The organism is Colwellia asteriadis, from assembly GCF_039523295.1.
Lineage (GTDB): Bacteria > Pseudomonadota > Gammaproteobacteria > Enterobacterales > Alteromonadaceae > Colwellia > Colwellia asteriadis.
This window is the reverse complement of record NZ_BAAAFA010000013.1, coordinates 1-100,272: the sequence shown is the minus strand read 5'-3', so window position 1 is coordinate 100,272 and position 100,272 is coordinate 1. Positions and strand designations below refer to the sequence as shown.

At 38.7% G+C, this 100,272-nt stretch carries 97 protein-coding genes and 1 rRNA gene; 35 read left to right on the top strand and 63 right to left on the bottom strand.

The window, feature by feature from the left end; all coding sequences use genetic code 11:
- Positions 1–196: 196 nt before the first annotated feature.
- Both ABD005_RS16970 and ABD005_RS16965 read right to left on the bottom strand, forming a co-directional pair.
- A complete protein-coding gene (locus tag ABD005_RS16970; protein WP_343818926.1) occupies positions 197–1,480 on the bottom strand; it encodes an ammonium transporter in 1,284 nt (427 codons plus the stop codon).
- An 11-nt stretch (positions 1,481–1,491) separates the two neighbouring features.
- A complete protein-coding gene (locus ABD005_RS16965) occupies positions 1,492–1,830 on the bottom strand; it encodes a P-II family nitrogen regulator (RefSeq protein WP_215981451.1) in 339 nt (112 codons plus the stop codon).
- 428 nt (positions 1,831–2,258) lie between these two features.
- On the opposite strand from ABD005_RS16965, the gene ABD005_RS16960 reads away from it, so the two are divergent.
- The 10 genes from ABD005_RS16960 to speD all read left to right on the top strand — a co-directional run bounded on the left by ABD005_RS16960 (position 2,259) and on the right by speD (position 12,866).
- Positions 2,259–3,461 carry an alginate export family protein gene (locus tag ABD005_RS16960; RefSeq protein ID WP_343818925.1) on the top strand — a complete coding sequence of 401 codons (1,203 nt, stop codon included), beginning with the start codon at positions 2,259–2,261 and terminating at the stop codon, positions 3,459–3,461.
- Between the two features lie 169 nt (positions 3,462–3,630).
- Complete coding sequence (locus tag ABD005_RS16955) at positions 3,631–4,254, top strand: anthranilate synthase component II (RefSeq protein WP_343818923.1); 624 nt, start codon at positions 3,631–3,633, stop codon at positions 4,252–4,254.
- Between the two features lie 78 nt (positions 4,255–4,332).
- Positions 4,333–5,478 carry an HDOD domain-containing protein gene (locus ABD005_RS16950; protein ID WP_215981454.1) on the top strand — a complete coding sequence of 382 codons (1,146 nt, stop codon included), beginning with the start codon at positions 4,333–4,335 and terminating at the stop codon, positions 5,476–5,478.
- A 405-nt stretch (positions 5,479–5,883) separates the two neighbouring features.
- Positions 5,884–7,098, top strand: coding sequence for an aspartate aminotransferase family protein (locus tag ABD005_RS16945; RefSeq protein WP_343818921.1), 1,215 nt, complete (start codon positions 5,884–5,886; stop codon positions 7,096–7,098).
- A gap of 92 nt (positions 7,099–7,190) precedes the next feature.
- Positions 7,191–8,207, top strand: coding sequence for an arginine N-succinyltransferase (gene astA, locus ABD005_RS16940; protein WP_343818920.1), 1,017 nt, complete (start codon positions 7,191–7,193; stop codon positions 8,205–8,207).
- Positions 8,208–8,330: 123 nt separating this feature from the next.
- Positions 8,331–9,806 carry a succinylglutamate-semialdehyde dehydrogenase gene (gene astD, locus ABD005_RS16935; RefSeq protein WP_343818918.1) on the top strand — a complete coding sequence of 492 codons (1,476 nt, stop codon included), beginning with the start codon at positions 8,331–8,333 and terminating at the stop codon, positions 9,804–9,806.
- Positions 9,806–10,960, top strand: a complete 1,155-nt coding sequence (gene astE, locus ABD005_RS16930; RefSeq protein ID WP_343818917.1) for a succinylglutamate desuccinylase — start codon at positions 9,806–9,808, stop codon at positions 10,958–10,960. The genes astD and astE overlap by 1 nt, the downstream gene beginning before the upstream one ends.
- A gap of 228 nt (positions 10,961–11,188) precedes the next feature.
- Entirely contained in the window at positions 11,189–11,545 is a 357-nt protein-coding gene (locus ABD005_RS16925; RefSeq protein WP_215981459.1) for a DUF3802 family protein, read from the top strand.
- A gap of 148 nt (positions 11,546–11,693) precedes the next feature.
- The gene (locus ABD005_RS16920; protein ID WP_215981460.1) at positions 11,694–12,098 is read left to right on the top strand and encodes an OsmC family protein; all 405 of its coding nucleotides are present in this window, start codon (positions 11,694–11,696) and stop codon (positions 12,096–12,098) included.
- Positions 12,099–12,866 (top strand): adenosylmethionine decarboxylase, encoded by a 768-nt coding sequence (speD, locus tag ABD005_RS16915; protein ID WP_343818914.1) that lies wholly within the window; start codon positions 12,099–12,101, stop codon positions 12,864–12,866.
- A 411-nt stretch (positions 12,867–13,277) separates the two neighbouring features.
- Here speD and ABD005_RS16910 read toward each other — a convergent pair whose 3' ends face one another.
- The 6 genes from ABD005_RS16910 to hutI form a co-directional block, all read right to left on the bottom strand.
- Positions 13,278–13,631, bottom strand: coding sequence for a 2OG-Fe(II) oxygenase family protein (locus ABD005_RS16910; RefSeq protein WP_343818912.1), 354 nt, complete (start codon positions 13,629–13,631; stop codon positions 13,278–13,280).
- Positions 13,632–13,738: 107 nt separating this feature from the next.
- Entirely contained in the window at positions 13,739–14,305 is a 567-nt protein-coding gene (locus tag ABD005_RS16905) for a GNAT family N-acetyltransferase (RefSeq protein ID WP_343818911.1), read from the bottom strand.
- 38 nt (positions 14,306–14,343) lie between these two features.
- The gene (locus ABD005_RS16900; RefSeq protein ID WP_343818910.1) at positions 14,344–14,685 is read right to left on the bottom strand and encodes a cupin domain-containing protein; all 342 of its coding nucleotides are present in this window, start codon (positions 14,683–14,685) and stop codon (positions 14,344–14,346) included.
- A gap of 288 nt (positions 14,686–14,973) precedes the next feature.
- Entirely contained in the window at positions 14,974–16,806 is a 1,833-nt protein-coding gene (locus tag ABD005_RS16895; protein WP_343818909.1) for a methyl-accepting chemotaxis protein, read from the bottom strand.
- 161 nt (positions 16,807–16,967) lie between these two features.
- Positions 16,968–17,867: a phosphoribulokinase gene (locus tag ABD005_RS16890; protein ID WP_215981466.1), complete on the bottom strand. Its 900-nt coding sequence runs from the start codon at positions 17,865–17,867 to the stop codon at positions 16,968–16,970.
- Between the two features lie 125 nt (positions 17,868–17,992).
- Positions 17,993–19,225, bottom strand: coding sequence for an imidazolonepropionase (gene hutI, locus ABD005_RS16885; RefSeq protein WP_343818908.1), 1,233 nt, complete (start codon positions 19,223–19,225; stop codon positions 17,993–17,995).
- Between the two features lie 224 nt (positions 19,226–19,449).
- On the opposite strand from hutI, the gene hutC reads away from it, so the two are divergent.
- Entirely contained in the window at positions 19,450–20,181 is a 732-nt protein-coding gene (hutC, locus tag ABD005_RS16880; RefSeq protein WP_343818907.1) for a histidine utilization transcriptional repressor HutC, read from the top strand.
- Between the two features lie 160 nt (positions 20,182–20,341).
- On the opposite strand, the gene ABD005_RS16875 is transcribed toward hutC, so the two are convergent.
- Positions 20,342–22,372, bottom strand: coding sequence for a urocanate hydratase (locus tag ABD005_RS16875; protein WP_425544914.1), 2,031 nt, complete (start codon positions 22,370–22,372; stop codon positions 20,342–20,344).
- Between the two features lie 13 nt (positions 22,373–22,385).
- On the bottom strand, positions 22,386–23,894 hold the full coding sequence (hutH, locus tag ABD005_RS16870) for a histidine ammonia-lyase (RefSeq protein ID WP_343818904.1): 1,509 nt from the start codon (positions 23,892–23,894) through the stop codon (positions 22,386–22,388).
- A 148-nt stretch (positions 23,895–24,042) separates the two neighbouring features.
- On the opposite strand from hutH, the gene ABD005_RS16865 reads away from it, so the two are divergent.
- The gene (locus ABD005_RS16865; protein ID WP_215981471.1) at positions 24,043–24,942 is read left to right on the top strand and encodes a LysR family transcriptional regulator; all 900 of its coding nucleotides are present in this window, start codon (positions 24,043–24,045) and stop codon (positions 24,940–24,942) included.
- Between the two features lie 32 nt (positions 24,943–24,974).
- On the opposite strand, the gene dusC is transcribed toward ABD005_RS16865, so the two are convergent.
- The 5 genes from dusC to ABD005_RS16840 are packed head-to-tail and all read right to left on the bottom strand — an operon-like array spanning position 24,975 to position 28,098.
- The gene (gene dusC / locus ABD005_RS16860) at positions 24,975–25,916 is read right to left on the bottom strand and encodes a tRNA dihydrouridine(16) synthase DusC (protein ID WP_343818901.1); all 942 of its coding nucleotides are present in this window, start codon (positions 25,914–25,916) and stop codon (positions 24,975–24,977) included.
- Positions 25,916–26,197, bottom strand: a complete 282-nt coding sequence (locus ABD005_RS16855; protein WP_343818899.1) for a hypothetical protein — start codon at positions 26,195–26,197, stop codon at positions 25,916–25,918. Before ABD005_RS16855 ends, dusC begins: the two co-directional genes overlap by 1 nt.
- A gap of 39 nt (positions 26,198–26,236) precedes the next feature.
- Entirely contained in the window at positions 26,237–27,103 is an 867-nt protein-coding gene (locus ABD005_RS16850) for an NAD-binding protein (RefSeq protein WP_343818898.1), read from the bottom strand.
- Positions 27,096–27,611 (bottom strand): nuclear transport factor 2 family protein, encoded by a 516-nt coding sequence (locus tag ABD005_RS16845; RefSeq protein ID WP_343818896.1) that lies wholly within the window; start codon positions 27,609–27,611, stop codon positions 27,096–27,098. The genes ABD005_RS16850 and ABD005_RS16845 overlap by 8 nt, the downstream gene beginning before the upstream one ends.
- A gap of 49 nt (positions 27,612–27,660) precedes the next feature.
- Positions 27,661–28,098, bottom strand: coding sequence for a GNAT family N-acetyltransferase (locus ABD005_RS16840; RefSeq protein ID WP_343818894.1), 438 nt, complete (start codon positions 28,096–28,098; stop codon positions 27,661–27,663).
- A 46-nt stretch (positions 28,099–28,144) separates the two neighbouring features.
- On the opposite strand from ABD005_RS16840, the gene ABD005_RS16835 reads away from it, so the two are divergent.
- Positions 28,145–28,900, top strand: coding sequence for a class I SAM-dependent methyltransferase (locus tag ABD005_RS16835; RefSeq protein WP_343818892.1), 756 nt, complete (start codon positions 28,145–28,147; stop codon positions 28,898–28,900).
- A gap of 89 nt (positions 28,901–28,989) precedes the next feature.
- Here ABD005_RS16835 and rpsQ read toward each other — a convergent pair whose 3' ends face one another.
- The 13 genes from rpsQ to ABD005_RS16770 form a co-directional block, all read right to left on the bottom strand.
- Positions 28,990–29,241 carry a 30S ribosomal protein S17 gene (rpsQ, locus tag ABD005_RS16830; protein ID WP_343818891.1) on the bottom strand — a complete coding sequence of 84 codons (252 nt, stop codon included), beginning with the start codon at positions 29,239–29,241 and terminating at the stop codon, positions 28,990–28,992.
- Complete coding sequence (rpmC, locus tag ABD005_RS16825; protein ID WP_159821672.1) at positions 29,241–29,432, bottom strand: 50S ribosomal protein L29; 192 nt, start codon at positions 29,430–29,432, stop codon at positions 29,241–29,243. Before rpmC ends, rpsQ begins: the two co-directional genes overlap by 1 nt.
- Positions 29,432–29,845, bottom strand: a complete 414-nt coding sequence (rplP, locus tag ABD005_RS16820) for a 50S ribosomal protein L16 (protein ID WP_215981478.1) — start codon at positions 29,843–29,845, stop codon at positions 29,432–29,434. Before rplP ends, rpmC begins: the two co-directional genes overlap by 1 nt.
- Before the next feature lie 11 nt (positions 29,846–29,856).
- Positions 29,857–30,552: a 30S ribosomal protein S3 gene (gene rpsC, locus ABD005_RS16815; protein ID WP_215981479.1), complete on the bottom strand. Its 696-nt coding sequence runs from the start codon at positions 30,550–30,552 to the stop codon at positions 29,857–29,859.
- Between the two features lie 12 nt (positions 30,553–30,564).
- A complete protein-coding gene (gene rplV, locus ABD005_RS16810; RefSeq protein ID WP_215981480.1) occupies positions 30,565–30,897 on the bottom strand; it encodes a 50S ribosomal protein L22 in 333 nt (110 codons plus the stop codon).
- An 11-nt stretch (positions 30,898–30,908) separates the two neighbouring features.
- Positions 30,909–31,184, bottom strand: a complete 276-nt coding sequence (gene rpsS, locus ABD005_RS16805) for a 30S ribosomal protein S19 (protein WP_215981481.1) — start codon at positions 31,182–31,184, stop codon at positions 30,909–30,911.
- A 97-nt stretch (positions 31,185–31,281) separates the two neighbouring features.
- Positions 31,282–32,106 carry a 50S ribosomal protein L2 gene (gene rplB, locus ABD005_RS16800; RefSeq protein WP_215981482.1) on the bottom strand — a complete coding sequence of 275 codons (825 nt, stop codon included), beginning with the start codon at positions 32,104–32,106 and terminating at the stop codon, positions 31,282–31,284.
- Between the two features lie 12 nt (positions 32,107–32,118).
- Positions 32,119–32,421 carry a 50S ribosomal protein L23 gene (gene rplW / locus ABD005_RS16795; RefSeq protein ID WP_215981483.1) on the bottom strand — a complete coding sequence of 101 codons (303 nt, stop codon included), beginning with the start codon at positions 32,419–32,421 and terminating at the stop codon, positions 32,119–32,121.
- Positions 32,418–33,023, bottom strand: coding sequence for a 50S ribosomal protein L4 (gene rplD / locus ABD005_RS16790; RefSeq protein ID WP_215981484.1), 606 nt, complete (start codon positions 33,021–33,023; stop codon positions 32,418–32,420). Before rplD ends, rplW begins: the two co-directional genes overlap by 4 nt.
- Before the next feature lie 15 nt (positions 33,024–33,038).
- A complete protein-coding gene (gene rplC, locus ABD005_RS16785) occupies positions 33,039–33,677 on the bottom strand; it encodes a 50S ribosomal protein L3 (protein WP_215981485.1) in 639 nt (212 codons plus the stop codon).
- A 14-nt stretch (positions 33,678–33,691) separates the two neighbouring features.
- Positions 33,692–34,003, bottom strand: a complete 312-nt coding sequence (gene rpsJ, locus ABD005_RS16780) for a 30S ribosomal protein S10 (protein WP_070375080.1) — start codon at positions 34,001–34,003, stop codon at positions 33,692–33,694.
- Positions 34,004–34,339: 336 nt separating this feature from the next.
- Positions 34,340–35,809 (bottom strand): carbon starvation CstA family protein, encoded by a 1,470-nt coding sequence (locus ABD005_RS16775; protein ID WP_343818884.1) that lies wholly within the window; start codon positions 35,807–35,809, stop codon positions 34,340–34,342.
- 152 nt (positions 35,810–35,961) lie between these two features.
- Positions 35,962–37,434, bottom strand: a complete 1,473-nt coding sequence (locus ABD005_RS16770; RefSeq protein ID WP_343818882.1) for an NAD-dependent succinate-semialdehyde dehydrogenase — start codon at positions 37,432–37,434, stop codon at positions 35,962–35,964.
- Between the two features lie 297 nt (positions 37,435–37,731).
- On the opposite strand from ABD005_RS16770, the gene fusA reads away from it, so the two are divergent.
- Complete coding sequence (gene fusA / locus ABD005_RS16765) at positions 37,732–39,819, top strand: elongation factor G (protein WP_343818881.1); 2,088 nt, start codon at positions 37,732–37,734, stop codon at positions 39,817–39,819.
- Between the two features lie 222 nt (positions 39,820–40,041).
- On the opposite strand, the gene ABD005_RS16760 is transcribed toward fusA, so the two are convergent.
- From ABD005_RS16760 to rimK, 4 genes are read right to left on the bottom strand one after another with little or no spacing between them, the layout of a single operon-like run.
- Positions 40,042–40,911: a mechanosensitive ion channel family protein gene (locus tag ABD005_RS16760; RefSeq protein ID WP_215981489.1), complete on the bottom strand. Its 870-nt coding sequence runs from the start codon at positions 40,909–40,911 to the stop codon at positions 40,042–40,044.
- Positions 40,912–40,933: 22 nt separating this feature from the next.
- On the bottom strand, positions 40,934–41,368 hold the full coding sequence (locus ABD005_RS16755) for an ATP-dependent zinc protease family protein (protein ID WP_343818879.1): 435 nt from the start codon (positions 41,366–41,368) through the stop codon (positions 40,934–40,936).
- 11 nt (positions 41,369–41,379) lie between these two features.
- Positions 41,380–42,402 carry a succinylglutamate desuccinylase/aspartoacylase family protein gene (locus tag ABD005_RS16750; RefSeq protein ID WP_343818877.1) on the bottom strand — a complete coding sequence of 341 codons (1,023 nt, stop codon included), beginning with the start codon at positions 42,400–42,402 and terminating at the stop codon, positions 41,380–41,382.
- Between the two features lie 16 nt (positions 42,403–42,418).
- Positions 42,419–43,324 (bottom strand): 30S ribosomal protein S6--L-glutamate ligase, encoded by a 906-nt coding sequence (gene rimK / locus ABD005_RS16745; protein ID WP_343818875.1) that lies wholly within the window; start codon positions 43,322–43,324, stop codon positions 42,419–42,421.
- A 181-nt stretch (positions 43,325–43,505) separates the two neighbouring features.
- Here rimK and ABD005_RS16740 point away from each other — a divergent pair, with 181 nt between their 5' ends.
- On the top strand, positions 43,506–44,354 hold the full coding sequence (locus tag ABD005_RS16740) for a LysR family transcriptional regulator (RefSeq protein ID WP_215981492.1): 849 nt from the start codon (positions 43,506–43,508) through the stop codon (positions 44,352–44,354).
- A 130-nt stretch (positions 44,355–44,484) separates the two neighbouring features.
- On the opposite strand, the gene ABD005_RS16735 is transcribed toward ABD005_RS16740, so the two are convergent.
- Entirely contained in the window at positions 44,485–45,363 is an 879-nt protein-coding gene (locus ABD005_RS16735) for a mechanosensitive ion channel family protein (RefSeq protein WP_252739027.1), read from the bottom strand.
- Positions 45,364–45,670: 307 nt separating this feature from the next.
- Positions 45,671–46,354: a single-stranded DNA-binding protein gene (gene ssb, locus ABD005_RS16730; protein WP_343818871.1), complete on the bottom strand. Its 684-nt coding sequence runs from the start codon at positions 46,352–46,354 to the stop codon at positions 45,671–45,673.
- A 565-nt stretch (positions 46,355–46,919) separates the two neighbouring features.
- Here ssb and ABD005_RS16725 point away from each other — a divergent pair.
- Positions 46,920–48,722: an autotransporter assembly complex protein TamA gene (locus tag ABD005_RS16725; protein WP_343818869.1), complete on the top strand. Its 1,803-nt coding sequence runs from the start codon at positions 46,920–46,922 to the stop codon at positions 48,720–48,722.
- Positions 48,719–52,612, top strand: coding sequence for a translocation/assembly module TamB domain-containing protein (locus ABD005_RS16720; protein ID WP_343818867.1), 3,894 nt, complete (start codon positions 48,719–48,721; stop codon positions 52,610–52,612). Before ABD005_RS16725 ends, ABD005_RS16720 begins: the two co-directional genes overlap by 4 nt.
- Positions 52,613–52,647: 35 nt before the next feature.
- Here the strand turns inward: ABD005_RS16720 and ABD005_RS16715 are convergent, their stop codons facing one another.
- On the bottom strand, positions 52,648–53,052 hold the full coding sequence (locus ABD005_RS16715) for an acyl-CoA thioesterase (RefSeq protein ID WP_343818866.1): 405 nt from the start codon (positions 53,050–53,052) through the stop codon (positions 52,648–52,650).
- A 279-nt stretch (positions 53,053–53,331) separates the two neighbouring features.
- Here ABD005_RS16715 and ABD005_RS16710 point away from each other — a divergent pair, with 279 nt between their 5' ends.
- The 3 genes from ABD005_RS16710 to ABD005_RS16700 all read left to right on the top strand — a co-directional run bounded on the left by ABD005_RS16710 (position 53,332) and on the right by ABD005_RS16700 (position 57,294).
- A complete protein-coding gene (locus ABD005_RS16710; protein WP_343818865.1) occupies positions 53,332–54,798 on the top strand; it encodes a methyl-accepting chemotaxis protein in 1,467 nt (488 codons plus the stop codon).
- Positions 54,799–54,803: 5 nt separating this feature from the next.
- Positions 54,804–55,334: a DUF6436 domain-containing protein gene (locus ABD005_RS16705; RefSeq protein WP_343818864.1), complete on the top strand. Its 531-nt coding sequence runs from the start codon at positions 54,804–54,806 to the stop codon at positions 55,332–55,334.
- Positions 55,335–55,695: 361 nt separating this feature from the next.
- Positions 55,696–57,294, top strand: coding sequence for a hypothetical protein (locus ABD005_RS16700; RefSeq protein ID WP_343818863.1), 1,599 nt, complete (start codon positions 55,696–55,698; stop codon positions 57,292–57,294).
- Between the two features lie 73 nt (positions 57,295–57,367).
- Here ABD005_RS16700 and pssA read toward each other — a convergent pair whose 3' ends face one another.
- Positions 57,368–58,687, bottom strand: coding sequence for a CDP-diacylglycerol--serine O-phosphatidyltransferase (gene pssA, locus ABD005_RS16695; protein WP_343818862.1), 1,320 nt, complete (start codon positions 58,685–58,687; stop codon positions 57,368–57,370).
- A gap of 108 nt (positions 58,688–58,795) precedes the next feature.
- The gene (locus ABD005_RS16690; protein WP_343818860.1) at positions 58,796–60,859 is read right to left on the bottom strand and encodes an oxidoreductase; all 2,064 of its coding nucleotides are present in this window, start codon (positions 60,857–60,859) and stop codon (positions 58,796–58,798) included.
- Between the two features lie 120 nt (positions 60,860–60,979).
- Between ABD005_RS16690 and ABD005_RS16685 the strand changes: the two genes are divergently transcribed.
- Both ABD005_RS16685 and ABD005_RS16680 read left to right on the top strand, forming a co-directional pair.
- Complete coding sequence (locus ABD005_RS16685; protein WP_343818859.1) at positions 60,980–61,480, top strand: hypothetical protein; 501 nt, start codon at positions 60,980–60,982, stop codon at positions 61,478–61,480.
- Between the two features lie 71 nt (positions 61,481–61,551).
- A complete protein-coding gene (locus ABD005_RS16680) occupies positions 61,552–61,809 on the top strand; it encodes a DUF6868 family protein (protein ID WP_252738993.1) in 258 nt (85 codons plus the stop codon).
- Between the two features lie 145 nt (positions 61,810–61,954).
- On the opposite strand, the gene ABD005_RS16675 is transcribed toward ABD005_RS16680, so the two are convergent.
- Positions 61,955–63,331, bottom strand: a complete 1,377-nt coding sequence (locus tag ABD005_RS16675) for an MFS transporter (RefSeq protein WP_343818858.1) — start codon at positions 63,329–63,331, stop codon at positions 61,955–61,957.
- A 240-nt stretch (positions 63,332–63,571) separates the two neighbouring features.
- Between ABD005_RS16675 and uvrA the strand changes: the two genes are divergently transcribed.
- Together uvrA and ABD005_RS16665 are read left to right on the top strand one after the other, a co-directional pair.
- Entirely contained in the window at positions 63,572–66,433 is a 2,862-nt protein-coding gene (uvrA, locus tag ABD005_RS16670; protein ID WP_343818857.1) for an excinuclease ABC subunit UvrA, read from the top strand.
- A 4-nt stretch (positions 66,434–66,437) separates the two neighbouring features.
- Positions 66,438–66,998 carry a GNAT family N-acetyltransferase gene (locus tag ABD005_RS16665; protein WP_343818855.1) on the top strand — a complete coding sequence of 187 codons (561 nt, stop codon included), beginning with the start codon at positions 66,438–66,440 and terminating at the stop codon, positions 66,996–66,998.
- A gap of 115 nt (positions 66,999–67,113) precedes the next feature.
- Here the strand turns inward: ABD005_RS16665 and ABD005_RS16660 are convergent, their stop codons facing one another.
- Positions 67,114–69,177: a TonB-dependent receptor gene (locus ABD005_RS16660; RefSeq protein WP_343818853.1), complete on the bottom strand. Its 2,064-nt coding sequence runs from the start codon at positions 69,175–69,177 to the stop codon at positions 67,114–67,116.
- A gap of 490 nt (positions 69,178–69,667) precedes the next feature.
- On the opposite strand from ABD005_RS16660, the gene ABD005_RS16655 reads away from it, so the two are divergent.
- The 4 genes from ABD005_RS16655 (at position 69,668) to ABD005_RS16640 (ending at position 75,884) form a co-directional block, all read left to right on the top strand.
- On the top strand, positions 69,668–69,967 hold the full coding sequence (locus tag ABD005_RS16655; protein WP_343818852.1) for a hypothetical protein: 300 nt from the start codon (positions 69,668–69,670) through the stop codon (positions 69,965–69,967).
- Positions 69,964–71,538: a PepSY-associated TM helix domain-containing protein gene (locus ABD005_RS16650; protein WP_343818851.1), complete on the top strand. Its 1,575-nt coding sequence runs from the start codon at positions 69,964–69,966 to the stop codon at positions 71,536–71,538. The genes ABD005_RS16655 and ABD005_RS16650 overlap by 4 nt, the downstream gene beginning before the upstream one ends.
- Positions 71,539–71,634: 96 nt before the next feature.
- Positions 71,635–73,536 (top strand): AMP-binding protein, encoded by a 1,902-nt coding sequence (locus ABD005_RS16645; RefSeq protein ID WP_343818850.1) that lies wholly within the window; start codon positions 71,635–71,637, stop codon positions 73,534–73,536.
- A gap of 116 nt (positions 73,537–73,652) precedes the next feature.
- Positions 73,653–75,884: a hypothetical protein gene (locus tag ABD005_RS16640; protein ID WP_252738992.1), complete on the top strand. Its 2,232-nt coding sequence runs from the start codon at positions 73,653–73,655 to the stop codon at positions 75,882–75,884.
- Positions 75,885–75,912: 28 nt separating this feature from the next.
- On the opposite strand, the gene rluF is transcribed toward ABD005_RS16640, so the two are convergent.
- A complete protein-coding gene (gene rluF, locus ABD005_RS16635) occupies positions 75,913–76,788 on the bottom strand; it encodes a 23S rRNA pseudouridine(2604) synthase RluF (protein ID WP_215981175.1) in 876 nt (291 codons plus the stop codon).
- 85 nt (positions 76,789–76,873) lie between these two features.
- Here rluF and ABD005_RS16630 point away from each other — a divergent pair, with 85 nt between their 5' ends.
- Positions 76,874–77,584 (top strand): glycerophosphodiester phosphodiesterase, encoded by a 711-nt coding sequence (locus ABD005_RS16630; protein WP_343818848.1) that lies wholly within the window; start codon positions 76,874–76,876, stop codon positions 77,582–77,584.
- 122 nt (positions 77,585–77,706) lie between these two features.
- Here ABD005_RS16630 and rplQ read toward each other — a convergent pair whose 3' ends face one another.
- The 19 genes from rplQ to ABD005_RS16535 all read right to left on the bottom strand — a co-directional run bounded on the left by rplQ (position 77,707) and on the right by ABD005_RS16535 (position 87,846).
- A complete protein-coding gene (gene rplQ / locus ABD005_RS16625) occupies positions 77,707–78,111 on the bottom strand; it encodes a 50S ribosomal protein L17 (protein WP_033081901.1) in 405 nt (134 codons plus the stop codon).
- A 43-nt stretch (positions 78,112–78,154) separates the two neighbouring features.
- On the bottom strand, positions 78,155–79,144 hold the full coding sequence (locus ABD005_RS16620; protein ID WP_215981173.1) for a DNA-directed RNA polymerase subunit alpha: 990 nt from the start codon (positions 79,142–79,144) through the stop codon (positions 78,155–78,157).
- Positions 79,145–79,169: 25 nt separating this feature from the next.
- Positions 79,170–79,790 (bottom strand): 30S ribosomal protein S4, encoded by a 621-nt coding sequence (rpsD, locus tag ABD005_RS16615; protein ID WP_215981172.1) that lies wholly within the window; start codon positions 79,788–79,790, stop codon positions 79,170–79,172.
- A 31-nt stretch (positions 79,791–79,821) separates the two neighbouring features.
- Entirely contained in the window at positions 79,822–80,211 is a 390-nt protein-coding gene (gene rpsK, locus ABD005_RS16610; protein WP_011041474.1) for a 30S ribosomal protein S11, read from the bottom strand.
- A 13-nt stretch (positions 80,212–80,224) separates the two neighbouring features.
- Positions 80,225–80,581, bottom strand: a complete 357-nt coding sequence (gene rpsM, locus ABD005_RS16605) for a 30S ribosomal protein S13 (protein ID WP_159817717.1) — start codon at positions 80,579–80,581, stop codon at positions 80,225–80,227.
- A 153-nt stretch (positions 80,582–80,734) separates the two neighbouring features.
- On the bottom strand, positions 80,735–80,848 hold the full coding sequence (gene rpmJ / locus ABD005_RS16600) for a 50S ribosomal protein L36 (protein WP_118959320.1): 114 nt from the start codon (positions 80,846–80,848) through the stop codon (positions 80,735–80,737).
- Between the two features lie 29 nt (positions 80,849–80,877).
- On the bottom strand, positions 80,878–82,215 hold the full coding sequence (gene secY / locus ABD005_RS16595; protein ID WP_215981171.1) for a preprotein translocase subunit SecY: 1,338 nt from the start codon (positions 82,213–82,215) through the stop codon (positions 80,878–80,880).
- 7 nt (positions 82,216–82,222) lie between these two features.
- Positions 82,223–82,657 carry a 50S ribosomal protein L15 gene (gene rplO / locus ABD005_RS16590; protein WP_215981170.1) on the bottom strand — a complete coding sequence of 145 codons (435 nt, stop codon included), beginning with the start codon at positions 82,655–82,657 and terminating at the stop codon, positions 82,223–82,225.
- A 2-nt stretch (positions 82,658–82,659) separates the two neighbouring features.
- Entirely contained in the window at positions 82,660–82,839 is a 180-nt protein-coding gene (rpmD, locus tag ABD005_RS16585; RefSeq protein WP_215981169.1) for a 50S ribosomal protein L30, read from the bottom strand.
- A 6-nt stretch (positions 82,840–82,845) separates the two neighbouring features.
- Positions 82,846–83,355, bottom strand: a complete 510-nt coding sequence (rpsE, locus tag ABD005_RS16580) for a 30S ribosomal protein S5 (RefSeq protein ID WP_215981168.1) — start codon at positions 83,353–83,355, stop codon at positions 82,846–82,848.
- A 9-nt stretch (positions 83,356–83,364) separates the two neighbouring features.
- Positions 83,365–83,718: a 50S ribosomal protein L18 gene (gene rplR, locus ABD005_RS16575; RefSeq protein ID WP_215981167.1), complete on the bottom strand. Its 354-nt coding sequence runs from the start codon at positions 83,716–83,718 to the stop codon at positions 83,365–83,367.
- Between the two features lie 9 nt (positions 83,719–83,727).
- On the bottom strand, positions 83,728–84,261 hold the full coding sequence (gene rplF, locus ABD005_RS16570; protein WP_215981166.1) for a 50S ribosomal protein L6: 534 nt from the start codon (positions 84,259–84,261) through the stop codon (positions 83,728–83,730).
- 10 nt (positions 84,262–84,271) lie between these two features.
- On the bottom strand, positions 84,272–84,661 hold the full coding sequence (gene rpsH / locus ABD005_RS16565) for a 30S ribosomal protein S8 (protein WP_425544913.1): 390 nt from the start codon (positions 84,659–84,661) through the stop codon (positions 84,272–84,274).
- A 19-nt stretch (positions 84,662–84,680) separates the two neighbouring features.
- Positions 84,681–84,986 carry a 30S ribosomal protein S14 gene (gene rpsN, locus ABD005_RS16560; RefSeq protein ID WP_215981164.1) on the bottom strand — a complete coding sequence of 102 codons (306 nt, stop codon included), beginning with the start codon at positions 84,984–84,986 and terminating at the stop codon, positions 84,681–84,683.
- A gap of 4 nt (positions 84,987–84,990) precedes the next feature.
- Positions 84,991–85,536, bottom strand: a complete 546-nt coding sequence (gene rplE, locus ABD005_RS16555; RefSeq protein ID WP_215981163.1) for a 50S ribosomal protein L5 — start codon at positions 85,534–85,536, stop codon at positions 84,991–84,993.
- A 12-nt stretch (positions 85,537–85,548) separates the two neighbouring features.
- Complete coding sequence (gene rplX, locus ABD005_RS16550; RefSeq protein ID WP_215981162.1) at positions 85,549–85,863, bottom strand: 50S ribosomal protein L24; 315 nt, start codon at positions 85,861–85,863, stop codon at positions 85,549–85,551.
- Between the two features lie 12 nt (positions 85,864–85,875).
- Positions 85,876–86,244: a 50S ribosomal protein L14 gene (gene rplN / locus ABD005_RS16545; RefSeq protein ID WP_130603168.1), complete on the bottom strand. Its 369-nt coding sequence runs from the start codon at positions 86,242–86,244 to the stop codon at positions 85,876–85,878.
- Between the two features lie 235 nt (positions 86,245–86,479).
- Positions 86,480–86,917, bottom strand: coding sequence for a D-aminoacyl-tRNA deacylase (gene dtd, locus ABD005_RS16540; protein WP_343818828.1), 438 nt, complete (start codon positions 86,915–86,917; stop codon positions 86,480–86,482).
- Entirely contained in the window at positions 86,914–87,846 is a 933-nt protein-coding gene (locus ABD005_RS16535; RefSeq protein WP_215981160.1) for a virulence factor BrkB family protein, read from the bottom strand. Before ABD005_RS16535 ends, dtd begins: the two co-directional genes overlap by 4 nt.
- Before the next feature lie 95 nt (positions 87,847–87,941).
- On the opposite strand from ABD005_RS16535, the gene ABD005_RS16530 reads away from it, so the two are divergent.
- Positions 87,942–88,172, top strand: a complete 231-nt coding sequence (locus tag ABD005_RS16530; RefSeq protein WP_343818825.1) for a hypothetical protein — start codon at positions 87,942–87,944, stop codon at positions 88,170–88,172.
- A 71-nt stretch (positions 88,173–88,243) separates the two neighbouring features.
- Here the strand turns inward: ABD005_RS16530 and typA are convergent, their stop codons facing one another.
- Complete coding sequence (gene typA / locus ABD005_RS16525; RefSeq protein WP_343818823.1) at positions 88,244–90,061, bottom strand: translational GTPase TypA; 1,818 nt, start codon at positions 90,059–90,061, stop codon at positions 88,244–88,246.
- 322 nt (positions 90,062–90,383) lie between these two features.
- Between typA and ABD005_RS16520 the strand changes: the two genes are divergently transcribed.
- Positions 90,384–92,555 (top strand): putative Ig domain-containing protein, encoded by a 2,172-nt coding sequence (locus ABD005_RS16520; protein ID WP_343818821.1) that lies wholly within the window; start codon positions 90,384–90,386, stop codon positions 92,553–92,555.
- Positions 92,556–92,646: 91 nt separating this feature from the next.
- Here ABD005_RS16520 and ABD005_RS16515 read toward each other — a convergent pair whose 3' ends face one another.
- Together ABD005_RS16515 and ABD005_RS16510 are read right to left on the bottom strand one after the other, a co-directional pair.
- Entirely contained in the window at positions 92,647–94,164 is a 1,518-nt protein-coding gene (locus ABD005_RS16515; RefSeq protein WP_343818819.1) for a S10 family peptidase, read from the bottom strand.
- 202 nt (positions 94,165–94,366) lie between these two features.
- Complete coding sequence (locus ABD005_RS16510) at positions 94,367–96,424, bottom strand: methyl-accepting chemotaxis protein (protein ID WP_343818817.1); 2,058 nt, start codon at positions 96,422–96,424, stop codon at positions 94,367–94,369.
- A gap of 276 nt (positions 96,425–96,700) precedes the next feature.
- Between ABD005_RS16510 and ABD005_RS16505 the strand changes: the two genes are divergently transcribed.
- The 4 genes from ABD005_RS16505 (at position 96,701) to ABD005_RS16490 (ending at position 99,805) form a co-directional block, all read left to right on the top strand.
- Positions 96,701–98,110, top strand: a complete 1,410-nt coding sequence (locus tag ABD005_RS16505) for a COG3014 family protein (RefSeq protein WP_343818815.1) — start codon at positions 96,701–96,703, stop codon at positions 98,108–98,110.
- Positions 98,111–98,133: 23 nt separating this feature from the next.
- Positions 98,134–98,595, top strand: a complete 462-nt coding sequence (locus ABD005_RS16500; RefSeq protein WP_343818813.1) for a YcfL family putative periplasmic lipoprotein — start codon at positions 98,134–98,136, stop codon at positions 98,593–98,595.
- 61 nt (positions 98,596–98,656) lie between these two features.
- Positions 98,657–99,259 carry a penicillin-binding protein activator LpoB gene (gene lpoB / locus ABD005_RS16495; protein WP_215981151.1) on the top strand — a complete coding sequence of 201 codons (603 nt, stop codon included), beginning with the start codon at positions 98,657–98,659 and terminating at the stop codon, positions 99,257–99,259.
- A 21-nt stretch (positions 99,260–99,280) separates the two neighbouring features.
- Positions 99,281–99,805 carry an outer membrane lipoprotein gene (locus ABD005_RS16490; RefSeq protein ID WP_343818810.1) on the top strand — a complete coding sequence of 175 codons (525 nt, stop codon included), beginning with the start codon at positions 99,281–99,283 and terminating at the stop codon, positions 99,803–99,805.
- 347 nt (positions 99,806–100,152) lie between these two features.
- On the opposite strand, the gene rrf is transcribed toward ABD005_RS16490, so the two are convergent.
- Positions 100,153–100,267 (bottom strand): 5S ribosomal RNA (rrf, locus tag ABD005_RS16485).
- Between the last annotated feature and the right edge of the window lie 5 nt (positions 100,268–100,272).

Here is a 100,272-nt window from a genome sequence, read left to right as displayed (position 1 = left end):
TACGCTACTCTTATTTAAGCTTCCGACTCGCCGAGAAGATAGAAAATATCCCCGATGGGTTAAACCTAAACCATCCAAGTATCCCCATAAAAAGAAAAATGCCAGTCAGCTTAACTGACTGGCATTGAGCTATCACGCTGCTTTTTGTTTATTCTAGCGCCCCTATATAAATACAGAGTAGCGCTAGTAATTAACTCTACTGTCCGCGAGTAAACTCAGGATATGCCTCCATACCACAGTCTGCTTTATCAGCACCTTCGTACTCTTCTTCTTCACCGACACGGATACCCATCACTTTTTTCAGGATAAACCACACAACAAAGCTAGTACTAAATACCCAAACAAAAATAGTCGCTGCGCCTAGTAATTGACCGGTAAATGTTGAGCCAGTATTCGTTAATGGTACAATAAGTAGACCAAATAAGCCTACAACACCATGTACAGAAATAGCACCAACAGGGTCATCTATTTTAGCTTTATCTAACGCTAGCACTGACATAACAACAATAACACCGGCAATAGCACCAAAAATAGTAGCTTGTAAAGGAGATGGCGTTGACGGCTCAGCAGTAATAGCAACTAAGCCCGCTAATGCTCCGTTTAACGTCATTGTTAAATCTGCTTTTTTGAATAAAAGTTTAGCGACTACGAGTGCTGAAATAGCACCTGCTGCGGCGGCGGCATTAGTATTTAAGAAAACCATAGCAACAGAGTTAGCACTGTTAATATCAGCCAGTTTTAATACTGAACCGCCATTAAAACCAAACCAACCCATCCATAAAATAAAGGTACCTAAAGTAGCCATAGGCAAGTTAGCACCAGGAATTGCATTTACTTTGCCATCTTTACCATACTTGCCTTTACGAGCACCCAGTAATAAAACACCAGCTAATGCAGCTGAAGCCCCAGCCATATGAACAATACCTGATCCGGCAAAGTCAGAAAAACCAAGGTCAGATAAAGTATATAAACCGAAAACAGCTTCACCATTCCAAGTCCAGCTTCCTTCCATAGGGTAAATGAAACCTGTTAATATTACTGTAAAAGCAAGAAATGCCCACAACTTCATACGTTCTGCGACAGCACCTGAAACAATAGACATAGCCGTTGCCACAAATACTACCTGAAAGAAAAAGTCTGATGCATTTGAGTACACCGCACCGCCATCGAAACCCTCTTTGGCTGACTCAGCAAGTACAGAGCTAACTAAAGCGTCACTACTAGCAGCCCCATCAAGTGCAATACTGTTAAGGAAAACACCGCCACCATACATAATGTCGTAACCAACAACCAAATACATAACACAAGCAATCGCGTATAAGGCAACATTTTTGGTTAAAATTTCAGTGGTATTTTTAGCTCTAACAAGACCGGCCTCAAGCATAGAGAAACCTGCAGCCATCCACATTACTAACGCACCACAAATCAAAAAGTAAAAAGTATCAAGTGCATATTGAAGTTGAAAAATATTTTGTTCCATTGGTACTCTCCTTAAATTGCTTCAGCGTCTTGCTCACCAGTACGAATACGGATGGCTTGCTCTAGGTTATAAACGAATATTTTACCATCACCAATTTTTCCGGTGTGGGCAGCTTTAGTGATCGCTTCAATTAAGCGCTCTACTAAATCATCATTTACCGCAATTTCAAGTTTAACTTTTGGTAAAAAGTCCACTTGATATTCTGCACCGCGATATAGCTCAGTATGGCCTTTTTGACGACCAAAACCTTTCACTTCGCTTACCGTGATACCTTCAACACCTATTTCAGAAATAGCGTCCCGAACCTCGTCTAACTTAAAGGGTTTTATAATTGCACTGATCAATTTCATTAGTATTCTCTTTGTAATGCAGGAATGATGTAAACAGTAATACAATTCACGTACCAAAAAAAATAAACATTTATTTTCAATAACATAAGGAAGTAAATCATTATATCAACAAAAGGTTCGCACCATAAAAGTGCGTGAAATCACTAAAAATGTTGAGTGCTGGTGCAGGTAAGAGAAAACAGATTAAGTGTAAAAAAATGCCTAAATTTATGAAAGATCAACATCAAAAAAAATAGCAAGAATCATAAGAATAACGTTATTTACAACTAAAAATCAGTACGGCTAAGTTTCATTGGTATTCATTGAAACTTATTAGCGAACAAATACATTAAAGTTGATTAGTATCAACTTAGCTAACGCAACGAAATGTAAGAATTCATGAATACAAAATGACAATAACTTCACACCTGTATAGTTGGAATATCATAATGAACTCTATTAAGTATGTTGCACAAAAAAAACTCGCACTATCTATTATGGCTACCGCCATATTAGCGACGCCAATAGCCTTTGCCACCGAAACAAAACACGGCAATGGTATTACTCATGCTTTAAATGACAGTAAGATCGATGTAAATTTACGCGCACGCTATGAAGGGGTAGACCAAGATGGCTTTGATAAAAATGCTGAAGCCCTTACGTTAAAAAGCCGTATAACCATTAGCACAGGGAGTTATCATAACTTCTCTTTAGGTTTAGAAGTTGATGATGTTCATGCTTTTATAGATGACTATAACAGTCAAAAAAATGGTAATACTCAATATCCGTTGGTTCTTGATCCCCAAGGCACTGATATTAACCAAGCCTATTTAAAGTATCTCAACCAAGGGGTTAGCGTTACTGTAGGAAGACAACGTATTCTTCATAATAACCAACGATTTGTAGGTGGTGTTAGTTGGAGGCAAAACGAACAGACCTATGACGGAGTACGCGCTCAATATCAAACTGATAAGTTAGTTATTGATTATAGTTATATTCATAATATTAATGATATAGCAGCCAACGATGTGCAAGGTGACTTTCACTTAGCTAATGCTAAATATGAATTCAATAAAAATCAGGTTATCTCCGCTTTTGGCTACCTTTTAGATTACGATATTGCCTTAACAAACTCGAGCAATACCATTGGTGCCCTATACCAGGGAAATTTTAATGACTTATTTGTTAATGCAAGCCTTGCCAGCCAAAGTGAACATGGTAATAACCCTAATAATTATAACGCGCTCTATGTTAACGCAGAGGTTGGCTACAAACTCAATGCCATAGTATTACTCGCAGGTTATGAATTACTAGGCAGTGACAGTGGCGTTGCATTTAATACACCACTTGCCACAAAGCACAAATTTAATGGTTGGGCTGATAAGTTTCTAGGCACTCCTAATGAAGGCTTGCAAGATGTTTACCTGACCGTGAAAGGAAAGCTTTCAGAGATAAACTGGTCAGCTACTTATCATAAGTTTTCATCTGACCAAGATAATATAGATTTTGGTAATGAACTTGATTTGATAGCCAACTATAAGATAAACAACAATTATAGTATGTTAGCAAAAATAGCCCATTACAATGATGGTGGTAGTAGTAAAATCACTGATACTAATAAGTTATGGTTACAGTTAACCGCCCAGTTTTAAGACCAAACCTAAACTCTAAATGCAAAAGAAGTAGCTTTACCAAAATACTAAGTTAATTATACTAAGTTGATTACACTCAGCTTAGTATTTTGCAGCGCTAACGATTGCCCCATTAAAGTAAAACCATTAGAATGGCCCCGAATTTTACTGGCCTTACTATGGTGACCTTTTGTTGTTAATGATAGACAACTACGACTCATTTACCTTTAATTTAGTGCATTACTTTCAAGCATTAGGGCAAGAGGTTGTCGTTTATCGTAATGATGAAATTTCATTACAAGAAATCGAAAAAATGGCTCCTCACTTTATAGTGATTTCCCCTGGTCCTTGCGATCCCGATAGCGCAGGAATTTCACTAGCTGTTGTGAAACACTTTTCAGGTAAAATTCCATTATTAGGGGTTTGTTTAGGCCATCAATGTATTGCTCAATATTTTGGCGCGATTGTCGAAAAAGCGCGTAAAGTAATGCATGGGAAAACTTCCTTAATTACCCACAATAATCAAGGGCTATTCTCAGGCTTGCCAAAACCTTTAGAAGTCACTCGTTATCACTCACTCATTGTTAATAAAGCTTCCCTCCCCGAATGCCTTGAAATTTCGGCTTGGACTGTTAAAGATGAAAAGTTAGTCGTAACTGATACTCTCAATCAAGTAGAGGAAATTATGGCGCTACAGCACAAAAACTTACCTATATGCAGCGTACAATTTCATCCTGAATCAGTATTAACAGAGCAAGGACAGAACTTACTCGCAAACTTTATTAAGAAATACCAAGATTATCCGATAGCTTAACTATCATTAAATTGGAGTTCATCGACAAACTCCAATACACTTACACAAAGCAATACTTAACAAAGCCTTTTGAACATTATGCAAATTTTTGATAATCATCCCACTATTAGCACTATTTATCAACGTGCAGTAGCCTTGTCTATTAGTAAAGAATTTGCAGAGCAATTGAGCGGAAAAATAGTCGTAGTAGACCACCAAGGCAGCGAGCAAGAGAACCGTCGCCGAGAACTCTTATCGGTTGAGGTAGCCACTCAGCAAGAGAAAATTATTGCTGCTCATGGCGAAGAGCACTTTAAAAAACAAGTAATGAACACCTTTGCAGCGCAAGTAAAAAGTAAGCTTAATAATGACTTTAATAGTAAAGAGTATTTGTACCAAGAAGTACTCGGTATTGAAGATACCGCACCGCGGATACTTGACACCCTATCAACCCGTGCGGCTTCGGTTAACCAAATTAAGCCACTAGCAACACTTCTGCCTTGGCTTTGTACTGATTTAATTAACTTGGTTAACAAACCACAGTACCGTAAAAGAGCTGACGTACAAGTAAATGACGCTAAACTCGCCTTAAGTTACATTGGCTTAGATAATTTAAAGCAAGTGATGCCAACCTTTATTTTAAAGCATTGGCTACCCGCAAGTACTGCACCTTTTTCATTAATGAAACGAAAGTTATGGAACGATAGCTTATCTATCGCCTTGGCTGCCGGTGTTTTAGCAAAAGAGCAAGAGCTTGATTGGTTCACCGCTTTTACAACGGGCATGTTATCTAACATTGGACAGCTTGCTGTTACACAGTGCTTTTTCACTACCGTTAATACTAAACACAAAAAAGAAGTACGTGAGGCTTTTCAAGCAAAAGACAAGCGTTTACACAATATATTGCTCAATCTAGATATTTCAGAACCACTATTACTTGAACAGCTTTTATTACGCAGTAGTAAGCTATCTGCCGACTTAGTCGAGCAAATGAACTTTGAACGCTTGGCTATAACTGAGCCAATGTTTGATTTAGCTTATGCTGATCACATCACTAAAATGTGCCCTATAGCGCAGGTTGTCGCAAAAGCGAAAGCCTATGTTGCCTTTCGTGCACTCGCTAAAGATAACTTGATTAATAGTGATGAAAGCAAAGCACTACTGAGTAATACTAAATTAACGTCAGCAGAAATCTCATTATTGAAAAAAAGTGACATTGATCATATTAAGTTAATTTTTAGCTAAGTTAGCAGCAATTTATCGCCTTTTAGACCCAAAAAAGGCCATAAAGAATAATTTTTTTCTGCGTAATTATGATATTTGCTCATTTGTGCATTTTTTATTAACAAGTAGCGAGCGCTATACCAGCCATTGCTAATTTGCTCAAAAAACCTCCTCAATAAATATTCATCTTTGTTGAATAAAATCAACCGAAGCTTTATTTTACCTAGCCTGCAGCCACGCAGAGCAAGACAAATAGCAGCTAACCTGTCATACTATCACTCTATTTTTTGGATAACAGCCGACGTATTTTTCAGCAAAAAAGTCCTGCTAACATTATTTAATTGGACAATATCTCTACTTAAAAAAGTAAGCTACTATGGCTATAGTTATTTAAAACATTACCACTTATATAAATGAGGATTTGAAATGTCAGAACATTTTTCTGTTGATCGCGAACTTTTTAATGAAGTTATGGTTCCTAACTATGCCCCTTCAGCGGTTATTCCAGTACGTGGTAAAGGTTCACGCGTGTGGGATCAACAAGATAATGAATACATTGATTTTGCTGGCGGTATTGCCGTAAGTGCATTAGGTCACTGTCATCCTGCATTAGTCGGCGCATTAAAAGAGCAAGGCGAAAAGATTTGGCACTTGTCTAACGTACTAACCAATGAGCCTGCATTACGCTTAGCCAAAAAATTAGTCGATAACACTTTTGCTGAAAAAGTATATTTTTGTAATTCAGGCGCAGAAGCGAATGAAGCAGCGTTAAAGTTAGCACGTCGTTGGGCATTAGAAGTTCACGGTGAAGAAAAATCACAAATCATTGCCTTTAAACAAGGTTTTCACGGCCGTACTTTCTTTACTGTAACAGTAGGCGGTCAGACAGCATACTCTGACGGCTTTGGCCCGAAACCTGGCAATATAGATCACGCTGAATACAATAACCTTGATAGCTTAAAAGCACTTATTTCAGATAAAACTTGTGCGGTTATGATTGAACCATTACAAGGTGAAGGTGGTATTGTTGCACCAACAGATGAGTTTATTAAGGGTGTACGCGAGCTTTGTAATCAACACAATGCTTTATTAATTTTTGATGAAGTACAAACAGGTCTTGGTCGTTTAGGTAGCTTATATGCTTATATGGACCTTGGTGTAACACCTGACATTTTAAGTTCAGCCAAAGGTTTAGGTGGTGGCTTCCCAATTGGCGCAATGTTAACAACAACTGATATTGCTCAACATTTAAAAATAGGTACGCACGGCAGTACTTATGGTGGTAACCCATTAGCTTGTGCTGTAGGCGAAGCGGTACTTGATACCGTAAACACACCTGAAGTATTGGCCGGCGTTAAAGCTAAATCAACATTATACGTTGACGGCTTAAATGCAATTAATGCCAAATATAACGTTTTCTCAGAAATACGCGGTAAAGGTCTATTAATTGGTGCGGTTTTAAATGAAAACTATCAAGGTAAAGCTAAAGATTTTTTAAATGCCGCCATGGCTGAAGGTGTAATGACCTTAGTTGCTGGTGCAAGCATTGTTCGTTTTGCTCCTTCATTAGTGATTTCTGATGATGATATCACTGAAGGCTTAGTACGTTTTGAGCGTGCTGTAGCTAAAATGGTTAAGTAGAGCCTACTAAACAATCATACGCCGCAAGTTATCTGTCGATACTACTTCCTGTAATTATCGACAGATATAATATCAATTCATCGAGAGCATTTATGATCATTGTACGTCCTATTACACAAAGCGATCTGAACGATTTACATCGTATAGCCGTAGAATCTGGCCATGGATTTACTTCACTTCCTGTGAATGAGCAGTTGTTAAACCAGCGTATTACCCATGCCGAAAAATCATTTAATAAAGCCGTTACCCAGCCTGGTGATGAAGGTTATTTATTTGTGATGGAAGATACCGAAACCGGTAAAGTCGTAGGTACCAGTGGCATTGAAGCCGCGGTAGGTTTAGATGATGCCTTTTATCATTATCATTTAGGCAAAGTAGTTCATAGCTCACGCGAGTTAAATATTTACAACACTGTTGAAACATTATCATTATGTAATGATTACACAGGCGCGAGTGAAATTTGTACTTTATTTTTAAGTGATACACACCGTAAAAATAATAATGGCCGCTTTTTATCTCGCTTCCGCTTTTTATTTATTGCTGAACATGCCGAAAGGTTTTCTGAAACAATTATCGCCGAAATGCGTGGCATTTCAGACGAACATGGTCGCTCTCCTTTTTGGGACTGGTTAGAGAAGTACTTCTTTTCTATGGACTTTCCGACGGCTGACTACTTAACAGGTATTGGTAAAAAAGTATTTATTGCGGAGTTAATGCCTAAATACCCTATTTATGTCAATTTATTGAGTAAAGAAGCGCAAGCAGTTATTAACCAAGTACACCCTAAAACATTACCTGCGATTCGCTTATTAGAAGCCGAAGGTTTCTCACGCCGAGGTTATGTCGATATTTTTGATGGTGGACCAACGGTTGAGGCAAATGTAAATAGCATACGTGCCATTAACCAAAGCCAACGCTGTCAGGTAATTATTGGCGATGTACAATCTACTGATAATTATATTATTTGTAATACGCAAGTTGCTAATTTTAGAGCAACACAAGCGCCACTTTCTTATAGAGAAACTGCGCAACAAGTCGTAATCAGCCAAGCAGTGGCTGATGCATTATTAGTAAAAGAAGGCGATTGGGTTCGCTTACTCGCTAATTAAGAACACCAAAATAACTAACACACAACAGTAGTTTTCATCTTAGTAAATAAAAACTACTGCCATTACATTGTATTTGGTATTCACCTAATGTAATGCACTTAATATCAATGAGAAGGAATAATTATGTCTCAGCACAACGTTCAATTTATTAACGGCCAATGGCAAGCGGGCTTAGGCCATGAAGTAAGTTCATTAAACCCAGCACGTAATGAAGTTATTTGGCAAGGTAAAACAGCCTCTGTCGAGCAAGTCAATGAAGCGGTATTAAGTGCCCGTAATGCGTTTGAAACTTGGTCAAATATCAAGCTTGATGAACGTATTGCTATTGTTGAAAAATTTGCAGTATTACTAGGCGAAAACAAAGACGCCTTAGCAACCACCATAGCCCTTGAAACAGGAAAGCCTAAATGGGAAACCTTAGGTGAAGTTGGCGCTATGGTAGGAAAAATTGCAATTTCATTAAAAGCTTACAATGAACGTACCGGGACTGTTGAAAACCCAATGCCTGGCGCTAAAGCATTTATTCGTCATAAACCTCATGGTGTTGTTGCTATTTTTGGTCCTTATAACTTCCCAGGTCACTTACCTAATGGTCATATAGTGCCAGCACTTATTGCTGGTAATACCATCGTATTTAAACCAAGCGAATTAACGCCACGTGTTGCTGAAGAAGTACTAAAAATATGGGAGCAAGCAGGCTTACCTGCAGGCGTTATCAATTTAGTACAAGGTGAAGTCGAAACAGGTAAAGCCTTAGCAAGTAATAAATTTATCGATGGTTTATTCTTTACAGGTAGCTCTACTACGGGTCATTTATTACATGAACAGTTTGGTGGTCAACCGGGTAAAATTTTAGCCTTAGAAATGGGCGGCAATAACCCATTAGTTGTTAAAGACGTTGCTGATATTAACGCTGTGGTTCATGATATTGTACAGTCAGCTTTTGTAACAACAGGCCAACGCTGTACTTGTGCTCGCCGTTTGTTTATTGAAAACAATGAACAAGGTGACGCAATTCTTGCTAAATTAATATCAGTCACTAAAGACCTAACAATTGGTCACTATAATGATGAAAATCAGCCGTTTATGGGTTCAATGATTTCAGAGAAAGCGGCTTTAGGTTTAGTTGATGCTCAACAAAAACTAATTGAGCTAGGCGCTACATCATTAGTTGAATTAAAGCACTTAGAAGCCGGTACTGGTTTTATCTCAGCAGGTATTATTGATGTTACCGCAATTGCCGCAGATGTTCCTGATGAAGAATACTTTGGCCCTTTACTAAAAGTTTATCGTTATAGTGACTTTGATAAAGCCATTGATGAAGCTAACAATACTGGCTTTGGCTTATCTGCGGGTTTACTCAGTGATAGTGAAGCAGACTACCAGCACTTCTTCCGCCGAATTCGTGCGGGTATTGTGAACTGGAACAAACCTATTACTGGCGCAAGCAGTGCCGCACCTTTTGGTGGTATTGGCGCGAGTGGTAACCACCGAGCAAGTGCATTTTATGCAGCTGACTATTGTGCATACCCAATTGCCTCAGTAGAAGCAGATAAAGTCTCTTTACCTGAAAGCTTAACACCTGGTTTACATATTTAATGGTTGCGCACACTATCAGCCAACAATTCACTGCTAACAGCAGTGAATTGTTCAAAAATACCTTTCGCTTATTTATAAAAAATGGTGATTTTCTTGGCTTAACGCGTCAATTCGAGCATAGCTTTGATCACAAGTTCAGTGATGATCTTTCATCATTAACATATAGAGTAACGGCGGCAACAGCGACCTTAATCGATACTGGTGTATTGCTTATTGAGCCTGATAGTTTATTGACTGCTGGTCATGATAAAGCCACATTCAATAAAAACATTATTATTTCATCAGGTATTCATGGTAATGAAACCGCGCCAATTGAAATAGTACAACAAATAGTTAATGATATTATTCAAGGTAAAACACAGGTTAAGCACCGTACCTTATTTATCATCGGTAATCCGGTATCAATGAATATCGCTAAACGCTTCCAAAGTGAAAACCTCAACCGACTATTTTGTGGCAAACACCAAAGCATTACCCCTTGCTATGAAAAATATAGAGCCGAAAAGCTAGAGCAATACGTTACTGACTTCTTTACCGCTAAAAGCAGCATTACTGACGTAGAAGACAGTAGCACAGACAAGCAAGCAAAAAATTATCATTATGATTTGCACACTGCCATTCGTAGCTCTAAATACGAAAAATTTGCAATTTATCCGTACCAAGGTGATAAACCTTGGGATAAAGAGCAGCTAACATTTATGGCCGCTTGTGGTGTTAACACCATCTTATTTGGTCATGCACCTAGTGGTACCTTCTCATATTTTAGTAGTGCCAATTTTTCAGCACATGCCTTTACTGTTGAGTTAGGTAAAGTAAAAGCATTTGGTGAGAATGATATGCAAAATTTTACTGCTATGTACAGTAACCTAACACGCCTTGTTAGCGCACAGTCTATTTCATTAGACTTATTTGATAATAGTAATTTTGCTTTATTTAATGTCCTTAACGACATCACCAAACACAGCGACGACTTTAAGTTATTGATCGATAATGATGTGAAAAACTTTACCTCTTACCCTATAGGAACACAGCTTTCTTCAGATAACGGTAACGACTATATCACCCGTGTTGACGGTGAAAGTATTGTATTTCCGAACGCTAATGTGGGGATTGGTCAGCGAGCTGCACTAATGGTTGCCCCTTGCAAGCTTTAAGTGACTGTTGTTAAATATGTTAAGCTATACTCAAAAAAAGTGAAAATATGAACTGAACTTACATTGAAGTAGCTTGAGTATAACTAGCTGCTATACTGAAATGAGTCACCACTTACTCTTGTGAAAGATGGCTCACTTCAAAGCTTATTCATTCGAGTAACTTTCATGTAAATTGATATAGCCACTGTTTTTAATGAGATAAATAAACGATAGGATAGAGATTGTATTATGGTTACAGATACCGACGGTTATGTGCAAATTATTAGCTACCTCACTGAGCATCTAAATTTATTTGAAAACTCGACTAGCTCAGCATTAAGCACTGATACTGTAATGGCAGCCATTGAGGTTGAATTGGGCGAGCAAATTATTGCGGTATGTAGTCAAAACGATAGCTTAACTTACAACCAACGTAATGCAATAATTCGTGAAGTAGACGCAATTCTTTACGACTTAGAAGAAATTTTATCAGGCGTAGTCAACAACAAAGTAAACAGCGCTCAAAAAGAGTTTATTGCAGAGTTTGCTGGTTTAATAAAAAACTTATTTGATGGCGTTATTCACAGTCAAAAACTAGCGCAATAGTCGCCCTACTTCCCAAAAATTACAACCTGGCCAAACAGCCTAGCCCTTCTAAAAATTTTTGCGCAGATAACTATTACACCATTAAACTGGTGTAATAAGCGCATCTTAGTTAAAATCCTTGCTTCTATATATTTCTGTTGAGAGCATTATGAAAGCACAAGTAAAATGGTTAGGTGAAGAACTTTTTTTAGGTACCTCTGAAAGTGGTCACACACTTGTCCTTGATGCCAATGGTGGCACATTAGCTCCAAGCCCTATGGAAAGTGTATTAATTTCTTTAGGTGGCTGTTCATCGGTAGATGTGGTCAGTATTTTACATAAAGCCAAACAAAATATTCAAGGCTGTACAGTTGAATTAAATGGTAATCGCGTTGATAGCACACCTAAATTATTCGATACAATTCATTTGCACTTTGTTATTCGTGGCACCGATGTTAACCCTAAACATGTAGAGCGCGCGGTTAACTTATCAGCTGATAAGTATTGCTCTGTAGCTTTAATGCTAAATGCAAAAGTAAGCATCACTCATGATTTTGAAATTATTGCGTGTTAAATGTCGACCACGAATAAAATATCACTTTATGGTTTTAATAACTTAACAAAAAGTTTAAGTTTTTCTTTCTATAAAGTGCATTACCTAGATAACGATAAAGTCAGTAAGCAATATGACCAGTTTATTAATGAGAATTACAACGCGCATAAGCTAAGCGAATTATTAACTCATATTTGTCATGCTATTGGCGGTAATGTTTTAAACATTGCCTCGCAAGACTATCAACCTCATGGTGCCAGTGTTACGTTGATGATGTCGGAAGAAGCGCAACCAGAATCTTTGGTTGCTCATTTAGATAAAAGCCACTTGTGCATCCATACCTACCCAGACGATAACCCCCAAAATAAACTCGCTATATTTAGAGCTGACATTGAACTTTCAACCTGCGGTGTTATTTCGCCGTTAAAAGTTATTAACACTCTAATAAACCATTTTAACGCTGAGGTTATTGACATTGATTACCGGATTCGAGGCATGACTCGCGATAGTCATGGCAACAAATTATTTATTGATGACAGCGTAGTAACAATTAGTGATAGCTTTAACGCTATGGTTAAAAGCAATTACCAGTTTCAAGATAATAACTTAAGTCAATACAACTTGTTTCATACTAAACTAGCCCGTCAGCAAAGTTCGTTAGTTGATATTATTTTTGCGGCTGAGGACATTAATTTGTCACCGACACAGCTGAGCTTATTACAACAACAAGTAAACCATGAAATAAACTCACTTTTCATCCAAAAAACTAATGAGGCGACAGATAAATAGTAGATTCATTCATAAGCTCTATAAGAACACTGTAAGCGCTTTGTGGCTCTGCTTGCGTTACTAACACCTATTGCTATGATAGCTTCTAACTGCTTAGCCACACTCCATAAGCTCCTAGCTTTCCATCAATCGATAATCCCCCGCACTAACGAGTGAAATAAATCAACTAAACCAATTTCAACATCAGGAAGTTAATGGGGGCTGCTTTAGTTAGTGTTAACGCAACCTGAGCAGGATCCCAAGTGGCATTTGTCATTATTTTATAGTTGATGAATATTTATTGCGACTTATCACAATAGCAATTGCTGTAATATACAAAGAACATGAAGCTTTTCAGGTAGTAACCTAGGTCTAAGAGTTGTTCAACTTGAGTGCTCTCAGACTAAACGTTTCTTACAATATAAAACGATCCTAAGCGCCTACTATCCACCCTATACTCAATATATAGCGATTTCCTTGTATGACTTTTGAGACTTGATGCTCGCTAACGTCGGGACGAAATAACTTAATTCTATTATTTGTAAATATTGGCGCTGAACAGTGAAAGTCACCACCTAGCGTTGCACTCTTAAGTACTATATTTAACCGGTAATGTTTACCTGACTCAACTTTATCTGTATGTGGTGCAATTTCACTTCCCTCTGGAAATTTAAGCAAATAAGTATCAAACTTGATTGGCCACATTGCCCCACAGATCAGCATTTTATCGTAGCCTGACTGTTGTCGGCCTCGCTCCCAGCGAAATAGTTTACGTAATATAGACATGAAACTTCTCAAACGGTTTACTTAACATTATTATCGCGATGCTCTATAAAATGTTAGCTCAAATAAGAAACAGTAACAGAAGGTTATTTTCTCTGTTAAATAATTAATTACATCGCCACATGATTAGGGTTAATTTTTGATGTTAAAACATGATCTTGCCACGAACCAGCTATTTTTAAGTATGACTTAGCTACCCCTTCTTTTTCAAAGCCAAGCCTTGCTAACAATCTATCACTGCGAATGTTTGACGTAATATAGTTTGCCATAACGCGGTGCAATTCTCGTTGAGAAAATACATATTCTAGAGATGCTTGCAGCATCTCAAACATTAAGCCTTTTCCTTGGTCTGCCATATTAACGGAGTAACCTAAGTGGCAGGCTTGAAAGACACCTTGAACAATATTTGAGTAATTACAACAACAAATAATTTTAGTGCGTTTTTTGTCAAGAGCAACAAAAGCGATTGAGGAGCCTGATTTGAAATTATCAAGATTCAGTGCCACGCGCTTTCTCACGGCTTCACCGGTAAAATACTCGTCTGCTCTTAATGGTTCCCACTTAGCTAAATGAACTCGGTTAGCTCTCTCATATGTTGCTAAGAGTTGATAATCTTTCGGCTCTAAAATAGTAATAATTAAATTTTTTGTTATTAATTCTGGAATAAACTCTGTCACTAAAACCTCTCGACACATAACACCCACGACACTGTCTATTATATTACCACTCTATCACCATGGATTGGCGGGGTTGAAGTAACCGTAAAGAGCAAATCACTTTCATGTTGGTTACTTAATTTGTGTATTGCCTTTGCAGGAATATATATACCCTCATTAGGGTTTAACTCAAATATTTCCCCGTCAAGCTCCATGCTTGCTACCCCCGATAAAATGAAAAAGAACTGCTCTGCTGTACTATGAAAATGACGTTGCTCAGAGCAACCCGAAGGAACACGTTCTTGGATCACACTTAAATTTTTAGATTGAACTAAATGCCAACCTTCACATTGATCTCCCCAAAAATAATGCTCAGCCGACTTTTTGCTTATAACAGTCAAAATTCCTCCTTAAAATACAAGCACTCATTAGAAGTAATATCACTACACTTCCCACGAAAAGGTACATCGAAATACTTATTAATAATCAATAAATGAGAGAAGAGCGACTAAAGCTATTATCTAAAATAAGCTAGTTACTAAATTCTCATCGCCACAATAAAGTCGCACCTATGTGCATAGTAACAATGATAATTAATGAGAGAAAAACAAAGAAGAACTTTAACATAACAAACAGCTATTGGTTATGTTAAAGCCAACATAGCCCTTACAGCGTTAACCACAGCAAGACTAACTTAGTTTATATGACAGTAACTTATAGGTTTTTTCATTAGCCAATGAGCAATGAGTTACGCTTGAGTGTGCTTGATCAAGTAGCGAAACATTTCTATCTTTTACTTCGGTGATACTCTCTGCAATTTCATGAATAGCTAAAGTTTGCTCTTCTGTTGCAGCAGAAATACTTTCTGTCATTTGATTAATAATATCAACATATCGCATCACTTCTGATAAGGTCGCTGATGACGTTTCTATGTGTACTAAATCTTCCAAACTACGCTCTTTACATTGATCAACTTGCGCGACAGCATGAGAAGTTAACTGTTGTAACTCATTGATTATTTCAGTAATTTGATTGGTCGATAATTGTGTTCGATCTGCTAAAGATCTAACCTCATCAGCAACCACTGAAAAACCTCGACCTTGCTCTCCGGCTCTTGCCGCTTCAATGGCAGCATTTAGCGCTAATAAATTAGTTTGTTCGGCGATACTACGTATTTCAGTAATAAAACCACTAATTGAATGGCACTTTTCTTCTAAAACATTGATGTCTTGTGAAGACGTAACGAGTTCATTCGCATTACCACTTAAGGAGTCATTAAGTTTTTCTAACTGACTCTTATTTAAGGCAACTTCTTTCGCAATGCACCGAGCAGTGTCTGTTGTTTGCTGAACATTTTGAGCCACCTCTTTAGCACTTGCTTCAAGTTGAATAGTGGCAGCAGAAACTTGTTCGCACTGCATGTTCTGGTTGGTTAAGCTCTCCTCAGTACTATGAGCATTATCTTCAACTTTTTTACTGACATCTTGTAAGTCTTCAATGGCGCTATTCATTTTATGAGTAAACTGAATAAAACGATTAACTGCATCAACCACTTCACCAAACTCATCATCAGTTTCTTTAGTAATTTGCATTGAGAAGTCTCTTTTTTTAACCACTTCTTCAATACTTTTTACCGCATTTTTTATTGGTAAAATAATAATATTAATCAACTTAGCGATAAAAACTGCTAGCGCTACTGAAATAATAATAAATAACGCAAGCGAAATAATAACAACCCAAGTTGACTTACTGTCAATGTGCTCTGTCGCGTTAACCACCGACTCTGCCAACAACTCTTCAGCATTGTGGGTTGCTGAACGCATTTCACCCATAACACCTTCATTCGGTGTTAAACCTATTATGGTGTTTAACTTCGCAAAACTACTCATTGCATTTTGATAACTATTTATAAATGCAACTGCATCTTTATTTCGCGACTCTCTGACACTAAGTTCACCAAGAGCGCTTATTATAGATTCTATATACTTGCTTTCATTTCTCAGCATATAATCTTTTTCGTGGCGACGTATTGTCAGTAATAAAACTTGGCTAGTTAAGTCGTTTTCTAAGGTGAGAAATTCTTCTAGTTGATGGGTTGCATCGCGTAATAGCGCATACTGGCCGGAGTTTTTATCTAACCCTTGCTCTATCATCAGTTGCGTTAACATTAAAAATTTTTCGTTATAGCTTGCGAACACTTCTCTGAGTTTATGAATTTCAATATTGACACTAACGCTTCGGTTTAGCTCATCTATATTATCAAGTGTAAGAGTAAGTGATTGATAGTTTTTATTAAACTTTTCTATGTACTTTTCATTTTTTCGTAAAATAAAGTCTTTCTCGCTGCGACGTAACTGTAATGAAAAAATACTGAGCTGTTGTATATGACTTTTAAGCTGTTCCATTTGCTTTAGCTGATGGTTAAAAAAGCTTGTTGTCGCCAATAAAAGTAACAAAGCCAAAATAACAGCAGCGAGTAAAATGAGTAACTTACGTTGAATAGATAGAGTGTGTGAAGGCAATTGATATCCCCTTATCGCCAGTATTAATCCTTAATATATAAAAGGTAGCACAAAATAACTCGACTACAATAAAGTGGCAGATAATTTATCAATAAGTGGTTTTATAAACGCCAGCAACCATAAATTCTAGGTATTAAAATAGCGCTCAGTGGCAGTTTTTTTTACAGGTCGCTCATCCAATCAAGCTGTTTATTAGCCTGACTTTTTCGCTCCATTAAATCACGAATAAACGGGGTTAAAATAAGCTCCATTGCTAAGCCCATTTTACCGCCAGGCACAACCAGTGTACTCACTCGTGACATAAAAGAGCCATCGATCATGCGTAAGTAATATTGAAAATCGACGTTTTTCATTTCTCTAAAACGGATCACCACAAAACTTTCGTCTAATGTTGGAATGGCTTTAGCGCTAAATGGGTTTGAAGTATCAACCGTTGGGACACGCTGAAAGTTAATATGAGTACGAGAAAATTGCGGCGTTATAAACGAAATATAATCTTCCATACTACGTACAATACTTGCGGTTACCGCTTCTCGACTATGGCCACGCTTATTGGTATCTCGAATAATTTTTTGAATCCACTCTAAATTAACAATAGGCACCATGCCGATAAGTAAATCAACATGTTGAGCAACATTGTTTTCTTCTGTCACTACACCGCCATGTAGCCCCTCATAAAAGAGTAAATCAGTGCCCTCACCTAACTCCTCCCATGGGGTAAAAGTGCCCGGCATTTGGTTATATGGCACCGCATCATCAAATGTATGTAAATAGCGTCGAGTTCGCCCTTTTCCTGTTTCACCATAATCACGAAATAGACGCTCTAATGCATCAAAATCATTGGCTAAATTGCCAAAGTAGCTAATATTGCGTTGTTTCTCTTTCGCTTTACGTTTTTCAAAATTCATTTCTTGGCGCGAAAAGCGGTGAAAGCTATCACCCTCAACATTCACAGGGCGGACGCCTAAGGTTCGAAATATATGTTCAAATGATGCAGTTGTTGTTGAGGTACCAGCGCCAGAGGAGCCAGTAACTGCAATAATAGGATTTCGAGAAGACATAGCAATAGCCAGAGTTAGAGAAAATATCTGGCTATTTTATACGGTGAATTGTTACTAAGGTCAAGCGATTGCCATTTACCCGCAGCAACTCAAGCACTTGAGCTAATAATAAACCTTAGTTGAGATTAAATAACTTGCTCGCCATTTTTCATTAACGAAACCAGAGGATTAACGCCAAATTGATAGCACAGTTCAGCTGGTTGGCTAATACTCCATAGAGCAATATCAGCATCAAACCCAACCGCAAGCTGTCCTTTATTTGCCGATAGCCCTAATGCTTTAGCGCCATGACAAGTAACCCCAGCTAACGCTTCACTTGGCGTTAATCTAAATAAGGTGCAGCCCATATTTAGCATTAATTGAATGTTATGTAGCGGTGAAGTGCCCGGATTGGCATCAGTAGCCAATGCCATTGGCACATCATATTTACGTAATAAGTCCATCGGCGGTAACTGAGTTTCTCGAAGAAAATAAAACGCCCCTGGTAACAGTACGGCGGTCATGCCTGATTTTTTCATCGCTTTAACGCCAGCTTCATCTAAAAATTCAATATGATCTGAAGACAGCGCGTTATAAGTGGCAGCAAGCTCGGTTGCCCCTAAATTAGATAACTGCTCGGCATGTACTTTAACGGATAAACCATGCTTTTTAGCTGCTGAAAATACTTGTTCGGTTTGTGCTAGATTAAAACCTACCCCTTCACAAAAAACATCGACACTGTCAGCCAATTTATGCTCAACAACTACAGGCATCATCTCATTACATACTAAGTCAATATAATCTTGCGGCTTATCTTTGTATTCGGTTGGCAGCGCATGTGCCCCTAAAAAGGTTTTTTTAACAGTTACTGGTAAAGCCTGTGCTAATTGCTCGGCAACCTTAAGCATTTTCACTTCATTTTTAGTATCTAAACCGTAACCTGATTTTATTTCTACTGTTGTTACCCCTTGCTCATGCAACGCTTGTAAACGTGGGAGTGCTGCATTAAATAATGTTTCCTCACTCGCAGCGCGGGTTGCTGTTACGGTAGAAACAATACCGCCACCAGCAGCGGCTATTTCTTGATAACTTTTTCCTTGCAGGCGCATTTCAAACTCATTAGCTCGACTACCGCCATAAACAAGGTGTGTATGACAATCAATTAACCCTGGGGTCAACCACTTTCCTTCTCCGTCAACCACTTTAATCGTACTATGATCATAATCAGGCAATTCAGACATTAAGCCAAGCCAAGCAATTTTACCTTGCGAAACAGCCAAGGCGGCTTGGTTCATTTCACCGTAACTATTGCCACCATCAGACATGGTTGCTAAATTAACGTTAATGTAAAGTGTTTGCCAAGAGTGTGAATTAATCATAGAAAGTGCCTATTTGTTGCGCTGATAAAGTTTATAATTGTTGTGTTTAACTCGCGCCATAACACATGATGTAAGCTAATGCGCTTCCCCTAGTATGGCTTTTCATTTAACACAACGCGATATTACCGCTAACCCCCTCCATTTACAACTTGTATATACAAGCATTGCCTTTTCTTAGCATTTGTGCGATCTTATCAGCACATTCACTTAATTACAGATAAAAAATGGCAGATACCAGTACCACCAAAAAAGTAGTTAAGCCTGCTAAATATAGCGTAATAAAACAATATATTTGCGAAAACATTGAGTCAGGCGAATGGCCACAAAATGCCAAAGTGCCCTCTGAAAATGAATTAACACAACAGTTTGACGTTAGTAGAATGACCGCAAGGCGCGCGTTGCAAGAGTTAACCGAGCAAGGTATTTTAGTACGCTCTCAAGGTGCAGGAACCTTTGTCGCAACATTTAAATCTCAATCATCTCTTTTAGAAATACGTAATATTAGTGATGAAATCAGTGAGCGTGGTCACAGCCATCATGCTAAACAACTCTTACTAAAGTCGGTTGCCGTCACTGAAGAACTCGCTATTTTACTCAACTTAAAAAATAATGAGCATGTCTATTATTCTGAAATTTTACATTGTGAAAATAAACACCCAATTCAGCTAGAGCAACGCTATGTTAATGCGAGTTTAGTACCTGAGTATTTATTACAAGACTTTACTGAAATCACTCCACATGAATACTTATCATCAGTCGCACCATTAACTGAAGCAACACATGAAATTGAAGCGGTTTTAGCAAGCAGTGTGGTATGCGAGCAATTAGAAATTGATAAACAGACTCCTTGCTTACAAGTAAAACGAAGAACTTGGTCAAAACAAGGTGTTGTCAGTGTTGCTATATTAACCGCTCCAGGTGACAAATACCGCTTAGGTAGCCATTTAAAGTTTTAAAGACAATCCGCTCTTACCTGCCAATATCGTTAACAGCACTTTCGTTGCTAATGACACGCTTATTGAAAAATAAAGTAACGAAAAAGCGCTACGCCAAAGTGATTGACGTAGCGCTTTTTTAATTGTTTACAGCTTAATAATTAACCTGTTATTAGGTTAGTTAAAACGATAGCTGAGATAAAATATCGTCTTCCACTAAGTTAGCTAATGTTACTTTCAGTTTAGGTGTGCGAGCCATTTCACGTTTAATCGCGAAATTAGCTTCTTCATTACGTGCCCAACTACGACGAGCAATACCATTGTTTACATCGAATAATAACATAGACTTTAATCGTCGCTCTGCAGCTTCGCTACCGTCAAGCAACATACCAAAGCCACCATTAACAACCTCACCCCAACCAACACCGCCGCCATTATGAATTGAAACCCAAGTTGCACCACGGAAACTATCACCAATAACATTGTGAATAGCCATATCTGCGGTGAAACGACTACCATCATAAATGTTTGATGTTTCACGAAACGGCGAATCAGTACCAGAAACATCATGGTGATCACGACCTAAAACTACTGGGCCAATTTCGCCCGCTTCAATCGCATCATTAAACGCTTTAGCAATTTCCATACGACCTTGAGCATCGGCGTAAAGAATACGCGCTTGTGAGCCAACCACTAACTTATTTTGTTTAGCGTCTTCAATCCAAGTGATGTTGTCTTGCATTTGCTGTTGAATTTCTTCAGGAGAATCCGCCATAATTTTTTTCAATACTTGCGCGGCAATAGCATCAGTTTTGTCTAAGTCTTCAGACTTACCTGACGCACAAACCCAGCGAAATGGGCCAAAACCATAGTCAAAACACATTGGACCTAAAATATCTTGTACGTATGACGGGTATTTAAAATCAATACCATTTTCTGCCATAACATCGCCACCTGCACGAGATGCTTCAAGTAAGAAAGCATTACCGTAGTCAAAGAAATAAGTGCCACGCGCAGTATGCTTGTTTACAGCATCGGCATGACGCTTTAAAGTTGCCTGTACTTTTTCTTTAAACACTTCAGGCTCTTCACGAATTAAACGATTTGATTCTTCATAGCTAATATCTACAGGATAATAACCACCTGACCAAGGGTTATGAAGTGAGGTTTGATCTGAGCCTAAATGCACATAAATTTCTTGTTCATAAAAACGTTCCCAAACCTCAACGATATTACCAATATAAGCAATAGAAACGACTTCTGCATTAGCCTGTGCCGTTTTAACACGGCTAATAAGGGCATCCATATTATCAATTAATTCGTCAACCCAGCCTTGCTGATGACGCTTGGTTGCCGCATTGGCATTAACCTCGGCACAAACCGTTACACAATTAGCAATATTACCGGCTTTAGGTTGTGCACCACTCATACCGCCTAACCCCGCAGTCAGGAATATTTTGCCTTGTGGACTTTCCCCTTTACTCAACACTTTACGAAATGCGTTCATTACCGTGATAGTGGTACCGTGTACAATGCCTTGTGGGCCTATGTACATAAATGAACCCGCGGTCATTTGACCGTATTGCGTAACACCTAAAGCATTAAATTTTTCCCAGTCATCTGGCTGAGAATAGTTAGGGATCATCATACCGTTAGTAACAACAACACGTGGCGCATCTTGTGATGATGGAAATAAGCCCATAGGGTGCCCTGAGTAAATATGTAAAGTTTGGTCACTTTCCATTTCACTTAAATACTTCATTGCTAATAAGTATTGCGCCCAGTTTTGGAACACCGCACCGTTACCACCGTAGGTAATTAGCTCTTCAGGGTGCTGTGCTACAGCAGGGTCAAGGTTGTTATCTACCATTAACATAATGGCCGCAGCTTGTTGGCATTTGGCTGGGTAGTCATGCACTGAACGCGCTTTTAAGTCATAACTTGGCTTAAAGCGGTACATATAAATACGGCCAAAGTCTTTTAACTCTTGGGCAAATTCAGTTGCGAGCTCTTGGTGCCATTCTTTTGGAAAATAACGTAAAGCGTTTCTTACCGCTAGCTGCTTTTCATCAACGCTAAGAATATCTTTACGTTTAGGGGCACGATTGGCATCGGCTGGGTATGGCTTTGCTTGTGGTAATACGCTAGGAATACCTTGCTGTATGCTCTCTTTTAAAAGCGCTTGTTCTTGAGAATTCATTGGTGTCTCCATGATAAAGGCAGCCTTAGTTAACTTTAAGTGCTTGTGATTTAACTAATGTAATCATCGCGTCAATGTCAGGTTTTAACAGTCTGTCTTCTTCGAGCTTCGCGACTTTTTCTCTAATTATTTTATGATTAAGTTCAATAATCTCTGAGCATTTATTTGGGCGTCTGAACTCTATGGCTTGTGCTGCATACATTAATTCAATCGCAAATATTTTTTCAATATTTCCTAAAATCTGGTTTAATTTTCTGCCAGAAATACTGCCCATAGAGACATGATCTTCTTGTCCCATAGATGTGGGTACACTGTCAGCTGAAGGCGGGAAACAAAGTGATTTATTTTCTGTTACTAATGCCGCGGTTGTGTACTGCGGGATCATCATCCCTGAGTTTAAACCACCAGAGCTAGTTAGTAGCCTTGGCAAGCCATGTAAGCCTTCAAGCAATAAATAACAACGGCGATCTGAAATATTACCTAATTCTGCTGCAGCAATAGAGGCGTAATCAAGTACCATCGCTAACGGTTGGCCATGAAAACTACCACCCGAAATAGCTTCTTCACTGCTGATAACAATAGGGTTATCGGTAACTGAATTCATTTCTATTTCAGCAAGTTCTTCTAAATGTCGATAAGCATTTCGTGAGGCACCGTGAACTTGTGGGATACATCGTAGTGAATATGGATCTTGTACGCGATCACAATGAGTATGATCAGCCATATTTTCTGAGTCTTTAAAAAAACTTCTCATGCGCCCAGCAACCTCGAGGTTACCTGGGAATGGACGCGTTGCATGAAGCTCTGCTCTAAACGGAGACTCGCTGCCTTGCATGCCTTCAATACTCATTGCACCTGTAATATCAGCTAAATCCAATAAGTAACGCATTTTAGTTAATGCCGTAATAGCATGAGATAAAATAAATTGGGTACCGTTAATTAATGCTAAGCCTTCTTTTGCATGTAATTCCATTGGCTCTAAACCATGCTCTTTAAGTAACTTAGCGGCTGGTACGGTTTTATCACCTTGCCCCTTTTCATTACTCCAAAATTCACCTTCACCTAATAATGGTAAGAACAAATGAGAAAGTGGCGCTAAATCACCCGACGCACCAACTGAGCCTTGTTCTGGCACCACGGGAATTAAATCAAGTTCGATAAACGCTAACATTCTTTCAACAGTTTCCAAGCGAATACCTGAAAAACCTTGGCTTAACGCATGAACTTTAGTGATTAACATTAACTTAGAGATAGCTTTAGCGATTGGCTCGCCAACACCTACCGCGTGAGTAATAAGTAAGTTTTTTTGTAATAAATTGGTTTCTTCTGGTGTGATTTGCGTATCACACAACGGACCAAAACCTGTGTTTATGCCATAAACGGCTTTATCGGAAGCTGCCATTTTGTCAACACGTTGACGGCTAGTATTAATTTTATCTAATGCTTCTTGGCAAAGCTTAGCCTGAATACTGCCGTTAGCAATACCATTTACAATATCAAGGTTTAAACGGTCAATACCATAGTTAAACGTCATTTTAAGGCTCCTAAAATTTATCTCTTGTTGCACGTAGTGCTATTTATAACAGCATTGTAACTTGCTCTAGATGTTTCATAAATGCATAATAATCGTTATTCATTCCGGATTTACCGAACTAAAATCAACTTAAAACGAGTTAACTATTATGCAAGTTCATGACGTAGATTTACGACTCCTTAGAATATTTGTCGCCATTGTTGAGTGTGGCGGTTTATCCGCAGCAGAGTCACGTTTAAATATAGGACGGTCTACCATAAGTGCGCACTTATCTGACTTAGAAGTTCGTTTAGGTATAAAGTTATGCAGCCGTGGGCGAAGTGGTTTCGAGCTTACAGATATGGGCCGAGTCACTTATCAAGCATCGTTAGAGCTATTACAACAATGTGCTGCGTTTGCCAGTACTGTGGCGAGTTCAAAAAACGAGCTTTCAGGGCGTGTCACTATTGCAACTATTGATACGTTAATCAATGATCCCCGTTGTGGCGTGGCACGTGTTATTTCAGCATTGAAAACCAAAAGCGATAACATTCAGTTTGATATTAATGTATGTGAAGCACGAGAAGTAGAAACCTCGGTGATTAATGGTCGGTCATTAGTCGGTCTAGGCGTTAGTCGGCATCATTTACGCGGTTTAGATTATTACCCTTTACACAATGAAACTAACTACTTGTATTGCGGAAAAGGGCATCCATTATTCAACGGTAAACCTTCAGAAATAAAGTCGTTATTACAAGAGGCAGAAGTGATCACCAGTCACTATATGCGTGATAAAGAAGCCCGAAACGATGGCTTAAATTATCAAAACAGCGCGACGGCTTATCATGAAGAAGGCATAGCGCACCTAATATTATCAGGAGAGTTTATTGGTTACTTACCTGAATACTATGCCAACAATTGGGTCGATAAGGGGCTATTTAAGCCTATTCTACCCGACAAATATTCTTATCAAATTCCAGTAATGTTAATTTCTTCTAAAAATAACAATACTTCACCGTTAGCAAAGGCACTGATAGAAGAAATTAAGCGCTGCCATGTCACTGTTTAAACCAGCACGTAAGCTTTATTTTTTATAGCAAACTACTCTGAAATTAGTGCGGTAGAGATATCAGCAGCTGTTTTTAGCGTTCTAATTTCACTAAACAAGTCACCTGCTTGTGAGTAATGATTTTTTAAGTATTTAAGCCATTGCTTAATGCGATTAGGGTAATATTTACTTTTATCACCATGGGTTTCAAACTCAGTATAAGCAAGCAAGAGTCTTTGTACCTCTAACCATGGCATTACCTCACTTTCTTGTTTGATTACTTTACCCAAGTTAGGGATAGTAAGTGCGCCGCGGCCGACCATAATATCTTTACAGCCTGAAACCTCTCGACACTTTTCAGCATCTTCCAAGCTCCAAATATCGCCATTGGCAATAACAGGAATCGAAATCTCATTTTTGATTTTAGCAATCCAGTGCCAATGTGCTGGTGGCTTATAACCTTCAAGTTTAGTACGTGCGTGTACCGTAAGCTGATTGGCTCCTGCGGCTTCAACTGCTTGTGCATTTTCAATAGCGAGGCTTTTATCTTCATAACCTAAGCGAATTTTAGCGCTAACAATAGTATCGGCAGGTACCGCTTCTTTAACTGCTTTCACTATTTGATAAAGGTTGTCAGGATCTTTTAGTAAAATAGCGCCACCACGACTTTTATTAACCGTTTTAGCTGGGCAGCCAAAGTTAATATCCACACCACTTGAACCGAGTTCAATCACTTTAGCGGCATTTTCAGCCATGTATTGAGGATATTGACCTAACAACTGCACCCGTACAGGTGTACCAGCAGGTGTGGTGCAGCCATATGCGTCGGCTTCTTTGAGTTCAGGACAGTACCGATAAAACGCTCGTTCAGAAATAACTTGATCAACAACACGAACAAACTCGGTAACACATAAGTCGTAATTGCCAACTCGTGTTAGTAAATCGCGCATCAAGTGATCTAACACACCTTCCATTGGCGCTAATACTACGCGCATTATGGTGAACTACTTTTAGGCTGGCTTTTTAAGTTATCCGTATTTTTTTTTACGCAGAGTGAAACAGTTATTTTTTTGATAATTAAATAAAATAGCAAGGTAATACTCGCGACAATAAGGTTAATGAAAACCGTAAATAGTTGACTATTTTCAGACCATAAAAAAATAGGCCCGTAACCTGAAACATTAATAGTATTCAATAAAGAAACATGCAGCCAAATAACAATAAACAGTAGTTTATTTTGATGACGCTCGATTAGTTGTTGGGATAATTCCTTCAAAAATTACTCTATAGCATGGCCTGATAAATTTCAGCGCTATTATAACCAAGAGAGTAAGTCAGGGTAAACAAATTGGTAAGATAATAAACGTTGTGCTTTATCACCATTAACAACACGGGTATCTGTTTTAGTTTCTTGCTTAGAGAATACTGGTTCAGGTAGTGAGAGAGCTTGTGCCGCTCGCTGATAATATTCTCGCTTATTCGCTTTAGTGTTACTAACGCCATTAAAAATACCGCTAGCAGCATTTGTATTAAGTAACGCTAAAATAAGACCAACGGCATCTTGCTGATGGATTAAGTTAACCGCCGCATCGCCATCAGCTAATGTTTTGTTTTTTCCGGCTAAAAACTTACCTGGATGACGACTCTCTCCCACTAAGCCAGCTAATCTCAATACATAAGCACAACGCTGCGCATCAGCTTGATCAAAAGCTAATGCAGCTTGCTCAGCTTCATGCAGTAGTTGCACCTTATCGGCAGAAAGTACCAAAGGTACTTCCTCAGTTACATCTCCCGATAAGCCGTTATAAATTGCGCTACTACTTAACAATATAATTTGCTTTACTGCGTTGCTTTGCTCTGCGGCTTGAATTAACTGCTTTATTTTCTCAGGGTAATCAATACGCCCTTGTCGTAACTGCGGAGTTATAGCAATAACAAGCTGCTGACAATCAAATATACGGTGCTTATTCAGCGCTCCTTGCTCAGTAGGTATTAATAACAAATGCGTGTTTATACCTTGAGCACTTAGTTCATTCACACTTTCTTCTCGGCTACGTGTTGCACTGACCTGACAGCCTTGGTTAATTAATTCTTTCGCTAACGCGCTACCCAACCAACCACAACCAATAATGCCAACACGTTTACTTTTACGTGTCGCCTTATCGCCATTAATTCTACTCATTTTCTTTACCTTTAAAGACTTTAATTTGTTCAATTAACTGCTTTGCAATTGGGTTAGGTAGTGGTACTGATAAACTATACTGAGCTATTTTCCAACCGTTTGGTGTTTTTATTAATACACCGCTACCGCGACACAAACCATAGCTATCATTAGTTAACAGCTCGTCAAAATAGGCTACATCTGCTTTAGCTAACAAAGTAATATTTCTTTCAACCGATTGATATAACCAACCATCCCCACGCGTAAAATGAGGCGTTACAAATTCACTGAACTGTGCTTTATTCCAACGTTCGCTTGCATCGGTCCCCAAAAAAACAGCGTTGGGTGTCAGTAAGGCTAAATAACGCGTAGCATCGGCTTGCCCAGCCGCTTGATGAAAAGAATCAAGTACTTCATTCATACGTTGCTGAGTGGTTTTTTCTGATGTGCTAGTTAAGTTATTGTTCGCGATAACATTAAAGCTCACCGCTATTAATAAAACACAAACTCGTATTATTTTATTGATCATCGCTGCATTGTTCTCACTTTAAGTTTTAGTGGTTGCACTTCGGCCATGCTCACTTAAGCACCTTAGTCATAGCATAATGATTAATATCATCAAATAATTGATAAACGAATCCTTGCTGCTGATAGCCAAGCTTAGCGTAAAAGCTTACCGCTAACTCACGTGCATTTAGTTTAATATATTTAAGCCCTATCGCTTTGGCCTGTTGCTCTAAATGGGAGATAATTTCTTGACCCAGCCCTTGCCCTTGAGCTTGAGGAGCAACTGCCATATAGCGTATTTGACCGACTTGTTCGTTAATAGCTTCAAGGCGACCCACTGCTAAAACTTCACCATGATGATTAATAATCATTCGATGAATACTGCGATCTTCTAACTCATCTTGCTCACTACCTAAAGGCTGATGCCACGGCTGCCGCAATACTTGGTAGCGTAATTGGTAATACTTCTTAAATTCGATGGCACTTTCAGGTGACCTGCACGCATTCATTAGCTACCCTTAACAATATTAATAAATTATTTTAAGACAGAGGTTTATGAAGTTAACCCGCCACTTATCTCAGGGAAGGTTAGTCTATTTAAGTCAAAACGATGATGCAATCTCTGTTTATGAAAATGCACATTATCGCTGGCTAAACTTTGGTGGAACTGTGCAAAGTATTATGCACAAACGTAAGCCTTGGTTACTGACATTGCCACACCAAATAGCCATTCTTTTACCATTATTGATATTTCGGCCAACTAATATCACTGAACTTGGCTTAGGCGGAGGTAATATTGCGCGCTTTATTACTCACCTTTCCACTGAGATTTCATTTCAAAGCGTTGAAGAAAGCCAAGTCGTGATTGACAGCTTCCTACAATATTTCAATCCAGAGTCATGCCAAAATACCATTATTCACAGTGACGGCCTACAATGGCTCACACAGCACAACAATAATCATTGGATAATATCTGACATCTACCGCCAAGATGAATTTAGCTTTACTGAAGTGATTAAACAGCTCGAGCAACTAGTCGAGTACTTACAAACAACAAGTTGCTTAACTATTAACCTGCCAGATATTAGCGATGATGAAATGAATTTGTCTTTAACCGTTTTGGGGCAACTACAAAGCAGTCATCAGATCATCTATTTCCATATTCCTAACTACCGCAATATTATTATCCACCTTTATCCTGAACACTGGCGCACAGAGCCGCTGTTAAAACGAAATAGCTATTTAAATAAAGTAACGTTTAATCGTTGGAAAGGTTTCTGGAAACATGGAAAAAACCATTATCTCAAGTAGCTTATGACCCTATAGCGGACATAAAAAAAGACCTTAGCAAATAAATGCTAAGGTCTTTTGGTTAACTATATAAAGCTAATTTATAAAAATTAAGCTTTAGTGATTACGTCAACTAATTTCCAGTTTTTAGACTTAGAAATTGGTGCAACTTCACGAATAGTTACTAAGTCACCTTCATTACATACGTTAGTTTCATCATGCGCTTTCAACTTAGTTGAACGCGTCATAAATTTACCGTAGATTGGGTGCTTAACACGACGCTCAATCAAAACAACGATAGACTTATCCATTTTGTTACTGATAACAACGCCTTGTAGTGTGCGGATTTTGGCTTCGCTCATTACTTACCTGCCTTTTCAGTGATGATAGTCTTAACACGTGCGATATTGCGACGTACTGTTCTTAGCAAATGAGTTTGTGCTAATTGACCAGTGCTTGCTTGCATGCGGTAGTTAAACTGCTCGCGAAGAAGCTCTAGTAATTCTGCATTTAGCTCTTCAATGCTTTTTGCTTTAAGTTCACTAGCTTTCATTACATTGCCGTCCTAGTTACGAAGGTAGTTTTGAATGGAAGTTTAGCAGCAGCTAAAGCAAATGCTTCACGCGCTAACTCTTCAGAAACACCTTCCATTTCATAAAGAACACGACCTGGAAGAATTTGGCAAACCCAATATTCTACAGAACCCTTACCTTTACCCATACGAACCTCAAGAGGTTTTTTAGTAATTGGCTTATCAGGGAAAACGCGTATCCAGATTTTACCTTGACGTTTAACATGACGAGTCATGGCACGACGAGCGGCTTCAATTTGACGCGCAGTCATACGACCACGTTCTACAGATTTCAAACCGAAAGTACCGAAGCTAACTGAACTACCAACATGTGCAAGACCACGGTTGCGCAGTTTAAATTGCTTACGGAATTTAGTACGTTTTGGTTGTAACATTACTGATTCCTCTACTTAGGCTTGCGGTTAGTTTTTCTTTTTGGCTTAGCCGCTGGTTCTTCTGCCTTAAGAGGCATTTTACCAATTACTTCACCTTTGAAAATCCAAACTTTAACACCAATAACACCGTAAGTTGTGTCACCACGCGCAGTTGCGTAGTCAATATCAGCACGTAAAGTATGTAAAGGTACACGACCTTCACGATACCATTCAGCACGTGCGATATCAGCGCCGCCTAAACGACCACTAACTTGTACTTTGATGCCTTTAGCGCCAAGACGCATTGCGTTTTGTACTGCACGCTTCATAGCGCGACGGAACATAACACGACGTTCAAGTTGGCTAGCAATACTGTCAGCAACAAGCTGCGCATCCATTTCTGGCTTACGTACTTCAGCGATGTTGATTTGAGCAGGAACACCAGCAATTTTAGATACTGCTAAACGTAATTTCTCTACATCTTCGCCTTTCTTACCGATAACAACACCTGGACGAGCCGTGTGAATTGTTACGCGGATAGATTTAGCTGGACGTTCGATAACTACTTTTGATAGTGATGCACGCTTAAGCTTTTCTTTCAAGAATTCGCGAACCTTATGGTCGCCATCTAGGTTGTCAGCAAAATCTTTGCTGTTTGCAAACCAAGTAGACGCGAAAGGTTTCGTGATACCTAAGCGTATACCGGTAGGATGTACTTTTTGACCCATACTAATATACTCCTAAGAATCAGACACAATCACAGTGATGTGACTAGTGCGCTTAATGATACGATCGGCACGGCCTTTCGCACGTGGCATAATACGCTTCATTGTTGGACCATCGTCAATCATAATTGTTTTAACGAATAATTCATCAATGTCTGCACCATCGTTGTGCTCTGCGTTAGCGATAGCTGAGTTAAGTACTTTTTTAACTAAAACAGCAGCTGATTTGTTGCTGTAAGTTAAAATTTCAAGTGCTTTCTCAACATGTACGCCACGGATTTGATCCGCTACTAAACGCGCTTTTTGAGCAGAACCGCGGGCAAATTTATGTATAGCTTTAGCTTCCATTATAATCTCCCCTATCTCTTAGCTTTCTTATCAACGACATGGCCGCGATAAGTACGAGTTGGTGCAAATTCTCCTAATTTGTGACCGATCATTTCTTCGGTAACAAATACAGGAACGTGTTGACGGCCATTATGGACAGCGATGGTCAATCCGATCATAGTTGGAATGATCATTGAACGACGGGACCAAGTTTTAATTGGCTTTTTATTCCCGCTTTCCACCGCTTTCTCTACCTTCGTCAACAAGTGTAGGTCAATAAATGGACCTTTCTTGAGGGAACGTGGCATGGTGAATCCTTATATTATTCAATTCTTCATGCTGAACTTAGCTTTTAACATAAGTTAACTAAGCTCAAACAATCAGAATATTAATTTAATGCACTAATTACTTAGTACGACGACGTACGATAAATTTATCTGTACGTTTGTTCTTACGAGTCTTGTAACCCTTAGTTGGTACACCCCAAGGTGATACCGGGTGACGACCGCCAGATGTTTTACCTTCACCACCACCGTGTGGGTGATCAACAGGGTTCATGGCAACACCACGAACTGTTGGGCGAACACCGCGCCAGCGTGAAGCACCAGCTTTACCCAGAGAGCGAAGCATGTGTTCAGCGTTGCCGATTTCACCTAAAGTAGCACGACAATCTGCTTCGATTTTACGCATTTCGCCAGAGCGAAGACGTAAAGTAACGTAAGCACCATCTTTCGCAACTAATTGTGCGTAAGTACCAGCAGCACGAGCGATTTGAGCGCCCTTACCTGGTTTAAGTTCGATTGCGTGAATAACACTACCTAAAGGAGCATTACGTAACGGCATTGCGTTACCAGCTTTAATAGGAGCGTTAGGACCTGAGATGATTGTATCACCAGCAGTTAAGCCTTTAGGGGCTAAGATATAACGACGTTCACCATCTGCGTATAAAACTAACGCAATGTTAGCACTACGGTTAGGATCATATTCTAAGCGCTCAACTTTAGCAGGAATGCCATCTTTAAGACGTTTAAAATCGACGATACGATAATGTTGCTTATGACCACCACCAATGTGACGAACCGTAATGCGACCATTATTGTTACGACCACCTGACTTAGACTTAGTGTCTAATAATGGTGCGTAAGGCTTACCTGTATGAAGCTCTTTGTTTACCACTTTAACTAGGTGACGACGACCCGGAGAAGTAGGTTTACATTTTACTATAGCCATTTTTAGCTGCTCCTATGATTCCGCGCCAACGAAGTCGATGTCACTACCTTCTGCAAGAGTCACGTAGGCCTTTTTCCAGTCGTTACGACGACCAAAACGAGCACCAGTACGTTTTACTTTACCCTTAACATTAAGTGTGCGAACACCGTCAACAGAAACTTCAAAAAGTTTCTCAACTGCCGCTTTGATTTCAGCTTTAGTCGCATCTGTAGCTACTTTGAAAACAACAGTGTTGTTTGCTTCAGCGGCAGTAGTTGCTTTTTCAGAAATATTTGGTGCTAAAAGCACTTTTAACAAACGTTCTTCGTTTATCATGCTAAAATCCCCTCAATTTCTTTAACTGCATCAGCAGTGATTAAAACTTTCTCGAAACCTACTAAGCTTACAGGGTCGATTGCTGCAACGTCACGAACGTCAACTTTGTATAAGTTACGAGCAGATAAGAATAAGTTCTCATCAACTTCTTTCGTTACGATTAACACGTCTTTAAGCTCTAAACCTTTCAACTTAGCAACTAAGTCTTTAGTTTTAGGAGTCTCTACCGAAAAATCGTTAACTACTACTAAACGTTCTTGACGAACTAATTCAGATAGGATGCTAGCAATAGCACCACGATACATTTTACGGTTAACTTTTAAGCTGTGATCCTGAGGTTTAGCAGCGAATGTTACGCCACCTGTACGCCAGATTGGACCACGAGTTGTACCAGCACGTGCACGGCCAGTACCTTTTTGACGCCATGGTTTTGCACCACCGCCGCTAACTTCTGAACGAGTTTTTTGAGCACGAGTACCTTGACGAGCGCCAGCTGCATAAGCAACTACTACTTGGTGTACTAAAGCTTCATTAAACTCACGTCCAAAAGTTGCTTCAGAAACTTCAAGAGCGCCTGATGCGTCTTTTAATGATAATTCCATCACAAATCTCCTGGACTAGGCTTTAACAGCTGGTTTGATGATTACGTTGCCATTGATAGCACCCGGAACTGCGCCTTTAACAAGCAGCAAGTTACGTTCAGCATCAACGCGAACCAATTCAAGGTTTTGTGTAGTAACGCGCACAGCACCCATGTGACCAGACATTTTTTTGCCTTTAAAAACGCGACCTGGTGTTTGACACTGACCTAACGAACCGTTTGAACGGTGAGAGATCGAGTTACCATGTGTTGCATCTTGCATGCTAAAGTTCCAGCGTTTAATACCGCCTTGGAAACCTTTACCTTTAGATGTACCAGTTACGTCTACTAATTTAGTGTCATTGAATACTTCAACAGTTAATTCACTGCCGGCTTCAATGTCGCTACCTTCATTTTCGTTTAAACGGAATTCCCACAAGCCACGGCCTGCTTCGATACCTGCTTTCGCGAAATGTCCAGCTGCTGGTTTGTTAACACGGTTTGCTTTACGCTTGCCCGTAGTAACTTGTAGCGCTGAATAACCATCGTTGTCTACAGTTTTAACCTGAGCAACACGGTTTGCTTCAACTTCAAGAACGGTTACTGGAGTAGAAACGCCATCTTCAGTGAAGATACGAGTCATGCCCACTTTACGTCCAACTAGACCTATAGTCATTGTTAAAACTCCTCTTAGCCCAAGCTGATTTGAACATCAACACCAGCTGCAAGATCTAAACGCATTAATGCGTCTACAGTCTTTTCAGTTGGCTCAACGATATCAATCATGCGTTTGTGAGTACGAATTTCGTACTGATCACGCGCATCTTTGTTAACGTGTGGAGAAGTCAAGATAGTGAAACGTTCTTTACGTGTAGGAAGTGGAATTGGACCACGAACCTGAGCACCAGTACGTTTTGCAGTATCAACGATTTCTGCTGTAGATTGATCAATCAAACGATGATCGAACGCTTTCAAACGAATGCGAATTCTTTGATTTGACATTAAGACAAATCCCCTTTTAAAAAGAACAAAAAAATACATCCCTCTACTTCCTGTAGTGTAGGAAGGGGGTGTATTACTAATAAACATTCAACTCAAGATTAGAGTTGCTGTAAAAATCATAAGAAATTACTTATGAATTTATCTTGAAATGGATATTTTCCATATCAAGCCACACTCAATCTGGCTGAATGCGAGCGCGTATTATACAAGAGTACGTTATATGTGCAAGTTATTTATTCTTACTTTGGACATTTACTTTGTTGGAGTGGAAAAGTAAAGATAGGCTTAAGGAAATTCACTTAGGCCTATCTTTATTATTAATAACTTTAAGCTAGTTTAAGCTTGAACCGCTTTAGTACGTCTACTATTGAATACAACTAATAGTACAAATAAGCACACTGCCACGCCTATACCTATATGTTGGCTGTATTGTGCAGATAAGTTAAAACCAATAGCGTTGGTCATAATGTATGACACTGTTACACTTGTACCGATAATGGCAGGAATACTTACTATCCAGTGAAAAGTACCACGGTCAAATAAGTACTTAGTTGCTAACCAAAGTACGCTGGTTGAAAGCAACATATTAGAGAAAGCAAAGTATCGCCAAATTAGTGAGAAGTCTATTTTAGTCATAAAGTAGGCGACTATTAAAATAGGAACCGCTAAAAAAACTCGGTTACGCATACTTTGCGGAATATTAAAAGCATCGACAATCGTTAAGCGTAGCGATCTAAAAGCAGTATCACCCGAAGTAATAGGGAATATAGCCACAGCAATAATCGCCATAATACCGCCTAATGCACCTAAATAACTCGTTGCTATATGATTAACCACTAAACCAGGTCCCCCTTGAGATAGCATAGCTTGCAGTTCGGGATAACCACCAGGAAACGCAGCAATACCCGCTAATGCCCACACACAGCCAACAATACCTTCAGACATCATTGCACCGTAATATACAGGGCGAACATATTTTTCGTTAGTTAAGCAACGCGCCATAATAGGTGCTTGCGTTGAGTGGAAACCACTAATAGCGCCACAGGTTATCGTAATAAATAACAGTGGCCAAATAGGTGTTCCATCGGGGTTCGGCTCTAAAAAGTCATGATTGAAATGATCATGACTAAAATAACCAAGAAAATCCCCCATTACGGGTAAATGAGGTGCATTAAATAATAATGCGATAGCAATAAGCGTGGTCATAACAATCATCAACAGACCAAATAACGGATAGAGCTTAGTAATGATTTTGTCTATTGGTAATAATGTCGCAAGAAAGTAGTAACCTAAAATAACAAAAACCCAAAAGGTATTACCTTCAAGGAAAGTACCATCAAAATAGCTTAAGCTCCCTAACAAGCCCGCAGGACTCATAATAAAAACAACGCCAACAAAAAATAACAACATTGCGGTAAAAATCAGCATAAGTCCCTTATAGAAAACATTAAAATAATGTCCTGCTATTTCAGGGAGGCTTTTACCGTCTTCTTTTATACTCATGACACCTGAAAAGTAATCATGAACAGCGCCACCAAGAATATTACCTAGCACTATCCAAACCAGTGCAATAGGACCATATATTGCCCCTAAAATAGGCCCGAATATTGGGCCAACACCGGCAATATTTAAAAATTGAATTAAAAAGGCTTTAACAGGGTGTATTGCAACGTAGTCAACCCCCTCATCAAAACGCACTTGTGGAGTTTTTACGGATGGGTCGATACCCGCCTGCTTCTCAACAAAAGGACTGTAAAATTTATAACCTACTATCAATAATGTTATGCATATAAAAAAAATAATCATGGTAACTAACCGCCTCATTAACGTTATTATTCGCCTCCATTGGACGAATAACTTTTCTTATCACTATTATCAATTTATTAAGTACGAGTTACAACGTCAGCTTACAAGATAAATAAAGTAAAATTGTTAACGTATGACACTTGAATAACACATTAACCTAACCCACCAAAACTTAAGCTTTTAACGGTCATATACTCTGCTAGCCCATACTTAGAGCCTTCTCTACCATATCCAGATTCTTTTACTCCTCCAAAAGGTGCGGCTGCATTAGAAATAGCGCCTTCATTAATACCTACCATACCAAAGTGTAATTGCTCTGCAACACGCCAAATACGATTAATGTTTTGACTATAAAAGTAAGCAGCTAAACCATAAGGAGTGTCATTCGCCATCGCAATTACTTCAGTCTCATTGTTAAAGGTAATTAGCGAAGCGACTGGACCAAAAATTTCTTCTTGCGCTATATCCATGTGATTGTGAACATCACTTAAAATTAGCGGATCAAAAAAGCTCCCTCCTCCTGACTTTTCACTGCTTTGTTGGTAAACAATTTTTGCACCTAAAGTAATACTTTTGTCGACTAACTCTTTTACCTTTATAACTGCTTTTTCGTTGATTAGGGGACCAATGGCACTTTTTTCTTCAAGCCCATTACCTACCGCTAATGCCTTAACTGCTGTGGTAAATTTTTCAGTAAACTCATCTGCGATAGTTGCCTGTAAAAATATTCGATTCGCGCAAACACAGGTTTGCCCTGCGTTTCTAAATTTAGCGGCCATCGCTCCTTTAACTGCGGCATCAATATCTGCATCATCAAAAACAATAAAAGGCGCATTACCGCCTAGCTCGAGTGATACTTTTTTCACCGAGCTAGCGCACTGCGCTGCCAGCAATTTACCGACACGCGTAGAGCCAGTGAAACTAAGTTTAGCAATATCTTTATGTTCAGATAATAATTCGCCCATTTGCTGAGCGTTAGTCCCCACAACAACATTAAAAACGCCAGCGGGGATACCTGCTCGCTGACTTAATACAGCTAACGCAAGGGCAGACAATGGAGTCAACTCACTTGGGCGTCCTATAAAGGTACAACCTGCAGCAAGTGCGGCAGCCGCTTTGCGCGCCAGCATAGCATGAGGAAAATTCCACGGCGTTATAGCACTAACTACGCCAATGGGCTCTTTGATAACCGCAATACGCTTATCTGAACTTGAAGCAGGAATAATATCACCATATGCACGCTTACCTTCTTCTGCAAACCATTGAATATAAGAAGCACCGTAGGCAATTTCTCCTCTTGCCTCCGCTAAAGGCTTGCCCTGCTCAACCGTTAATATATAAGCAAGATCTTCTTGGTGCTGCTCAATTAAAGTAAACCATTGCTGTAATAACTGCGCTCTTTCATTAGCCGGTTTTTTTGACCACGCTTTAAATGCATTTTTAGCCCCATCTATCGCCAATAAAACCGCTGCCACACTATCATCATTTACTTGTGCAATAACTGTATTGGTTGCTGGGTTCATTACCTGAAAAGAGTCATCATTTTTATGCCATTGGCCATTTATATAACTCTGCGTTTTCAGAAGGGCTTTGTCCTGTAATAAACTTAATAAATTGGTCGTCATTGTTTTGCTCTTATTGAGTGTCGGTATGTTAATAAATGAGGCCTTATTTGAAACCATGCCTTGTTAGCTACAACTAACAAACACCTCTTTATCAATACTTTTTGCCGTATGCTTATATATAGGCTTTACCTATATATAAGCAGAACTATAACTAGAGCACAATAATTGCCGAGCGCTAATAATTTATTTAGCAATTTTCCATCGTTTTCTTTAGATCTGTTTAGAGTAATGGTATACTCGCGCGCAAATTTTCAACAATTCCACTTTTTTTAAGTAGAAATTAAATAGAGTAAAGTAATGGCAGATTTATCTAAATATAGAAATATTGGTATTTTCGCTCACGTTGATGCTGGTAAAACAACAACAACTGAACGTATCCTTAAATTAACCGGTAAAATTCATAAAGCTGGTGAAACTCATGATGGTGAGTCAACAACTGACTTCATGGAACAAGAAGCTGAGCGCGGTATTACTATCCAGTCTGCTGCTGTAACTTGTGAATGGAAAAAGCACCGTTTTAACGTAATCGACACTCCTGGTCACGTTGATTTCACAGTAGAAGTTTACCGTTCACTTAAAGTTCTTGATGGTGGTATCGGTGTATTCTGTGGTTCTGGTGGTGTTGAGCCACAATCAGAAACTAACTGGCGTTATGCTAACGACTCTAAAGTAGCTCGTTTAATCTTCGTAAACAAGTTAGACCGCTTAGGTGCTAACTTCTACCGCGTAACTGACCAAGTTAAAAACGTATTAGGTGCTCACCCACTTATTATGACTTTACCAATTGGTGAAGAAGATGATTTCGTAGGTGTTGTAGATGTATTAAGCCAAAAAGCATACATTTGGGATGAAACTGGTCTTCCAGAAAACTACGAAATCACAGATATCCCTGCTGACATGGCAGACGATGCAGCTATTTACCGTGAGCAACTAATCGAAACTGCTTTAGAAGCAGATGAAGATTTACTTATGGAATACTTAGAAGGTGAACTTACACCGACTGAAGAGCAAATTAAAGCGTGTATCCGTAAAGGTACTAACGAATTATTGTTCTTCCCTACATACTGTGGTTCTGCATTTAAAAACAAAGGTATGCAATTAGTACTAGATGCTGTTGTTGATTACTTACCTTGTCCTACTGACGTTAACCCTCAACCGTTAACTGATGAAGAAGGTGAACCAACAGGCAAATTCGCTATTGTTGATACTAAAGAAACATTCAAAGCGTTAGCATTCAAAATTATGGATGACCGTTTTGGTGCTCTTACCTTTATCCGTATTTACTCGGGTGTATTAAACAAAGGTGATACAGTTCTTAACTCTTTCACAGGTAAAACAGAGCGTATTGGCCGTATGGTTGAAATGCAAGCTGATGACCGTACTGAGCTTACTTCAGCACAAGCAGGTGACATCTTAGCTATTGTTGGTATGAAGAACGTTCAAACAGGTCACACATTATGTGATCCTAAAGATGAATGTACCCTTGAAGCGATGGTTTTCCCTGAACCAGTAATCTCAATTGCTGTTGCACCTAAAGATAAAGGTGGTTCTGAGAAAATGGGTATTGCTATCGGTAAAATGGTTGCAGAAGATCCAACATTCCAAGTTGAAACTGACGAAGATTCAGGTGAAACAATCCTTCGTGGTATGGGTGAGCTTCACTTAGATATCAAAGTAGATATCCTTAAGCGTACTTACGGTGTTGATTTAGTTGTTGGTAAACCACAAGTTGCTTATCGTGAAACAATTACTTCAGAAATTGAAGATTCTTACACGCATAAGAAACAATCTGGTGGTTCTGGTCAGTTTGGTAAAATCGACTACCGCATCCGTCCTGGTGAGCCAAACTCAGGCTTCACATTCAAATCAACAGTTGTTGGTGGTAACGTTCCTAAGGAATTCTTCCCAGCTGTTGAGAAAGGTTTCAAATCTATGATGGATACTGGTGTTTTAGCTGGCTTCCCTGTATTAGACGTTGAAGTTGAATTATACGATGGTGGCTTCCATGCTGTCGATTCATCTGCTGTTGCTTTCGAAATCGCTGCTAAAGGCGCTTTCCGTCAGTCAATTCCAAAAGCTGGTGCTCAGTTAATTGAACCTATCATGAAGGTTGATGTTTTCACTCCTGAAGATCACGTTGGTGATGTTATTGGTGATTTAAACCGTCGTCGTGGTATGATCAAAGACCAAGAAGCTGGTTCTACTGGTGTTCGCATTAAAGCAGACGTACCTCTTTCAGAAATGTTCGGTTACATCGGATCATTACGTACAATGACATCAGGTCGTGGTCAATTCTCTATGGAATTCTCTCACTACATGCCTTGTCCAGCTAACGTAGCTGAAACAGTTATTGCTGAAGTTAAAGAGCGTAACGCTAAAAAATAATTAACCTAAAGTTAATTATTAATACAAAAAAGGATGCCTAGGCATCCTTTTTTATTAACTGAAGTTTACTATATGTAGTAACGACTAATAGTTACAGGTATAACGCTTTAGTTAAAGCGTTCGCAAGGCTGAATTGCACGATAATCGTTAAGCTATAAATAAGCTAAAACTGCTATCGCAAAATAGCTGCTAGAGAAACATTTGTTAAGCCGAGCTGGTTAACTAATCTTCTTTAAGGGGTAGTAAGGTTATCGAACCATCAAGGTGAACATCGCGTTGCGGGTAAGCAACAACAATATCATGTTGTTCAAATAACTCACTCAACCTAAAGCGTATTTTACTTCTGATCATTCTTAAGCCACCTTCAGCTTGAGAATTTATCCAAAAAACGCTTTCAAATATCAGTGCATTATCACCAAAGTCTTCAAAGCTCACAATAGGCTTATTCTCGGTTAACACTTCTTTTTGTTCCATCGTCGCTTGTAAGATTAACTCAGCAACCTTTTTAGGTGAGCTACCATAAGCCACACCAACGACAACGGAAGTGCGCACTACCCTATCAACTAAGGTCCAGTTCACTACGGTGTTTTCTAACAGTTTACTATTAGGAATAAGTAGATGAACGCCATCAACTCGTCTAATACGGGTAGAGCGAGTGTTTATTTCTTCAACCACGCCTTTAGCATTTTCAACTTCTAAAAAATCACCAATACGTATTGGTCTTTCCCACATTAATATCCAACCACTAATAAAGTTGTTAATAATATTTTGTGCGCCAAAACCAAAACCGATAGCAATAGCACCAGATAAAAAGGCAAAGGCTGCTAATGGTACATTAATTAAATCGAGCGTAGTAATAGCAATAATGGTAATTGCTATTACGTAAAGCACACGCTGTAATAAATGAATTATATTAGGGTCTGTTTTTTTATTAGTTAAGCGCTTAGTAATTAACCTAACAATAAGTTTGGTTAAAATAACACCAAAAAGTAAAAAGAGTGGAATAAGCAATAACTTTCCCAACGTTATTGCTTGATCTGATACTGTAAAAACAGTGTAAGCCAGAATCTCTTTTAGTTGTTCTATCGTCATAAAATACCTTTATCTACAATAATTATGACCCCATAAAAACTTTAGCAGGGTCAATAAGAAAGCGTTTTCCCATGCCTTCTCTACCTAGTAGCATAAGATAACTCATATCAGAGCGGTCTGTTAAGGTAATCTCTATCACCCATGACTCTTTACCAAGAGTAATTGTGGTTTCAATAACATAGCGTTGCTCTGCAGTACCATTAGATGACTTAACTTGTCTGATATCACTAATAGGCGCTTTACATTGAACTATTGTATCAACATTATGGACATCTGGGTGAATATCAAATTTAACGCAAGGTTTCCCCCCTGCCATGTACTTTTCAATATTATCAACATGTAATGATGATGTTTTAGCGCCAGTATCAACTCTTACTTGTAAGTCATTAATAGCAAGGTCTGGTAATGACACAGACTCAAGTCGACCTATAATTATTTTTTCGTTTGTACTCTTCATAGTAACTTCCGTTAAATATCGTTATTTTCAGGCAATAATAACTCTTGAACCGTTTCTATTTGCCCGGCAATTTCTTCATCGTCTTCGCTAAAGTAAGCAACATGAAACATTGCTTCACCCTCTTGCACTAGTGGTATATTCTGCTTACCAATTAATATGCCAGAGCGATTAGCTCGTACTACATCTAAAATATCACCGTAAGGGCTACCTATTTCAGCAAGAATTTGAGATTTGGTCACCTTATCTCCCAAGTTCGCTTTATTATGTACAATACCACTAGCATTAGCTCTGATCCATTGACTACCATTAGCAATGAACGGCTCTAGTTCTTTTTTCTTACTAGATGTTTTTCTCATCATTCCTAAATGTTTTAAGACATTAAGAATACCTTTCATACCAGCACGAATCGAAAACTCGTCAAAACGTAATGCTTCGCCTGCCTCATAAAGTAAAACACGTGTATCAAGCTTAACCGCGGCTTCACGTAAAGAGCCATCAACTAAGTTTGAGTTCAATACCACTGGAACACCAAAAACCTCAGCTAATTTTTTAGTTTCCTCGTCCTGCATATTCGCTCTAATTTGCGGTAAGTTAGAGCGGTGTATTGCTCCTGTATGTAGGTCAATACCGTAATCACAATGTTTTACTATTTCATTCAAAAAAATATGCGCAACACGCCCTGCAAGTGAGCCTTTAGCCGAGCCAGGAAAGCAGCGATTCAAGTCACGTCTGTCAGGCATATAACGACTTTGGTTAACCACACCATAAACATTAACCATAGGTACAGCGATAACGGTACCATGGGTTATTTTAAAGTTTTTTTGGCTGATTAAACGTCTAATGATTTCAATACCATTGAGTTCATCACCGTGTACTGCCGCGCTAATAAATATGGTTGGCCCTGGCTTTTTAGCTCTAATTATATGTACTGGTAAAGAAACATTAGCATCGGTATATAACTTAGCTACTGGCAGCTCTACCTTTCTTTGTTCACCAGGTAATATTTCAAACTCGCCTATTTTTAAACTTTCCATAAATTATCCTTTATTATTATTTAGCAACTATCGCTTTAGTGGCTTTAGGCTTAGATTTTTTCTCAATAAAATCAAAAACCATACCGGCAATGTTTTTACCTGTGGCGTTTTCAATGCCCTCTAATCCTGGAGAAGAGTTAACTTCCATTACCATAGGACCATTTTGCGAACGAAGTAAGTCAACACCACAAAAGTTTAAGCCCATTATTTTAGCGGCATTAATAGCTGTTTCTCTTTCTTCTTTTGAAAGCTTAACGACTTCAGCTGAGCCACCACGGTGTAAGTTAGATCTAAACTCACCTTCAGCACCTTGACGCTTCATCGCAGCGACCACTTTACCGCCAATAACTAAACAACGAATATCGGCCCCACCAGCTTCTTTAATAAACTCTTGTACTAATATGTTAGCCTTTAATCCCATAAACGCTTCAATTATCGCTTCAGCCGCTTTCGCCGTATCAGCAAGTACAACGCCAATGCCTTGTGTGCCTTCTAACAATTTAATAACCACAGGCGCGCCACCAACATTCTTAATTAAGTCTTTAATGTTGTCTGGTTTGCTAGCAAACCCTGTTCTAGGTAAGCCAATACCTTTACGTGATAATAATTGTAATGAACGCAACTTATCGCGAGAGCGGCTTATAGCAACTGAGTCGTTAATATTAAATGTACCCATCATTTCAAACTGTCTTGCTACCGCAGTACCATAAAACGTTACTGATGCACCAATACGTGGAATGATCGCGTCATATTTTGGTAACTCTTGGCCGTGATATCGTACCGTTGGTCTACTGCTGGTAATGTCCATATAGCAGTGTAAGGTATCAATAATATCAACCTCATGCCCTAACGCTTCGCCTGCCTCTTTTAATCGTCTAGTTGAGTAAAGCTTTGGGTTTCTTGATAAAATAGCAATTTTCATAATGTACGCCTTAAAGGATCACTTTGTGAATATAAACAGTGTAATAAAAGTGATGTAATGATTTGCGCGCAGTGTATAGCTACTATCTTAAACAATAAAATGTTATATTTTTATCAGTTTGATAAAAAAAATCGATTAACCTTACCTTAAGGATTATGTTGATGGATATATTGAGGTCATAATGAAAATAGAGCTATTAAAAACCTTTTTAGAAGTCAGCCGTACCTTGCACTTTAGAGTTGCTTCTGAAAACTTATTTATCACGCAATCAGCGGTAAGTGCTCGAATTAAGCTGCTTGAAGATGATTTAGGCGTACTGTTATTCGATAGAAAGCAAAAGCACTTGAAGCTTACCCCAGAAGGGCATCGCTTAATAAAACACGCCAACGAACTTATTTTTATGTGGCAAAAGACCAAACAAGATGTAGGTATAGCCAGTAATGAAGCACATCAGCTCGTTATTGGCTCTATGATGTCAATCTGGAATATTGCTTTACAAGACTGGTTACAAAAAATTCATCGTAATATGGATGATGTTTGCTTACTCACCAATACTCACTCACCTGTTGAATTAAGAAGGCGGGTACTAAGTCGCATTATTGATATTGCCTTTTTATTTGAGCCACCGTTTGTTGATGACCTTATTACCATTAAAGTAGCGACCGTACCGCTGCATTTAGTTACAACCTCACCAAGCGCAGTTTATGATCCTACGTTACTAGAAGACTTTATTATGGTTGATTATGGCGAGGCCGTGAATAGTGAGCACATGAGAGTATTTCAAGAAGCAAACCCTGCTAAACATTATATGAATCAACCCGATATTGCGATGGATTTTATCTTAGAAGCAGGTGGCTGTGCTTATCTGCCTAGACAAATGACACACCAGCATAGAGAGCGAAATAAATTGTTCTTAGTGGAAGATGCCCCAGTTTATTCACGTGATATTTTTGCGATTTATTTAGCAAAAAGCCAGAAGGCGCAAATAATAGAGCAATCTATAGAGTTATTCCCTTACGTAAAAATTTAAGTCGCAGTAAATGAACTAACCCCATGACTTAATTATTAAAAATAATAATTAAGTCATGAGACTATAAATAAAAACTACGGTGCTCTATAGGGTTATTTAAATAACCCCACTGATACACAACAGCCTTATTTTATTCTACAACTTTAATAGGTAATTCAGGTGTAGGCATAGCATTTTTATGTTTAAACCACAGCTTCATAAAGTCTGCCGTTAGCTTTTGCTCAATTTCTAAAGCTCTATCAGTCGGGCAAAATATTGTAAAAATAACCTGTGTATTACCAATATCTGAAGTCGCTATATTTATGTGTGGCTCAGGTCCCGCAATATTAATATCTAACCGATTTTCAATTAACTGGTTATAGCGCATAGCAACATCTCTAAAGTCATCACAATAAAAGTTAGCTTGGTTAGTTAACTCCTCAATGAATTCAAAAGGGTTAACGGTATCATCACGAACTATCGTAAAGTGGTGCATCGCATAACGCTTTAAAAAATTTAGGTTTTTAGTTACCGAGGTAATTAACTGGCTATTAGGAATATAAAGCGTTTTACCCGTATATTGATAATCATCAATATTTACTTCTAATAATGTTAATTTTGCCCAATCTGTTGAATGAACTTCACCATAGTAATCCTTTACTTGTACCCAATCACCAATACGAAATGGTCTGCTTGATAAAATATAAATAAAGCCGATAAAACATTGGATAAACTCTCGTGTTGCTAACACAATAGCAACAATAAAAGCGGCAATTGAAAAAGCAAACTTTTGAATTTCTTCCGACCAAATATTAAATACAAACACAATAATTAATAACGTTACAACGTTATTAACCATATTAATTTGCAGCCTTTTACCTTGTTTCGACTTACGCTTAATAAGTTTTACCGCAACAAGTTTGGCGATAAAAATAGTAACAATCACCACAAAAGTAATAAAAAACTTATGCGTTGCTAATATATTAATAAATTGAGTGAATTCTGGGGGCATATTGAGCCAATTTGACATAACGATGCTATGTGCCTTTATTTTTAATGTATGAAATGTATTTAAAAGCCTTGTCGCTGACTGATAAATTACGAGGCATAACACCTCAATAACTCGAAGGTAATTTTAAGGATTAACAAAAAATATACCAACATAAAATATGTTTTTAGTTTAATAAAATATTTTGATGGGGGAAATGGTAACATTAAACATCATAGGAATGTGTAAACTTTAGCATTACATCAATGCCTATAAACTTACCTAATAAAAAACCCAGCAACTAGCTGGGTTTTTTATTGAGTCATAGTGTTCAAGTCTTTAGTAAGAGCTAGAACGGAATATCGTCATCAAAATCAATTGATGGCTCTTGTGGGTTTACTTTAGGTGCTTGCTGCTGTGGTGCAAAGCCTCCACCTTGTTGTGGTTTATTATATGCTTGCTGCTGTGGTGCTGCTTGCTGCTGAAAACCACCTTGCTGTTGTTGAGGTGCAGATTGCTGTTGGTAGCCACCTTGCTGCTGTGGTGCCGCTTGCTGCTGAAAGCCACCTTGTTGTTGAGGCGCAGATTGTTGCTGGAAGCCACCAGACTGTTGAGGGGCAGACTGTTGTTGGAAACCACCACCTTGTTGCTGGAAACCACCGCCAGCTTGTTGACCACCACTTTGTCCGCGACCGTCTAACATTTGCATTACGCCATTAAAGCCTTGCAGTACAATTTCAGTTGTATACTGATCTTGGCCTTGTTGGTTTGTCCATTTACGTGTTTGTAATTGCCCTTCAAGATAAACTTTTGAGCCTTTTTTAAGATACTCACCTGCAACTTCGGCTAATTTTCCGAACATTACCACACGGTGCCATTCAGTTTTTTCTTTTTGTTCACCTGTTTGTTTATCTTTCCACGAGTCTGACGTAGCCACGGTAATATTCGCTACCGCACCGCCATTTGGCATAAAACGTACCTCAGGATCTTTACCTAAGTTACCAACAATAATTACTTTATTTACACCCGCCATGAAAAATCCTATTGATTGCGCTATCGAGACATTGACTGCTATTCGTCAACTATTACGTTAAATAATAATTAACGACTTCTATTGAAGATACCTGTCTAACAAAATTAGTTTAAGGGGGTAATTCTATAGTGAGATAGGATCAAATTCGAGTGCTTTCTTTACTAAAAAGTCATTTATTTTAGTCAATAGCATTTATGCTTTTAAAAACAAGCGATATGCAAGTGATCAATTAGGCGCTGTTGCTCTTTCGAGATTGTTTTTGCAACGAATTGTTAGGCATTTATACAAGGCAGAGCCTTTGTAATGTAGCGTTACCTAAAAAGGCGATAACACTACTCGGCGCGCTTAAAGCCCTTTTAGCTTGAACAAAAGTTAACCGTGAAAGATCAACAGCTCCTAAGATCTATTTACTAAATTATTAGCGTGTTAGCATAAAGATCACTACTTTATTGTGCTTTTATAGCGTAAACTTTCACTTGTTAATAGTTAAACAGTACATTGATAATTTTTTGAGCACAAAGTACATCAATAACAGCACACTTCATGGTTTCAGGTTTAATATATTGTGACATATTGTAAATTAATACTGACCTGCCTCTTAGGTTTACTACTTTTTAACAATGTTTACGCTAATAACCTTACCGTTACCCTAAATGGTGAAATGCCTAAAGCGGTTCGTAAAAATATTTACTCTCATTTAGGCCAATTACCTAATACAGAACTAGAGCGCTCTGCTTTTATATACTCTGCAAAAAATAGTACTCGTGATGCTTTAAACGCTTTAGGTTATTATCGTGCAGACATTTCCAGCCAAATAACCTACCTCAATAAACAGGACAAGTCTGCGCCGCAAAAGTTAGCGCTGACCATCAACATAGGCAAAGCAACAATTGTCGATAAAGTACATATTATTATTAATGGCGAAGCCTTTAACGACTCAGCTTTTCAAGCACTGCTCACTCAAAGGTCGATTAAACAAGGTGACACCTTAAATCATAGTGTTTATAGCACACTAAAATCAGACATATTATCGCTGGCCTTACGTCGTGGTTATTTCGACGGTAAATTTATTGAACATAAGATAACAATTAAAGATGATCATCAATATGCTGATATTACTTTGCTGTATGAAAGTGGCCCTAGGTATAAGTTTGGTCATGTAAACTTCAACGATTTTGACTTAGAGCCTGCACTGCTAAAAAGCTTAGTGCCATTTAAACCCGAGCAATATTACAGTGCTAAGGCATTTCACCAATTACAACAGCAATTACAAGCAAGTCAGTATTTTGGTAACATTCTAGCGCTGCCAGGTGAAAAAATTATAGTGCCCGAAAAACATCAGTTTTTGGTACCTATTAACGTGACTGTAACGCCAGCTAAAAGCCACTTATTTGACTTTGGTTTAGGGTACGCCACCGACACATTATTTAGAGTATCAGCAGGTTGGCGCACCCCTAAACTTAATAAATATGGCCATTTTCAAGAAACCCGATTTAAATACTCGTCAGTCAACGCCACCGGTAAATTCATTTATAGCATTCCTATAAGCCACCCGACAAATGACTTATTGCAATTTAAAGTAATGGTTGAAGACGATGAATATGCCGATTTAGATACTAAGTTTCACTCTATTCAAATAGGACGACTGAGCAACAAAAACAACTGGCAACGTGAGCTTTATACACGTTTACATGAAGAAGCATGGCAATACAACTTAGATGAAAACACACCTAATTTACGCTGGAGTGAAGTCGATAAAGTCAGCTATGTGATTCCAGGCATTACTTGGTCAAGCACCACCCGTGCAGGCTCACCGCTGGATCCAAGTGAAGGATTTAGGCAAACCTACAATATTGAAGGAGCGCATTTAAATGCAGGCTCAGACAATAGCTTCTTTCGGGTGCATGGTAAATGGAATTACATAACCACTTTAGCGCCTAAACATAGGCTTGTTACTCGTGCAGAGCTTGGTGCTGTATTTATTGACCGAGATGCACAACTAGCACCATCATTACGTTTTTATGCTGGTGGTGATCAAAGTATTCGTGGTTTTGCTTATCAATCAATTGCTTCAACTATACCTGCATCTTCTGACCCTAATGATAATGAAGAAATAGTGGTTGGTAGCACGCGTTTATTTGTCGCCAGTATTGAATATCAATATTACCTCACTGAAAAGTGGCGTGTAGCCATGTTTTCAGATGGTGGTAGTGCTAATAATAAAGGAGAATTTGAGCCCGTTTACTCTATTGGCTCAGGTTTACACTATATGTCGCCTGTTGGCCCTATTAAAATTGATGTTGCGTACGGCATTGACGGTGAAGATAAAAATTGGCGATTACATTTTAGTTTAGGTGCAGAGCTATGACCAAGAGACAACTAAGCTTTAGCATTGCTAAATATGCAACCTTATTACTGTGCTTATTTACCATTCTCGTTACTACACCGTGGGGCACGCAGTTAACGCTAAGCTTATTAAATAATATTGATGGCTTTGAGGCAGACTATAAAGCAGGGTCACTCGTTAGAGATATTGAGTTAAATTCAATACACCTTAATTTTAGCAACCTTAGTATTGAAGCAACAAATGCTGTCGCCATTATTGATTTTTCCTGTATTTGGCAGAAAAAATTCTGTATAGATTCGCTAAATATTAGTGACTTTACATTAACTCATTGGTCAGGCAGCACAACAGACACTAATACCGCTAGCGATAATGTATTAATCACTATGCCGTTTGCTATTGACGCTCCCCAATTAACTATAGCTAATAGCCAAATAACACTGAACAATACACTCATTACAGTCTCACAATTTACCAGTAGCGTAGCGATTAATAACAGCGACTTTGTTATAAACACTCCAAATGCTAAGCAGGTTATCGTCACGCTATTGCAAGAAAATATAGATTTAGCGAATAAAAGCGCTATGAATACGGCTCCTAATTCGCTAACAAAAGGCGATGCTTTATCAGCTATTCATAGCAGTATTAGTGACTTACCTGAAGTGCATTTACCCATAGCATTAACGATAAAAGAATTAGCGCTGGTTGAGCTACAAGTAATAAAAAACACAGCTAAAGCGACTAAAACAAAAAGTGAGACACAACAATCGCTACTGTGGCACTCGTATGATCATACCTTAAGCGCGAGCTGGGCTCAGCACAACGTAGCTGTTGATGCCTTTAGCTTTACAACCCAAGATTATGCTATCAACTCTGCAGTGGCATCATTAACCTTAACAATGCCCTATGAAGTAAATGCTGAATTAACTACACAAATACATCAACTTGAGTTTTGGCCCGAAATAGCAAATTCAGCGCAAACACTTAACATACAAGGTAGCTTAGATAATTTAGCATTAACATTACAAAGCCAAGGCAGTTTAATACTCAACAGCCAAGCACAGCTTAATTTAATACAAGCAGAGCTGCCTTTTACCGTGCAACTCAATGCTGAAAAGCTGCCTTTGCCATTATCTATTACTCAGTCGACACAACCGTCAATAGTAACGCTTAAAGCCTCAGGAGATATAAAGCAACAAGCGCTAACGCTTAATAGTAATATTAATAGCTACGGCTATAACAATGCTGATTTTGCAATAGCCGCAAAACATCAACAAGGCTTAGTCACAATAGAGGAGCTAACTTTTGATGACCAACAATCTAGCAGCCAACTTAACCTACAAGGTAGTGTTGATACGCGTACTAACATAGGTAATATTGTTCAATGGCAACTCAATGCTAGCTCTACAGGCTTTACGCTACCTGAATTAGACTTAGCCACCTTAGCGCCCGCGGAATTATTATCATCCTTGCCATTTCAACAATTAACGGGACGAGTAAATGGCCAAATTGATAGCAGTGGCTTAATTAATAATAACCATTGGTATGTATCAATTAACAATACTGAGCTGACCGGTAACATCAACAACAGCCCTCTACTTATTGAGGGTGATATTACTTTGAATAATGAAGGCCATGTATCTTCTGGCGCATTAAAAAGTAGTCATTTACACCTACTTTTTAATGACAGTGAATTAACGCTACAAGCCCAAAAAAGCGATAATTGGCAGCTTATCGGTCAATTAACCATTAACAATTTAAACCAATGGCATCATCAAATCCATGGGGCACTACAATCGAAATTTACCGTGCAGGGTGAGCAGAGTAATCCAACGATTAACCTTAACAGTGAACTAGCTCACTTTACCTTTCAGCAGCTCCAAAGTGATAAAATTACGATAAAAGGTGACTACCGCCCTCTTAACTCTCATGAAATACAGCTAAATATCAGTAGCGATAGACTATCGCTTCAGCAAAAAAATCAGGACCCAGAGCCTACAGCACTTGCTTTAGAACAATTTTCCTTCAGCTTAGCTGGTGATATTAATCAACATAAGGTTGATACTTCATGGCAAGGTGATTTAGGCGGAGCAATTACTTTTGAAGGCCAATGGCAGCAAAACCTAAAGCAATGGCAAAGTGAAATAGCGCAAGTGTCTTTTAGTCATCAAGGATTCGTTTGGCAAAATAACCACAGTTTTTCACTCGATATTGACGTCGAAAAACAATTGTTCTCACTAGAGAAGCACTGCATTTTAGGTGAAGGACTTAAACTGTGTTTACCACAAAATGCTACCTTAGGTAATACTGGTGATGTTACCTTAAACATCGACATTGATTTAGGCATTATCGACCAATTATTTTTACCTAAAGAAGTACAACTAAAAAGCACGGTAAACGGCATACTCAATGCTACCTGGTCTGCAACTCAAAATTTAAACGCCAGTGGCAACTTTGAATTATCACGCGGTAACATTAAAGTTATTGATGAATATACCGACCAGCAAGTAAGCCAATGGCACCAAGGTAAGTTGGCATTTACCATCAACGAAAAACAACTCAATAGTCAGTTTGTATTAAGCAATAAAAATGCCCTAGCACTTCTTAATATGAATACAAAAATGCAGTTTAATGATGACTTCCCTATTAGCGGGAAAATGGCGTTAAATAACTTTAATTTACAGCCTTTTCAATCTTTCAGTGGCGCTATTGTTAGCTTACAAGGTGAATTGTCTGCAGAGTTAGCCATTCATGGTTCACTTCAATCTCCTTTAGTTAGCGGTGATTTACAACTAAACCAAGGTGATTTACTGTTACGCGAAAACCCAAACAAACTGCAAAATATCAACGCTGCAATGCAAGTAAAAAACAACATTGCGCAACTAGATGCCAGTTTTGATATTGACAATAACAAAGCCAACATTAACGGTGAACTTGCCTGGCAACAAGGTTTAAGCTTAGATTTAGACCTAAAATCTACGCAACTTCCCTTAATTTTTCCACCGCAACTAACCATGAAAGTCGCACCAACTCTTAACTTTAATTTGCATGATAAAGTGCTACTTGTAAGCGGAAAACTCGACGTACTCTCAGGTAATTACAATATTGAAAAGCTTCCCGAGGGTAGCGTCACGTTAAGTGATGATGTCGTTATTGTTGACCAACAAGGCCAAGAACTAACTCAGAAAGCAGCAAGCTTAGATATACAAACAGATATTCAAGTCAATATTGACAAAGCTTTTACAATATCAGGACAAGGCTTAAAAAGTCAGCTATTTGGACAATTACACATTAGCCAAAGAGAGCAAAACCCCCTACAGCTTTTTGGCAGAATACACTCTGACCAAGGAACTTTCCAAGCTTATGGGCAACGACTCGCCATTAGCCAAGGCGAGCTAACCTTTAATGGCCCCGTTGAAAATCCTTACGTAAACCTGCGTGCAAGCCGTTATATTAAAAATGAAGATGTTGAAGTAGGCATAACCGTAACTGGCTTAGCTGACACTTTAGAAATGCAATTATTTTCAACACCAAGCATGCAAACATCTGAAATGCTCTCTTACTTGGTACGAGGGCGTAGTTTAGACTCAGGCGGTAATAGCAGTAATAGTGAAGCAGCCACTAATATGCTAATTGGTTTAGGGGTCAGTAGCAGTGAAAGCTTATTTAAAGTAATAGAAGAAATACCACTTATTAGTGATGTTTCTGTTGATACTGAAAGTGATGGCGATACCACACAAGCAACTATTAGCGGTTATATTGGTAACCGCATTTACTTAAAGTATGGTCGCGGCATTGATAAACCTATTAACGAGCTCACAGTGCGAATGTATTTACTTAATCGCCTGTGGTTAGAGGTCGTCAGTGGGTTAGAACACTCAACTGACATTTATTACTCATTTGATATTGAGTAACTCGTTAAGTGTACTTAAAACAACTTTGACTCAGGTTAAGTTAGCTCGGCATTAAAGCGATGTTTAGCCATTGCTTGCAGCACTTGCTCTGGTATTTTTTGAGATTTTTTCTGCTCATAATCAAAGTAGACCATAGTTGCCGTACCTGAAGCGCATTTTTTATTCTGCTGCCAAGCTTCTTGGTAAATATCGAATGAACTATTACCTGTTCGACCTACATAGGTTTTTATAACAACACTTTCCCCATATTGCAGCTCTGCATGAAAATCAACCACAGTGCGCGCTAAAATCAAGGTCCACTTTTTTACCGACAAATCAGGAATAAACCATTGAAAAACTGGGTCTCTTGCACCTTCGAACCATTGCGCAACGACCGTATTATTAATATGCCCTAATGCATCTGTTTCACAAAATCGCGGTTTTATTTTTTCTTCTATCATTATTAAGACTCCAGATAATAACCAACAATCATAGTCAGTTAATCATCAAAGCATATCAAGTAATTTTTCTTCCCTCACCTTTATAAAGAGAAGATAATCCCCTTAAGCATTAACCTTATAACTCGTTAATAATACCGCCAATCACAACATGTCATTTAAGAGAGTGAGTATAGATATGCTATGATAACTTAAAGCATCATCAATTTTTAAAGCGTTCAAATAACAGGTTAACGCCGTTATTTGAGTACATTAACAATTACAAAAGCAAGGCAGAAGTCTGTGAGTAATACTAATAAACTATTTACCGCACTATTCCCTATTTTATTTTTAGAATCCATTTTTATGGCGTTCGTAAATAATACATTTCTTGAAGCAATAATCATTGGTCTACCTGCAGCCTTAATGCCGTTATGGTTAATAAAAACAGCACCTACGGCAGTATTAACTAAGCATACTGCGGCTATTTCAGCCATGATTTTTTCAGCGCTACATATTCATCAGATGAATGGATTAATTGAAGTCCATTTTGAAATATTCATTTTAATGGCTTTACTCATTATTTTCCGTGATTGGCGGGTATTTATTTCTGCCATAGTGGTTATAGCCGTCCATCATTTATCTTTTTACTTCATGCAAACCAATAACATGGCGGTATACGTTTTTGATCAAGATAGGCTGAAATTCTCGACCGTTATTATCCATGCGGTTTATGCTCTTGTTGAAGCAGTTATAGCGGGTTTTATTGCAAGATCTTTATATAACGATGGCTTTGTCGGTAAAGAATTAGCTGAAGTTACTGAAAAATTAACAGCTGATGAGCACTCTATTGATTTATCAATTAGATCAAACAATGGTAAAAATAAAAAACTAGCTGGTTTTAATAACTTATTAGGGAGAATGGAGAAAGTAATTACGGGCGTTAAAAGCCAAACCAGTGAGCTAGTAGATAACTCCAATAATTTACTAAAAACTCAAATAGAGCTTACTGATTCAGCCTCGGCACGACAAAAAGAAACCGATATGATAGCTACCGCCATTGAAGAAATGGCAATCACTGTAACTTCAATCGCCGATGAAACCGCAGAATTAAGCGAAAAAATGGGTCAAGCGAATGAGTTAACTCAAGAAACCAACAATGATATAACTAATATTAACAAGTATAATCAAGAGCTTGCTGTAACACTTAATGACACTAATACTGATATCGAAGCCTTAGCTAACTCAAGTAAAATGATCACCCAAGTACTGAGTGAAATAACCAGTATTGCTGATCAAACTAATTTACTAGCATTAAATGCGGCGATTGAAGCCGCTAGAGCGGGTGAGCAAGGACGAGGATTTGCTGTGGTTGCGGATGAAGTCAGAGCCTTAGCGAACCGCACTAAAGAAAGTACAAATAAAATAGCAGATACCTTAGTTAAACTTAATAGTGATTCAAAATCATCTACCGATTCAATGAAAGCGTGTATCGAAGCGGTTAATTCAATTATTGAAGTCTCTGAAGTTGCCAATCAAAAAATCCTCAATGCCGCAGACCTAGTGACTAACTCAAGCAGTATTGCCCGCTTGGTTGCGACTGCCATTGAGGAACAATCCTCAACAACCAAGGGTATTGCTCAAAGCACCGAAAAAATAAAATTGTTGGTATTAGATGACTTGAATAGAATTGCACAGCTAGAGCAAGAGTCTGAAAATATTAATAAATCTACTCAACTATTGAGCGATAGCGTCAAGCGTTTCTTGTAATTACTATGATCGATAAAAACAACGGTGTCAGACGGTATCAATATATCGTCTTTATCCTATGGCTAATTTTTACAGTAATAGCGGCTAAATATTTTATTTTTGGTCGCTTAGTTGCCTTTGACCCCTCTAATAAATTAGACCAAGACTCAATAGCAATCGTTAATAATATAAAAACTGACTTATCACTACAAAATGCTCGATTAAATAATACTATCATTCATTTCACCAGCCAAGGTTGCTCTTGTGCCTCCTATAGCGCTCCACATAAAGAGAGTATTAACAGACAAGCGCGACAAAGTGATTTCACGATAAAAGAAATCGAATTATCAGTAAAAAATCGTAATATCATTCCATCAACGCCTGCCATTTTAATTTTAGGTAATAAAGGTGAATTAGTTTATTTAGGGCCTTACGGCGAAGGAATTGAGTGTTCAATTGAAAGCTCAATTGTCGATATAATCCTTAAAAATTATATTAAAGGTTTTAATGCTAATTTAATTATTAATAAAGCTAAAGGCTGCTACTGTCACTTATGAATATATCCACAACACCAATCAAAAATATCTGCTAAAAAGTAGAAATACTGAAAGAAATAATTAACTAAATTTATTAGTTAGCACTATAGTTAAATAAGTAAGATGAAAATTGCATTGCTTATTTATTAACAGTTCTGTTTTCAGAACAAGGAAGGCTATACTGTTGTTATTAAAAATAAAACCAAATAAACGACTTCTTCTTCACTTCTTTGTGGGTAGTAAAATTGCTCAAGCTAAACACCATTATAAATACCTAAAATATGCCTTGTGTTTAAGCTTAATCGTTTGCGCTCAACTTTCCCTTCAAAGAGTACAAGCTTCACCAGAACCAACAGAGGTAAATGATAGTAGCAGCGCTGTTATGAGCACAAAAGAAGACAGCCTTTTACCAACAAATACCACATTACATGCTAATTCTTCGTTGTGTAATCAACAGCAACCTGAAGTGGTTTTTCAACCACAAACTATTTTTGATGAAAGTGAAGATGGCATCATTTTTTTGCACCGCTGGGCTAACGCAATTCATATTGATACCAAAGTTATGACCTTAGAAAATGAAGCCGCATTCTTTTTAGAAAAGTGCCATAAAACTAGCGCTGATTTAGCTGAATTAGAACGTCATTTACGTAGTCGAAAGTATTTACGTGCGGCAAAGGTGGTTAATGATGAAGCTCAAGACAAAGTTATTGTAACCACATGGGACAATTGGTCGTTACTACCAACCCTAAGCTTTGGTCGTAAAGGTGGTGAAAACACCTATAGTTTTGGTATTAAAGAACGTAATTTGCTCGGTTTAGGTATTGATGCCGAAATAGAGTCATATCAAAATTCACAGCGTTCAGGTTATAAATTAGTCAGTACTATTCCGCTATTTCAAAAACAAAACACAGAGGTAAGCCTTCGCTTTGCGGATAATGATGACGGTACCCAGCGGGCATTATTTTTACAAAAACACTTTGCCGGCTTTCACGTAAAGAATGCTTACATCGTTGGTTTTGACAGTGAAAAACGGAACGATACCATTTTTCAAAACAGCAAAGATCAAAGTGTTTACACACACGAAATAGAATATAAACAAGCCAGTTATGCTTGGTTGGTTGATAACTCAAAAGCAAGTGTCCTTCGCTATAGTGTTGGTGTCACCCAAGATGAACATATTTTCTCAGCACTTTCGCCTGAAGATGCTAATAAGTTAGATACTCCACCACTAACTACAGTACTCCCTAAAGACAGAGAGTTTATTTACCCTTGGCTTGCGGTTGAATATATTGAAAAAGACTTTAAAGAATTAACAAATGTGCACTTAATATCGCAAATAGAAGACTTCAATCACGGCTGGCAAATTGAGAGTAGCTTAGGGCTTGGTAATGGTAACCAAGACAATGCAGCATGGGCATTATGGCGAATGAACATCAAAAAAGGCTACAACCTCCATGAAGATGGCTTATTGTTATTAGACTTGGTAATGCTAGGTGACATTTATGACGATAAAAACAATCGCTTACTCGCGCAAATAAACGCAGAGTACTTTTATCCACTCAGTAAAAGCTGGGGCCTATATTTAAACAATGTAAATACGTTCAGTACGAATCAATACCTTGATCGCCCTGTCACTATGGGTGGTAATACGGGATTACGTGGCTTTCCACTACAATACCAACATGGCGATAACAGTGTAATTTTAACTTCAGAAATACGTTATTACCCGAATATAAATTTATTTAAGTTATTCGACATAGCAGGCGTAGCTTTTATTGATGGCGGTAGAGCGTTTGGTGACTCTATAGTTGAGAATGCTGAAAAAGGCTGGTTAAGCTCTGTAGGGGTTGGTATACGAGCATATTCACCACATTCAGGCGGTAGTAATAACGTTATTCATATCGACTTTGCTTTTCCACAAAGCAATAACGAGGATATTGATAACTTTGAAATAAGAGTACAAGCCAAGAAATCTTTTTGATGAAATATTAAGGAGTATCAATACGTCAGTATTGGTACTCCTAATTTATAACCTGAACTCAGGTTATAGTTTTTTATAAAAAGCGCTTCAAAATCCGATCTATTTGCGTAAGACGGATTTTTTTCAATAACTTTTGTGGTTTTTCAGGGTAGTCGGCAACAGACTCTATTTCTTCGAATGAATTAATACGTTGAGTATGCACAAGGATGCCAGCAAGCTCATCATTGGTTTTTTGTAATAGAAACTGCTGCTTATCATCAATTAACAAACCGTTTTCTAAATCTAAACCCCAAGCTCTTGGGTTTAAATTACTACCGGTAATTAAATGAAAGCGCTCATCAACACGCAAACCTTTCAAGTGAAAACTATTATCGTCATGTTTCCACAAGTGAATATTTAATAAACCTTTATCAATGAAGTTTTGGTAACGCTTAACAAAACGCTTTAATAACATTTCATAAAGGTAAGGAATAATGCCAATCGTACTGAATTCATTATCGTTAGCGATAAAAAAATCATTCGCGGTTTTGTCACCAACAACTACCGTTAATTTCACCCCACGTTTCAATGATTTAATCACATCACGCGCTAATGAATAAGGTAAGTTAAAATACGGCGTAAACAGCACTACTTCGCGTCGTGCTCGTTGCACCATAGTGCGTGTTGCCATATTTAGTTTATTACCACGGCGACCAAAACCTACAAGAGGTTCAATAGTTAACTTGTCATTAATAACCGCAGAATGATCAAAGTTTTCTACCTGATACGTCGATTTTTTCAGCTTAACTTTAAGCTCGTTAATAATGTGTTTTTGCTCGATTAAGTCGGGGAGTTCTTGCTGATTAAGTAAAGGAGCTAATTGCGAATCAATAAATTGTTCACTGAGGTACTGGCAAAAGCTGTTAGCTAAAGTTGCGCTATTCACTTGGCAATAACGATCTAATCGATATCGCTCATGTTGATGCAGGTATACATCGTTAATACTGGCGCCGGTATAAAAAAGTTGATCGTCAAAAACCATGCCTTTTAAGTGTAATACACCAAAAACTTCTTTTCGCTTAACGGCAACCCCGTAAACATTAACTTGCTTAGGGTATTGCTGAGCAAGTTTTAAGTATAAGGCGCGATTACCTAAACTGGCTTTTTCACCAATTAAACCACGCTGTCCGCGGTTGTAATCGACAAAAATATTAATCACCAATTCTGGATAATTATTTTTCGCTTGATATAGGGCCTGCATTACTTCTCGCCCAGCAGCATCATCTTGCAAATATAATGCGGTGATGAAAATACGCTTACGCGACTGTGCTATCAGCGATAACAACTGCTGCTTGTATTGTTTGGGTGTCGAAAAAAATTCAATTTCACCGCTATTTACCACGATTTCTTTCACTATAACACTATCTAAATATCTTATTTATATTCAGTATATCAATAATAAACTGGCAAAATATAGACTTTTATAGTGACTTTCACCCTCCATGTTCAATTTAGGTGGAGCTTAGATGATTGCTGCCAATTCAGCAGCTTGACGAATTGCTCGTTTTGCATCCAACTCAGCAGCAACATTAGCACCACCAATTAAATGAACTGTGGCACCATGTGCCACTAAACCTTGCTCTAAGTCGCGGTTAGGCTCCTGCCCGGCACAAATAATGATTTGATCAGCTTCAATCAGTTGCTCTACACCATCAACTTCTATTAGCAAACCTTTTTCAACAACGGCTTTATAGTTAACGCCCGCTAGCATTTTCACTTTATTTTTAGTTAAGTGTGCACGATGAACCCAACCTGACGTTTTACCTAAGCCTTTACCAACTTTTGTTGTTTTGCGCTGTAATAGCGTAATTTCACGTATCTTTTTATTACCTTCACCATGACTTACCGTTTTTGCTAACAAGGCTCCGCCGTTATGATAGTTTTTATCAACGCCCCATTCATTAAGCCAGCTATCAAGATTTTCTGTAGTAGACTCAGCTTTATCGTCGCCAATTAAGAAACTCGCCACATCAAAACCAATACCGCCAGCCCCAATAATGGCCACCTTATTGCCTACAGTGGCTTTATCACGAATAACATCGAGATAACTAAGCACTTGCTTGCGTGCTAATCCTGCTTCAATTCCATCAATGGTTAACTGCCTTGGTTTGATACCTGTAGCAAGAATTACTTCGTCAAAGCCAGCGGCCTTTAAGCTATCAACACTTTGTTTAACACCTAAGTGTAATGGTATCGCCAGCAATTCAAATTGCTTGTTGAAGTAACGTAATGTTTCATAAAACTCTTCTTTACCAGGGATTTGCTTAGCAATATTAAATTGCCCACCAATTTCAGATAGTTTATCGAATACTTCAACTTGATGACCGCGCTGGGTTGCGTAAACACTAAAAGCAAGTCCTGCAGGCCCAGCACCAATAACTGCCAGCTTTTTACTTTTACTAACTTTATTAAGCACTAGCTCGGTTTCATAACACGCCATTGGGTTCACTAAACAAGAAGCGCGTTTTTGTTGGAAAACGTGATCTAAACACGCCTGGTTGCAGCCAATACAGGTATTAATCTCGTTTGATTTATTTTGTGCGGCTTTATTAACAAAGTCAGCATCGGCAAGAAAAGGGCGTGCCATCGATACCATATCAGCTTGTCCAGATGACAATATTTTCTCAGCAACTTCTGGCGTGTTAATGCGGTTCGTCGTAATCAGCGGAATTGTCACTTCTTTTTTCATTTTTTCAGTAACCCAGCTAAAAGCTGCACGAGGCACAGAGGTTACTATGGTTGGCACCCTAGATTCATGCCAGCCGATACCAGTATTTATAATGGTTGCACCAGCTTTCTCAACCGCTTTCGCCATCATCACCACTTCATCCCAACTATTGCCACCTTCAACTAAATCGAGCATTGAAAGTCGGAAAATAATGATAAATTTTTCTCCAACCTTGCTGCGTACCGCTGTAATAGTTTCAATGGCCAAGCGCATACGGTTTTCAATAGAGCCGCCCCACTCGTCTTCGCGTTTATTCGTTCGGGTACAAGCAAATTGATTGATTAAATACCCTTCAGAGCCCATTATTTCAACACCATCATAACCTGCTTTAGCTGCTAACTTGGCCGCGTAAGCATAATCTTTAATAGTGCCGTTGATTTGTCTTACCGACATTGCTTTAGGTGTAAATGGCGTAATAGGGGATTTAACTTTACTTGGAGCAACACTAAAAGGGTGATAAGCATATCGCCCTGTATGAAGCAGTTGTAAACAGATCTTTGTTGGGTACTCATGCACCGCAGCGGTTACTTGCTGATGCTTTTTAACTTGCCAAAAGTGACTTAATTCACTGCCAAATGGAGCAATTCTTCCACGCATATTTGGGCTAACGCCACCAGTAACAATAAGCCCGACCCCTCCTTTAGCTCGAGCTTGATAAAAAGCCGCCAGTTTAGCAAAGCCACCGCGCTCTTCTTCAAGTCCAGTGTGCATTGAGCCCATTAACACTCGGTTGCTTAGTTGCGTAAAGCCTAAGTCTAGTGGTGTTAGTAAATGCGGAAAAGGTGAAGCTGTATTCATGGGAACCACCAATTGGTCATACCAGTGAGTTGATAATTAGTAATCTACTGGGATTTAAATAAAAATACAAGTTATGATAAAGCGATACTCTCGACAACATCTGAAACCATTGCCATTATTATGCATAAAACATCGTCATTTAATAAACAACAATTAATAGCCGTTATTATAGCTGACTTACAAAAAGAGTTATTACAAGCGCAACAAGCTGCCAATGAAGCCCATGCTGCAGCGGTCGACGATGAGAGTGTCGCTGAAACTCAATATGACACACTAGCCATTGAAGCAAGTTATTTAGCAGAGGGGCAGTCTCGTCGAGTACAGGAGTACCGTAACGCAATTGATGAATTAAATGCGTTAAGCTGTAAAGAGTACTCTGCTGACGATGCCATTTCACTCTCAGCTTTAGTGCAACTCGCCCAAGATAGTGAAAGTAATAGTTGGTTTTTTATTGCTCCGGCGGCGGGAGGGTTTCGTTGTACCATTGCTAATAGGAACATTACCGTGATCACAGCAAAATCACCGATGGGCATGGCACTATTAGGTAAGTATCAAGATGATGATATTGCGATTATGCTTGGCAACAACTCATTAAATGATTACATCAAACAAGTGTGCTAGTTTACTCATTAGCGTTAGCTAGAAAAGCGCCATAATTAAATGCTAACAATTAATTAATTGAGGAATAATTTATGCCTGCAATAGAATTATCAAGCGAGTTGACCACCTTTTTGGGTTGGTGTTCAGTAATTAATATCGGTATTTTATTATTTACCACGTTAGCCATGACTTTATTTAAGTCATGTATCAGTGAAATTCACTCTCAATTAACAGGCGTTGAAAAAGTGAAGCTACTGCCGCTATATTTTCATTATATGGGGCAGTATAAAATATTTATTTTGGTGTTTAATTTAGTGCCTTATTGCGCACTAAAATTAATGACCAGTTAACAATTAGCAAAGGTTTAGTTCTTTAGCATTCAAACTAACAACCGCATTAGTTTAAATGCTAACAACTTTGTCGACTCATTCTCACCAGAGCCTAATAACGAATAACGAATAACGAATAACGAATAACGAATAACGAATAACAAAGTTACGCTGATGGCTCTGCTTTTAATAACGCTTTAATTGCTGCTAAATCAACAAGTTTATCGTCAACCTTCAAATAAGCCATGGCTTCTGTGTGTACTAACGTTGCCTCAATCACACCAGGCATATTAATAAGTTGTTCTGCAATATTTTCAGCTTGCGCTTCACAGGTAATATTAGTAGTGAAGCTATAACTTTTCGATTTTTTCAATGGTTGCATACCAAAACTTAGCAGTAACCAAATAGCACTAATCACTGTCATTACCAAGAAAATACTGTGCTCACCATATTCGTTCGCGATAAAACCACCAGCAATACCACCAACAAATGCCCCTAAAAACTGGCTACTAGAGTAGATTCCCATCACACTACCTTTCACGCCAGCTGGTGCTAGTCGCGATAAAATTGATGGCATAGTGGCTTCTAAATAATTAAATGCCGTAAAAAATAGCACCACTGAAAGCACTAAACTCCAAAAACCACTAGGCATTAACCATAATAAAAAGAGTGCGCCGGTAAACAACGCAATAGCGGCGCTAAACATCGGCTTTTCTTTTTGTTTTTTCATGGCAAAAATCATAAAAGGCACCATTAAGAAAAATGAGCCAAGCAACGTGGGTAAATATAACTGCCAATGATGCTCTAACGCTAAACCGCTAGCGACAAATTGTTTTGGCAAGGTAACAAAGCAAGCCGTTAACGCCATATGTAGAATAAATACCCCCCAGTTTAAACGCGATAACTGGGGGTGGCGAATGAGTTTAGTGATTTGTTCCGGTAAGGCAACACTGTCACCGCGTGGTGCTTTGTTCACCGAGTTGGGCACCATAAACTGAATTAAAAACATGGCTAAAATAGTGAGCGCACCTGTAAACCAAAATAAGCCACTTAAACCAAATGCTTCAGCAACAATGGGCCCTAACACCATTGCAAAGGTAAAAGATAAACCGATAAACATACCAATAGTTGCCATGACCTTCGGGCGCTGCTCTTCGCGACTTAAATCAGCAGCTAAGGCTAAAATAGCGCTGGCAATGGCTCCCATGCCTTGTATTGCTCGACCCACAACAACCCCATAAATAGTGTCCGACATTGCAGCAATAACACTACCTAATAGAAACACTACCAAGCCAGCTAGAATAATAGGTTTACGGCCAAATTTATCCGACAAAATCCCCATAGGTATTTGTAACAGAGCTTGTGTTAAACCATAAGCGCCAATGGCCAAACCAATCCATAGTGGGCTGTAGCCAATTAACTGCTCACCGTAAATGGCAAATACAGGCAAAATCATAAATAAGCCCAACATGCGCACGCCAAAAACGCTGGCTAGCGAGAATGCTGCTTTTTTCTCAATACGGTTTAACCCTGAAACACTCATAACAAAAAACCTAACAATAAGACGAAATAGAGATGATAAAAAACGCGCTATCTTAACATGCAAAGCGTATCAACAAAATCAGAGATTTATTAGGGGCTGTTGAACTTTATAAATTATCTGTACCGCGAATAAAACCTAATCACGAAAGATTAAAAAACCCTAGCCACGTACAGTTTTTATGCGCTATTTTTTGTGACATAATGTGCGGTTCTTATTTTCGTCAAGTGGTTAAAGCAGCGCATGAAAAATATTGAAGTGAGAGGGGCTCGTACCCACAATCTGAAAAACATCAATTTAACAATTCCTCGCGATAAGCTCGTTGTTATTACGGGCTTGTCTGGCTCAGGTAAATCTTCATTAGCTTTCGATACTTTATACGCTGAAGGTCAACGTCGTTATGTCGAGTCGTTATCAGCCTATGCTCGTCAATTTTTATCCTTAATGGAAAAACCTGATGTCGATCACATTGAGGGTTTGTCACCGGCGATTTCTATTGAACAAAAGTCAACCTCGCATAATCCACGCTCAACCGTTGGCACCATCACAGAAATTTACGATTATTTACGCTTACTGTATGCGCGTGTTGGCGAGCCTCGCTGTCCTGTACATAAGCAACCTCTTGCGGCACAAACAGTGTCACAAATGGTAGACAATGTACTGGCTTTAGAGCCAGGTACTAAAGTGATGCTACTCGCACCAGTTTTACAAAACCGTAAAGGTGAACATATAAAGCTACTTGAAAACTTAGCGGCACAAGGCTTTATTCGCGCACGTATTGACGGGGAAGTTTGGGACTTATCAGATCCACCCACATTAGAGCTTCAGAAGAAACATACCATTGAAGTGGTGGTTGACCGTCTAAAAGTACGTGACGATATTCAATTACGTTTATCCGAGTCATTTGAAACCGCTTTAAGTTTAACGGCGGGCACCGCTAAAATCGCGTTTATGGATGAGCCAGATCGCGAAGAGTTATTATTTTCAGCAAACTTTGCTTGTCCACATTGTGGTTACAGCATGCAAGAATTAGAGCCACGTTTATTTTCATTCAATAACCCCGCAGGCGCCTGTCAAACCTGTGACGGCTTAGGTATTGAACAATTTTTTGATAGCTCGCGTGTTATTGCTAACGCAGAATTAAGTTTAGCTGGCGGCGCAGTACGCGGTTGGGATAAGCGTAACTTTTACTATTTTCAAATGCTGCAAGCCATTGCCGATCATTATCAATTTTCTGTCGACCAGCCTTTTAATAAACTTACTGAAGAAGCGCGTAAAGTTGTGCTTTATGGTAGTGGTAAACAAGAAATAGAATTTAAGTACATGAACGACCGTGGCGATGTTGTGGTTCGTAAGCATCCGTTTGAAGGTATTATTAATAATATGCAACGCCGTTATAAAGAAACGGAGTCAAACGCGGTACGTGAAGAGCTCGCTAAATACTTAAACAGCCAACATTGCCCCGACTGTAATGGCAGCCGTTTACGCTTAGAAGCACGCAATGTATTTATTGATGATACGCCACTGCCTATAGTCGCAGAATTTGCCATTAGTGATGCCCTCGCCTTTTTCGAAGGTTTACAACTCACAGGACAAAAAGCGCAAGTTGCTGAAAAAATTCTTAAAGAAATTAATGAACGCTTAGGGTTTTTAGTTAACGTGGGCTTGAATTATCTTAATCTATCTCGTGGTGCTAATACCTTATCTGGCGGCGAAGCACAGCGTATTCGCTTAGCGAGCCAAATAGGGGCGGGTTTAGTTGGCGTTATGTATGTTCTTGATGAACCTTCTATTGGCTTACATCAACGAGATAATGAACGCTTACTAAGTACGCTTATTCATTTACGTGATTTAGGTAATACCGTCATTGTGGTTGAACATGATGAAGATGCGATACGCGCAGCAGATTTTGTTATTGATATTGGCCCAGGTGCTGGCGTTCATGGCGGCGATATTATTGCCCAAGGTACAGTACACGACATATTAAAATGTAAAGACTCACTTACCGGGAAGTATTTATCTGGAGTTGAAGAAATAGCAATTCCAGATAAACGTCACCCGTTTGATGCAAAAAATGTTGTCAAACTAAAAGGCGCCAGCGGTAATAATTTAAAAAATGTTGATTTAGTGATTCCTAACGGGTTAATGACTTGTATCACCGGCGTTTCTGGCTCAGGTAAATCAACCTTAATTAACGATACACTTTATAAACTTGCTCATACCGAGTTAAACGGTGCCACCACACAAGAGCCAGCACCGTATAAATCGATTACGGGTTTAGAGTTGCTCGATAAAGTAATTGATATTGACCAAAGTCCAATAGGCAGAACACCACGCTCCAACCCTGCAACCTACACGGGAATATTTACGGCTATTCGCGATATTTTTGCCGCGACTCAGGAGTCTCGCTCTCGTGGTTATAAATCAGGTCGCTTTAGCTTTAACGTTAAAGGTGGGCGTTGTGAAGCCTGTCAGGGCGATGGCATGATCAAAGTAGAAATGCACTTTTTACCTGACGTGTATGTGCCTTGTGATGTGTGTAAAAGTAAACGCTATAACCGTGAAACTTTAGAAGTACTTTACAAAGGTAAGAATATTCACGAAGTATTAGATATGACCATTGAAGATGCTTTCGAATTTTTCAACGCCATTCCGGCAGTAAAGCGTAAACTTGAAACCCTTATGGATGTAGGGCTAAGTTATATTAAGCTGGGCCAGTCGGCGGTAACCTTATCAGGTGGTGAAGCGCAACGAATTAAACTTGCTAAAGAGCTCTCTAAACGCGATACGGGAAAAACCTTATACATTTTGGATGAGCCAACTACAGGGCTACATTTTCATGACATTAAGCAATTAATGCAGGTAATTCATCGTTTACGTGATCATGGTAATACTGTGGTAGTTATTGAACATAACTTAGATGTTATTAAAACAGCTGATTGGATTGTTGACTTAGGCCCAGAAGGCGGCTCAGGTGGCGGTGAAATTTTAGTAACCGGTACGCCAGAGCAAGTCGCTAAATGCAAAGCTTCTCATACCGCACGCTTTTTAAAGCCGTTGCTAGACGCCAATACTAAAAAGCACAAAGCCGCTAAAAAAGGATAACAATATGGATGTACCTAATACTCAGCGCTTAGCTTTTCGGTTAATGAACCCTGATAGTGCTACTGACGCCAAACTATTATGGCAGTTAGATCAAGACCCTGAGGTAATGCGCTTTATTAATGGTGGCACTATGACATCCATGGAAGATATTCACGCAATATTTATTCCTCGTATGGCAAAGTATACCAATAGTGATAAAGGCTGGGGCTTATGGCATGTATCCACCTTAGACTCAAATGAGTTTATCGGTTGGGTACTGGTGAGACCCATGGATTTTTTTAACGATGAGCCTAAATTTAACGACCTTGAATTAGGTTGGCGCTTTTTCCAAAAAAGCTGGGGTAACGGTTATGCCAGTGAAGCTGCGGAGGCAGTAAAATTAGCGTTAATTGACAATATTTCTGAGCAAAACCCTGTTGAATATTTATCAGCTCTAGCGCTTAAAGAAAACTATGGCTCTGTTGCGGTTATGAAAAAAATAGGTATGGAGTTTATTAAAGATTTTTTTCATAAAGATCCTTTAGGTGATATGGATGCAGTTCTTTATCGCTTGAAAACTACTTAACTGTATATCATAACTCTTAAAACGAGAAAGGCATTATCGCTTAACGACAATGCCTTTTAACTTTTCAGCCTAAACTAAAGTTATTTTATGGTTCAGAAAAACGTTAGCTTGAATATTACATACTATAAGTAACCGAAATGCCAATGTTTCGAGGGTCAACTATAGCTGCATAGCCTTGCTCATACCCACGGCTTGGCGGATCTTGTACAGTGAGAGCTTGTTCGTCAAACATATTATTAACAAACGCAGACACTCGCCAGTTTTCTACAACATAATCAATATTAAAACGTGTTAAAAAGTAATCGCCAGCAACACGCTCAGAAGTATTATTAAAATCACCATAGTATTTATCAACATAGTTTCCTGCTAACGCCATTGTTAATTCATCAGATAACCAGTATTTAATGCCTATATTGCCAGTGAATTTAGGCGCAGAATTCAGCTCATTACCAATAACATCACCAAACGCTGGATCTGCTTCAGTAATTTCCGTTGAAAGTAAACCAAAACCAGCCCTTAATTCAAAGTCCTCAGAAAGCATAGCTGATGCTTCAAGCTCAAAACCAAGTGATTGAGCTTCATCAATATTGGTGATTCTTCTCAGAGAATTAGCGGCTTGATAGCCATCGAAATCATTATAAAAAAGGTTAGCGCTTAGATTAATGTTATTAAAGCTACTTCTACTTGATAACTCATAAGTATTAACTAATTCTTCGTCATAATAATAATATTCACTTTCAACTAACGCTAAAGCACCACCACCTGCGTTATAACCTTGGCGAGCGCTGGCAGATAAAGTAGTATCATCAGTAATCTTATACTGTAAGACAAGTTTAGGTAAAAATATTTCATTATCTTTATCTAAGTTCTCATGAATGTCTTGACCGCTAAACTGCATGTTAAAATTGCGTTGTTGCTCTTCGCTTTCAAGGCGACCACCTGCAATTAATGTGAAGCTATTATTAATAGCAAAACTCACTTCACCATATAATGCTAAAGAACTGCTGCTGTCATCACCATCGTAACCATACGCACCAACACTACTAAACTTTTGCTCACGCTTAAAGTACGCTAAACCAATAAAACCAGTGACACTAGATGAATCTAAGCCAAAATTAAACTTACCATCAAGGGTATAGTTTTTGTCATTCATTGCGGTGAAATATTCAGCGGCAGGATCTGGCTCATATGATTGGAAGCTCCAATCATAATCCATATAAGAAAGTAATAAATCGAATGATTTGTCAGTACTTAACTGGTAGTCAAAATTTAACGACGTAGTACTCGCCTGAGTATCCATGTAACGCTCAAAGATAGGTTTATAATCCCAAGGTTTATCAGCAACATAATAATTTCGCCCGGTATTACCTTGTTCATGATTATAATTATGGCTGAGCATAACCTGTAAATTATCATCACCTTGCGGCTGCCATAATAACTTAGTGCGTAAACGGTTTGACTTTACTTCATTTTGATCAAATTTAGGCGGGTTGTTTTCAAACTCATTGGCATTCTTATAGGTTTCACCATCAATATTTTCACCACTGAGGCGAAAAGCGAGTGTTTTATCAATGAGGGGACCTGATACCATAAAAGCGCTATCAATATATTGTTCTTGGTCGCGATAACCTAAACGAGCAGCAGCATCCCAATCAAATGTTGGATCTTTCGTTTTTATAAATACTGAGCCTGCAATACTGTTTCTACCGTTACTGGTTGATTGTGGACCTCGAAAAACTTCTATTTGCTCAATATCCCATAATCCGGTATCACCGGTTAAGTCAGCAACAAAGGGCTCTGCAACGCCATCAACTAAGGTTGCAACCCGCGTTTTAGCGCCTCCAGTAAAAGAGTTAAACCCTGACGCTGCGCCATTTCCTGAAACACCACGAATATCGGGGGCTGAACCAGTAAGTACAACCACATTAGGGATTTCAGATACAGCACTCGAAACAGATAAATACTGCCCGGTAGCAAGTTGCTCAGCAGCAATTACCGATACAGATGACGCGGTGTCTTTTAAACTACGTTCAGTTTTTTCACCATGAACGGTAATAACTTCAATGGATTGTAACTGCTCGCGATCTTCATCAATTTCTTCAGAAAATCCATAGGATGACATAAAAGAGCTTAATAATATCAAAGCAATATTGCTTTTTTTAAATGGTATTTTTCTCATAAAAACCTTCATTATCAATGTATTTAAGATAAACAAATAGAAATAGAACAAATAATGGCCGTTAATTTACTAGAGTTAATGCTCGATTACAATTAATTACGAATGATTTCGATTTATGTTTATGCTTTGTTGATTTAGATTAATAATATCGCAAACAATATTGAAAATGATTATCAGTTAAAATAATATAACACCGTTTAAAAATACTTACGCAAGGACAGTTCGCCATGATTTGGCAATTAACAGCACTCTCGCTCACGGCTTTCGGAGCAATACTCTTCTATCTTAGTAACAAAAATCAAAGGTTTTTTTCTCAACCTATTAATAGGTTTTGGCGGTATTTAGCTTTTTCATGTTGGGCTTTAGCATTATTAGCTTGGTTACAATATTTGGTTATCAGCGCCGCTATTTTAATTTGGTTAATAAGTATTATGGCGATTCAAATTATTGTGCCACTGCTCTCGCTCACTAAACCTACTAAGGTATAAACATGAACAGATTAAGAGCGGATGAGAAAATTCAGCCTCATTGGTGGTTAAAGACCTTTGCTGGGTTGCTTTTTGGCTTAACGCTAGCTTATGCGCTAGTTGGTATGTTTGCCTGGTACGGGTTAGGCGGTATAGATGCCCCAGTAAAAGTGCAGTTTAATATGTGGATGTTAAGCCCTATTTGGCTAACGGTGCTAACACTAACTTACCTTTTCAAAACAGGGTTAAAGGCTTTTATTTACTTAGGGTTAGCAAATATAGTTGCCTACAGTGTATTTTTCATTTTAGGGTGGTTATTATGAAAATTCGTAGCGACATTCTACGTACTTATCAATCTTTACATACCTGGACTGGGATTATTGCAGGTTTAGTATTATTTATTGGTTTTTACGCAGGCTCCCTTACCATGTTTAAGACTGAGTTAACGCAGTGGGCAACACCTGATAATTATAAGTTAGCGCAAATACCTACGGACAAGTTTGATGCTTTAGTTTTAAAAGCTTCTGAAGATTTTGGAAAAGCCCAACAAAACTTTACTTTAAATTTTTCAGCTGAAAAGTCACCTATGACTTGGTATGAAAATGGTGGTGAGCGGGGGCTACAATTAAACGATACTTTACGCCATGTTACTTTGTCAGAAAACGATGAGTTAATCAGTCAGGTAAGCCCAGTCAATGAGTTAGGCGAACTCATTGATATGCTCCATAGAACCGCAGGCATTGCAGGAAAAGTCGGGCATGAAGATTTAGGGGTATTAGTTTTAGGTGTAGCATCTGTACTATATTTCATTGCATTAGTCTCAGGTGTAATATTTTTACTACCTACCCTAACGAAAAGCTTTTTCGCTTTACGAAAAACTAAAAATGCTAGTCGATTTTGGCTTGATAGCCATAATCTTGTTGGCGTTATAAGCCTTCCCTTCCATTTAATTATTGCTTGGACTGTTGTGGTATTTGCTTTTCACGATATGTTTTACGGCGGCTTAAGTATTATTTATGGTGATAAACCATTATTTGAACGCGGAAAAGAAGCAGCGATAGAATATAATATTAAAGCGCTCCCTTCTGTCACAGCCTACCAAAATAAAATCGAAGAAATAAGTGATGGTTACCATGTTACCAGCTTATCTTTTAGCAATTTACATTCGAAAAGCCCATCAGTTGCGGTATATATTGTTAACCAAAGTGAATTAATGCGCTCAAATATGGGGGATGTAATTTATATGAATCCCTATACCCTTGAAGTGCAATACTCAAGTATACAATTGTCAGATGATGATATTTACACACCTGCTGTAATAAGCTTTTTTGCTTTACACTTTGGTAGTTACGGCGGTGACTGGGGTCGATGGCTCTACTTTATACTCGGCTTGCTTGGTGCTTTTCTTTTCTATAGTGGTAATTTACTTTGGTTAGAAAAACGTAGACAGAAAAGAACTGAACAGACAAAATCGGTACACCTAATGGCTTCTCTAACAATAGGAATATGCCTAGGATCATTACTCGCCGTTGCCACAACCTTATTGCTAAGTCGATGGTTTTACCTTATTTCACCTATGGTAAACCCATATTATATGGGTTGTTATTATACTGTTTTCTTTGGTGCGCTATGCTACAGCTTTTATCGAGGTGCCGCGTTAAGCGCGATTCATTTACTCTATACGCTCGCATTGATTTGTTTGTTAATCCCTGTAACAACATTACTCACGACTTTATGGTCAAGTATAGCGCTATGGGAATTTAGTAACATGACCAGTATCTTAATTAATATTACCGCTAGCATTTTCGCCCTATTATTTTATATAGCGGCAAGAAAAGCTGCAATAAGGGCTTACCATGGTGAACGAGAAAGCATTTGGGCACTAACCGCTTAACGTAACTCGCTGCTCAAATATTCGCCTAAGGTCTAATAGCTATTTTTGTCGACAGTTTTAAAGTAACACCCTAGACAATGATTTAGGGTGTTACTCATGAGTAAGCAACAAGGTTCCCAAGAATTAAGTGCCGATATGGATTTACATTGGCAAAAGCAAGCAAATTTAGTTCATTGGTATAAAAAACCAAAAACAATATTGTCGACAAATATTGACCGTTGGTACGACTGGTTTACTGACGGTGAGCTTAATAGCTGTTACCTTGCGCTTGATTATCATATTGAACAAGGCAGAGGCGAACAAACCGCCTTAATCTACGATTCTCCCGTGACAGGGCAAAAACAAAAACTCTCCTTCAATGAGCTTACTTTAACAGTCGCAAAATTTGCTGACGTATTACAATCTCAAGGCGTTAGCAAAGGTGATCGTGTACTTATTTATATGCCAATGATCCCACAGGCTGCCATAGCTATGCTTGCATGTGCACGTATTGGCGCTATTCACTCAGTAGTATTTGGTGGCTTTGCTGCCAATGAACTTGTTACGCGCATTAATGATGCAGAGCCTAAAGTTATTGTCAGTGCTAGCTGCGGCATCGAAATTAATAAAATATTAGCTTATAAGCCACTGATAGATGAAGCAATAGCACTTGCCGATCACAAACCCAACTGCTGTATTATTTACCAAAGAGCACAGTTAACTGCTTCATTAACACCAAATAGGGATTTTAATTGGCAAGAGTTAATGGCTCGGGCTCAGCCTATTCCTCCTATTCGTTTAAAAAGCACTGATCCGCTATATATCCTTTATACCTCAGGCACTACCGGTAAACCTAAAGGAGTAGTACGTGATAATGGTGGCCACGCTGTTGCTATGCTTTATAGCATGGCACAAGTGTACGGTATGAAAGCTGGAGATACTTTTTGGGCAGCATCTGATGTAGGTTGGGTTGTTGGTCACTCATACATTGTTTATGGCAGCTTAATGGCTGGTTGTACAACCATAATGTACGAAGGAAAACCTATTAATACACCCGACGCTGGAGCATTTTGGCGAGTGTGTGCAGAGTACAAAGTAAATGCCCTATTTAGTGCCCCAACCGCATTTAGAGCCATAGCAAAAGAAGATCCGTTAGGTGAGCTCATCAAGCAGTATGATTTGAGCGCATTAAAGCGACTTTACTTAGCTGGCGAACGTTTAGATCCCGCTACTTATCATTGGCTCAAAGACATTACTCAACGACCAATAATTGATCATTGGTGGCAAACCGAAACAGGCTGGGCAATTGCGAGCACACCATTGTCTTGTGATAATAAAACACAAGGCATTCAAACTAAAGCGGGCTCTGCTGGTCGTCCTGTTAGAGGTTATGATGTTCAAATATTAGATAATGACGGTAATCAAGTCCCTGCTGGGCAACAAGGAGCGGTAGCGATAAAGCTTCCGTTACCTCCAGGGTGCTTAGCCACCATATATAAAGACCCTCAGCGATTATTTTCAGGGTATTTAGCAACTTACCCAGGCTACTATATTAGTGGTGATGGTGGTTATATAGACGATGATGGCTATTTATTTATTATGGGACGAACTGATGATGTAATAAACGTTGCTGGGCACCGCTTATCAACGGGCGAAATGGAAGAAGTCCTATCATCTCACCCTGCCGTAGCAGAATGCGCTGTAGTCGGTATTAGCGATAAACTCAAAGGACAAATCCCTTTAGGATTAGTTGTTATAAAGAATGGTATTCAGGCAAGTGATGCTGAACTGGTTATAATTCTTAAACAAACCATTCGCGACAGTATTGGTGCTATTGCCTCTTTAAAGCACTTACTGATTATTGATAGGTTACCTAAAACCCGTTCAGGCAAAATACTAAGGAAAACTCTTCGTCAAATGATCGATGGCGATGAAATAGAAATACCCTCAACAATTGAAGATAGTTCGGTTATAAGTGAGCTATCAGGTAGACTTGTTAACATAAACCAAAAAGTGTAAGAATATAATAGCTTCTTATATAAATCAGCTATTTGAATAAGTGAAGTTTTCCTGTGGTGTTCTTGTTTGTGTTCTATATTTAATAAAGTAAATAATATTACTTCATGGAGACTAGGATGCAGACAAAAAACACCAAGGCGACTCAAACAAAAAAGCAAATAACTAATAATAAATCGACCCTTGCTAAAACAGCATCTAACTCAAATGCCGCACCAAGTGATGATTTTGATATTATTGTAAAACCTACAAATAAAACGCAAAAAGGCCAAAGCTCCAATAGCGTCACTTCAGTAGAAGATACCCAGCTTTATTTCACTGAAAAAGACTTATCTCGCATACTCAATAATCTCGATACCTTAAGAAATGATGTTTACCCCTCAACTAATGATGAAGAAGCATTGCATAAAAAATCACAGCCCTTTCCGTCAGTATGTTTAATTGGTTTAGGTCGCTGCGGTTCAAATATAGCTTTAGATGTGGCTTCTTTGGTACACAGTGCCAGAAATTATTATTTAAATGAATTTCATAATGAAATGCAAAAAGCAAAAGAGCGTGAAGGTAGTTCGTTAAAGTGGATCAAGCGTAGCTTAAAAATACAAGATAAAAAATCTGATAAACCGGTATTCCTTATTGAACCGCTAGTTATGTTGGGTGATTTAGATAAAGATATTGAAGGCCGTATTCGCTTTTCATCACAAAGCTACGATGAGAACTTTTTAACTGAATACAGCAAACTTAAAATCATGGATTTATCTGAAGTGCATGCTGGTGGCGCTGGTAACGCTCCTATTTTAGGGCAGTACCTCGCGAAAATGATCCTTAATAAAGAAACCGAGAACTTCAGCAATACCGACTGGCAATTTATTCATTCCTATTTAATTGACTCCTGCGGTATTAAAGCTAACCAGTCACGTTTATATTTTTACATTTTCAGTGCTGGTGGTGGTACTGGCTCAGGCATGGCTTCAGAGTTTGGCTTAGCTCAGCAGTATTCTTATATGAGTAAAACCTTTGATATTCGTTCAGAAAAGGAGATAGCTACTCACGGACAAAATTTTGTTTTTGAGCCTATTTTTACCAGTGGTATTTGCATACTTCCTAACATTAATGACCCAAGCATCGAAGTGTCAGAAGCGTTGCATATTAATGCGGGTCGTTTGTTATGTAAGTACTTAGCCGAAGAATGGGACTTTTCCTATAATACCGATAATGAAAAAAGCCATATTGAAGGCGAGGCTCCCTACCGTATTAGGCCATGGAATGCCATGATGCTCATTTCTAATGATATTATGCGCTACGCCGAGCAAAGTGATACCAATGCCGGTATTAAATATATTGACGTTAATACCATGGAAAAACACGCTAACCAATATATTAGTCAGCAAATATTTAACATTTTAACCGCACAAGCGGTAACAACAGATTATGACGACAACTACTTTCGTCGTGCTGGTATTGATATTGGTGAAACAATACGCCTTGACGCTAATGATTTATTCATGAGCTTAGCCGGCCCTGTTGCCATTGCTTATGCAGAATCAGTGGTTGCTGACTTACCTGAAAAAAAACAACCTACTTTAGGTGCAGAGCAAGTCGCTTTAGATATTGACGATCTTTTCTTCCGCTCCATTGATTTACCACACTTTAATAATGTAACAGAGGCAATAGAAGGGGTAAGCTTACTGCCGATAGAGTCTGAGCAGTATAAAATAGCATTAGAAAAGTATAAAAACTCAGGCTTTGATGCCAAACATCTAAAAGAATTGCACTTTTTTAAAAATTGCTCTTCAATCGTTTCAATTATTTCTTTACCTAAAGATTATAAATTGTCATATATGGACTTAAATAAGTTGAAAATGCACCTTAACAACTTATTCCCTAACACCACCTTAAAACGCTATGCATTGGTAATAGGTGCTTCGGCAAACCTGTCACTTACCACACTCATCGCTAAGAGCCCTTGTTTAAGTGATGACTTCCTAACGCTAATTGTTTCTTACATTAAGCGATGTTTTGCTAAAGAGGCACACCGTTTTGACGATTCATTAGACAATGCCATTATTGATTTTATTAAAGCCCCTGAGTTTGATGAGTCGAAACTCGAAGCAATGTTAATTGAGCACGAGAATCCAGCAAAAATACTTGATACAAACTGGTATGCAATTAAACCTATGTATGAGAAAAAATATAAAGAATTAGTGCGCGATAACAATAAGTTTACTTCGATAAACGATATACGCCTTACGTTAAACAGTGTTAAAAAATCCATCCATTATTTACGTGAAATATATCGCCACCGTATTAGTAAAACTCAAGTAATTTCATTAAATAAAAAAGCAGATAAATAAAAAGCTACTAGCCTCTCTACAGTATAAATTACTTTTTTGAGGCTTTATTTAACTTAAGAGTACCACGGGTAGGTTTAGTCACTTTTTTAGTCGCTTTAGCCTGCTCGTTTTTATATTCACCTTTAGGCACTGTTTGCGCTGTACTCGGTGGTTGTACCGTATCAATTGCTGTCTTAGTTGAGCCTTGAACAGCCTGATTAATTTCAGCCATCTCAGTAGGAGTTAAATCTCTCCATTGCCCTGGCTTTAATTGCCCTAAATGCACATTCATTATACGAGAGCGCTTCAATGCTTTTACTTCATAACCTAGGTATTCACACATACGACGAATTTGACGATTTAACCCCTGTGTCAGAATTATCGTAAAAACAAACTTACTTTTGGCATGTACTCTACAAGGCTTGGTAATTGTCCCTAAAATAGGTACTCCACGTGACATCCTGTCAACAAAGCGCTCGCTGATAGGTTTATCTACCGTCACAATATACTCTTTGTCATGAGCATTTTCAGCACGCAGTATTTTGTTAACAATATCACCGTCACTGGTTAAAAATATTAATCCTTCTGATGGCTTGTCTAAACGTCCAATAGGAAAAATACGCTCTTTGTGTCCTATTGCATCAATAATATTGCCACGGACATGACTTTCGGTTGTACACGTAATACCAATAGGCTTGTTATAAGCAATGTAAACACGATCGGCTTTATTATTTGGAGTCGCGTTAATAGTTTTACCATCAACACAAACAAGGTCACCTGATAGCACCTTAGTGCCTAACTCAGGAACTTCTCCATTAATTGTCACCCTATTTTGTTCGATTAACTTATCAGCACCACGTCGAGAACAAAATCCCGATTCACTAATGTATTTGTTTAAACGCTTACCAGAGTTTCCTGTAGTCATTTATTTAACCTAGCAAAATTAGAAAAATTTAAAAAAGACATTATACTCAAAAAAGAGAATTAAGTATTAATCATATGGGGAGCTTATGTTAATTTTTGCTCATCGTGGCGCCAGTGGTGTTGAACCAGAGAATACCTTACGGGCAATACGTGCCGCGCTTGAAGCGAACGTGGATGGTATTGAAGTAGATGTTCACCAAGTAGGTGATCGATTAATGGTGATACATGACCGATGGTTACACAAAACCACATCAGGCTTAGGACAACTTCAAGAATATAGCTTTGAAGAATTACGCTTACTTGACGCAGGAAAAGGCGAGACAATTCCTTCACTTGATGAAGTATTAGCCTTAACCACAGGCAAGTGCATTATCAATTTAGAGTTAAAAGCGATACATTCAGTTGATGTTTTATATCATTATTTAGATAACGCTAAACGTGACTTCACCTTAGACTTGTCTCAGGTATTAATTTCATCCTTTAATCACCGTTTACTTAACCTAATACATCAAGAACGACCTGAAATAGCTATTGGGGCATTAACAGCCTGCTACCCGTTAGAATATGCTCAGTTTGCACAACAACTTGATGCTTACTCTGTTCATATAGACATAGAGTTTATTAATCAGGATTTTGTTGATGATGCTCATAAAAGAGGTTTAAAGGTTTATGTTTATACAGTGGATGAACTTGAAGATATAAACGTCATGAGGCGGCTCGGTGTCGACGGCATATTCTCTAACCAGCCAACCAAAGTGAAAAGCCATTTAGCTCATTTAGATAGCACAGAGCTCTAACTTGTTAGCCTGACGACTAATATAATAAAAACACTTAAACTATTGATAAGTTAGCTTATCAGCAGCCTAGATCAAAAAAACCGAGCCTAAGCTCGGTTTTTTTACTGAAGTATAAACTAAGTTTATGCTTCAGCTGATTCTTCAACTACTTCAGGAGCATCTTCTACTACTGGGCGGTCTACTAATTCAATGTAAGCCATAGGCGCTTTATCACCAGTACGGAAACCACATTTTAAAATGCGAGTATAACCACCTGGACGTTCTTGGTAACGAGCACCAAGTTCGTTGAATAAAATACCTACTACTTCTTTATCTTGTGTACGAGCAAACGCTAAACGGCGATTTGCAACACTGTCGGTCTTAGCCAATGTAATCAATGGCTCTACTACCATACGTAGTTCTTTAGCTTTAGCTACTGTCGTTTTAATAACGCCGTGCTTAACTAAAGAGCTTGCCATATTGCGGAACATCGCTTTACGATGACTGCTATTACGGTTTAACTGGCGACCGCTGTGACGATGACGCATAAGTTAATCCTTCTCTCAAACTATTAAAATAACGATGATCGAACTAGTCGTTGTCAACAATGCTTTCAGGTGGCCAGTTTTCTAGGCGCATGCCTAGTGACAAACCACGAGACGCTAAAACGTCTTTGATTTCAGTTAAAGACTTCTTACCTAAGTTAGGCGTTTTAAGAAGCTCAACTTCTGCACGTTGTACTAAATCACCAATGTATTGAATTGCTTCTGCTTTTAGACAGTTAGCTGAACGAACAGTTAGCTCTAGATCATCAACAGGACGAAGTAAAATAGGGTCGAACAATGGTTTTTCTTCCACTTGCTCAACTTCTTTAATATCGCGAAGTTCTACAAACGCATCTAGCTGTTCAGCTAAAATAGTTGAAGCACGACGGATAGCTTCTTCCGGATCCAATGTACCATTGGTTTCCATATCTAAAACTAATTTGTCTAAATCTGTACGTTGTTCAACACGTGCAGAATCAACAGCATAGGCAATTCTTACTACTGGACTGAATGAGGCATCAACCAACAAACGACCAATAGCTCGATCTTCTTCCTCGGCATCACGGCGCGCAGAAGCAGGTACGTAACCACGACCCATTTCAACTTTAATGCGCATACTGATAGAGCCTTCACCTGTTAGGGTGCAGATAACATGGTCAGGATTTGCAATAGTTACATCTCCGTCATGTTGGATATCAGCTGCCGTTACAGGGCCTTCACCAGACTTAGTTAAAGTAAGAACGGCTTCATTTTTGCCTTCTAATAAAACTGCAAGCCCTTTAAGGTTTAACAATATTTCGATGATGTCTTCTTGAACACCTTCTTTACTACTGTACTCATGTAAAACACCGTCAATTTCAACTTCAGTTACGGCACAACCCGGCATTGAAGATAAAAGAATGCGGCGTAACGCATTACCTAAAGTGTGACCAAAACCACGTTCTAATGGTTCTAAAGTTACCTTAGCACGACGAGCGCTAACAGTTTCGATGTCTACCAATCGTGGTCTAAGGAATTCGGTTACAGAACCCTGCATATATGTCCTCTCTTAAAGTGCAACTTTACTTAGAGTAAAGTTCAACAATCAACTGTTCATTAATTTCGGCAGATAAGTCAGCACGATCTGGAACACGTTTGAAAACGCCTTCCAATTTCTTATTATCTACTTCAACCCAAAGTGGTTTCTCACGTTGTTCAGCTAATTCTAAAGCTGCGATGATACGCGCTTGAGTTTTAGATTTTTCACGAACAGAAACAGTATCTTCAGCTTTAACAGTGAAAGATGGAATATTAACTACACCGCCGTTTACCACGATAGCCTTATGACTAACTAATTGACGAGCTTCAGCACGAGTGCTTGCATAGCCCATACGGTAAACTACGTTATCTAAGCGAGTTTCTAAAAGTTGTAACAAGTTTTCACCTGTATTACCTTTTAAACGTGCCGCTTCTTTGTAGTAATTACTGAATTGTTTTTCTAGTACGCCATAAATACGACGAACTTTTTGTTTTTCACGAAGTTGAACACCGTAATCTGATAAACGACCGCGACGAGCGCCGTGTTGACCTGGTATTGTTTCGATTTTACATTTAGTGTCAATTGCTCTTACACCGCTTTTAAGGAACAAATCTGTACCTTCGCGACGACTAAGCTTTAACTTAGGACCTAAATATCTAGCCATTTTCTTTCTCCAACTATCCTAAAAAAAGCGATTAAACGCGACGTTTCTTAGGGGGACGACAACCATTATGAGGAATAGGTGTAACGTCTGTAATGTTGGTGATTTTAAAACCAGCAGCATTTAAGGCACGGATAGCAGATTCACGACCTGGACCTGGACCTTTAACGAACACTTCAATATTCTTCAAACCAAACTCTTTTGCAACAGCGCCTGCGCGGTCTGCAGCTACTTGCGCAGCGAATGGAGTAGATTTACGTGAACCACGGAAACCTGAACCACCTGCAGTCGCCCAAGACAAAGCATTACCTTGACGGTCTGTAAGAGTCACGATTGTGTTGTTGAAAGAAGCATGGATATGAGCCATGCCGTCAGCAACTTGTTTTTTTACGCGTTTACGCGTACGAACTGGAGTTTTAGCCATTGTCTAGTTCCTCTTACTTCTTAATTGGCTTACGAGGACCTTTACGGGTACGCGCATTTGTTTTAGTGCGTTGACCACGTAGAGGAAGACTGCGACGGTGACGAATGCCACGGAAACAACCTAAATCCATAAGACGTTTAATGTTCATTGAAACTTCACGGCGTAAATCACCTTCTACGGTAAATTTATCCACTTCAGCGCGTAGCAAATCAATTTTTGCTTCGTCTAGTTCACTGATCTTCGTTGATTCTTCAATACCAGCTGCTGCACAAATTGCTTTCGCACGTGTAGCACCGATACCGTAAATCGCAGTAATGGCGATTACTGCATGCTTACGATCAGGGATGTTAATGCCAGCGATACGGGCCACTAACACATCTCCTATAAATAATTAAAATTACATTGGTTGGAAAGCCCGTTAGGATACCCAACCATTCTCTTTTTTTGCAAATCGAAGCGGCATTATACAGAAAAATCTACATAATGCCACTGCTAAAAGATATAGCTTTCGCTTAGGTTAAAATTAACCTTGACGTTGCTTGTGCTTTGGCTCTGCACAAAGAACGCGAATAACGCCCTTACGCTTAACCACTTTACAATTACGACAAATCTTTTTTACGGATGCACGTACTTTCATTTTATACTCCGTTACCTAATTAACTAGGCCTATCGGCCATAGCCTTTTAAGTTTGCTTTTTTAAGTACATTGTCATATTGATGAGACATCATATGTGTTTGTACTTGTGCCATAAAGTCCATAATCACAACCACGATAATCAATAATGATGTACCGCCGAAGTAGAACTGAACGTCCCATGCCATGATCATAAACTGTGGAACCAAACAGACAAAGGTAATATACATCGCACCAGCTAAGGTTAAACGAGTCATTACTTTATCAATATATTTGGACGTTTGTTCACCCGGACGAATCCCTGGAATGAACGCACCTGACTTTTTCAAGTTATCTGCAGTTTCACGCGGATTGAAAACCAATGCCGTGTAAAAGAAACAGAAAAATACAATTGCTGCTGCAAGCATAAATACATACAAAGGTTGTCCCGGCGACATCGCCTGAGAAAGACCTTGTAAGAAATCAGCTACAGGGCCATCACCTTGTCCGAACCAGCTCGCAATTGTGCCAGGGAACAAGATAAGACTTGAGGCAAATATTGGTGGGATAACACCCGCCATGTTCACTTTCAGTGGTAAATGTGTGCTTTGCGCGGCAAAAACCTTACGGCCTTGCTGACGTTTAGCGTAGTTAACAACGATACGTCGTTGACCACGTTCAACAAATACTACTAAGAAAGTTACTGCAAATACCACAACGCCAATAAGCAATAATACTAATAAGTGCAATTCACCTTGACGCGCCATCTCAGCTGTTTGACCAACTGCAGAAGGCATGCCAGCAACAATACCTGCGAAAATAATAATCGAAATACCATTACCGATACCGCGTTCTGTAATTTGTTCACCTAACCACATTAAAAACATGGTACCAGTAACTAAACTTACAACTGCAGTGAAATAGAAACCAAAACCAGCATTAATAACTAGTCCTTGCATCATATCCGGTAAACTTCTGGCAATCGCTATCGATTGTACTGTTGCTAGAACTAATGTGCCGTAGCGTGTGTATTGACTGATTTTACGTCGTCCTGCTTCACCTTCTTTCTTAAGCTCTGCCATCTTCGGGTGCATGACCGTCAGTAGCTGCATAATAATTGAAGCCGAAATGTACGGCATAATACCAAGCGCCAATACCGAGGCTCGCTCAAGTGCACCACCGGAGAACATGTTAAACATTTCTACGATAGTGCCCTTTTGCTGTTCAAAGAACTGAGCTAATACAGCGGCGTCAATACCAGGGATTGGCACAAAAGACCCTAAACGAAGCACAACAAGTGCTACGAATACGAACCATAATCTTTGTTTTAGCTCAGACAAACCGCCTGCGCCTTTACTACCTTGTGAAGTAGCCGTTCCTGGTGTAGCCATATCTGTATTATTCCTCGATGTTACCACCGGCAGCTTCAATAGCTGCACGAGCACCTTTAGTTACGCCTAAGCCACGAACAGTAATTTTGCGTGAAATTTCGCCCGAAAGCATAATTTTAACAGCAACAATGTTACGTGTGATTAGACCAGCGTCTTTAAGCGCGTGAATGTCAACAACATCACCTTTCACTAGGTTTAATTCATGTAAACGTACTTCAGCGCGAACTAAAGATTTACGTGAAGTAAAACCAAATTTAGGTAAACGTTGTTTCAATGGCATTTGACCACCTTCAAAACCAGGACGTACACTACCGCCAGAACGAGACTTCTGACCTTTGTGACCACGACCACCAGTTTTGCCGATGCCAGAACCAATACCACGGCCACAGCGTTTTTTAGCTTTGTTAGATCCTGGAGCAGGAGATAAAGTATTTAAATGCATTATTAATCCTCCACCTTAATCATGTAATAAACCTTGTTAATCATACCGCGTACAGATGGAGTATCTTCTAACTCTACTGTATGGTTAATACGACGAAGACCAAGGCCTTTTAATGTAGCTCTATGCTTCGGTAAACGACCGATAGAACTTTTAACTTGAGTTACTTTAACTGTTTTAGACATGCTCAATTACCCCAAAATTTCTTCAACGCTTTTGCCACGTTTAGCTGCAACACCTTTTGGTGAATGCATATTCACTAAAGCTGAAACAGTAGCGCGAACTACGTTGATTGGGTTAGTAGAACCGTATGCTTTTGACAATACGTTCTGAACGCCTGCAACTTCAAGTACTGCACGCATCGCGCCACCGGCGATGATACCTGTACCTTCAGAAGCTGGTTGCATGTAAACTTTAGAACCAGAATGACGCCCCTTGATAGAGTGCTGAAGAGTAGTACCCTTCAAGTCAACTGTTACTATGTTACGGTGTGCTTTTTCCATTGCTTTTTGAATAGCAGCAGGCACTTCACGTGCTTTACCGTAGCCAAAACCAACACGACCATTACCGTCACCAACTACTGTTAGTGCAGTAAAACTGAAAATGCGACCACCTTTAACCACTTTTGAAACGCGGTTAACGGCGATTAGCTTTTCAGCCATATCACTTTGTTGTGAGTTTTCTTGATTATGATTAGCCATTATCAACCCCTAGAATTGAAGACCAGCTTCACGAGCTGCTTCTGCTAACGCTTTTACGCGACCGTGGTAACGGAAACCAGAGCGATCGAAAGCAATGCTTGTGATCCCTTTAGCTACAGCACGTTCAGCAATTGCTTTACCTACTGCTGTTGCTGCTGCAACATTACCAGTTTTTTCCAACTGAGCACTAACTTCTTTGTCTAAAGTAGACGCAGATGCGATTACTTCAGAACCTGTAGGAGCGATCACTTGAGCGTAAATGTGACGAGGAGTACGGAATATAACTAAACGATTCGCACCCAACTCGCTAATTTTTGCACGAGCGCGTTTAGCGCGGCGCAAACGAGATGTTTTCTTATCCATAGTGTTACCCTACTTCTTCTTAGCTTCTTTACGACGAACGTATTCATCAGCATAACGAACACCTTTACCTTTATAAGGCTCTGGCTTACGGTATGCACGAATGTTCGCTGCGGTTTGACCAATTAACTGCTTATCACAACCTTTCAGTGTGATTTCAGTTTGGCTAGGAGTCTCACAAGTAATTCCTTCAGGAATAGCGTGACTGATTGGGTGTGAAAAACCTAAAGATAAATCTAATGATTTACCCGCAGCTTTAGCACGGTAACCAACACCTTGTAAGATTAATTTCTTTTCAAAACCTTTACTAACACCTTCAATCATATTATTGATTAAAGCACGTGCAGTACCGGCTTGAGCCCATGCATTTCTTTCGTCACATGCGATATCAGTTTTGATTTCGTTCTCTTCGTGAGAAACAGCAACAAAACTATGAATCGTACGTGATAATTCACCTACTGGACCTTTAACTGTAATGTCTTGACCTGATAACGTAACGGTAACGCCAGCAGGAACAACGACAGGTGCTTTTGCAACACGAGACATATTATTCTCCTTACTCTACGAAACCAAGAACTTCACCGCCAATACCCGCAGAGCGAGCGGCACGATCCGTCATCAAACCTTTAGAAGTCGAAATGATCGCAATACCCATGCCAGCAAGAACTTTAGGAAGTTCATCACAGCTTTTGTATATACGAAGACCAGGACGTGAAACACGTTTGATCGTTTCAATTACTTCTTTACCTTCAAAATACTTCAAAGTAACAGCTAGTTCAGGTTTTACATCACCTGATACTGAATAATCTGAAATATAACCTTCTTCTTTAAGTAAGTTTGCAATAGCAACTTTTAACTTTGAAGATGGCATTGTAACTGCAGCTTTTGTTGCAGATTGACCGTTGCGGATGCGTGTAAACATGTCCGCGATAGGATCAGTCATCATAACCATTTACTCCCGTGAATTACCAACTAGCTTTCTTAAGACCTGGAACTTCACCACGCATAGTTGCTTCACGCAACTTGATTCGGCTTAAACCGAATTTACGTAGGAAACCATGTGGACGACCAGTAACATTACAACGGTTACGTTGACGGCTACGTGATGAGTCACGCGGTAAACTTTGAAGTTTCAATACTGCTTCCCAACGCTCTTCTTCCGAAGTATCTACACCTGAGATAACAGCCTTTAACGCTGCACGCTTTTCAGCATATTGTGCAACTAGCTTAGTACGTTTTGCTTCACGAGCTTTCATTGACGTTTTAGCCATAACTCTACACCTTCTTCTGGAACGGGAAATCAAAGGCAGACAATAATGCATGTCCTTCTTCGTTATTTTTCGCGCTAGTAGTAATAGTGATATCTAAACCGCGAATCTTATCGATTTTATCGTATTGGATTTCAGGGAAGATGATTTGCTCACGAACGCCCATGCTGTAGTTACCACGACCATCGAATGACTTAGGATTTAAGCCACGGAAGTCACGGATACGAGGGATAGAAATAGAAACTAAACGTTCTAAAAATTCCCACATGCGGTCGCCGCGTAGAGTTACTTTTGTACCTATAGGATAGCCTTCACGAATTTTGAAGCCCGCAACTGATTTGCGTGCTACTGTCGTGATCGGCTTTTGTCCTGAGATTGCAGTAAGATCATTTGTGGCGTGCTCTAATACTTTCTTATCAGAAATAGCTTCGCCAACACCCATGTTAAGGGTGATCTTTTCAATCCGAGGGACTTGCATGACACTTTTATAACCGAACTTCTTTTGAAGGTCAGCTACAACTGTATCTTTATAAAAATCATGCAGTTTCGCCATCGTTTACTCCAATTAAATTAATTCGTTATTAGACTTGAAAAAACGTACTTTTTTGCCGTCTTCAATTCTAAAACCAACACGATCTGCTTTGCCCGTTGCTGGGTTAACAATCGCTACGTTGGAAACATGCAAAGGTGCTTCTTTCTCAATAATTCCACCAGGCTGCTGTAACTGAGGTACAGGCTTAGTGTGCTTTTTGATTAAGTTAACGCCTTCTACGAATACTTTGCTGTGCTCAACAAGAACTTTAGTAACTTTACCAGTTTTGCCCTTGTCTTTACCTGCAAGTATGATTACTTCATCATCACGACGAATCTTAGATGCCATTATCGTGACTCCTTATAGTACTTCTGGTGCTAATGATACGATCTTCATGAACTTTTCAGTTCTTAATTCACGTGTCACAGGCCCGAAAATACGAGTACCAATTGGCTGTAAGTTAGCATTTAACACAACAGCCGCGTTTTCGTCAAAACGGATAGCAGAACCATCTGTACGACGAACACCTTTCTTAGTGCGCACCACTACCGCAGTAACAACATCACCTTTTTTTACTTTACCGCGAGGACTTGCTTCCTTCACGGCAACTTTGATGATGTCACCAATGCGTGCGTAGCGACGGTGCGAGCCACCAAGAACCTTTATACATTGAACACGCTTAGCGCCACTGTTATCAGCAACATTCAGCTGTGATTGCATTTGGATCATTAATTTTTGCTCCGCTATTTATCTTTATCCTATCTAAAACATAGGTAATATCTAAAAGATAAGTTTAAATTCAAGGCCAGAAATTTGACCCGTCACTGCCTTTTACATGCCCGCTGCAGCTTAGTCTACCTAGAAAATCGTATACTCAAACTCAGTGGGCGCGAGATTATAACACCACTTAATTGAAAGTGATAGCTTAATTAGTTAAAAAATAAACAAGACCAGTTTTTAACAATTATACCGTTAAGGTAAAAGTGACGGGACCATCGTTTACTAATTGTACTTTCATATCTGCACCAAACTTTCCTGTTGGTGCTTTAAAGCCTTTATTTCGTAGTTGCTGAGTGAAATATTCATAAAGAGGTACGCTTAACTCAGGCTTAGCTGCGGTAGTAAAGCTTGGTCGCATACCACTTGCCGTATCAGCAGCTAGAGTAAATTGAGAAACAACTAGGATATCTCCTTGCGCCTGCGCAACATTTAAGTTCATTTTGTCATTTTCATCATTAAATATTCTGTAGCCTGCAACGCGCTCTGCTAATCTTTTAGCTTTCGCTTCGGTATCTTGCGGCTCTATCGCGAGTAAAACTAACAAGCCATTAGCTATTTCACCTATAACTTCTTGCTCAACCGTGACACTTGCTGAGGTTACTCGTTGTATTAATGCAATCATGGTTTCTCTGCTTTCCCTTCTGTGTCCTGTTCATTATTTTCTAGTGTATTTTTCTCTGCATTTACTTTGCCAAAGCATTCTTCACTAGGCTTTTCACAATACTCTTGTAGCGATACTGTAATTAACGCACCAGAGAGTACAATCAGCCACGAAACGTAAATCCATAAGAATAAAATAGGTATGGTTGCTAAGGCGCCATAAATCATTTGATATGAAGGAAAGGCGGTTAAATATAACGCAAAGCCTTTTTTAGCGCTTTCAAATAATAGCGCGGCAATAATAGCGCCCACCAGCGCATAATTTAACGGCACGGCTTTATTAGGAACTGCCATATATAAAATTAAAAAAGCAATAATTGAAGCAAATAGCGGTAATGCTCTTAGTAATATATCGAATAAGCCCAGAACATCGTAATCACCTAAACTAACTAACGATACAATATAAGACGTTAAAGCAATACTTGCCCCAACTAATACTGGGCCTAAAGTTAACACCATCCAATACATTGCGAGTGAAGTTATAGTGCGCCTTTTTTCTGTGACACGCCAAATATCATTAAAGGTTTTATCTATTGATGATATTAACAATAACGCCGCGATAAAAAGAAATAATATTGCAAAGGCTGACATTTTAGAGGCATTAGTGACAAAGCCACTTAAATACTCTTGCACGACATCGCTCGCAGCAGGCATAAAGTTTTGGTAAACAAAGCCTTCAATACTTTGCTGTAGTTCGCCAAAAAGTGGAAACGCAGTCATGACTGATAGCATAACTACCAACAAAGGGACTAATGACATTAAACAAACATAAGATAGATAACCAGCAACGACTGATAACCTTTCTTCCTGGACTCTTTTCATTAAAAAAAACAAAAAGTGTTTGTGCTTATGCCATTGCGTAAGTATTGAGAAGTTTTTTATCTTACTCATATTTCTTAACAATTTATTAATTTATGATAGCGTAGCATTATATTATGATAGCCCTAAGCTATTTTCTAGCACTTAGCATTTATTGAGGAGTTCAAATGGCGAGTCAAGGCTCTGCTGGTAATGTCATATCAGCGATATGTAGTATATTTTTTCCCGGCTTAGGTCAATTAGTGCAGGGGCGAGTTTTACCTGCGCTAATCTTTGCCATCATCTGTTTTGGTGGTTATGCGTTATGGTGGTTAGTAGTACCGGCAATCATTGGCGGTATATTTCATTTATGGGCAATACTTGACGCTGCAACCTATAAGAACAATGGGTACGATTAGGCTTTAGTCATAGTTAGAAACAAAAAAGGCTGATGTTTCCATCAGCCTTTTCAATATATATCAGTTATCGTTTACTTAGCTGAACGACCTTCACGTTTACGATCAGATTCTTTTAAGAATTTCTTACGTATACGAATACTATCTGGAGTTACTTCAACTAACTCATCGTTATCAATAAATTCTAACGCTTGCTCTAACGACATAATAATTGGTGGCGTTAAAGTTTGTGCTTCATCAGTACCAGATGAACGAACGTTAGTTAGCTGCTTACCTTTAAGTGCATTTACCGTTAAATCGTTATCACGTGAGTGAATACCGATAATTTGACCTTCGTAAATATCTAAACCGTGACCAATTAACATACGACCACGTGATTGTAAGTTAAAGATAGCGTTAGTTAAGGCTTTACCAGTAGCGTTAGCAATCATTACACCATTTAAGCGTTGACCAATTTCACCACCTTTATGAGGACCATACTCTAAGAACGTGTGGTAAATTAAACCTGAGCCTGATGTTAATGTCATAAATTCAGTTTGGAAACCAATTAAACCACGGCTTGGCATAACAAAATCCATGCGAATTCTGCCTTTACCGTCTGGTGCCATGTCGGTTAATTCCGCCTTACGAACACCCATTTTTTCCATGATCGCACCTTGATGAGCTTCTTCAACATCAATAGTTACTGATTCATAAGGTTCTTCTATCTGACCATTTACTTCACGCATGATAACTTCAGGACGAGATACTGCTAACTCGTAACCTTCACGACGCATGTTTTCAATTAAAATACCTAAGTGAAGTTCACCACGGCCAGATACTTTAAATTTATCTGCATCATCTAATTGCTCAACACGTAATGCAACGTTATGAACTAATTCTTTATCTAAACGATCTTTAATATTACGTGAAGTAACAAACTTACCTTCTTGACCCGCGAAAGGTGAAGTGTTTACTTGGAATGTCATATTGATTGTTGGTTCATCTACCGATAACGGAGGTAGTGCAGCAACTTCAGACGGACAACAAATTGTATCTGATATTTTCAACTCACCTAAACCAGTAATCGCGATAATATCGCCCGCTTCCGCTTTTTCTGATTCATAACGCTCAAGACCAAGGTAACCGAATACTTTACCTACTTTGCCGTTATGGGTTTTACCATTAGCACCTTGAATAGTTACTTGTTGGTTAGGTTTAACTGAACCACGAGTAATACGACCAACACCAATTACGCCTAAGTATGAGCTGTAATCAAGTTGTGATATTTGCATTTGGAATGCACCGTCAGCATCTGCATCAGGTACTGGTACTTCATCAATAATAGTTTGGAATAATGGTGTCATGTCTTCACCAACAACATCTTCTTCCAATGATGCCCAGCCGTTAATGGCTGATGCATAAACTACTTTAAAGTCTAATTGGTCGTCAGTAGCGCCTAAGTTATCAAATAAGTCGAAGACTTGATCCATAACCCATTCAGGACGAGCACCTGGCTTATCAATTTTATTGATAACAACAATTGGCTTTAAACCTTGCGCAAATGCTTTTTTAGTTACAAAGCGAGTTTGCGGCATAGGACCTTCTTGCGCATCAACAATAAGTAACACTGAGTCTACCATTGACATAACACGCTCTACTTCACCACCAAAATCGGCGTGACCAGGAGTATCTACGATGTTTACACGGTATTCGCCCCAGTTAATCGCTGTGTTTTTCGCTAAGATTGTGATACCACGTTCTTTTTCGATATCGTTTGAATCCATAGTACGTTCTTCTAAACCGCTACGCGCGTCTAATGTACCTGACTGGCCTAATAACTTATCTACTAAAGTGGTTTTTCCGTGGTCAACGTGGGCAATAATTGCCACATTTCTTAATTTATCTAACACAGGCGTTACTCGCTATTTCTATCATTAAGTAGCTACTTTTAGCATACCAATGAATAGGACTATAATTGGGCGCGCATTATACAGTTGTTTAGACTAAAAAGAAAACAATAAAGATTGATAAAGCTAATTACCTTATAAATCAAACCAGGTGGCTAATAGTTTGTTTAGGGTTACTGACTATATAATTACTAATTAAATTGCAAAAAAAACTGCTCCGTCATAGTCCTCAAAGGTATAGTCGTAAGGACTATACCTTGATAAATAGCAACTTATAGTGTAGCTTCTTTTCCCCCAATTGGGTATCTCACTTACAAGGATTAATATGAGACTATTTAGAAAAACATCCACTTACCTATTAGTAACTTTAATGCTAACAGGCTGTGGTGGTAGTAGTAGTGATAATACAGCAATAACACCCATATCGATTTCTTCAACTGCCCCAACAACTGCAATTGAAGATAATCTATACTCCTATCAAGTCACCACGTTAAATGGTAATGCGCCGACCTTTACAATTAATAACGCCCCAGACGGAATGAATATATCAAATACAGGTTTAATTACTTGGGTGCCACTTGAAGGGGTTATTACTTCTGGCGAAATTACAGTCACAGCAACTAGCGCAAACAAAACAACTGAATCCCAAACCTTTACAATTACTGTTCAAGCAATAAACGATCAACTGCAACTAGTTTCGGAGCCAGAAAATCATAGTATTGATAGCGGCACAGCCTTTTCTCATCAAATACAAGTTATCGATGTTGATGATGAGAATAACGGACAAGATATCTCATTTGAACTTGTTTCTGCTCCCTCTGGCATGACAGTATCATCAACAGGGCTCATTGAATGGCAAGCAGAGGTGAATCAATCAAGTAATTTTGCTATTGATGTTGCTATCAACGATGGCGGAGAAGATGCAACTGAAACAATTCACTTTACTTTTTCAATGGATGTTCTGTTTTATCAAAAAATAACGGGCAGAGTAGTCAATTACCATACAGGAGAGCCTCTTAATAACGCCGATTTATCACTGTATACAACTGAAACAACCATTGAATCACATTCAACTTCAAATGATACAGGTTTTTTTGAGGTATCTATACTAGATACCTTAGCAGAAAATAAGATGACTCTTTTTGCTGATGCTATTGGTTACGGTGAACACTCTGTTATCGTAGATAGTAGTAGCATTTTACAAACGCAGCATATTGCTTTATTACCAAACCACGTAACCACTTCGTTTAACTCGAATATTGCTTCTACCATTACTTATCAAGGAGAGACATTAGTTGACTTTCCCGCTGCAAGTCTAGTGAGAGAAGACGGTCAACCCATTGATGGCCAAGTTACAGCAGAGTTAACAATTATTGACCCTAGTTTAGATATCAACCTAATGCCTGGCGATATGTTAACCATGACTAATCAAGGCCTTACCCCCATAGAGTCTTTTGGTGCTATGACTGTAGCGTTAGTTGACGAGAGTGGCGCAAATATTAACATTGCTGATAATCAATTAGTCAAAATAAGAATTCCTTTTGCTAGTATCTCAGATAATGCCCCTAACACTATTCCTCTTTATTATTTTGATGAGAAGGAAGGTCTCTGGATCGAAGAAGGTGAAGCCAATAAAGTAATAGTTAATGGAGAAAGCTATTATGAAGGACAGGTAAGCCACTTTACTACATGGAATGCTGATCGTGTTTATGAGACTGTTTATATTCATGGCTGTGTAGTAGACGTTAATAATACCGTTATTTCCAATGCAAAAATGATCTCAAAAGGTAGAGATTATAACGGCTCAGCTGCTACATTTACTGATGAAAATGGTCAATTTTCTCTTGCAGTTAAAACATATAGCACGGTATTAGTTAGCGGCTCTCAAGGAAGCCAAAGCAGAACATTATCTCAAATTGTACTTAACGAAGATATTACAATTGAAGAGTGTATTATATTATCTCCAGCAACTTCAACAGTTAAGCTAACTTGGGGAGAAAACCCTAGAGATTTAGATACTCACTTCTATGGTCCAGCTAATGAAATTGGAGATGATAGGTTCCATATTAGTTATTCCAATAAAGAAGAAGTACTAAATAACAGCACTATATACTTAGATGTTGATGATACTCGCAGCTATGGCCCCGAAATATTAACAATCCCTGCTTTCCCTTATGCTGGACGCTACCAATATGTTATAAGAGAGTATGCTGGTAGTGGTGATATTCTAAGCTCTCCTACCCGCGTAGAGCTAAACCTAGAGTCTCAAATTCGAATTTTCTCTCCGCCACAAGGAGTTGTAACTGATTACTGGCACGTATTTGATTTTGTAGTTAGTGATACAGGCGAGGTAATAATAGAACCGGTAAATACGTGGCTTGATAATCTACCATCAACAAACTCAGCCCCAACAGTATCTACTAATAATATAGGGGAAGCCCGAAAAAACACATTGTTAAAACAAGCAATCAAGAAAAAATACTACAAAGATAATTAGTAATATTTCCCCCCTCCTATAATAAAATGGCTACCGAGGTAGCCATTTTATTATGTATGATAGTCAAACTGAATTCAGATATCAGTATCAATTAGTACTTAGCTGCCTGCTCTTTTGCTGGCGTGCTTTTTATAATAAAGTCGCGAATATCTTGGTTGGACTGGCGTAGATCTTCATGACGTAAGTACATCATATGTCCACTTTCATAACCTTTAAATGATAAACGATCTTTCATTTGGCCACTTGGGTCTAATTGCCACATTGTGTATTTAGCGTCAAAATAATTAGTTGCACCATCAAAGTAGCCTGATTGTACCATTACGTTTAAGTATGGATTTTCAGCCATTGCTAAACGCAAGTTCTCTCCAGTATTGTTACCACTTCTATCCCACGGGTGTACATTACCAAACATGTTATAACGCAAGTCTGTTTTATAGCCTAACTCTTCACGTAAGTAGTGATTAATAGCAGGTGTAAAGCTGTGTAACCATGAGCTAAGCTCTGCATTATAATCAGGCCTTGCACCAACGACTTTTTTATCAATACCTAAGTAACGTGAATCAAGTCGCCCTACGGTTTGCTTTCTGTTACGCAATAAATCTTTCCAGAAGTAATTATTACTGATATCTAAATTACTATTGACTACCGTTTCAACTGACAAGCCTGCATATTTAGCAACTTGCTCAGCAATACGTTGCTTATGTTCTGGAGCAATAAAGCCACCTTGCGCTAAAGCTGGTAAATACTCGCGTAAAGTAAACTGTTCAACCTGTGCAAGTAACTCTGCTAACGGCTTTTGTTGTAGCTCTGTTGTAAGCGCATTATGATACCAAGCTGTGGCAGCAAAGTACGGTAAACGGTTAGCCGCTTTAACAGGTCCCTCTCTTTTTATACCAATATCAGTTGGCGAAACTAAAATAGTGCCATTAATATACATCCATTGGCGAGATTGAAGTTCTTTAGTCAAGCCAGCAACTCGCGTAGTACCGTAGCTCTCACCAATTAAATATTTAGGTGAACGCCAGCGCTCATTTCGCGTAACAAAGGTACTAACCCAGTCGGCTAAATATTTAATATCAGCATTGACGCCAAAAAACATTGTTTTTAATTCTGCTTTTGAAGGCATGCTTCCATCTTTTTTAGCTAATGCTCTTGAGTAACCAGTATTAACGGGGTTAACAAAAACAATATCAGCAACATCTAAAATTGAGTATGGGTTGGTTTTAACCCCATAAGGTTGCAATGGGTAACCTTCATTATCAACATTGATAACTTTAGGGCCGGTGTAAGCAATATGCATCCAAACCGATGCCGAACCTGGCCCACCATTGAAAGAAATCAATAAAGGCCTAGTCGCCTTATCATCAACATCTGTACGTTGATAATAAGTATAAAATAAGCTTGCTGTTGGTGTGCCTTCTTCATCCCATACTGGCTGGGTTCCAGTAGTGGCAGTGTACTTTATACGTTCACCTTTTATTTTAGTACTGTGCTTGGTCGTGTTTTTATCGTCAACAGAAAGCTTACGCTCATTATCTGCTAATAATGTTGAAGATGAAAAAACACCAACAAAGAGTACCATTAAGGATAAGTGTTTAAATGATTTCATTCTATTTACTCAACTCAGGTTATTTAATTGCATTAAGCTATCACATAGATCGTTTAATGATTAGTTTATTAAGTTCAATTAACTGGATAATGAGATTAAAAGTAAGGCTGTAAATAAATTCCTCCTATAATCTGAAAAATTCATGATGCGAAAACAATTATTCAATCAATAATCTATCTTTATTTGACAGAGATCCGCTAATCTAACGCTTAAATTTAGACTCTGGAACGTCGAAGGTGTCTATTGCACCTTCGAGCTTAGCGGCTAAATCTGCAACTTGGTTACTCTGTGTTAAGGTAGATGAGGATTTATCACTACTTTGTTGACTTAACTCGACTACCTCTTTCATACTCTGTTTTATATCATTACTTAGGCTATTTTGTTGAGTTGCTGACTGAGATATACCCGTACTCATTTCATGCATTTGTTCAATATCACGAGTGATCAACAATAAAGTTTTAAGTAATTGATCGGTATGATCTCGACAATTATTGGCTTCACCTTTACCTTGGTTAATATCTGATACCGCTTTTTCTGTTTGATTTTGTAGTGATTCAATCATCATTTGAATTTCTGTCGCCGACGTTTGAGTTCGGTTCGCTAATGAGCGTACTTCATCTGCGACAACAGCAAAGCCTCTGCCAGCCTCTCCTGCTCGAGCAGCTTCAATAGCGGCATTTAATGCAAGTAAATTAGTTTGCTCTGAAATACCTCGAATTGTATCTAAAATCCCACTAATATTTATAGATTCTTGCTGCAATAACGTCATCACTGTTGAGGTATTATCTAACATAGCAACTAAATTTTTCATACGCTCATTTGTAATATTTGCCGTTTTTTCGAGCTCACTACTTTGCGATAGGGCATTAGTCATTTTAACTTCAGAATTATGTGCTTCATCTAATATATTATCTGCACTTTGGCCAAGTTCACTGGTTTGAATAGTGACATTTTCAATCGTTTGTTTTTGTATTGCTAAAGAATCTGTAACTTGGGCTATTTTCTGGTTTGACTGCTCAGCTGCATGTTTTAAAAGGTGGCTATTATCGGAGATATTACCAATAAGTTTACGCAAGTCAGCAACAACCAAATTGACATTAGTTGACAGCTCTCCATATTCATCGTTTGATGTTACGGTTAATTGACGTGATAAATCTCCTTTAGCAATTTGAGATAATACTTTATTGATACCTTTTAATGGGCCAATCATAGCTTTGATTGTTGCTAGTGCTATTACAATACCTGCAATAAGTAACACAACAAAAATCACCATAGTTTCCAAGTTCCCTTGCTCAACGTTAGTCGCAATTTCTGCTTGTAACTGCGTTAAGTTTTTATCTACCGCTTGTGAAAAGTCATCAATTGCTTGTATTGAAGTATTGATATGCAACTCTGAACTTTTAAACGCTTGATTTAAAGCATTCCTTTGCTCAAGTTGAGATATTTTCAACGTAAATAAATTATTATCACTCAGAAATATTTTTTTTGCTTTATCAAACTCAATAACAAACTGCTCAATTAAGCCATCGGTGTCATAACTCTTGCCTAACGTAATTAAAAACATTGAATTCTGTTCAAGATTACTAATAGAAAACTCAATGGTCTTTTGAGACTCTTCAACTTCAGCGATACTATTAATTAATAAAATGGTTTTAGTGGCATCGGTTAGGTTAAAAACAAAGCCTTCGGTTTGACTAGCAGAGCCGGCTATTCTGTCGACAATAGCTTGATTCTCCGGGTCATCTAAAAAAGTTAAATCGCCTAAAAAGGCCCCAGCTTCATATAAAACATCCTCAAGCACTTTATGCTGCTCAAGATATGCTTTTGTTTGATTGATTTCAGCTAACCGATAAGCAAACATGTTATCAACAGCAGCTAAATATTGGCCATAAAGAAGGTTAAAATGATCCAAGCTTTGAATCTTCGGAAAAACATGAAGCATTTCTTCTATTGATTTACTCTGTTCTACTAACAACTCACCTTGTTTAGCAAACGCAAGCTTTAGCTGTTCAATTTCATCGACCGTCGCAGAGCCAGAAACAAAAGAAGACAACTTAGCTTGCTTTAACAATTGCTTTTGCACGATGTTTGCTGACTTTTGAATAGGCAGAGCAAAGTCATCGACTTTAGCAGACGCTTGCTTTATATCACTTAAAATACCAATGGAACTGATACTAGAAAATAGCAGTAATAATAAAATAACCGCAAAACCAATAACAACCTTGTGTGCAACTTTTAAAACTTTTATATTAAACAACATAAAATAACAACTCTTTCAGAGATTAAGCAAAACGCCCCATCTATACTAATAGGACTTACGCTACTAACATCAGACTAGCTCATATATATACAAGCTTAAAGTATTTCACTACAAACTAGCTCAAGGTTAGGTCTAAATATTATTTATAACAAAACATTTTCATTACAAAAGCACTGTTTGACTCAAAAGCCATTAAAGTATGTGCAATTACTTACATTTTTTAAACACGAGTCAACTTGCCAAGTAGCACCAACAGGTTAAGCTAGTTATATGCTAATGAATACTTTTAAAATACCTATTGCTCTACTCCTTATCACTGTACTTAATGGCTGCAGCGCCACCTCTTTTAATGATTTATTTAGTAGTTATGCTCAGCAAATGCAGCAAGTAAATATTGCTCAACGGCAAGGGAATTTTAAATACGCAATAAACGTCATCCCCCCTAGAAGTGAATCTGATGGTACTTTCAACTTAAGGTTACTTGAGCAAGCTCGCCTAAATTTTTTAGATCGTGATTATGCACAAAGCCAAGTTACCTTTAATGATGCTTACAACTTAATCCAACAGCAACAGCAAGCAGCCAAAATTGAGTTAAGTAGAGGAGTTGAGAATGTAGGGGCAATTTTAAGTAATGATAACGCTACCCGGTACGACATTCCTTATTACGAGCAAAGTATGCTTCATAGTTATCAAGCACTAAACTATTTATATCAACAAGACTTATCAGGCGCTTTAGTTGAAATAAGGAGAGCCAACCTAGTACAGCAGTCCGCGCTTCATGCCAATCAAGACAGTTTACAATCCAGTCGCCAAAGCATGGTTAGGCAAAGTAATATGTCAAAGCAATACCCAACAATGGAAACAACCATTGGGCAAGTAAAGAATGGCTTTCAAAATGCTTTTACTTTTTATCTATCAGCATTACTTTACCAATCTGCAGGAGAGTTAAATGATGCCTACATCGACTATAAAAAAGCCTTAGAAATTTATCCTAACAATATTTATTTACAACGAGATGTGTGGCGCTTAGCGAATAAACTTTTTATGATTGATGATGTAAAACAGTTTAAAAAACGCTTTTCAGCAACTGTTACCCAAGAAAGTATCCCTAAGAATAGCGGCGAAGTAGTAGTGATCGTAGAGCAAGGCATTATTAGCCCCAAACAGGAGTCATCTATACACTTGCCTATTTTTACTCGCCATAATGACATGCGCTTTTACAGCGTTGCTTTACCTACCTATCAGAATAACCTAACCACTTATCAACCGGTACAAGTACGTGTCCAAGATGAAATCTTTCTTTCTCAAGAAATTGTCCGATTACAATCTTTAGCCGCCAAACAATTGAAAGACCAATACCCTTTAATGGTTACGCGTCAAATTGCTCGAGTTGTCGCCAAAGAAGAACTCAGACAACAAATGAGTAAACAGGGCGGCGATATTGGTAATATACTCGCGAGCCTTTATAACATTAGCAGTGAAAAAGCTGACACCCGCAGCTGGAGCACATTACCAAATAGTATTCATATACTACGCATACCAATAACGGCTGGAGAACATACGTTATCCTTTAACATTAACGGTACAACACAAAATATAAACGTAGCCATTACCAAAGAAAAACAAACTTTAATCAAAATCAGTGCCATAGGCTCATATACTGACCACCAAATACATCACTTTTAACCTTATTCAATTACGGAGACGCTATGCAAAAATTAACACAAGGCTATCACTCACAACCCAGTATATTTATATTACTGTTTATTTCTTTATTCATAGTTGGTTGTAAAAATGTTCCCCCTGTAACCTCTGGTGTCGGCACTAGTCAAATTACTGCAGGAGAAAAGTACAGTAAGTATTTACAAGTACATAACCCTAAACTAGCAAAGCAACTGTACATTGGCGATATAAAATCAAGACTTCAGCAAGACTTGCTTGAGGTAAACCTCACGCTCACCAGTACTTATAAAAAAACATTACAACTTCAATACCAAGTTAATTGGTTTGATAATGATGGTTTTGCTGTAGAACCTGGTAAAAGCGCATGGAAGTCACTCGATTTACACGGTATGCAAACACAAACAGTAAAGGCATTAGCGCCAACAGCTAAAGCAACAACGTTTAGTCTTTACGTACGAGAAGTGCCAGAAAAAGCATTCAAATTTTAATGGTTATTAAGCCATAAGTAGCTTATAAGCAAATAATTTATATAAATTTAAGGATTTACTCATGAAAAAATTTTTTATCTTGCCTGCAGTCGCAATATCCCTACTTGCCATTAGCGGCTGTACTAATAAATCTGTTGTACGTTATGGTGACGCTGCTGCGGTGGAAACAACTGACATTAACTTTGGCTCAACTGACCTACAAAAAGTCGCAGCAGAAATGACAGACTCATTATTAATTTCACCTGTTGTTGGTACTCTAACAGTTAATACTCGCCCTGTTATTTTCGTTGAAAGTATTAAAAACAAAACCAGTGAACATATAGATACTGAATCAATCACCGATTCAATTTCAACAAAATTATTGCGTTCAGGAAAGTTCCGCTTTGTTGATATGGGTCGTGTTGCCTCAGTGCGTGAACAACTGCAATACCAGCAAAGTGGTGGTATGGTAGATACAAGTAAGGCAAAACAGTTTGGCCAGCAAATAGGTGCCCAATACATGCTATATGGCAACTTAGCGAGTATTGTTAAATCTAACCAAGACCAATCTGATGTTTATTACAAATTTACTCTACGTTTAATGGATTTAGAAAGCGGTTTAGTGGAGTGGGCTGATGAAACAGAAATTCGTAAAACAAAAGGTAAAGAATACATTAGCTGGTAACAGTTGATATAGGAGTAGTTCATGAAAGCGTTTATAGCGTATTACCGTAAATCATCACTCAACAAACAGTTACTAACAACTTGCTGCTTTTTACTAGCGCTACTCAGTAGTCATAGCTATGCCAATAATTATGAGCGTGATAAGGCCGTACCGGTTGAAAAAGTATTATTTGGCAAGGTAGTCTCAGTGCGAAATATTAGCCAAGAAGAGCTAATTGAAGATAAAAACAACGGTTGGAAAACCTTTGGAGGTGCACTTATCGGCGGTGTTATTGGCAATCAATTCGGCGGTGGTAGTGGCCGTGATATCGCAACAATATTAGGTACTGTCATAGGTGGCTCTATTGCTCATAACCAACAAAACCAGCAGCACATCAAAGTAACACATTTAGTAGAGTTAATGATTGAAGTAAATGGCACTATGCAAACGGGTGAGCAATTTATGGTTATTCAAGATTATGATGATCAGATGGTTTTTCATACTGACGACCCTGTTAGAATGGTTTACCTTACTAACGGTAGAGTAAGAATAGACAAGCAAATGTAACTCTATATGTTATTACTAATGAAGGCCTCAAGGGGCCTTTTTTATTGCTTATTTATCAAGATACTTCACTTACAAAGCACCAATATTAAGCTATTTATAAGCTACCTCACATGGGCTTATCTGCAACATAAGTCACACTACCATCGGCGCTACTGTCGTTCATTATCTTGCTACTGCGTTTACAGCTTATTTAAAAGCCACAAAGCAAAAAGCCCGACTCTTTCGAATCGGGCTTTTCTTAATAGAAGTTTAGCAATGTCTCGCTACGCTCTCACATGGGCTTATCTGCAACATAAGTCACACTGCCATCGGCGCTACTGCGTTTCATTATCAAAACTTAAATAGAAGTTTAGCAATGTCCTACTCTCACATGGGAACTCCCACACTACCATCGGCGCTACTGCGTTTCACTTCTGAGTTCGGAATGGGATCAGGTGGTACCACAGTGCTATGGTCGCTAAACAAAA

Excerpts from the sequence above, each read along its gene's own strand:
- ABD005_RS16515 (WP_343818819.1), bottom strand. The coding sequence starts at position 94,164 with ATGAAATCATTTAAACACTTATCCTTAATGGTACTCTTTGTTGGTGTT.
- ABD005_RS16650 (WP_343818851.1), top strand. The coding sequence starts at position 69,964 with ATGAAAATTCGTAGCGACATTCTACGTACTTATCAATCTTTACATACC.
- ABD005_RS16875 (WP_425544914.1), bottom strand. The coding sequence starts at position 22,372 with ATGGAGACACCAATGAATTCTCAAGAACAAGCGCTTTTAAAAGAGAGC.
- rplN (WP_130603168.1), bottom strand. The coding sequence starts at position 86,244 with ATGATCCAAATGCAATCACAGCTGAATGTTGCTGATAACAGTGGCGCT.
- uvrA (WP_343818857.1), top strand. The coding sequence starts at position 63,572 with ATGAAAAATATTGAAGTGAGAGGGGCTCGTACCCACAATCTGAAAAAC.
- fusA (WP_343818881.1), top strand. The coding sequence starts at position 37,732 with ATGGCAGATTTATCTAAATATAGAAATATTGGTATTTTCGCTCACGTT.
- astA (WP_343818920.1), top strand. The coding sequence starts at position 7,191 with ATGATCATTGTACGTCCTATTACACAAAGCGATCTGAACGATTTACAT.
- ABD005_RS16715 (WP_343818866.1), bottom strand. The coding sequence starts at position 53,052 with ATGATAGAAGAAAAAATAAAACCGCGATTTTGTGAAACAGATGCATTA.
- ABD005_RS16965 (WP_215981451.1), bottom strand. The coding sequence starts at position 1,830 with ATGAAATTGATCAGTGCAATTATAAAACCCTTTAAGTTAGACGAGGTT.
- ABD005_RS16640 (WP_252738992.1), top strand. The coding sequence starts at position 73,653 with ATGCAGACAAAAAACACCAAGGCGACTCAAACAAAAAAGCAAATAACT.
- hutI (WP_343818908.1), bottom strand. The coding sequence starts at position 19,225 with ATGATTAATTCACACTCTTGGCAAACACTTTACATTAACGTTAATTTA.
- ABD005_RS16645 (WP_343818850.1), top strand. The coding sequence starts at position 71,635 with ATGAGTAAGCAACAAGGTTCCCAAGAATTAAGTGCCGATATGGATTTA.
- ABD005_RS16865 (WP_215981471.1), top strand. The coding sequence starts at position 24,043 with ATGCAAGTTCATGACGTAGATTTACGACTCCTTAGAATATTTGTCGCC.
- ABD005_RS16720 (WP_343818867.1), top strand. The coding sequence starts at position 48,719 with ATGACCAAGAGACAACTAAGCTTTAGCATTGCTAAATATGCAACCTTA.
- rpsK (WP_011041474.1), bottom strand. The coding sequence starts at position 80,211 with ATGGCTAAAACTCCAGTTCGTACGCGTAAACGCGTAAAAAAACAAGTT.
- ABD005_RS16675 (WP_343818858.1), bottom strand. The coding sequence starts at position 63,331 with ATGAGTGTTTCAGGGTTAAACCGTATTGAGAAAAAAGCAGCATTCTCG.
- astD (WP_343818918.1), top strand. The coding sequence starts at position 8,331 with ATGTCTCAGCACAACGTTCAATTTATTAACGGCCAATGGCAAGCGGGC.
- ssb (WP_343818871.1), bottom strand. The coding sequence starts at position 46,354 with ATGGCGGGTGTAAATAAAGTAATTATTGTTGGTAACTTAGGTAAAGAT.
- ABD005_RS16760 (WP_215981489.1), bottom strand. The coding sequence starts at position 40,911 with ATGACGATAGAACAACTAAAAGAGATTCTGGCTTACACTGTTTTTACA.
- ABD005_RS16705 (WP_343818864.1), top strand. The coding sequence starts at position 54,804 with ATGATCGATAAAAACAACGGTGTCAGACGGTATCAATATATCGTCTTT.
- hutC (WP_343818907.1), top strand. The coding sequence starts at position 19,450 with ATGGCAGATACCAGTACCACCAAAAAAGTAGTTAAGCCTGCTAAATAT.
- rplX (WP_215981162.1), bottom strand. The coding sequence starts at position 85,863 with ATGGCATCTAAGATTCGTCGTGATGATGAAGTAATCATACTTGCAGGT.
- ABD005_RS16950 (WP_215981454.1), top strand. The coding sequence starts at position 4,333 with ATGCAAATTTTTGATAATCATCCCACTATTAGCACTATTTATCAACGT.
- ABD005_RS16620 (WP_215981173.1), bottom strand. The coding sequence starts at position 79,144 with ATGCAGGGTTCTGTAACCGAATTCCTTAGACCACGATTGGTAGACATC.
- rpmC (WP_159821672.1), bottom strand. The coding sequence starts at position 29,432 with ATGAAAGCTAGTGAACTTAAAGCAAAAAGCATTGAAGAGCTAAATGCA.
- ABD005_RS16655 (WP_343818852.1), top strand. The coding sequence starts at position 69,668 with ATGAACAGATTAAGAGCGGATGAGAAAATTCAGCCTCATTGGTGGTTA.
- ABD005_RS16500 (WP_343818813.1), top strand. The coding sequence starts at position 98,134 with ATGCAAAAATTAACACAAGGCTATCACTCACAACCCAGTATATTTATA.
- ABD005_RS16910 (WP_343818912.1), bottom strand. The coding sequence starts at position 13,631 with ATGTCTATATTACGTAAACTATTTCGCTGGGAGCGAGGCCGACAACAG.
- rpmD (WP_215981169.1), bottom strand. The coding sequence starts at position 82,839 with ATGTCTAAAACAGTTAAAGTAACTCAAGTTAAAAGTTCTATCGGTCGT.
- rpsQ (WP_343818891.1), bottom strand. The coding sequence starts at position 29,241 with ATGAGCGAAGCCAAAATCCGCACACTACAAGGCGTTGTTATCAGTAAC.
- ABD005_RS16685 (WP_343818859.1), top strand. The coding sequence starts at position 60,980 with ATGCATAAAACATCGTCATTTAATAAACAACAATTAATAGCCGTTATT.
- ABD005_RS16925 (WP_215981459.1), top strand. The coding sequence starts at position 11,189 with ATGGTTACAGATACCGACGGTTATGTGCAAATTATTAGCTACCTCACT.
- ABD005_RS16660 (WP_343818853.1), bottom strand. The coding sequence starts at position 69,177 with ATGAGAAAAATACCATTTAAAAAAAGCAATATTGCTTTGATATTATTA.
- dtd (WP_343818828.1), bottom strand. The coding sequence starts at position 86,917 with ATGATTGCATTAATACAACGAGTAACCTCAGCAAGTGTCACGGTTGAG.
- ABD005_RS16535 (WP_215981160.1), bottom strand. The coding sequence starts at position 87,846 with ATGAGTAAGATAAAAAACTTCTCAATACTTACGCAATGGCATAAGCAC.
- speD (WP_343818914.1), top strand. The coding sequence starts at position 12,099 with ATGTCGACCACGAATAAAATATCACTTTATGGTTTTAATAACTTAACA.
- rplF (WP_215981166.1), bottom strand. The coding sequence starts at position 84,261 with ATGTCTCGTGTTGCAAAAGCACCTGTCGTTGTTCCTGCTGGCGTTACC.
- ABD005_RS16700 (WP_343818863.1), top strand. The coding sequence starts at position 55,696 with ATGAGCACAAAAGAAGACAGCCTTTTACCAACAAATACCACATTACAT.
- rplE (WP_215981163.1), bottom strand. The coding sequence starts at position 85,536 with ATGGCGAAACTGCATGATTTTTATAAAGATACAGTTGTAGCTGACCTT.
- hutH (WP_343818904.1), bottom strand. The coding sequence starts at position 23,894 with ATGACGTTTAACTATGGTATTGACCGTTTAAACCTTGATATTGTAAAT.
- rplW (WP_215981483.1), bottom strand. The coding sequence starts at position 32,421 with ATGATAAACGAAGAACGTTTGTTAAAAGTGCTTTTAGCACCAAATATT.
- ABD005_RS16840 (WP_343818894.1), bottom strand. The coding sequence starts at position 28,098 with ATGAATGCGTGCAGGTCACCTGAAAGTGCCATCGAATTTAAGAAGTAT.
- rplB (WP_215981482.1), bottom strand. The coding sequence starts at position 32,106 with ATGGCTATAGTAAAATGTAAACCTACTTCTCCGGGTCGTCGTCACCTA.
- ABD005_RS16960 (WP_343818925.1), top strand. The coding sequence starts at position 2,259 with ATGAACTCTATTAAGTATGTTGCACAAAAAAAACTCGCACTATCTATT.
- rpsJ (WP_070375080.1), bottom strand. The coding sequence starts at position 34,003 with ATGTCAAATCAAAGAATTCGCATTCGTTTGAAAGCGTTCGATCATCGT.
- ABD005_RS16530 (WP_343818825.1), top strand. The coding sequence starts at position 87,942 with ATGGCGAGTCAAGGCTCTGCTGGTAATGTCATATCAGCGATATGTAGT.
- ABD005_RS16680 (WP_252738993.1), top strand. The coding sequence starts at position 61,552 with ATGCCTGCAATAGAATTATCAAGCGAGTTGACCACCTTTTTGGGTTGG.
- ABD005_RS16505 (WP_343818815.1), top strand. The coding sequence starts at position 96,701 with ATGAATACTTTTAAAATACCTATTGCTCTACTCCTTATCACTGTACTT.
- astE (WP_343818917.1), top strand. The coding sequence starts at position 9,806 with ATGGTTGCGCACACTATCAGCCAACAATTCACTGCTAACAGCAGTGAA.
- rplP (WP_215981478.1), bottom strand. The coding sequence starts at position 29,845 with ATGTTACAACCAAAACGTACTAAATTCCGTAAGCAATTTAAACTGCGC.
- rluF (WP_215981175.1), bottom strand. The coding sequence starts at position 76,788 with ATGACTACAGGAAACTCTGGTAAGCGTTTAAACAAATACATTAGTGAA.
- ABD005_RS16845 (WP_343818896.1), bottom strand. The coding sequence starts at position 27,611 with ATGATCAATAAAATAATACGAGTTTGTGTTTTATTAATAGCGGTGAGC.
- ABD005_RS16490 (WP_343818810.1), top strand. The coding sequence starts at position 99,281 with ATGAAAGCGTTTATAGCGTATTACCGTAAATCATCACTCAACAAACAG.
- rpsD (WP_215981172.1), bottom strand. The coding sequence starts at position 79,790 with ATGGCTAGATATTTAGGTCCTAAGTTAAAGCTTAGTCGTCGCGAAGGT.
- ABD005_RS16835 (WP_343818892.1), top strand. The coding sequence starts at position 28,145 with ATGAAGTTAACCCGCCACTTATCTCAGGGAAGGTTAGTCTATTTAAGT.
- rpsC (WP_215981479.1), bottom strand. The coding sequence starts at position 30,552 with ATGGGTCAAAAAGTACATCCTACCGGTATACGCTTAGGTATCACGAAA.
- rimK (WP_343818875.1), bottom strand. The coding sequence starts at position 43,324 with ATGAAAATTGCTATTTTATCAAGAAACCCAAAGCTTTACTCAACTAGA.
- rplC (WP_215981485.1), bottom strand. The coding sequence starts at position 33,677 with ATGACTATAGGTCTAGTTGGACGTAAAGTGGGCATGACTCGTATCTTC.
- ABD005_RS16755 (WP_343818879.1), bottom strand. The coding sequence starts at position 41,368 with ATGAAGAGTACAAACGAAAAAATAATTATAGGTCGACTTGAGTCTGTG.
- ABD005_RS16735 (WP_252739027.1), bottom strand. The coding sequence starts at position 45,363 with ATGTCAAATTGGCTCAATATGCCCCCAGAATTCACTCAATTTATTAAT.
- ABD005_RS16690 (WP_343818860.1), bottom strand. The coding sequence starts at position 60,859 with ATGAATACAGCTTCACCTTTTCCGCATTTACTAACACCACTAGACTTA.
- rplD (WP_215981484.1), bottom strand. The coding sequence starts at position 33,023 with ATGGAATTATCATTAAAAGACGCATCAGGCGCTCTTGAAGTTTCTGAA.
- rplR (WP_215981167.1), bottom strand. The coding sequence starts at position 83,718 with ATGGATAAGAAAACATCTCGTTTGCGCCGCGCTAAACGCGCTCGTGCA.
- rplV (WP_215981480.1), bottom strand. The coding sequence starts at position 30,897 with ATGGAAGCTAAAGCTATACATAAATTTGCCCGCGGTTCTGCTCAAAAA.
- ABD005_RS16970 (WP_343818926.1), bottom strand. The coding sequence starts at position 1,480 with ATGGAACAAAATATTTTTCAACTTCAATATGCACTTGATACTTTTTAC.
- rpmJ (WP_118959320.1), bottom strand. The coding sequence starts at position 80,848 with ATGAAAGTACGTGCATCCGTAAAAAAGATTTGTCGTAATTGTAAAGTG.
- rpsH (WP_425544913.1), bottom strand. The coding sequence starts at position 84,661 with ATGATGACTGATCCTATCGCGGACATGTTTACACGCATCCGCAACGGT.
- rpsN (WP_215981164.1), bottom strand. The coding sequence starts at position 84,986 with ATGGCTAAAACGTCAATGAAAGCTCGTGAAGCAAAACGTACTAAGCTA.
- rplO (WP_215981170.1), bottom strand. The coding sequence starts at position 82,657 with ATGCATTTAAATACTTTATCTCCTGCTCCAGGATCTAACAAAGCTAAA.
- rplQ (WP_033081901.1), bottom strand. The coding sequence starts at position 78,111 with ATGCGTCATCGTCACAGCGGTCGCCAGTTAAACCGTAATAGCAGTCAT.
- ABD005_RS16890 (WP_215981466.1), bottom strand. The coding sequence starts at position 17,867 with ATGTCTTCTCGAAATCCTATTATTGCAGTTACTGGCTCCTCTGGCGCT.
- rpsE (WP_215981168.1), bottom strand. The coding sequence starts at position 83,355 with ATGGCTAATCATAATCAAGAAAACTCACAACAAAGTGATATGGCTGAA.
- ABD005_RS16850 (WP_343818898.1), bottom strand. The coding sequence starts at position 27,103 with ATGAGTAGAATTAATGGCGATAAGGCGACACGTAAAAGTAAACGTGTT.
- rpsS (WP_215981481.1), bottom strand. The coding sequence starts at position 31,184 with ATGCCACGTTCCCTCAAGAAAGGTCCATTTATTGACCTACACTTGTTG.
- ABD005_RS16510 (WP_343818817.1), bottom strand. The coding sequence starts at position 96,424 with ATGTTGTTTAATATAAAAGTTTTAAAAGTTGCACACAAGGTTGTTATT.
- secY (WP_215981171.1), bottom strand. The coding sequence starts at position 82,215 with ATGGCTACACCAGGAACGGCTACTTCACAAGGTAGTAAAGGCGCAGGC.
- ABD005_RS16945 (WP_343818921.1), top strand. The coding sequence starts at position 5,884 with ATGTCAGAACATTTTTCTGTTGATCGCGAACTTTTTAATGAAGTTATG.
- ABD005_RS16630 (WP_343818848.1), top strand. The coding sequence starts at position 76,874 with ATGTTAATTTTTGCTCATCGTGGCGCCAGTGGTGTTGAACCAGAGAAT.
- dusC (WP_343818901.1), bottom strand. The coding sequence starts at position 25,916 with ATGCGCGTAGTATTAGCGCCAATGGAAGGTGTGTTAGATCACTTGATG.
- ABD005_RS16740 (WP_215981492.1), top strand. The coding sequence starts at position 43,506 with ATGAAAATAGAGCTATTAAAAACCTTTTTAGAAGTCAGCCGTACCTTG.
- ABD005_RS16775 (WP_343818884.1), bottom strand. The coding sequence starts at position 35,809 with ATGATTATTTTTTTTATATGCATAACATTATTGATAGTAGGTTATAAA.
- ABD005_RS16920 (WP_215981460.1), top strand. The coding sequence starts at position 11,694 with ATGAAAGCACAAGTAAAATGGTTAGGTGAAGAACTTTTTTTAGGTACC.
- ABD005_RS16750 (WP_343818877.1), bottom strand. The coding sequence starts at position 42,402 with ATGGAAAGTTTAAAAATAGGCGAGTTTGAAATATTACCTGGTGAACAA.
- ABD005_RS16520 (WP_343818821.1), top strand. The coding sequence starts at position 90,384 with ATGAGACTATTTAGAAAAACATCCACTTACCTATTAGTAACTTTAATG.
- ABD005_RS16665 (WP_343818855.1), top strand. The coding sequence starts at position 66,438 with ATGGATGTACCTAATACTCAGCGCTTAGCTTTTCGGTTAATGAACCCT.
- ABD005_RS16770 (WP_343818882.1), bottom strand. The coding sequence starts at position 37,434 with ATGACGACCAATTTATTAAGTTTATTACAGGACAAAGCCCTTCTGAAA.
- lpoB (WP_215981151.1), top strand. The coding sequence starts at position 98,657 with ATGAAAAAATTTTTTATCTTGCCTGCAGTCGCAATATCCCTACTTGCC.